The organism is Pseudomonas sp. Cab53, from assembly GCF_018325965.1.
Lineage (GTDB): Bacteria > Pseudomonadota > Gammaproteobacteria > Pseudomonadales > Pseudomonadaceae > Aquipseudomonas > Aquipseudomonas chlororaphis_E.
The window spans coordinates 777,501-892,843 of sequence record NZ_AP021902.1 but is presented as its reverse complement, the minus strand read 5'-3'; the positions used below and the strand labels follow the sequence as shown (position 1 = coordinate 892,843).

The window sequence follows — 115,343 nt, the reverse complement described above, 5'->3', positions numbered from 1 at the left end:
GCTTTCTTTCTTGAACTCGTCGACGAGGTAGTCGATCAGGCGGATGTCGAAGTCTTCACCACCCAGGAACGTGTCACCGTTGGTTGCCAGTACTTCGAACTGGTGCTCGCCATCGACTTCGGCGATTTCGATCACGGAAACGTCGAAAGTACCACCACCCAGGTCATAGACGATCACGGTGTGGTCGCCCTTGGCCTTGTCCATGCCGTAGGCCAGCGCCGCAGCGGTCGGTTCGTTGATGATACGTTTTACATCCAGGCCCGCGATGCGACCGGCGTCCTTGGTGGCCTGACGCTGGCTGTCGTTGAAGTAGGCAGGCACGGTAATAACGGCTTCGGTGACCGCTTCGCCGAGGTAGTCTTCGGCGGTTTTCTTCATCTTCTTCAGGATTTCAGCCGAAATCTGTGGCGGTGCCATTTTCTGGCCGTTCACTTCGACCCAGGCGTCGCCATTGTCAGCCTTGGCGATTTTGTAAGGCACCATCTTGATGTCTTTCTGAACGACTTCTTCGTCGAACTTGCGACCGATCAGACGCTTCACCGCGTACAGGGTGTTATGCGGATTGGTCACGGCCTGACGCTTGGCCGACTGGCCAACCAGAATTTCGCCATCGTTGGCGTACGCGATGATCGACGGCGTGGTACGCGCGCCTTCGGCGTTTTCAATCACCTTGGCCTTGCCGTTTTCCAGCACGGAGACGCACGAGTTGGTGGTCCCCAGGTCGATACCGATAATCTTGCCCATGTTAACTCTCCCGGAACTTGGATTTGGTTGCCGCAGCAGTGGTGGCTAACTGCGGTAGCACTTAAACGCTTGACTTATAGATGGGGCCGTTACGACCGATTTCAAGCCTGCTCATCAATAGAAGGCGAAACCGGTGCTGGCGCCTTGCTGACCACGACCATGGCCGGGCGCAGCAGGCGGCCGTTGAGCAGATAGCCCTTCTGGAACACCTTCAGGACACTGTTCGGCTCGACGTCGGCACTTTCCTGCATCGCCATGGCCTGGTGATGCTCGGCGTTGAAGGGTTCGCCGTGCGGGTCGATGGCTTCCAGCTGATAACGCTTGAGGGTGTCCTGGAACATTTTCAGGGTCAGCTCGATGCCTTCGCGCATCGGACGGATGTTTTCGTCGTCCGGGCTGGACAGCTCCAGGCCGCGCTCCAGGCTGTCGATGATCGGCAGCAGGTCGCCGGCGAAACGCTCCAGGGCGAATTTGTGGGCTTTTTCCACATCCTGCTCGGCGCGACGGCGGACATTCTGCAGGTCGGCTGCCACACGCAACGCCTGATCCTGCGCGCCGGCCAATTGCTCTTCGAGCACTTGTACACGTGCTGCCAGATCATCACCCGAATCCTGGGGAGCCTGATTGGCGTCTAGATTTTGCGTATCCTGCGTCTGTTCGTCAGCCATAGATTTCTCCTTTCAATTTCGTCCGCGAGCTCGACTCGCGCTTCTGCCCCGGTATATGGGGCCAGGTTTTTCAGCTTCAAGGGCTTGCCGACGAATTAACCTTACAAAAAACAGCTGCATATCCATTCCAGCCAGCGCTAAGAAATGCTTCCGCTCAAGCAAATCGAGCTAAGCGAAGGCATTGTCAGGCCAAAACAAAACACTGTATAAATAACCAGACCTAAAGCCTGGGAGCGGCCTTATGCTGGTGCACCTGTCCGTACACAACTACGCCATCGTCGAACACCTCGACCTCGAACTCGATCGAGGCATGAGCGTGATCACCGGTGAAACCGGTGCCGGCAAATCGATCATGCTCGACGCCCTGGGCCTGACGCTGGGCGATCGCGCCGACAACGGCGTGGTGCGTCCCGGCGCGGACAAGGCCGACATCCTGGCGACCTTCGACCTGGTCGACATCCCCGAAGCCAGTGCCTGGCTGGCCGAGCGCGACCTGGACACCGACGGCCTGTGCATCTTGCGCCGGGTCATCACGGCGGAAGGCCGCTCGCGAGGCTACATCAACGGCACGCCCTGCCCACTGGGCGACCTCAAGGCCCTGGGCGAACTGCTGATCGACATCCATAGCCAGCACGAACACCAATCCCTGCTCAAGACCGACACCCATCGACGCCTGCTCGACGAGTACGCCGGTGCCACCGACCTGGCGCGCCAGGTTCAACTGGCGGCCCAGCGCTGGCGACAAACGCGCCAGGAACTGGACCGACTGTCCAACTCCGGCGACGAACAACGGGCGCGCCACCAACTGCTGAGCTATCAGCTCGAGGAGCTGGAAAACCTGGCCCTGGGCGAAAATGAACTGGAAGAGCTGGAGCAGGAACACAAGAACCTGACCAACGCCGAAGCCCTGCTGGGCATCTGCCGCCAGGTCGTGGAGCAGTGCAGCGAAAGCGATTCGGGAAACGTGCTCAATGCGCTGACCGCCAGCCTGAATCGACTCACCAGCGTGAACAACTCGGTCGGAGCCCTGAACGAAGCGACCAACCTGCTGACGAGTGCACAGATTCAGGTCGAGGAAGCCGTCGGGGAACTGAACCGCTTCCTCGACCACTTCGATGCCGACCCAGCGCGCCTGCAATACCTGGAAGAGCGGCTGGATACCATCTATACCCTGGCACGCAAGCATCGCGTCCAGCCGACCGACGTCGTCGAACTTCAGCAACGCCTGCTGGAGGAACTGGAAACCCTGAACGCCAACGATGAGTCCATCGAGCGCCTGGGGGAGGAACTGGCATCCTACGCCCGTCATTACCAGGAAAAGGCCAAGGAGCTCAGCGCACTTCGGCAGCAGGCCGCCACCGGGCTGGCCAGCGCCGTGGAACAGGAAATCCAGCGCCTGGGCATGCCCGGGGGCCGCTTCACCATCGAGCTGAAACCCAACGCCAGCGATGAACTCCAGCCCAACGGATTGGAGCAAGTGGAATTGCTGGTCAGCGCCAACCCCGGGCAACCGCTCAAGGCCCTGGCAAAAGTCGCCTCGGGCGGTGAGTTGTCACGGATCAGCCTGGCCATCCAGGTCATCACGGCGCAGACCTCGCGCGTGCCGACACTGGTCTTCGACGAAGTGGACGTGGGCATCGGCGGCCCGACGGCGGAGATTGTCGGCCAGTTGCTGCGCCGACTGGGGGAGCGCGGTCAGGTGCTGACCGTCACTCACTTGCCCCAAGTGGCCGCCCAAGGGCACCAGCATCTATTTGTGCATAAGGTGCGCGGCGAGGATGCCACCCGAACGGCCGTGTCCAAGCTCAACAAGAGCGAGCGCGTGGAGGAAGTGGCTCGAATGCTGGGAGGGATCGACCTCACCAAGGAATCCCTGGCCCACGCGAAAAAAATGGTCATCGCCGCAAAAACCTGACATACGACCGATAAAAGCCACAAAGCAAGAAGGCGACCCTGGGGTCGCCTTCTATCGTTTTGGGAGCCGTGGCTCACGCAACGTGCTTACTTCTTTTTGCGCACGTGCAGGACGAGATGGTGGTCGATCAACTCGAAGCCATACTCCTCAGCAATTGCCTTTTGCAGCTTTTCGATTTCCGGGCTGACGAATTCGATGACCTCACGGGTTTCCACGTTCACCATGTGATCGTGATGCTCCCCGTCAGCCAATTCGAAGACCGCATGACCGCCATCGAAATTGTGACGAGCCACAAGACCCGCTGCCTCGAATTGAGTCAGGACACGGTAAACCGTGGCCAGACCAACGTCCTCGCCAGCTTCCATAAGCGCCTTGTAGACGTCTTCGGCACTCATGTGGCGTTGCTCGGCAGAATCGAGCATTTGTAGAATCTTGACCCGTGGCAGGGTCACTTTGAGGCCGGCTTTGCGTAGTTCGCTATTTTCAACCATGGTCAGCTTTCTCGCGATGCTGCTTCGCAGCTTCTCTTAATGCGGGTATGATCGGCGTTTACGTTGTCCCAGCCAAGATAGTGGAAGTCGCCCACCGATGCAAAACACCAAGCTCTTGCTAACCAGTTTCACCTTCGTGGGACTGCTCGCACTCGCCGGTTGTTCATTCCCCGGGGTTTACAAAATCGACATCCAGCAGGGCAATGTCGTCACGCAGGACATGATAGACCAGTTACGCCCGGGAATGACCCGCCGGCAAGTACGGTTTATCATGGGCAACCCCCTGCTCGCCGACACGTTCCATGCCGATCGCTGGGATTATCTGTACAGCTTGCAGCCAGGTGGCGGTGAGCGCCAACAGGAACGCATCAGCGTTATCTTCAATGGCAATGACCAACTCGTCAGCCTGTCGGGCGACTTCATGCCCGGTGTGAGCCGCGACGAGGCCATCATGGGCAAGGACAGCGGCACGACCGTTACCGATCCGACCCAGAACGCCGAAAAGCCGAAACCGGAAAAACCGGCCAAGCCAGGATCGCTGCTGGACCAGATCCAGAAGGATGTGGACAACGTCGAGACCGTACCCGTCCCGACGCCAGAACCGCTGGACACCTCGCCGCAATAATCGGCGACATGAAAAAACCCGGCATGCCGGGTTTTTTATTGCCTCGATTCGACGGACTACTGCTCGGACTGGCGCGCTTGCGCTGCCTTGAGGGCACGCAGGCGACGAATCTCCTTCGGATCCGCCAACAGCGGCCGGTAGATTTCCAGGCGATCGGCGGCTTGCACCAGCTGGTTCTCGGGATCGGCAACCACCTTGCCAAAGATCCCGACCGGGCAGGTCGCCAGATCGAGTTCAGGGAAGGCTTCGGCTACCCCGGAGGCCGTCAACGCCGCGCGCAGGCTCGTACCTTCCGGCACCGCGAATGCGCGCAAGAACTGGCGCTCCAAGCACGCGTACACCACTTCGACTTCAATCAACGCTTGAGCTCTGCGTTCTGCTTGGCACGCTGGCAGAACGCATCGACCAGGGTGTTGGCCGCCTGGTTGAACAGCGGCCCCAGCGTCGCCCGCACCAGTGGACCGGCGTAATCGAAGGACAAGTCCAGGCTGATCTTGCAGGCCTTGTCGCCCAGAGGCTTGAACACCCAGACGCCGTGGAGCTGGTTGAACGGCCCCTCCTCCAGATTCATTTCAATGGACTGCCCCGGCACCAGGGTGTTGCGCGTAACAAAGCGCTGGCTCAACCCACCCTTGGCAATATCGAGACTGGCGCGCATGTGGGTGTCGGAGCTCTCCAGCACCTCGGCGGACGAGCACCACGGCAGGAACTGTGGATAACTGGCCACATCGTTGACCAGGTCGTACAGCGCCTGCGCCGGGTAAGGCAGCAAGGCCGAGCGTTGAATATGTGTCGTCATGTAAGCGTCACTTCCACAGCTGGGCGGCAAACACTACGAGAATGCCGATGGGCGCCACGTAGCGCATCAAGAACAGGCTCAAGGCAAACAATACAGGGCTGCGCAGCGACAATTCATCACGCACCGCCTCACGCCCCATGACCCATCCTGCAAACACCACGAAACACAAACCGCCCAATGGCAGCATGATCCGTGATGTGAAGAAATCAATCACGCCGAAGAAATCCAGTCCTCCGGTTGCTCCCCACTGGTAGAGATGGAACAAGCCGCCTTCGTTCACGAAAAACTTCGCCTGTTTCCATATATTGAAGGAAAACACCGTGCCCAGGCCTACGAACCAGCAGGTGAAAGCCAGCCAGAAGGTGACCCAGGCGCGACCGATTCGAGTCCGTTCCACCAGGTAAGCCACCATGGGTTCCAGCAGGGAAATCGCCGAACTCCAGGCCGCAATAGCCACCAGCACGAAAAACACCACGCCCATGACTTGGCCGAACGCCATGCTACCGAAGGCAAAGGGCAGGCTGACGAACATCAACCCCGGTCCTTCGCTGGGGTTGAGCCCGGCGGCGAACACAATCGGAAACAAAGCCACGCCTGCCATCAGCGACACAAAGGTGTCCAGCAGCGCGACACCGACGACGGTGCGGGTAAGCGAAGCGTTCTTGGGCATGTAGGCGCCGTAGATCATGATCGAGCCGACACCCACGCTCAGCGAGAAGAACGCGTGCCCCATGGCCGGCAGCAAGCCATCCAGGACTTTCTCCGGCTTGAAATCGAACATGAAGTGCAGGCCTTCCATGAAATGCCCGGTGGTCATGCTGTAACCCAGCAGCACCAGGATCATCACGAACAGCAGCGGCATCATGATCCGCAAGCTGCGTTCAAGCCCGGCCACCACGCCTTTGGCGATCACCACCGCCGACAGCACCATGAAGATCGTATGCCAGAGGGTCAACCGCCAGGGATCATCGATGACCTTGCCGAAATACGCTCCGACCTGGTCAGGCGCGACGCCCTGGAAATCGCCGCGGCCCATGTCGATGATGTAGTCCAGCGACCAGCCGCCGACCACGCTATAGAAAGACAGGATCAACAAGGCCGTGATCATTCCGGCGAAGGCGCCCCACGACCACTTGGTCGAGTGCCCGGCTTCCACCGCGAGCACCTTCAAGGCATTGGCCGGACTTTGCCGGGCGCGGCGACCGATCAGGGTCTCGGCGAGCATGACCGGCGCGCCGATGAGTGCGATGCACGCCAGGAACATCAATACGAAGGCGCCGCCACCGTAGACCCCGACCATGTACGGAAACTTCCAGATACTACCCAGCCCCACCGCAGAACCGGTCGCAGCGAGTATGAAGACCCAGCGGCTAGCCCAACTGCCGTGGACAGAAACCTTGTCTGTCGACATCGTGATCACGCCCAAGCGTTCAAAAAAGAGGCCGCATTGTCCGGGATTCACTCAAGGTGCTCAAGCATGCAGGTTCACCGTAGCCGACACGCACGCAACTGCCTATAATGCCGCCCCTATGGCTAAACAGAAGAAACACCCCACAGGGACCATCGCGCAAAATAAAAAGGCGCGACACGACTACTTCATCGAACAACGTTTCGAGGCTGGCATGGTCCTGGCCGGCTGGGAAGTAAAGAGCCTGCGCGCCGGCAAGGCGCAACTGGTGGACAGCTACGTACTGCTCAAGGACGGCGAAGCCTGGCTGCTGGGCAGTCACATCACCCCGCTGACCACGGCCAGCACCCACGTGATTGCCGACCCGGTACGCTCGCGCAAGCTGCTGCTCAACAAGCGCGAGCTGGAAAAGCTCTTCGCCTCCGTGCAGCAGAAAGGCTACACCTGCGTCTGTACGTCGCTGTACTGGAGCAAGCACCTGATCAAGTGCGAGATTGCGCTGGGCAAGGGCAAGAAGGAATACGACAAGCGCGATACCGAACGCGAGCGCGACGCCGGGCGTGAACTGCAGCGTGCGGTGCGCAACAAGGGCAAGGAAGACTAGCCCTCGGAAAATCGAATGTGGGAGCTTGCTCGCGATAACGGCGGGTCAGTCAACATCGATGTTGATTGAAAGTACGCCATCGCGAGCAAGCTCGCTCCCACAGGATCGAATCTAAATCCCCTTGCGCCGCTCTGCCCGCGCCACTCGCTGCACTTCCTGGCGCACCTCTTCCAAGACTTCCTGCACGTACAGAATATGCCGGCTGGACACTTCCCGCGCCTGCTCGGCGTGCCCGTCCATGATTGCCTGGTACAGCTCGCGGTGCTGGCTGATCAGCATGTCGCGGGTTTCGCTGCGCTGCTTGTACATGCCGCCGATGTTGGTCACCACATTGCGCTTGAGCAGGTCGAACAAGCCACGGATGGTGTGCAGCAAGACCGCGTTATGGCTGGCTTCGGCGATCGCCAGGTGGAAGCGCGCATCCGCCGCCCCCTCCTCCGCCCGACTCACCTCTTCGTGCCGCGAATAACAATCCTGCAATTCTTCGAAGGCTGCCGTCAGGCGTTCGCGATCGACATCCGTGGCCCGCTGCGCGGCGTAATAGGCACAGGACGCTTCCAGGGTGTGACGAAATTCCAGCAGGTCCCGCTGCGCATCGGGGTTGCTTTCCAACAATTGCAACAACGGGTCACTGAACGTCGAGCCCAGTGACTCCACGACGTAGTTACCGCCCCCTGGCGACTGACCAGCAAGCCCTTGGCCGCCAGCTTCTGGATCGCCTCGCGCAACGAAGGCCGTGACACACCGAATTGTTCGGCCAGGGTCCGCTCGGCCGGCAGCCGCTCGCCAGACTTCAACGTGCCCTCAAGGATCATGCCTTCAAGCCGCTCGACAATATCGTCAGACAAACGGCGCTGACGAATCTGATCAAACCCCATAACTCCACTCTCCACGATCCCGACCGCTCGCCGGGCTCTCTATTCTGGCCCATCCGGGCCACGGCCACACCCACCAGACGCCATTTGCACACGCAGATCAGATGCGATCTGCACCGCTTATTCGACGAAAGTTTCCAAGCGGCAAATTGACACACGACAACCAAGGCTTTTACCCTAGCCAACAGCGATTGTAAATTGGTATTACCAATTATCCAGTTTCGCTGATCAGTGCCTGACCAACAACAATTAGGGGCCCACCCACTATGCAAACCTGGCAACAGCTCTACAGCCCGCTCGGCAGCCTCGGCTTGTCCGCACTCGCGGCCGTCATTCCCATCGTGTTTTTCTTCCTGGCCCTGGCGGTGTTTCGCCTCAAGGGACACGTGGCCGGCAGCATCACGCTGGCCCTGGCGATTGCCGTGGCGATATTTGCCTTCAACATGCCCGCCGACATGGCCTTCGCCGCCGCCGGATATGGCTTTGCCTACGGCCTGTGGCCCATCGCCTGGATCATCGTGGCCGCCGTGTTCCTGTACAAACTGACGGTCAAGAGCGGTCAGTTCGAGGTCATCCGCAGCTCGGTGCTGTCGATTACCGACGACCAACGCCTGCAAGTGCTGCTGATCGGCTTCTGCTTCGGGGCCTTCCTGGAAGGCGCCGCCGGTTTCGGCGCACCCGTCGCGATCACCGCCGCGCTGCTGGTCGGCCTGGGGTTCAATCCGCTGTATGCCGCCGGCCTGTGCCTGATCGCCAACACCGCCCCAGTCGCGTTTGGCGCGCTGGGTATTCCGATCATCGTGGCCGGCCAGGTCACCGGGATCGACGCCTTCAAGATCGGCGCCATGACCGGTCGCCAACTGCCGTTGCTGTCGCTGTTCGTGCCGTTCTGGCTGGTGTTCATGATGGACGGCCTGCGCGGCGTGCGGGAAACCTGGCCAGCCGCACTGGTGGCCGGCCTGAGCTTTGCCGTCACCCAGTACTTCACCTCTAACTTCATTGGCCCGGAACTGCCGGACATCACTTCGGCCCTCGCCAGCCTGATCGCCCTGACCCTGTTCCTGAAGGTCTGGCAGCCCAAGCGCACCGCGGGCGCCCAGATTGCCGGCGCCACGTCTGGCGCAACGGTCACCGCCAGCGTGGGTGGTTTCGGCCAACCGCGCAGCACCGTGGCTTCGCCCTACAGCCTGGGGGAAATCATCAAGGCCTGGTCGCCCTTCCTGATCCTCACCGTGCTGGTCACGATCTGGACCCTGAAACCGTTCAAGGCGATGTTCGCCGCGGGCGGCTCGATGTACGGCTGGGTGTTCAACTTTGCCATCCCGCACCTGGACCAGATGGTGATCAAGGTCGCGCCGATCGTGATCAACCCCACCGCCATTCCGGCCGTGTTCAAACTCGACCCGATTTCCGCCACCGGCACGGCGATTTTCTTCTCCGCGCTGATCTCGATGCTGGTGTTGAAAATCAACCTCAAAACTGGTCTTACCACTTTTAAAGAGACCCTTTTCGAGCTGCGCTGGCCGATCCTGTCCATCGGTATGGTCCTGGCGTTTGCCTTCGTCACCAACTATTCGGGCATGTCGTCGACCATGGCCCTGGTACTGGCCGGCACAGGCGCGGCGTTCCCGTTCTTCTCGCCGTTCCTCGGATGGCTGGGGGTGTTCCTGACCGGCTCCGACACCTCGTCCAACGCGCTGTTCAGCTCTCTGCAAGCCACCACCGCGCACCAACTCGGCGTCAACGACACCTTGCTGGTGGCCGCCAACACCAGCGGCGGCGTGACCGGCAAGATGATCTCGCCGCAATCGATCGCCGTGGCCTGTGCCGCGACCGGGCTGGTGGGCAAGGAATCGGATCTGTTCCGGTTCACCCTCAAACACAGCCTATTCTTTGCAACGATCGTCGGCCTGATCACCTTGGCCCAGGCCTACTGGTTTACCGGCATGCTGGTGCACTGAGTACCACACGCCGCAGAGAAAAAACCGACGCCGGAATAGCCGCCGGCGTTCGCTATTGATCACCGGGTCTGCAAGGCTGCTGAAAGATTTGCTCTCTATATTCAGCGGCCTCAGCGGACGGATAACCGGGACCACCCGGAGACACGCCTGATGAGCGAGCTTTTTTACAACGCTGTGCCGAACGCGACCCGTGTCGCCCCGCCACTGCCTGAACCGCGGCAATACCCCAGCGTGAAACCGCAACGGGTCTACCTGTTCGGCACCTGCGTGGTGGACCTGTTCTACCCCGAAGCCGGGATGGATGCGATCCACCTGCTGGAACGCGAAGGGATCCGGGTGGAATACCCGCAAGGACAGAGTTGCTGCGGGCAACCGGCCTACACCTCGGGTTACACCGAGCAGGCACGCACGGTGGCGCGGGCACAACTGGCGCTGTTTGCCGAAGATTATCCGGTGGTCGTGCCGTCGGGCTCCTGCGCGGGCATGTTGCGCGAGCACTACGGCGACCTGTTCAAGGACGAACCCGACACGCTTGAACAAGTCCGGGCCCTGGCCGCCCGGACCTACGAGTTGGCCGAGTTCCTGTTGTTCGTCTGTCAGGTGCAGCTGAAGGATGGCGGCGAGCCGGTGAAAGTGGCGCTGCACACTTCGTGCTCGGCGCGGCGGGAAATGAACACCCACCTGCACGGCCGCGCCCTGTTGGCGCAACTGCACAACGTGGAGCGCGTGGAGCACAGTCACGAAAGTGAATGCTGCGGGTTCGGTGGGACATTCAGCGTGCGCCTGCCGGATATTTCCGGCGCGATGGTGGCCGACAAGACCCGGGCGCTGAAGGAATCCGGCGCACATAAGGTCATTAGTGCCGATTGCGGCTGCTTGATGAACATCAACGGTGCGTTGGAAAAGCAGCAGGAGGCGCTACGCGGGCAGCATCTGGCGAGTTTCCTCTGGCAGCGAACCGGAGGTGCCGCATGAGCACGCCGACGCTGATCCCCACTGTAGAGGTGCAGGAAGATTTTCGCGCCCGAGCCCACAAGGCGCTGGGCGACACGCAACTGCGAAACAACTTTCGCAGCGCGATGGATTCACTGATGACCAAGCGGGCAACGTCCTTCAGCGATGCCCACGAAAGAGAACACCTGCGGGTGCTGGGCAATGCCGTCCGCGCCCGTGCGTTATCCAAGTTGCCCGACCTGCTCGAACAACTTGAAACCAACCTGACCCGCAACGGTGTGAACGTGCACTGGGCGGAAACGGTGGACGAAGCCAACGGCATCGTCCTCTCGATCATCCGCGCTCACGAGGCGCGGCAAGTGATCAAGGGCAAATCGATGGTCAGCGAAGAGATGGAAATGAACCATGTCCTCGCGGCTCAAGGCATTGAATGCCTGGAATCGGACATGGGCGAGTTCATCGTCCAGCTCGATCACGAGAAGCCTTCACACATCATTATGCCGGCGATCCACAAGAATGCCGGTCAGGTCGCGTCCTTGTTCCACGACAAACTCGGCGTGGAGTACACCAAGGACGTCGACCAACTCATTCAGATCGGTCGCAAGGTGTTGCGGCAGAAATTCTTCGAAGCCGATATCGGCGTGTCGGGCGTCAACTTCGCCGTCGCCGAAACCGGCACGCTGCTGCTGGTGGAAAACGAAGGAAACGGACGGATGTCCACCACCGTGCCACCGGTGCACATCGCCGTGACCGGCATCGAAAAAGTGGTGGAGAACCTGCGCGATGTCGTGCCATTGCTCTCGCTGCTGACTCGCTCGGCCCTCGGCCAACCGATTACCACCTACGTCAACATGATCTCCGGCCCACGCAAGGCCGAGGAACTGGACGGCCCCCAGGAAGTTCACCTGGTGCTGCTGGACAACGGTCGCAGCCAGGCCTTTGCCGACAGTGAATTGCGCCAGACCCTGAACTGCATCCGCTGCGGCGCCTGTATGAATCATTGCCCGGTGTACACCCGAATCGGCGGCCACGCCTATGGGGAGGTTTACCCGGGGCCTATCGGAAAAATCATCACGCCACACATGGTCGGCCTGGCCAAGGTGCCCGATCACCCCAGCGCCTCATCACTCTGCGGTGCCTGTGGAGAAGTGTGCCCGGTGAAGATTCCGATCCCGGCCCTGCTGCGGCGCCTGCGCGAAGAAAACGTCAAGGCACCGGACAGCCCGCATCAAGTGATGCGTGGCCAGGGCAGCAAATACTCGCCCAAGGAACGCTTCATCTGGAATGCCTGGGCCTGGCTCAACAGCTCGCCACGCCTGTATCGGCTGTTCGGCTTCCTTGCCACGCGCCTGCGCGCCCTCACGCCGCGCAACGTTGGCCCCTGGACGCAAAACCACAGCGCCCCCCAACCCGCCGCCCGCTCATTGCATGACCTGGCCCGCGAACACCTGAACCGCCCGGGAGACCGTCGATGAGCGCCAAGGAAAACATCCTCGCCAAGTTGCGTAAAAGCCTGACCGGCACCACGCCCGTGGCCGACAACTTCGATGTCGACCTGGTGACGCAGACCTACCGTTATGCGCCCGAAGAACGCATCCCGCAGTTGCGCAAGTTGATGGAAGCGGTGCACACCGAAATCCACCTGACCCGTGCCGAAGACTGGCCGGCGTTGCTCGCCCAACTGCTGCGCGACCGCCAACTGCCAAGCCTGCTGATTGCCCCGACGACACCCCACGGGAAAAAAATCATGCAGTACTGGGCGAATCATCCGGACCTGCCGACCCTCAAGGCCTACGACCGGCCGATAGAAGAATGGAAAGCCGAGCTGTTCAACGAGACGCCCGCCAGCCTGACCGGAACCCTCGGCGCCATCGCCGCCACCGGCAGCCTGATCCTTTGGCCAACGCGGGAAGAGCCACGCCTGATGAGCCTGGTGCCGCCGGTGCATTTCGCCTTGCTCAAGGCCAGCGAGATCCACAACAACTTCTATGAAGTGCAGCAGGCATTCGAATGGGCCCAAGGCATGCCCACCAATGCCCTGCTGGTGTCGGGCCCATCGAAAACCGCCGACATCGAACAGGTGCTGGCCTACGGCGCCCACGGTCCGAAGGACCTGGTGGTCTTGATCCTGGAGGACCAATGACGCTTCCGGCTGCTTTCCTACACGACGTCCACCAACTGATCCCAGCCAAGCGCCGATTCGACGACCCGCTGTCGACCCTGGCCTTCGGCACCGACGCCAGTTTCTACCGGCTGATTCCGAAACTGGTGGTGCGGGTCGAAACCGAAGATGAAGTGGTCGCCCTGCTGCAACTGGCCCAGCGCGACCAGGTTCCGGTCACCTTCCGCGCGGCTGGCACCAGCTTGTCCGGCCAGGCCATCAGCGACTCGGTGCTGATCGTGCTGGGGGATAACTGGAACGCCCGGGAGATTCGCGGGCAAGGCACGCAGATCCGCTTGCAACCGGGCGTGATTGGCGCCCAGGCCAACGCCTGGCTGGCACCGTTCGGGCGCAAGATCGGCCCCGATCCGGCCTCGATCAACGCCTGCAAGATTGGCGGCATCGTCGCCAACAACGCCAGCGGCATGTGCTGCGGCACGGCGCAAAACACCTATCACACCCTGGCCGGCATTCGCCTGGTGCTGGCCGATGGCACCCGCCTCGACACCGAGGACGCCGCCAGCGTCGCGGCGTTTCGCAACAGCCACGCAGACCTGTTGGAGCGCCTGGCGACCTTGGGCCGCGAGACCCGCGACAACACCGAATTGGCTGCCCGAATTCGCCACAAGTACCGTCTGAAAAATACCACTGGGCTGTCACTCAACGCGCTGGTGGATTTTGACGAGCCTGTGGATATCTTGAGCCACCTGCTGGTGGGCTCAGAAGGCACCCTGGGTTTCATCAGCGCGGTGACCTACAACACCGTGATCGACCATCCGCACAAAGCCTCGGCGCTGATAGTGTTCCCTGACGTGGAAACCTGCTGCAACGCCGTCACCGTGCTGAAAAGCCAGCCGGTGTCGGCCGTGGAACTGCTCGACCGCCGCAGCCTGCGCTCGGTGCAGGACAAGCCGGGCATGCCGGATTTCGTACAGCATCTGTCGACGAATGCCTGCGCCCTGCTGATCGAATCCCGCGCGGCGTCTTCATCCCTGCTGCAAGAGCAACTCGCCCGGATTATGGCCTCGTTGGCCAGTTTCCCGGTGGAAAAACAAGTCGACTTTACCGAAGACCCACGGGAAAACGCCCGGCTCTGGGCCATCCGCAAAGACACCTTCCCGGCGGTGGGCGCAGTCCGCAAGACCGGCACCACGGTGATCATCGAAGACGTGACCTTCCCGGTGGAGCAACTCGCCATCGGTGTGAACCGCCTGATCGAACTGTTCGACAAACATCACTACGACGAAGCGATCCTTTTCGGACATGCACTGGAAGGCAATCTGCACTTCGTCTTCACCCAAGGCTTCAACAGCGCCGACGAAATCGCACGCTACCAGGCGTTCATGGACGACGTCGCGCAACTGGTGGCCGTGGAGTTCGGCGGTTCGCTGAAAGCTGAACACGGCACCGGCCGCAACATGGCGCCCTTCGTCGAGCTGGAATGGGGCAGCGATGCCTATCAACTGATGTGGCAACTCAAGCGCCTGCTCGACCCCCAGGGGATTCTCAACCCGGACGTGGTGCTCAGCGAAGACCCACAGATCCATCTCAAGCACCTCAAACCGCTGCCCGCCGCCGACGAGATCGTGGACAAGTGCATCGAGTGCGGCTTCTGCGAACCGGTCTGCCCCTCCAAAGACCTGACCTTGAGCCCGCGCCAACGCATCGTGACCTGGCGCGACATCCAGGCCAAACAACGGGCCGGCACCGACACCACCGAGCTGGAACAGGCCTATCAATACCAGGGCATCGACACCTGCGCGGCCACCGGCTTGTGTGCTCAACGCTGCCCCGTAGGCATCAACACCGGTGAGTTGGTGAAAAAGCTGCGCAGCCGAGAAGCCACGCGCACTAAAACCGCCAACTGGATCGAAGGAAACTTCGCCACCACACTGCAAGGCCTGCGCTTCACCCTGCACGTCGCCAACGGCGCACGCATGCTGCTGGGGGCGCCGCGCCTGGCGAAACTTTCGGCAACGTTGTCACGGCTGTCCAAGGGCCAGGTGCCGCAGTGGACCAACGCCATGCCCCAGCCGGAAAAAGCCATCCGCTTCAGCCCTGCCGTGGCGGACGAACGCCCGCGCGTGGTCTACCTCGCGGCCTGCGTGTCGCGCGTCATGGGCCCGGCGGCAGGGGACAAAGAACAGGCCTCGCTGTACGACAAGACCCGCAACCTGCTGGAAAAAGCCGGCTATCAAGTCGTCATTCCCGACAATCAGGACAACCTGTGCTGCGGCCAACCCTTTGCCTCCAAAGGCTACGCCGAACAAGCCGACCACAAGCGCCAGGAACTGATCGCCGCCCTGCTGCACGCCAGCCGCGGCGGGCTCGACCCCATCTACTGCGACACCAGCCCCTGCACCTTGCGATTGGTCCAGGACCTTGGCGAAACACGCCTGGACCTGTACGACCCGGTGCGCTTCATCCGCACGCACTTGATGGATCGCCTGGACTTCACCCCACAAGAAGCCCCCATCGCGGTACACGTTACCTGCAGCACCCAGCACCTGGGCGAAAGCCAGGCACTGATCGACCTGGCGCGCAAATGCAGCAAACACGTGGTCATTCCCGAAGGCATTCATTGTTGCGGCTTTGCCGGCGACAAAGGCTTCACCACACCAGAACTCAACGCCCACTCACTGCGCACACTCAAAGACGCCGTCCAGCATTGCAGCGAAGGCATCTCCACCAGCCGCACCTGCGAGATCGGCCTGACACAACACGGCACCATCGACTACCACGGACTGGTCTACCTGGTGGACCGGGTGACTCAAGCCAGGGCCACCTGAAGAAAAATAGAACCCTTCAGCGCGACGGTAGTCCACAGAACAAGCCCCAAACGTTGGGGCTTTTCCTACATTCGGTTGTCCGTCTGACGGCCAGCGAAGTCTGGATCCTCAGTTCAAGGAGATACATATGAAACGTTCTGCGCTGTTAGGTCTATTCATTACTGCCTCGTTGATGGCCTCCGCTTCGTTCGCCGCCGATAAGCCGGACAGCCTGTGCGAAGCCAATATCCAAACCATCAACAATGCCAAGACACAGTACCAATCCTCGGCCGATCTCAATGACCGTGTGACACGCAGCGTAACAAGGGCACAAGAGCTCAAAGCGCAAGGCAAAATTGACGAATGCGTTGCTGAAACCCAGCAAACCATCCTGGAAATCAGACAAGCCTCCGACGGCACCAACAAGTGATCGGCGGGCAAGGCCAACCTCCGGGTTGGCCTCAGCCCCAGATTGGCGTACACTGCAATCGCTTGTCGCTTCAGCAGTTTCACGACGCGACAGGTTCGGGGCCGTTTAGGATTCGACGCCGGTTGCGAAACTTTAGGTGCATGCCGAGTTGGTAACAGAACTCGTAAATCCACTGTTGCAACTTCTATAGTTGCCAATGACGAAAACTACGGCCAGGAATTCGCTATCGCTGCGTAAGCAGCCTTAGATCCTGAGCTTCTGGTACCTTCGGGTCCAGCAATCATTAGGGGATGTCTGTAAACCCAAAGTGATTGTCATATAGAACAGAATCGCCGTGCAGTACGTTGTGGACGAAGCGGCTAAAACTTACACAACTCGCCCAAAGCACCCTGCCCGTCGGGTCGCTGAGGGTTAACTTAATAGACCCGGCTACGCATGTAGTACCGACAGCGGAGTACTGGCGGACGGGGGTTCAAATCCCCCCGGCTCCACCACTTCATCATCTAAAGACGTCCACGGACGTCTTTTTTTGTGCCTAAAATCCAGTAAATACAGGGGTTCCAGCGCTTCTTGGGGCTTTTGAGGATTTCTGAGTTCCAGGCGCTTTGGTATCCCAGGTGGTATCCCGGACGACCAAATGCTATTTTCAGGATACCAAAACGGTGCTGGAGGTAGCCCCCATGCCTACTAACGCAACCCGCCTCTCCGATCGCCAGCTCAAGGCAGTCAAGGCAACTGGTAAAGACTTCGTCCTCAGCGACGGCGATGGCTTGCAGCTTCGAGTACGCGCCAGCGGCTCGATGATGTGGAATTTCAATTACCGCGAGCCGTTGATCAGAAGCCGTATCAACATGGCGCTTGGTCCATACCCCGACCTATCGCTAGCCAACGCTCGAAAGAAAGCCGCAGAGGCGCGTGAGTTGCTCGCTTTGGGCATTGATCCCAAAACCCAGCGTGATGAGGTAAGGCAAGCCAAACTTGCTGAGAGTGAACACACTTTCGAGAAGGTGGCCACGGCCTGGTTCGAGCTGAAGAAAGACTCCGTAACCAAAGCCTACGCCGAAGACATTTGGAGATCGCTGACGCTTCATGTTTTCCCAAGCATGAAAACAACGCCGCTCTCTCAAATCACTGCTCCGATGGTTATCAAGATCCTTCGTCCAATCGAGGCCAAAGGGAGCCTCGAAACCGTGAAACGATTGAGCCAACGACTCAACGAGATCATGACCTACGGGGTCAACTCCGGGCTGATACTCGCGAACCCCCTCAATGGAATTCGGGCGGTGTTCAAGAAACCCAAGAAAGAGAACATGGCTGCACTACCACCTGAGGAGCTTCCCGAGCTCATGATGGAAATCGCGAACGCCAGCATCAAGCGCACGACCCGCTGCCTGATCGAATGGCAACTGCACACGATGACCCGCCCTGCCGAAGCAGCCACCGCGCGATGGGCAGATATCGACTTCGACAAGCGCATTTGGACCATTCCGCCAGAGCGCATGAAAAAGCGTCGGCCGCACACAATCCCTCTTACCGATCAGGCACTTTCGTTACTGGAGACACTCAAGCAACTCAGCGGTAACAGAGAGTACGTGTTCCCCTCAGATAGAAATCCCCGCACCCATGCCAATAGCCAGACCGCCAACATGGCGTTGAAGCGCATGGGCTTTCAGGACCGTCTAGTCAGCCACGGCTTGCGCTCGATGGCGAGCACCATCCTGAATGAGCATGGCTGGGATCCGGAACTGATCGAGGTCGCGCTGGCGCATGTCGACAAGGACGAAGTTCGTAGCGCCTACAACAGGACGGACTACATCGAACGCCGGCGTCCGATGATGGCTTGGTGGAGTGAACATATCCAGAAGGCGGCCACCGGCAGCCTGTCGGCATCGGCCATCAATCAAACCAGGGACCGCAATGTAGTACCCATTCGCTGAACATCCAAAAGGTACACAACACCGGCTACGATCCGTGTCGTGTAGCAGGGCGACAGGAGTGACGATTGTCGCTAGATCTCTGGTATGCCTGCGCCTCTTCAGCCAAGCCCCTGAGTATGGGAAGGCTCCGCATTCCCATACTCAGGGGCTCACGCTTAAAGCGTCTATCAAACAATTACGACTTGCGCCTTTCTGCGGCGGATCAACCCTGCTGTTAATTCGTAGTAGTAGACGGTCGCTGGTGCTGAGCATCGCAGGTAGTGCTCCAGAAACCATCTAAGGTGTTTGTCCTTCCAGGACCATGGCGTCGCACAATTCCAGCGCTCACGAATCACCTCGTGCATCCGTTCTGCTTGCCTGATGTGCCGCTGGCGCGTGGCATGCGCACCGTTGAGCACGGGACTCAGAAACAACGCCATATTGAACTCGGATTTCATCGCCGACCTCCGATGTAGGCACTCACCACATCGATGCGGTTATGCCCCAACTCGTGGCTGATCTGCTGACGGGCGTGCTGATCAAGCTCTCGATCTTCTCGATGACCACGACCGCTATTTACTGGAGCAGGAATGCCGGCCAGTTGCTCATAGCGCTCACACGCGTAAGCCGCTCGCAGCTCATGAAAGCCTTTCAATCCATGCTCATGCAGAATGTCCCGAGCAGGTCGAACAACTGCCTGTAAAAAATCTTTGTAGCTTTCATCGGACGTTAACAGGTTCCGACTGCCCTTCGGTGATGCCTCCCAGGCCATATCCAGAGCATCGCGAACTTGATCAGTGACCGCGATCCAACGCGGTGCTGACGCGCCTGACCGACCGCCTTTGGTGCCATCCTGGATGTTGATCTTGCCCAGTTGCCGAGCCTCACGTTGCAGTCGGGGCAGATCCGCCAAGATTGCCTCACGCAAACGCATGCCGGTCTCCCGGGCCAGGCGCACAATTGCGGACACTCGTTGCTGGCCTCGCTCTGACAGCGCTTGCGCAATCAGCCTGACCTGCATACGGTCTTGGCCTAGCGGGGCCTCACTACGCACGCTTGAGCGCTGCAAGCCCAGCGCCTTGCTCGGACTCGGGATTTTGACGTACTGATCACCGCGCAGCGCGGCCATCGTGCGGTTGACGCTGGACAGACGGTTCTGCGCGGTGGCGATGCCGACGTTGCCCTGATCAACCTGCTCCCGCACGTGGACGGCGTACCGCATGAGGATCTCACGGTCGATCTGGCGCGCGTCATTGAGTCCCGGCCCCTCATCGGATCGACACCATTGCACGAATGCCTGCCAGCGATCGCTATGGGCTTTGACGGTAGCAAAATGACCGTCGCCAAACAGATCTTTCAAGGCTTGCGGTCCGGCATAGCTGAGCTGGCGACCGAAGCCGAAATTGCGTCCAGCTCGCTTACCGACGCGAGCCATTTTTCTGCTCCTGATCGACTGCCGCGAGAGCATGCAAGAGGGCTGACCAGTGAGCACTCACGATGGTGAACTGGTCCCAATCAGTCGGGCGAAAACACAGCGTATTGCCATCGACGTAGAGCTGCGCGCCTTCCTCTTTCAGCCATTGAATGATAGCTGTCGTCGAAGTGATAGTTTTCCGGAGAGTGGCGACATCGGCGACAGCGGCGACAACCCTTGCCCTGCCTTGCTTTGAGCGTGGCGACAAAGTGGCGACACTAGCGGCGACAAACCGCACTTTCGGTTCCTTTTGGCGCTGAGCCAGATGGTTACGCAGCGCTTCATCAAGATTGAACATGGCGCACCTCGAAGGTTTGGCCATCGGTGATCAACCACTGATGATCAATCAACTCGACCAGCAGCTTGGCGGCATGACGGCTGCTCTTGCGGGCAAAGCGAGGACCGTTGCGATTCAGCTCTCGAATACTGAAGCGCTTCCAATCCTTGACCTGCAGCCAGCGCAGCAGGCGGTCCGCCTCCTCCTTTACCCGGCATACCGATTCCTGTTCGGTCAGGCGCTGGATCTCGGTGAGGTAGTAGCCGACTAAAGCGGAGGCCCGTTGAATATGGTCAACCTCTACAACACCGCTCTCCTCCACGACGGCTAGGATACTGGCGACGCGGAGCAGGTTGTCGGCGGCCTTCGATCCGCTGGGCCGCACGCTGGCCAGTTCGCCAAACTCACCCAACTGGGCCTCGATAGCATCATGCAAATCAATCCAGCGACGGCGGGCTAACGGACTGAGGGTCAGCGGCGATAGCTGTAGAGCACCGTCAGAAGAAAGTGACCACGGCTGATGAAACAGGGCCGAAAGACGGTAGTGATAGCGCTTTAGGGCAGTGTCCTTGGACAAGTCGACAGACTGATAACTGCGCTGTCCAGCCAGGCTAGTGGGCCAGGTCATCAGGCAGCGACCGAGGATGCCTTGCCCCTGCAGCAACGGGTCACTGAGTAACTGCATGGCCAAATACGGTTGCAGCATCAGGTGCAGGCTCACGCGCCGATCGTAGGCTCGTAGGCTTTCGCCGGCCATGGAGCGCGCGCGATCAATCGGGCTACCGTCCCAGAGTGACGACAAGGTCGTGACCGCTTTTAAACGGTTGTCCCGACTCATGGTGCTGCTACCGAGGAACTGTCCGCCTTCGTCACAGAACAGGCCCATGCTCGGCAAGTCATGACAGAGCCCTTTGATCAGGGCCTCAATGGTTGGGTCTGTGGTGATAAGTCTTGGGGCAGATGGCTCTGCTTCGAGCGGTACGTTTATTTTGGGATCGGGTTCGGCAGGGTTGATACGCTGCGCCTGCCGCTGCGCGACACGGTACCGAGAGAGTTGTTCGCGGTAGCGCTGCCACTGTTCACGCTCCCATTGCCGTGCTGGCAGTAATGCACATCGATCTGCCGCCGTTTTGCGATCGCCGGACGCAGCCACCGTGATCAGGTACAGCGACAGAGGATAATTTCTTCCGTCGAGCTGTAACCCCGCATGGCCTTGGGTAGCCAGTGCCGAGGCAGCCAACACAGATTGTGCGGCCAGCGCCTGGGGCACGCCGATGACTTCGGCCATGCGCTCGACTGCTGGCCCAAGAATTCCGCCCAGCGCTTGCACCGGATAGGGCTCGGCCACGGAATTCGACTCAATCAGCGGTCGAGGTGGTCGTGGTAGTTCAAGCTTCGGATCTAACTGCTGCATGGGCCCTTTCCTCGGTGATTGCTGGTTATCCTCACGTACTCCCGCCACGGCTGTTGAGTGTTATCAGGGATCAAGGCCCCTGCGGCCTGTGAGGTGTTCACTGACGCGGAACGCACGGCTCCTTACGACCAAGAGCAAGGGCATGAACCCATGAATCTGGCCTCCTTAGACGCATCCGAAAATGCGGGCGGATGGAGGCTGTGCCGACTGACGATTTCGGCACCTGGAGATCCTGGGTGAGAGAAGGCAACAACATGGCCACCTGGGGCATGCCTGACTGTCAGTCAGGTGCAGCCTGTCCATTGGTTGCGGCACCGGTGGTTGTGTGGTTGCGAATGGCGACGAATCGGATTTGTCAGGTCGATTGTCACGAGGAGAGTTGCGGCAATACCGTGTACGACTTGGCTTGCAGCAGTGGTACGAGTGCCCGTCTCTTTCCAGAAGAAAGAGACGGGCACGGTTTGGCGCAGCGAGGTGTGCCTAGAGATGAGGTTGCTGCAGCGCAGCGAAGAAGATCTATCGTCTGCCGCATTGGGCAGATCAGTCGAGTAGGCATCCATCACTCTTGGGAGTGACCGTGCGAGCCGCCGGACGCTAATCACACTTCGGAAGAACCACCACGCCAGTGGCGTAGCCTTGAAGGTTCGGGCTACCTGGGCAGGTGCTGTCAACGACAGCGATCCGTGCGCCAATTGTTATACCCGCCCGAAAAGACGGTCAAGCGTCACGACCACAACGTTCAAAAAATGGCGACTGTCGCCACTTTTGTCGCCATGCTCCAGGCCCCGTTCTTTATGGGTTGTCGCCGCTGTCGCCGCTGTCGCCACATCTCTAGCCATGGCCCCACGACGAGTTCCGCTCTGACCCAGGAACTGCACTGCGTTCGATAACGATCGCGAGTCATTTTTGACGGGTAAACGACGGAATGGCGCTAATCACATTTGAAATGGGCGGGTGGTGCGAGGTGGCTTCAAGAAAGAGCAAGTGAACCCTCCGATCGGCGCGATCAAAGATCGCTGGATCGGAGGGTTTGGCGGAAAAAGCAAAAACTCAAACGTCAAAGACCGCCTCAAGCATCAAAGCTGGTTGATTGGGCGGCGAACTCACGCCGCATGATCAGCGTCTGCTGCAACCGCAGCAGAAAACCTGCTTCAAATGCCTCCTGCGGATCACCTGGACGATGATGCTTTCGGTTTTGCGCCAGTGCCCACCACAGTGGCAATGATGAGCCATTGAGCCAGCTCTCAGCGCATCGAACGCCGTCCTCAATCACCGGGCGGAATTCATTGCCCCATGGTGTTCGGATACCGGGACAGCCTTCAGCGGAAGGGACTGAAACATACTCACCAATCTGTTGATGAACGCGCTGAGCAGGGATACCCGACAGATATCGGAATGCCTTGTCGAACAGCACTGCCGCGTCATCCAACAGCTCTACCGCCAGCTCAACGTCTTGCGGAAAATGAAGCAGAATACTCTGCGCTCCGTTAAGCCGAAGAGTGGCAGCCTGCCGTAGTTTAATCGCGGCATCTTCGGGAGAAAGCAATGCAGTATCGATGCTGCTGGGTTTGGGGAGGCCGATTAGAAGCGAGAGATCAAACATCGCGGAATCCTCCGAGATAGTTTGCGGGACCAAACAAACGGCTAGGGCGGCGCACGAGCTTAAAAGGGGGACAGGACATTTTCCTTATCTCCTCGGACAGTTAAGGAACCGACCACCCAGCCGTTCTGACACGAAATGGGTGGCGGACCGTACGGGGGTCAGAAACCGGCGTCCGAGGGAACCGGCCAGGCCGAAGCCTGCCCCGCACGGACCGCCATAGAAAAGCAGCAGCTAAGCCTCTGTAAGCACTTAATCGCTGGCTATGGCGCTATGCGCCTCGAACAATTCAGGTTCTGACACCCGGCCACGGGATTGACCGCGACGGAGCAAAGCGTAAATGTGAAGCCGGAACAACACAAGCGTGCAGCACCAATAAGCTCGGCATCCGAATGAAAACTGCCGGCCAGACATAACCGTCCAAAGTCTCGACGCCTAACTGAAGCCAGTCCACTCCCCGCAGCCGAGGGTAGCGACGGGTAGCGTCGGGCAGAAACGGCCAAAAGCAGACCGTCGAATGGATATAGGAAATTAGCGACAACTCAGCGACTCGTTGATCGCAGTACTTCTGATTAAAAATAGCGAGTCGCGCTATCGGCGGCTCCTACCGATCTACGCCCCCTACGGGGCCTCCACCAAGTCCTTACTGTCCGCGTCATATTCAAAGTTGGTAAGCTCAGACCTCAGGTAGTCGTCATTAAGAAGTTTCATGAAGAAATTCTGAGAAACTTTGGTTTCAATTATAATTCGAGTTTCAAGGTCGTTGATTTTGATTTTCTTGCTGAGGCTGTGGTGCTGCTTAATGAACTGAATAATCTGATCATTACCAACAGTGTCGAGTACCCTGGAATGAGCGATTGCTCTGATCACCTTTTTGGCAAACGTCACATCACCTTGAACACTAATTCTTTCTCTTAGCAGGGAGATATCTTCAATGATATCGCGACCGGTAAGTGTTTCAAGCTTAACAATCGCGTCAGCTTTCATAGCTTCTTTGTAACCAAAGAATTTTTCAAGAATTTTGAAGTTGGTAACGAATACCTCAGCGCCGTCGTAAACAAAGTCAATCGTGTGACCCATTCGTATAATATCTTGATTCAGCTTTTCGAATCGATCCTGACCTATACCCACGCGTAATAAGCTGAAGCCATTCCGTCGAAAGGTATTTGTTGGGTAATGATGCTTATAGATTGCCAAGGTATCGATGCCATTGCCAAGTACCACCACGATGGCCTTAAGGTCGGTAACCTGGTCGTTAGCGTGATTAAAGTCAGGGATCGCGGCGGCTGCGTCAAGCGTCTCAATGAGCCGTTCCACTTGTGGAGGATAGTTTTGAAGGTTGTAACGGTAAATGGCATCCTGACGCTGGTCAGCGGCGGTGAGATCTCTCAATACGTAGCTGCCTTCAAAAAACTCTCCCAGTTCAAGCTTCACTTCAACGGTAAGTGCGGCTTGGGCAACGGCAGATAGTTCCACCTTCCGAGCAACAAACTGGTTTTGCTGCTTCAAAATGAAAAACATGATCCCCACAGTTTGAGGGTCGTTTGCTAAGGTTTGTGCGGTCAGACTCAGTGCCTCAATGCTCATGCTTTCCTTCCAGATACGAACTTCTCGTCAATTGTAGAAAAAACAATCTTGTCTGACTCGGCGATTCGGTGAGTCGTAATCAATACCTTGCTGACACCGCCGACCTCAATTTTGTATAGCCTGAAGCCCAATATTGCCAATGTAGGATTAGCGTAAAACTTATCGGTTTTAACGTAAATCTGCCCGATCACAATCAGCAATATGAACAAAGCCATGATGTAACGAATATTATCTAGATTAAAACAAATCAGGGGGACAATATAGGTCGTCAGGAAGGTCAGATGTTCGTAACTCAAGTCCTCAACTTTCTTCGCAACAACTGGCAAGCCGACATTGGACTGCAATCTGTATTTAAATCGAAAGTAGCAGACCGCAACGACCGCAATCAATATCAAGGATATAATCGGAAGAACATTGGTACTGATTAACGTCTTGGTACCGATGTAATGACAATCCGCACCAAAGCAAATCGGAAAATTAACTTTGACAACGATCATTAAGACAAATAGGAGCCAGAGCGATATTATATAAAGCTCAAACTTCATCACGGATTGGCGAAACCGTAGCTGTCGCTCGCGATTGTGCATCAGTGGCCGCTCCCTGGCTTGGCAGCGGATGATTCGCCGCAACCGTGCGCAGAGTAGCACAATGCTGGCACGGTGCACTCTAGCCAAACACTAGGCTGGGTCAATTTGACAAAGCTCCAGCTTTGGGCGGCTTGGCTCCCAGACTCCAAGGCAGCGTGTCAGTGCGGCAAGGTAGATGGTGGAGACAGTCAAACGCTGGGTTGCGCAGCTTTACCTGAAGGAGAGCGTACTACTGATCGTCAGACGTCTGGGGAAAGTTGAGATGGCACGTGCATGCAAAGGCAAATCTTCGCTTACTCGTTAAAGGTCCAGACCAGCACCACGGCCCCGCAGCCACTCCTTCCGGTCGCGATAGTCGGGTAGCACCTTGTCTACCTCGTTCCAGAACGCATCAGAATGATCGCGATGATGTAAGTGACACAACTCATGAACGACTATGTAGTCAATGATGGTCAGCGGAGCCATCAGGCACTTCCAGTGAAAATGCAAATCTCCGTTTTTCAGACAGGATGCCCAGCGGTAACCGATATCTTTGACGTGAACATTGCCCGGCGTCACCCCCACCTTGCTGGCGAAGAAAGCGACCCGCTTGCTCAGCCGAGCAAGACCTTTTTCCTTATAGAAGGATTCAAAGGTCTGCTGCGCAAGTTCGTGCCCCCCCTTTTCTACAACAGAGCGCAACAGGCAGAACCGTCCATCCTTGAGTTTCAGGGACTCATCCTGCTCTTGCACCAGCTGCAAGCGATAGCTACTGCCCAGGTACAGAAAAGACTCGCCACCGACCCACTCACGTGTCACGCGAGTGGCGTTGAGGTCACGCCAATCGGCAAGGTTGCGATAGATCCACATACGTTTGCTGAGTACGGTTTCATCCACCTGCTCAGGGGTCATACGCCTGGGCGGGCGCACTGTTATCAAACCATCTCGCTCAATCACGATATCTGTAGTCTGGCGGTCTGAGCCTGGCAGTAACTGATACTCGATATCTCTAACCTGACGACGTTGCATTATGCGTCTCCACGGCGCAGGGCTCGGATTAGCTCATCATGACGGTTCTTGGCCAATTTCATGACTTCAATTGCCACGCGTTCACGATTCTGCTTGAGTTCCTCGATACCCGCTTTAGTGATTTCAGCCTTGAGCAGTCCTCGAACACGCTTTTGTTTGTCCGGATTTTGCCAAAAATCAATGCTGGCAATGGTTTCCTGCAAAATCTCCACCGTAACGCCCATCAATGCTTTGAACTTGGGTTTATCCCCACCTTCAACTGTGCCATTTGGAAAGCCAACCTGGACGATATGCTCGTAGAAGGTCGTCACCTCCTTACTCATCCCCTCTTCGCCCTGCTGTCGGCCGGCGACAGCTTGGCTTCTAAGTTCGGCCAATTTTTCCGCTAACAAATCCCACTCGTCGTGGTGCTTCTCAATGAGGGCATCAACCTTTTCCGACAGGCTCTTGAAGAAGGATGGATCCTCATCATGATGGACAGTGCAATGCTTACGGATGGCATGCTCCATCTCACTCGCTTTGGCCTCACTGTTTTTACCAGCATGGGCATTGAGTTTCTCCAGGAAGTCCTCGGCTAATAGCTCCACCGGTTCAATCTTGGGGTTAATGCCCAGGCTAATTAAGTGCTCGTTGATTAACGCCTTCACTTTTTCACCTGCACTGCCCAAATCGAGGCTGGAATCTTTGTAGCGCTCCTTGGTGACTTGCAGGATATAACCAAAACGCTTGGCGGGGACGCGGTAGAGCTGTGCAGATGAGTGAGGCAAAATGATGTCCAGGCTCATCAAAAATTTCTTGAGGTAAACCTCGAAATCCGCCCGTTGCTTTTCATCCTTCAGGGCCTTGACGGCCTCATGCACCACCGCTGCATCGGCATCCAATGTTGGTAAAGCACCCGTGACAAAGGCCTTGATGTTATTCACACCCAAGGTTGTGAAATGTTGGAGTAAACGCTGATAACGCTCCTCCAACACCGGCAACTCGGAGGTAATGTTTTGCATACCGTCCTGCAGTTCCTGTAGCTCATCACTGGCCGCGTACAGCGTCAGCGCATCGGTCAGATGGTTGGCCAAGCCGATGTAATCGACGATATAGCCGCGCTGCTTGCCCCTCTTGACCCGGTTAGTACGGGCAATTGCTTGAAGCAAGGTGTGCTCGCGCAGTTTCTTGTCGATGTACATCACCTGCTCGATGGGTGCATCGAAGCCCGTCAGCAGCATGTCACAGACGATCAAAAACGCGATGCCGGTGTGTTCTTTGTCCGAATCGTCAAAATCGAAATTACGGCAAAAATTATCAACCGCGTTCATCCGCACGGCCTGTTTGCGCGCATCAGTGATGAACGCCGCCTCGTTAGTGCCGTCTGACGACACCACGACGGCTGTTTTCAAAAAACTCAACCGTTGGATCAGTTCTGCGTCAGGCATTGCCCGGGCCTGTTCTTGTTTGATGCGGTCGGACAACGCCGCTTTGATACCTGCTTGATAGCGCACACAGGCCAGCTTGGAATGGCACACCACCTGCGCCTTAAAACCGTTGGGCAATATGTTGTCGACGTAATGCTTAACTAGGTCGCGGGCAATCGCGTTGATGCGGTTCTCGGCCTCCAGGATGTCGCCGGTAGCGCCATACTTCTTTTTGATCGCCAGCAGCTCTTCTTCGCTGCGGTCACGAAACAGATCTTCAAAGGCCTCATCAAACGCATGTTTTTCATTCAGCGCACTATCAGCCGTTTTACCCTCATACAAGATCTGCAGGGTGGCGCCATCTTTGACCGCGTCCATCAGCCGGTAAGTGTCGATGTACTCACCAAAGCGTTTGCGGGTTTTGCGCTCACCGTGGCGCTCGGTCAGCAACGGAGTGCCGGTGAAGGCCAAGCGAGTGGCATTGGGAAAAGCCTCAAACAGGTTTTCACCCAAGTCCGAACTTTGAGTTCGGTGCGCCTCGTCGATCATCAGGATGATCCGCTCCGAAGGGTTTACCACACCAAAAGTCTTGCCTGCCGGTATAGCCAGGTAGGTACCCAACGCCTCAGCCACGGTATTACTCAGGGTCTGCTTGTGTTCCTGAAACTTGTGAACCATGACCATATTGATGTCAGAACTTTCGGTGGCCAGGTGTTGCCGTAACGCTTGACGTGTCTCGATCACATTGACCCGACCACCAATCAAGGTTGCGGTTTTACCTAGCTGCTCCTCCAGATCGTGCCGATCATTGACCAGCACGATCTTGTAGTCGGCGAGATCGCGGCTGGCCCGCAGCATCCGCGCCAGAAACACCATCGTCAGTGACTTCCCCGAACCTTGGGTGTGCCATACCACACCACTGCGCGCCTTGGCCGTAGCGCCGTTACGCAAACGCTCCATGACTTTGTTAGCCGCGCGAAATTGCTGGTAGCGGCATACCACCTTCACCCGAGGGCCACCATCGGTGTCCATCACCACCGAACTGGTGCGCAGGATCTGCAGCAGGTTGGCTCGACTCAACATTCCCGCGATCAGTTGCTGCTGCGGGTTTAATCCTTCGAGTCCCGCATCGTCCTTCGGATAGAGCGTCTTCCAGGTATAGAAATGCTCCGCCTCTGAGGTAATGGTGCCGTAGTCTGCTTGCAGACCACTGCTACGGATCAGTAGCAGGTTGCTATGGAACAGGCCCGGTTCACCCTCCTTTAGCCCAGCACTTTGGGAATCCGGACGTTTGCGCATATAACGCTGTAGCTGCACAAAGGCTTCCTGCATCGGATTGGCGCAGGTTTGAGAGGCTTTCTTGCACTCCACCACTCCGAGGGGGATGCCATTCACGAACAGAACAATGTCCGGAACGATGAAGTCCTTTACGCACCCTGGTGTATCAATACGGAACTGATTGATAGCGTGGAACTGGTTATTCTCAGGTGTTTTGAAATCGATCAGCCGCACTATAGGATCGGCCTCTCCAGTCAGCTCATTCACATCCACCTGCGCCTTAAACAGCAAAGCCTGAATCGCTTCGTTTGCCTCTAATAGTGTGCGGTTGGGCTGACGCAACACTTGGCCGCGTAAATCGTCCAGCTGCCGATCGGTCAGCCACGGCAGATCTTCATCCGTGCGATTATTCTCCCGGACGGCGCTATTGAAGACTTCGGGCAACAACCATTGACGAAAGTGGGTCCGCAAGCTGCCGTGTGCGCTTTGCGGAACACCTGTTCCTTGGTCTATCACCGTCCAACCTTGTTCTGCCAGCTGCTGCAGAAAGGGTTGTTCGACTTCGCTGTACTCACTCATAGCGTGCTTCTTTGGCTATTGGCCTGCAACCATTGCTGGCCTGTGGCGGTCGGGTGGTAACGTAGCAACCGATTGTTGGATTGTCTGGGATAGTAGTACCCACTTTTCTGCGTGACCATTACAGAGGCCGGCGCCCATAGTACGATCACCTTACCAGTTCCACACTTGGCACCGGAAAGTAAGCCGACTGTATCAACTGACACGCCGCCAGCAATTTCTGCTAAATTATGGCCAACTGATTGTTGGCCAGTCCCATCAGTGGAAACAATGGATGACCGCTGGCATCGCAATGCCTACCCGATCACCATATACCCGCCGCCCAGACTTTCAACGTCATTGGCAAAGGCGCGAAGCGTGCGAAGAATGGCGTCCAGATTCCAGCCCGCCTTATATTCGATACGCTCTCCCCCCCGTGCATTGGCGCAGAGAATCATTGAGGTAAACGAGCAACTTGTCGGGCATCATCGCGCTCGGGGGTATCGACTTTGACCTTGTCAGTTAGGAGATCATGCATTAGACCGAGCTTTTGAGTTCTTAGCTTTTCCAAAAAAGCTCGTTCAATCGCCAGTTTACTCGCTACGGCATCGATCTTATCTCTGATTTTTATTTGCTCGTCTGCGTTCGGAAGAGCGACTAGCAACTCTCGCATTTCCCCAACATTAAAGTGCTGCTGCGCCATCCCACCTTGCTGACGAAGAACTTGACCCTTCCCAAAAGATGAGTTTATCCAGTAGCAAAGATACTCCGAGTTAATTTTATCGCCTGGCGTCGAAATAAGAATATCGATGCAATTCGCACCTTCAAACTCTGGAGAAATAATCGCACTTGTACCTGGATAGCCAGTGCGAACAGAAACAATATCCCCAGCTTTTACCTGACTTTTTGCAAGCAACTGATTAGACACTGCAGATATATAAACAAGATTGCTTGGATCAATACCAACTTCACGAACATTAGCCGATCTGAAAGCAGGAACACCCTCCTCTACATAGTACTGTGTTGGCTGGATCACTATTCCGACACAGATTCGTGTGCACAAATCAGCACAGCGCTGTAAGTCCCACTCTCTAGGAATCCACCCAATTGCTGTTTCTTTATACAACTCCGGCTCTTGCTCACGGGATGGGCGCAGTTGACCGTTGGGCAACACACCTCGGGTGAACAAATCATGCATCAAACCAGCCTTAATCTGCTGATATTTTACAATAAGCTTTTGGGTTTTTTCGATATTTGCGTCAACAGCCTCCAATATATCAACGACTTTTTCTTGCTTTGCTCTCGAAACCCTATAGCAAATGGGTATACGCTTAATCCCATTCATATCGAGCATCAAAACCGTTGTCCCTCGAGCATACTTCTTCATTGCGCGCCGATACTCGTCGGTGCATAGCAAATAGTAAAGATACTTGACACTCAGCCTCGTGCCGACCACGAGCCTAGTAACGTGATGAGAAAACAGAGCTCCATTTTTTTGCAGTTCATCAGGCAAAAGGGCGGGAACGCCAATGATGTCGCCATCTCGAGTTACGTCTGTATTGGCGATCAGAAGATCACAGTAGTTGGCAATATCGGCAGCCGTATAAAATCCAGCGTAATACTTGAGTCCGAACTGATTGTACCCTCCATCTTTAAGAAAAGATTTCATATTGATGTAGGGTAGCCCATCCTCCGGGCTATCCCGGAGGGTCACCTCAGAATATGTTATTCCTCTTCGGATATTAGCAATTTGCCCCAGCAATTCGGTCCGCAGCTCATTCATACCCCAGCTCCACCAAAAATGCCTGCAGCGCCGCCTCTGTCTCATCCCGTTCGGCCTGAATTTTTTTTGCCGTTACTGCGTACTTGCTATACAAGTTTTCAATGGCTGAGATGCAAGCGCGTTGGTCGGCACGTAGATATTGTTGGTAGCTATTCAACAGCACCTTGCCCAACCGCTCGACAATCACCACGCGAGCCTCGTCGCTGCTGATCTTCTCTCGGGCTTTTTCCACCAACTCATCTCGGCTTTGCTCGGTCGCCTTGATCAAGGCCTTGAGGCTTTTCGCTTCGTCTTCCAGCGCTTTATGGCCGGCCAGTTGGGCCTCAATGCGCTCTGCCTCACTCTGGTGACTTTGCCAGTCGCCAAAACTGGTATCACGCTTAGCCAATTTCATCAAACCACGAGCTTCTTTCAGGCTGGCCTTGAGAGTTTTCACCTCATCTGTTGGTAGCACACCGCTGCCATCCATATCTTCAAAATCTTCTTCCCTAGCAGCAGAAAATAGTGCTTGCAGTTCGGCGAGACGGCTGTGCTGCTGCTCCAGTTCGGTCAATACTTCGGGGAACTGGCTTTGCAGAATATCCTCATTGGGGATCAGCTCTGGGCCCCAACCGCTGGCAGCAATGGATTTAAAATCGGCGGCCAGGTGCTTGTAATAGTTGGCGAAAGCACCGCGCACTTGGTAGCGGTTCAGGAGGTGCTGACCAGCAAAGGTGCGTTCGATGCTATCCAGCAAAGTGGCGCGCATCTGATAGACATTGTTGGCACGTGCTTGCTGGTTCGTGGTGTCCGGCGCCAGTGCTTCGACGATGGGCAAGTGCTGCTGCCACCAACTATGCAGCTCGGTCATAAATTGGGACTGCCGCTGGGTAACCCCAGGGTGTGCGTTAACGTACTCGGCAATAGTCCGTTTATCTTGCAGCTCAGTTGAAAAGTCGGCATAGGCTACGCCGCTGACCGGTAAAGCGCGGGGTACAAAACAACTGTCACGCAAACCGGCATAGTTTTGCCAGAAATGCTCAAGCGTATTGATCTCGCTGACCGGCACACCGCCGTGCAGATGGGCTCGCACGTCATGGGGCTCGGGCGGCGGAGCATTATCCACATAGCGTCGAATATTGCAGTTGAAGTCCTCCGCACGAATGTCAGCCACCGGAATCCGCTGTGCATAGCCAGGAATATCTTCCCCGGCCCGATAAGCATGGACGATCTTGTCGATGTCTTCGGGCCGTAGATGGTTCTGGGCCTTGCCTTCACGGTACTCACGGTCGGCGTTGATAAACAACACATGGTCACGCTCGGCCGCCCCTGCCTTATTCAGTACCAGAATGCAGGCAGGGATTCCGGTACCGTAAAACAGGTTACTCGGCAGGCCAAGTACTGCTTCGAGATAGCCCTTTTCAATGAAATATTTGCGCGCCTCACGTTCTTCACCGCCGCGAAACAGCACGCCATGGGGCATTACCGTCGCCATCCGGCCATCGCTTTTGAGCACGGCTAACATGTGTTGCACAAACATCAAGTCGGCTTTTTTGCCTTTTTCGGGCATCCACACCGGGAAGCGGCCAGGGAATTTGATGTCCTTCTTGATGTAGTTCTGGCTGAATGGAGGGTTGGCCAACACACGGTCGAAACGCTTGAGATGGTCACTTTCACGCTCATCTCGGTGTTGCGGCTCACGCAGGGTATCTTGCTGGCGAATCACTGCGTGGGAGATGCCGTGCAGTAGCATGTTCATTTTGCAGATGGACCAGGTGGTGCCCATCTTTTCCTGGCCATACAAAGCCAGCTCGGAGGCATCGGCGCCGCACTCGCGCAGGTAATCACGCGCCTGGATCAGCATGCCGCCCGACCCCACCGTGGGGTCATACACACTCATGCTTTCCTGAGGGTCGCAGATTTCGACGCAGATACGCACCACTTCGGCCGGGGTATAAAACTCACCGGCCTTCTTGCCTGCAGAGTCGGCAAAGTGCTTGATCAGCCATTCATAAGCAGTGCCCAGTAGATCTGGGAATTCGAAGTCTTCGTCGCGCAGCGGAATTTTTTCAAAGTTCTGAATAAAGTTGACCAGAGTGTCGTCATCCAGCGTGTTCTGGCCGATTTTTTTGTTGAAGTTAATGTGTTTAAGCACATCCTGCAAAGCCTCGGGGTTGGCCTCTTCCAATGCCTCAAGCGCTTTATTGAGGGCCGTGCCAACGTTTTCTTTAACGTGCTTGAGAGCCGGATGCAGATTCCAGGTGCTATCGACCCAGCCCTGATTCCATCGAGCCCGCTCCGGCACGAAAAAATACTTGCCGGAGTACTGATCGGGATCTTCTAGGTTGAGCTGGATATCGGCATCGCTCAGTCCTGCGGCCTTGCCTTCTACGGCAATCTCTTCGCGGCGCTGATCGAACAAATCGCTGGCACGCTTGAGGAACAGCATGCCGAAAATGTATTCCTTGTACTCGCTGGCATCCATGTTGCCACGTAGGTCATCACAGGCTGTCAGCAACAGATTTTCAAGCCGTGCGAGTGTTAATTTGGCGCTTGCCATAGGTATTTTGGTTCCTGTCACAACGTCGAGCGGAGTGCGAATTGGGTGCAGCGAAGCAACTGAAAGATGTCCGTGCAAAAAATGCCATAGGATACCCCACTACGCTCGTCGAGACTGCTCAACTGGTCTGCCAAGATTTCACCTACTCCTGCAAGCTGCTCAGGTTACTCAACCCAATAAATACCTCCGCCAAAGGAAGGCAAAATGCCCGTTCCCACTTACGACCAGTTCATCGAACCAGTGCTGCGTTTTTTAGCGACCAAGCCAGAAGGCGCGCCTACGCGGGATGCCCAGGAGGCTGCGGCGAAAACGCTGCACCTGACCGAAGAGCAACGGCAAGAACTGATCGCCAGCGGTCAGGCGACCTACAAAAACCGCGCAGGTTGGGCGCATGACCGACTCAAACGTGCAGGTTTGTCCGGCAGCGCAAAGCGTGGATATTGGAAGCTGACGGACGCCGGAATAACCTATGCTGAAAGGAACGCGGCGCCACTCCCTCACGAAGAAGTGGAACATTTGGCTATCGGCTATATGAATGTGAAGTTGAAAGTCGCAACCGATGCCGCCCCCTTGGATGATCAGACTCAAATTGAGCCTGACATCACTTCAGCCACTGCTAGTCCCGACGACCGTCTTGAGCAGGCGTTGCAAGAATTGCGCGAAGCTACCGCCGTCGATTTACTGGATAACCTATTACAGGTGACTCCAAACCGCTTTGAAGTGATTGTGCTGGATGTTCTGCACCGCCTGGGCTACGGCGCCAGTCGTAATGACCTGCAGCGTGTAGGTGGCTCGGGCGACGCAGGTATCGACGGCATTATCTCGCTCGACAAACTTGGGCTTGAGAAGGTCTACGTCCAGGCCAAGCGCTGGCAAAACACGGTTGGCCGGCCTGAGTTGCAGGCGTTCTATGGAGCTCTCGCAGGGCAGAAAGCAAAGCGCGGCGTATTCATCACCACTTCTGGCTTCACCGCCCATGCTATTGATTTCGCCAAGTCCGTTGAAGGAATCGTACTCGTGGACGGCAGCCGCCTGGTGAATTTGATGATGGATCATGAGGTCGGGGTTACCTCACGACTGATAAGACTTCCTGCATTAGACCGTGATTATTTCGACGATGAATAAGAGAAGAGGCAAAAACGCAAGCGTAGATCGTGGGACTGCTGAATCGCATTGAGATCAACTTTCCCCAGCAAAGGACAGTCAGAAGAAGGTCAGCTCTGCACGATTGGCCGGTGATTACTTCACCATGCGGGCATCACTACCAATACTGTTCTCTATGACTTGAAGGCCCCAACGGCACTCGCGTCTCTGCCGATATCGTTGCGAGGTGTGCTGGTCATTCGACGCCACTGATAATCATATTGAACGCAAACGGGTGATCAGCAGAGTGCAGTATTCCATTTGGTATTCCAGCCAAAAATAAATATATAAAATAAGGCGATAAATCAATAGCTTACTTTACAAATTCAAATTACCCCGGCTGAAATCAATGCGCCTCACGTCATCAAGCTGCTCAGGCAGGCTCCTCGGATGAGAATGTACTCAAGATAGAATTTCGACCGGTTCGTTGGCGTACTTCGGATACCTCCTCTACTACTTGGCGAACGGCGATTAGTCGACCAATCTACTCAGCAGCCGGTGCCCGTCAACCGTCACCTCCACCATCGCCGACAGCATGACGCTGTCCGCGCCGTCTTGGGTGAGGACGGTCCAAAAATCAGGCGGCTGGTACCGCACCCCGAAGGCGCCAGCCTTCGCGATCACATAAACATTCAGCACCTGCCCGGGTTGCATGAGGGTGTCATCGTTAACGTTGCCCTTGTAACCCAGCACCTGAGGCTTCTGAACCCGCGCCTGCCCCATGGCGTAGCCCGCCAATTCATGAATCGCGACCGCCTGGTTGGCATCAAGCACCTGTTGAATGGCCTGGCCCACATTGAACAGCCGCTCGCCAGCACGAACCTGATCAACGCCACTGCGCAATGCGCTACGGGCTGTTGCCAATAACTGACGCTGCTGTTCGGTCGCGTTGGGGGTGGCGAATGTCCATACCTGGGCGACATGGGCCTGGGCCGATGCGGCAATCAACTCAACTTTTACTAAGGCTGCGGTCGGGAACGGCGTATCAGTAGGCAGTGCGTTACCCACTTGGTTATTCACCGAAACCGGCACCGCCGCCGTATAGCCTTTGTAGCCCACCAGCATTGGCAGCCAACCGTAACGTTCGAATTGCTTCAACACATAATCTTGAATCGCCGCACCGCTGCCGCCTTCTCGGATCATGGGTTTGACCTGGAGTAACAAGTCACTGGCCAAAGGTGCGAGCCGCGCCTCCTCAGCAAGAATTGTCGCGCTATCCAATTGAGTGATGCCAATCGCACGGGCGCTATTAGCGTTGGTGTAGTGCTCAAGCGACGACTCTATGGCGAAAACATTCATGCAATAGAGCAACAGCAGTATCCCAATACTTCTCAACACTTAGCTCCTTGGCTAGACGGCTCTGAAAAATGTATTTTCCGAGACAATTGTAAGGGCTCGCCCGCTCTGCAATACCGTTGTGTGGCGTCGACCGGTTGAATCCGTAACCTAAAGCAGCCCTTCAGGACGGTCCTGCACGGGACTATGATTGGATTTTTTGGCGATCTGTCGCTCTCAGTGTCCTGAAGAGTAAAACTCGCCGTCATCACCTTGTACTCATCGCCAAAACTTCCACCAAGGACGAGCTCGTTCCTCATCCATCGTTGTGCTTGCCTGCCTGTAAACAGCAGTTGCGATCGCATGAGTCTGCGCCGCCATCTCATCTAACCAATCTTGAGGCCCGATCCAATGATCGTGAACTGCCTCCAGAAACTCTCGATCCAAAGGCAGCTCGGAGGCATCGCCAACGACCGTGCTGAAAGCCTCGCATTTTGGACACCATTCCGTGGTCTCAGTAAACCGTGTCACATCAGAAGCAGGAAATACCGCATAGCAACCAAAGCAAGCGCAATCGTTGCTAATGAGGATTTCTGCCTGATTGCGGTTCGCATGATCATGCGCGCTGTAAGTGTCGGGCATTCATACCTCCATCGTAGTGCGTCAGATTAGTTGAGCAGCGATCACAAGGCAGTGAGGCGATTAAACTGCTCTACCGAAGGAAATCCTAATGTCCTATAGCGAGGTGGATAGCCAGCTTCTGTAGTCGGATCAAGGAGGGTGTCAGAAATTTTGTGTTCGGGCATAACATGAGTAAGAGGTGCATGTATGCCAACCAAAAAGAAACCGCTTCGAGAATTACCGAAAGTCCCGAAAGAGCTTCTTGAGCAGTTTTCCGCCGCCCCGCTGATGACCGCGGAGGCCATCGAAGAGGCCTCTGCGGCGTTCAAGAAGGCGCTGATCGAGCGTGCCCTGAGCGCTGAGCTGGGCCATCACCTGGGCTATCCTCCGGGCGCGCAGCGTCCAGAGGATGAAACCAACCAGCGCAATGGCAAGAGCGGTAAGACGGTGCTGACCGGTGATGGCCCGCTCCGGCTGGATATCCCGCGTGATCGAGAGGGCAGTTTTTCGCCCATTCTTATTCCCAAGCATGAGCGCCGTTACACCGGTTTCGACGACAAGATCATCGCCATGTATGCCCGTGGGATGACGGTCAGAGAGATCCGGGCGTTTCTTTCCGAGCAGTACGGGACGGATGTTTCGCCTGACTTCATCAGCTCCGTGACCGACGAGGTGATGGAAGAGATTGGCGCTTGGCAACAGCGTCCCCTAGAGCCGATGTATCCGGTCATTTTCTTTGATGCTCTGCGGGTCAAAATTCGCGAAGAAGGTCTGGTTCGCAACAAAGCGATTTACTTGGCGCTGGGCGTTTTACCCGACGGGACACGCGACATCCTGGGTATCTGGATCGAGAACACCGAAGGGGCAAAGTTCTGGATGAAGGTATTCAACGACCTCAAGACGCGCGGCGTCGAGGACGTGCTGATTGCCGTAACCGATGGCCTAAAAGGCATGCCAGAGGCCCTCAGCGCGGTATTTCCGGAAACAACATTGCAGACCTGCATCGTGCATCTGATCCGCAACAGCCTTGATTATGCGGCCTGGGACAAGCGTCGAGAACTGGCCAAGGCCCTCAAACCGATCTATCAGGCCATCAATGTACAAGCGGCGGAACAGGCTCTGGATGAATTTGAGCGCGGGCCCTGGGGCAAGCAATATCCAACGGTTGTGGCGGCCTGGCGACGGGCGTGGGATCGAGTGATTCCATTTTTTGTTTTCCCGCCCGCGATCCGCAAGGTGATCTACACCACCAATGCCATCGAGAGCATCAACGCTCAGCTACGCAAGATCATCAAGACCCGTGGTCACTTTCCGAGCGACGACGCTGCAACCAAACTGATCTGGCTGGGGCTGCGCAACATCACAGCAAACTGGGGCTCGGCGGCGCATGATTGGAAAAGTGCAATGAATCAATTTGCGATTCTGTACGGAGATCGGTTCATCAGGCCGACCTGGTGAAATCAAGGCCTGCCTGACGGCAGGCCGCTACCGGCCCGAACACAAAAAATCTGACAGTCCCGGATCAAGGAGATCAAATTTTCCTCAAGGGTTCACGGACGACGGTGCGCGTATCGCGCTTTGCCCATCGCTACTTCACTACAGTGCGAGGTGCCGAAGGCGGCACATCAGCTAGCGGGAGCCGGCTCATTAATCCCAGCTCAGAAAACGTATATCCAGCAAAGAAACATTTACGATGATCAGTGCAAGCAGGCCAAAGCCCTATGCATGGGCTACGTCATCATTTTGCACAGAGCCGTTACTTAGCTTTGACAGGGTGGTAGGCACCGGCGGCAGGAGGAATCTCTTCCAGAGAATTGACCCCAGTGCAGCGTTCTGAAGACCGTATTGCTCGACAAATTATCAGCCGTGAGCTCGGGCATGAGAGAGCACAAATCACTGCGACCTAACGAAACGGAATACTTGTGAGGTACCTGATACGGCACTAGCGTCCTTTATCCCTGCACACCAGCAGCCACTTGCAAGCTGGTAACCGTGTTGAACAAAGCAATCTACCGCGCCTCGTCGACGTGCGACGACAGCCCTGGCCAACTCACCCGAAGCCTAATGCGACGCCACATAAACCGACGCCCCCACCGGCGCCGGCAACGCATACGTCGCCTTCATCCACTGCACCTCAGCCTGAGGCGTTCGTCCGAACAGGCGCTTGAACTCACGGCTGAATTGGGAGGCGCTTTCGTAGCCCACGCTGAACGCCGCCGCCCTGGCGTTCATGGCGTTGCGCAGCATCAGCAGGCGCGCCTGGTGCAGGCGTGTCGACTTGAGGTATTGCATGGGCGAGGCGTCTGTCACGCTGCGAAAGTGCAGGTGGAAGTTGGGCACGCTCATATTGGCTTCGCGGGCGAGAGTCTCGACATCCAGGCGCTCTGGGTAGCTGCTGTGGATCTTGCGGATCGCGCGGGTGATCTGGCCGAAGTGGCCCTGGCGACTCAGCGCCGCGCGCATCGAGCCGCCCTGCTCGCCGGTGAGGATGCGGTAGTAGATTTCCCGCACCAGCGCTGGCCCGAGAATGTGCGCGTCACCCGGTGTGCTCATGGCTTCAAGAAAGCGCAGCGTCGAGGCGCACAAGCCCTCGTCCATGGGCGAGGCGTACATGCCCTTGGGCGGGGCATCGCTCGGGCCGAGGGCTTCGTCGACCTGCAACATCAACTCGCTCGCCAGCTGCAGGTCCAGGCGCATATACACCGCCAGCATGGGCTGCGCCTCGCTGGCGTCGGTCTCCATGGTGAACGGCACGGGAACGGACACCACCAGATAATGCCGGGCATCGTAGACATAGACGTCATCCCCCAGGTAACCGCGCTTGCGCCCCTGGCACAGGATGACGATGCCGGGGTCATACAAGACCGGCGTGCGACTCAATGGCCGGTTCGAACGCAGGAAACGCACGTCCTCCAGGGCGCTGAGGTTGTAGCCTTCCACCGGCGCCAGCCGCTCCATCAACGTCACCATGCGCGCGGTGCGCGGATCAGCCTCGGTCATCCACTTCTCCTTGCGCGGGTCGCTCAGCCGTCGGTCGAACGGGTCAGCGCCTCCCACTGATCGATCTCACTGGCCGCACGACTGAGCTTGTCGCGCACCAGGTTCAAGGCGTCGCTACCCAGCAGCAAGTGGGCAGGCGGGGTCGGGCTGGCGATCACCTGCAACATCGCCCGCGCCGCTTTGTGCGGGTCGCCGAGTTGCCTGCCGCTCTTCTCCTGACGTGCCTGGCGAACCGGGTCAAAACTGGCATCGTAGTCGGCAATGCTGCGCGGGGTGCGCTGCATCGAACGACCGGCCCAGTCCGTTCGAAACGAACCGGGCGCGACGGCCGTCACGAAGATGTTGAACGGTTGCAACTCCTTGCTCAGGGTATCGGAGATCCCCTCCAGGGCGAACTTACTCCCGCAGTAGTAGGCGATGCCCGGCATGGTGATGGTGCCCCCCATCGACGTGATGTTGAGGATATGCCCAGCGCGGCGCTGGCGGAAATAGGGCAGGAACGCCTTGGTCACCGCCACGGCACCAAACACATTGACGTCGAACTGACGCCGCATTTCTTCCAGCGGCGACTCTTCGAGAATGCCTTCGTGGCCATAGCCGGCATTATTGACCAGCACATCGACCGGGCCGCGAGCGGCTTCTGTGGCGGCGACCACGCTGTCGATCAGGGCGAAGTCGGTGACATCCAAAAGAACGCCGTGGGCCCGCTCGGCAGACAGTTGTTCGAAAGCCTGCAAGGCCGCCTCGCTGCGCACGGTGCCGATGACCCGGTGCCCGACCGCCAGGGCTTCCTGGGCCAGGGCGTTGCCGAAGCCGCTGCTGACGCCGGTGATGAACAGGGTTTTTATACCATTCATGACGAACTCCCATCGGTTGGTGTGCGCCATGGTAGCCATCGGCAGGCGCCTCACCTATGCCGATTTGCCTTGCAGCATTGCCTATTCCTATCAGGCAAAGAACACCGTGGCGAATGCCATGGCCGGCAAATTTGCCTTGGTGTCTGATGCCCGAAAACAATGCGATTCAATATCAACTATGTAGTTTCCGGATGCTGATGCGCAGCAACGACACACGGGGTGAAGCCCTCCCCGCCACCCAAACCACCTCCACATCCACGCTTCCCGACAAAATGGTTGCTCTCTTAGTGACGTCACGGCAGACTTCAAATCGATAAACAGGTGAAGAAATACTGTTTAACTCCTGGGAAAAGCGCCGATGCTTCCCCTTTTTGACCCGTTGGATCTGAAGCCTCAATAGATCTGTAGCGATCGACCCCTCCCCAAAAAAAGTGGGCGGACACGGAATATGGATAATCTGAGCGGGTTGATTGCCTTTGTGCGGGCAGCGGAAAATCAAAGTTTTACCCTGGCGGGCAGGGCACTGGGCATCTCGTCTTCTGCCGTGGGCAAAAGTGTCAGCCGTCTTGAAGAGCGGATTGGCGTGCGCTTGTTCCATCGCAGTACCCGACAGATCAGTCTGACCAGCGAAGGCTTGGACTTTTTTGGTCGCTGCCGGACCTTGCTTCAGCAATTGCAGGATGCCGAGGCTGCGCTTTCCCATTCCAAGACCCGTCCCAGGGGGCGTCTGCGGATCAGTTTGCCCGCCGTGGGCTATCGGCTGATCTCAGGAATGTTGCGCGAGTTTTACCAGCGCTATCCCGAAATCGAACTGGACCTGGACTTCAGCGATCGACTGGTCGATGTGGTCGACGAAGCCTTTGATGCGGTGATCCGAAGCGGCGAGTTGCCCGATTCCAGCCTCGCGGCGAAAAGAATCTGCACCTTCCGGTTTGTTTTGTGTGCAGCGCCCGACTACCTACAGCGCTACAGCACGGCAAAGAACGTCGAGGATCTCCAGCATTACAAGGGGATCGCCTACAAATTCCCCTCCAACGGCAAGCTTCAGCCGTGGTGGCTGAAGGTCAATGGCGACACCATCAAGATCAGCCTGGAAACCACCGTGGTCATGAACAGTGTGGAAGCGGTCCTGGCAGCCTGCCGTAATGGCTTGGGCCTGGCCTATCTGCCTGACTTCGTCATCCAGGAGTACCTGGCCAGCCATGAACTGATCAGGGTATTGCCCGAATTGAGCCTGGAGGGGGACTTCTGGATTGTCTGGTCGCCAAGCCGCCTGCTGTCCCCCAAGACCCGCGCGTTCATTGATTTTCTCGGTGAAACACAGTTGATAAGCAGCCCTGAAGGTGGCTGATCGCTCCTTCAGGGCACGCCGCACTCAATCGATCAGCAGCTTTTTGAAACGCGTCGAATATTGGATGGCGTCCACCGACTTCAAGCGTACCGGTACCTTGTAGGCGTCCATCAGCCGCCGGGCAAAGTGCCGGATATCGCGCAGCACCGTTGCCGTCGAGTCTCCGTAGTCGCTGTCGAGGACGATGTGCGCGGCGACGAACTGGCCGGTCAAGCCGTTGGCCTCACCGTACGCCTTGCAATCACGTACCTGTGGATGACGAAGGAGCACGGATTCGACTTCCGCCGGGTAGACCTTCTCGCCTCCGACGTTAATGATTTCCTTACTGCGACCGAGGATTTTCAGGTAACCGTCGGCATTGACCTCCACCAGGTCGCCGGTTTTGAACCAGCCGTCTTCGGTGAAGCTGTCCATCGAGTGGTTCAGATAGCCCATGACTTGCGTCGCACTGCGCAGCCAGAGCTCGCCGTCGACGATCTTGTGCTCACTTGATCCTTCTTGAAAGCGCATGTACAGACTATCGGACGACAACGAACTGGTGTTGATGATACCTGTTTCGCTGGTACCGAATGTCTGCAAGAACTTCACCCTGGGCAGGCGCTCACGCAGTTTGAGCAACAAGCTCTCCGGCATCGGCTCCGTGCCATAGGTGATCATGCGCAAACTGCTGAGGTTGTAGGTATCGAACACTTGGTTGATCAGCATCAGGTTCAAGAAAGTGGGTGAAGTCGGCAGCACGGTAATGCGGTGCTTTTCAATCAGGCTGGCAACGGTGTCCGGCGTTTTGCTGGCGGCGATCGTGGCCGTTCCGCCAATGGAAAGAATGTTCAACAGCGTATTGATGCCACCAATATGATCGAACAACAGGAACAGAAAGATATCGAGACGACGCGATCGCTTATCGGCAAACTCACCCACTAATCGGTCGAGGTCGTGCAACATCGCCTTGGGTTTGCCAGTGGTGCCGCTGCTGAACAGAATCAGGCCCGCATGCGCCTGTTTTTTAAGCTCACCGATCATGGGGTTTTGCGGAGCTTGGGCAACGGTACAAGCCCGGATCTGGCGGGCTTCGATATCAATCACGAACTCGGGGTTTGCCGCCGCCTGCTTGTTTTGAATTTCCGCCGGGGTTTCAGCGGTGTTCAGGGCAATAATGTTGCCGTTCTGGTACAGCGCCAGGAACAGCGCGATGCCTGTGAACGAAAAGTCCCCATTCATGAAAACCACCGCTTGCCTGGCCACGCCATGACCGGCGAGCCACTCCAATTGGACACCGATTTCGTCGTTCAACTGGGCATATGTGTAGGACTGTTCAGGGTCATTCAGAAAGATCTGATTCGAAAACTGCGCAAATCCGTTTATCAGCGGTTTAAAGATCATGGCTTTTTTCCCTTGATTGAAATGGCATCAGAAACGCACGGGCAGTTCGTCGGGGCGGCGCAGCACCGTACCGTTGATCCAGCGGATCGACGTCGGGTCACAGGCCAGTTCCAGGTCGGGTAACGCCTGTACAAGGGTCGACAGCACCGTGGCTATTTCCAGGCGTGCCAGGGCCGGCCCCATGCAGCTGTGGATGCCATGGCCAAATTGCATATGCGCAGCCTTGTCCTGACGCTCGGGATTGATCAGCAAAGGAGCGTTGAACACACTGGGGTCGCGGTTGGCGAGGAACACGTTGGCATACACCGTCGTATTCGCGGGAATCACACCGCGGCTGGTTTGCAGAGCCTGGGTGGTCATCCGCGGGAACGCTGATAGCTTGCCAATGGGAATCAATCGAATGAGCTCTTCGATCAACTGCGGTGCGCGATCGGGGTTTTCGCGCAGGTACCGCCACAGCGACGGCGCGCACAACAAGGTGTAGAGACTTTTAGTCATGACGCTCAAGGCGTTATGGTCGCCCCCCAACAGAATCCCCAGCAGCACCCCGACAAATTCCCGATCGCTCAGCGGGTCTTCCAAGGTGTGGCGCTGGTCGACATATTGGCGAATAAATCCGTCCGGATGTGCCTCCCGGCGGCCCTGCACAAAGTCCAGCATGTAATCGAAACTGGCTTTGACCGCCACCTCGATGCCCACGATATCGTCCGGCGGAGCCGATTGAATCATCTGGCTCCAAGGCCGGAACAGCAGCCGGTCTTCTTCGGGAATGCCCAGGATGTGACACACCGTCGATGACGTCAGCCGCTCCAGCACCGAAGCAAAAAGGTCCGGCGGCGTCACCCCTTGGCGCATCTGCTCGATGCTCTCGACGGTTACCGTGGTCACATGCTGGCGCACACTCTCCAGGCCACGTTTGCTGAAAGCCCGCGTGACGGTCGCGCGCGAACGCATGTGGGCCGGGTTGTCCAGGTTGAGCAACAGTTCCGGTTGAGTCGGGCCAGGGAGAAAAGTCGGGCCGTCTTCGATGTTGCACAGGGTTCGACTGATGCTCGGGTCAGCCAGAAATGCCTTGCAGTCGGCGTACCCGGTCAGATGAATGGCGACGTGCCCGCTGGGCAACTTGATCTGCGGCAATTGATCCTGCCAGCCCACGGCCTGGTAATAGGGTGCGGCATCGAGGTTGGGGATATCCAGCACGCTGGGATGGACGCGCATGTTCATCGGGCACCTGCCTGTGCACGGGGTTGTGCCTCGCCGATGAGCGCACGCACGGCTTGCTGGGTCTGGTGGCTGTCGACAAACAGAATGGCGTGCCAGCCGGCGGCTCGCGCGGCTTCGCAGTTTTCCTCGACATCGTCGATCAGCACGCAGCTGGCGGCCGGTACACCGATCCGATCGGCGGCCAGGGCAAAAATCTTCGGGTCAGGCTTGCGCAGTTTGACCTTGCAGGAATCGACGATGCTGTCCGCGACATCATCCAGGCCCACCATGCGCCGCCAAGGTGTCTCCCACTCCACGACGTTGTTGGTAAGGATGCACGCCTTGAGGCCTGCGGCTTTCACCTCATGGAAAAGCTCGAACATGTGCTCGTTGACGCTGTGCGGGGAAAACCACTGCTCGCCATGGTTATCGAAATCGCAACGGCTCAAATCGATTCCCGGATACAGCTCGGACAATGCCTTGCTCATGCCCTGCCCCCATTCGACCTGGGTCATCATGGCCAGCTCGATGGGCGCCTGGAACTGCACATTCAGCGGCTTGGCCACGGCGTGCATGGCGGCCTCCATCTGAATGCGGCTGATGCCGGTATTTTGCTGATAGACGCGGTACAACTCGTCGATGGAAGGCGACAACACACCACCGAAGTCGAACCAGATTGCTTGGATAGTCATGGGATCTTTCCTTGATTGTCAGCTCAGTTAGGGAAGGCGGGTACTGTTACGGGTGCGATGATGTGGGCATCGCGCAGGGATAAACGGGCCGTTCCGATGGACAACCCGACGCCAAAGCCACAGGCAATCAGGTTGTCCTGCCGTAAATCCTCGCGGCCGTGCCGCTTGCAGATCATCAGCGGGATCGACGAAGGACCGGTATTGCCCACGTCGGCCACTTCGATGGGGACCTTGGAGGACGCGACACCCAGTTTTTTGGCCAAATAATCGAGCATGAACTTGTTCGCCTGATGCAGCAGGAAGAACGGCACACGTTCAGGGTCGATACCTTGGTCGCGAATGAAGGCGTTGATCGCCGACGGCACTTTCTCCAGGGCAAAGTTCATCACTTGGCCACCGTCCATGTGCAGCCCTGCGGCCTGTACCCGGCTGGTGGCGCTGGGCGTGTAGTCCAGAGTCGTGTTGAGGTATTGCGCGCCAGCGCCATCGGTCGTGAATGCAAATCCGAGCGTCTGATCGCCGTCCTCCAGCAGCGTGCACGTCGCTGCATCGCCGAAGACAAGCCGCACGTGCCGGTCTTCAGGGTTGAGCAGTTTGCTGATCACATCGCCGGTACACACCAGCACCCTGCGGCAACCGCCGGCCTTGATCAGCATGGCCGCCTGAAAGAGGCCATAGATGTAGCCGGAACAACCGAAGTTGAGGTCGAAAGCCGCGAGCGCGTTTCCCAACCCCAAGCGATCCGCCAGCAAGGCACTGCTGGCCGGCATCAGGCTATCGGGCGTCTGCGTGACGAGCACCAGGCCATCGATGCTGGCGGGGTCGATGTCCGCGGCATTGAACAACGCCTGGGCAGCCGCAGCGCAGAGGTCCACCGTCGACAAGCGGTTAGCCACCCTCACTTGATGGATGCCGGTGCTCTTGGCGATTCGCTGCACCTCTTTTTCACCAAACAACGTGGCGAAATCGTCCAGGGTCATGACGTCTTCAGGGATGGCAGCCGATAGCGCGCGGATGGACACTCCATCGATGGCCGCGTTCACGAAGGCTCACCGACACGAACGTGCGCCGCATCGGCCTGGATGGCGTCGAACAGTTCTCCAATGGTTTCCACCTCATCGAGCAGGGCCGGACTCAAGGCAAAACCAAACTGGTCATTCAACACCCCCAGCAGCGTGACCTTGGTCAACGAGTCCCAATTGCTCAGGGGATGCAGCAATACATCGGCTTGAAGTTCCGATTCGCGCAGTTCCAGGAGTTCTGCGAGTTCTTTCTTGATGGCGTCCAGGTTCATGGTGAAGTCCTTTTGCAGGAGAGCTGAGTTAGAGGCCGCCGAGATACACGACTTGGCCGGTAATGAAATGGCTGCGCGAAGACAGGAAAAAGTCCGTCACATTGGTCACGTCGTCGAACGTGCCGAAGCGCTTCAGCGACTGCTGCGCCAGCAGGTCCTTCATTTTTTGTGCGGGGATGACCCGCGTCAGATCGGTATCGATCGGCGTGGGGCCCAGCGCATTAACGGTGATGCCAAAACTGGCCAGCTCCTTGGCCATTACACAGGTCAGGGTCTCCACAGCGGCTTTGGACGCGGCGTACAGCGCCTCTCCTTCCAGCTTCAGCGGCTTGGCCACCGTGGAAAAATTCACAATGCGTCCCTGACGCCCGGCGCGCATGAGCTTTGCCGCTTCCCGGCTGAGCAGGAATGTGCCCAGCACATTGGTTTGCATGATGTTTTGCGCGGTTTTGTAGGGCGTCAGCAGCGAGTGATTCATGCTGGCGATGCCGGCATTGTTGATCAGGTGATCAAGCCGGCCGCAGGTGCCACGCACGTGTTTCATCAGCTCGCCGATGGCCTGCTCATCGGCCACGTCCGCAATAAAGTGGTCGTAGCTTGAATGGGTAAGATCGCTGGATGAACGGCTGCAGCCGATTACGCGATGCCCCTGAGCAAGGTAATACTCGGCCAGATGCCTGCCGATCCCCTTGCGTGTCCCCGTGATAAGCGTGACAGGCTTTTTATCGTCCATGGGGCACCTGAGCATTCAGTTCAAGAATGTAATTGGCGAAGGTGCTTACCGACTGGAACGGACTGCGCTTGGGGGACATGGCGCTGTCGTTGACCAGCGTCATCTTGACCCCCAGCTGTTCCTCAAGCATCTGCTCGACGTCAATCACAATGGACACCAGGCTCATGGAATCGAGGACACCGCCGGCACCGTAGAGGGCGGTGTCTTCGCCTTGTTCCAGGCTGATGGGCTGGGCGAGACTGTGGTTTTCATTTTCAATCGCATTATAAATAATGCTGAGAACTTGCTCTTTCATAGGGACTCTCTCAAAAGTGGATCAGGCGAGACGCTTGACGAATTGATGAAGAAGTTGCGCTTCCTTGAGTTGAAAGTAGCGCGAGTCGATCACCGATAATTCAAAGCCAAGCACCACCAGGCACTGGTTTTGTTGTTTGAACTCAAGGCGGCAGCCAAAACGAAAATTCGAGGCGCCCGAGCGGCGCAGCTCCACCGGAATACACAGGATTTCGGTGTGTATCGGCAGCAGAAAGTCCCGATACGTAACGTCCATTTTGTTGGTCACAAAGTTGACTTTGCCTTTGGCCGCCGGGGTTACGTAATAGGCCTCTGCAACGGCGATGGTCATTTGGCGTGCAGCCTCGATGACCATCATTCCAGAAACATGCTGGCCGGTCAGATGATCGCTTAGCTCAGCATTGGCATCATCGATCATTAACGAAGCAGAATAAGTGCCATTACCATTTTCCCAAGGCGCGGAGATGGCAATGTTATGACTCTTCAATTTGTGCGTAGCACTTGAAGAGGCGCGCGGGGGATGCTCCACCGGAAGGATATTCAATGTCGGCGCCAACGCCTCCTTGAATCCGTACAGCGTGTTTAGTTGCTCATCGGTAACACCCTGACCAACATGTAAGGTCAACTTTTCGCTTTCAGCGAGTTGAGCAACCATTTCTTCGGCCGCTGTCACCGATATAAATAGATTGTCGCTGCACTGACTTTTTATCCTATCTCCCACTACGACGTAATGCCTGGGCGGTTCCTGCTGATGTGAACTAAGCGGGGAAAATCCAGAAAACGGGCACGAAGAAACACTGCTTGAGACACTGAGCTCTTCCATTTTTTTCACCTTTATAGGCTTACAGAATCCAGGTATTGGGATGAAACAGGCTGACGTGTCACCGGACTGACAGGCTCGGTAATCACTCGGGTGATGGCAGGCACATGTTGGGTGAGGAAAAAATGGTTCCCCTCAAAGAACTCCAGCCGAATAGAATCTTGACTATGCTCCTTCCAGGCCATCACATCCTGAACCGGTGCAAAGGGATCCTGGCTACCGCCTAAAACCGTCATGGGAAGGCCCAACGGCTCGCCCGGAAGGTGCCGGTATGAGGCTGCCGCCTGGAAATCCTTGATCAAGGAAGGCAGCATGCGGTGCTTGGCTGCCGAATCCTTGAACATGAAATCCGGAATAATTCCAAACTTGGCAACCGTTTTAAGGAATACCTCTTCTGAATCGTCTAGTGTTACCTGTGCGCAGTTAAAGAGGTGCGGCGCACGGCAGGCAGCTACCACTAACTTGATCAAATGCGGGCCAAATTCATGCTGGCGACGAGCAACCTCATACGCAACAATGGCCCCCAGGCTGTAACCAAAAACAATGACCTCGCGCGCCGCCAGGTTGTCGATCAGCGCAATGACTTCATTTGCCATGGCCTCGACAGTACCGGGTGCCTGCGTGACATCTTTTTGATAGCGACGTTTATAAGTGACACCCGTCACCGGCATGTCAGTACCCACGGCACGTCGCAACGCTTCAAACGACAAGCCGCTGCCCCGGCGAACGGTATGAACACACACACTTTTTCAGAGTCGATGAGCATCATCGAAGACTCCTTGTTTGAGAGATCAAAAAAAGCTCAGGAAACTAATGTTCGTCCCCGACTGTTCTGCCAAGTTGGAGTCTGCCTGGTTTTCCGAAAAAACCGTTTACTGCGAGCAATTGTATTTCAGAGTATTTCAAAGCGGTTGAGCGTTTTCGGCTCAACTGTCTGAACTATAAGTTCAATATCCGCGCATATTAAAAAGCCATTACAGGAGATGGCGAACGGACGGGTAAAAACATGACAGGAATTTTAAGGGGAGGGAGGTATCACGAAGAACAGCAGATAGCTGTATTGATGCGAGCACCCATACAACTAATCAGTACAAGGAAGGAATAACAAGTTACGAACGTGGACGACCGGTCACTCAATGGCTATACGACCGAAAGTTGTTTGGAGCGCGGCCTTAGGATCGCCAGCAAGGCGACCATTGCCAATACGGCGCACAATAATCCCAGAGTGGCGCATCCGGTCCATCCGAATCGCAGCCAAAGATACCCACCCAAGGCACTGCCAAATGCCCCACCACAAAAATTGCAGACCATGTACACGGTGTTCAAGCGGCTTCGGCTTTCCGGGCTCAGAGAAAAAATCCGTGTCTGGTTGGCCACCTGCCCCAGCTGCAAGGCAAAGCTGAGCAGGTTGGCGCACGCCAGCAGCACAATGAACAGATTGGCCCAGGCCATCGATAAGACGAAGCTCAGGCAACACAGCGCAATAGAAGCGAGGCTGATAGCGACCGTGCCAAACCGTTCACACAGTTTGCCAGCCGCCGGCGTCAGCAACGTGGCGAGGGCGCCCCACAGACTGAACAGGCCGACCTCCGTGGCATTCATGTTGTGGGGTGGCCCCATTAGCTTGAAAGCGATGACCGACCAGAACGCACTGAAGGCGGCAAACACGGCGGCGCCCAAGGCGCAAGACAGGCGCAGCAACGGTTCATGCCAGAAAAGGTGCAGCATCGAACTCAGGAGTCGGCCATAGGCAACCGGTATTCCGGGCGCATGACGCTGAGGCAGAATCCTCGGCAGAACCAGCGCGCACAGGGCCATGACGCAAGCCGCCACCCAATACACCGAGTGCCAGCCAAGGTGATCGGCCAACCATCCAGCAATGGCCCTGGACAGCAGGATTCCGATGACCAAACCCGTTTGTATCCAGGCAATGACGCGACTGCGTTCGCCGGCAGTGGCCAGACCTGCCAGATAAGGGAGCAGTACCTGCGGAATGCAGGTACCCATGCAGATCAGGAAGCTGACGCCCGCCAGGAACGAAAGTTGGGTGGCTTGGCTGGCCAGCAATAGCATGGCCGCGGTCCACGCGAGCAGCACGCGGCACAGTCGCAAGGGCGCCACCCTGTCGCCCAACGGGACGATCAGCAATATCCCCAGCGCATAGCCCATCTGCGATGCCGTGGCGATCCAACTGGTCTGCCCCGCGTCAATGCTCATCGCACCGGCAAACACCGGCAGCAGTGCTTGGTTAAAGTAAACGTTGGCCACCGACAAGCCGCACAATGCGGCAATGCCCGCCAAAATCAGCGGCGTAAAGTGTGTGTTGGACGACATTACCCATAACTCCAAAGCAGTTTTCAGCTATCCGATGAAAATCGCACGGCATCGGTCGTGGACTCGGTACCGACTTCGCTTTGGCGTCCCAAAAACAGAAAGACCACAGTGGCAGTGAGCAAGGTGAAGATCGCCAGCAGTTGCAGCAAGGTCTTGAAGCCTGCGGTGTAGGCCGAGCGCAGCATCGTCAAGGGGATCTGGCTGGCGCTGGTGCTGGCGTGCTGGAGATCGCCCATGACCAGCCGTTGCGCGATCGTTGAATAATCAGCAACAGGCAGCTTGACCGAGGCATTGAGGCTCAGGTGGTGCGCGACCAGCGCCGTCAGCACGGCGACAGTGATTGCCAGGGCGACGCCTTCGCTGGCCACTCGTGTCGTGTTGAAGATACCGGCGGCCATCCCGGCTCGTTCCTTGGGGATCACGCTGACCGACAAGCCATCCATCAGGCCCCAGGGCAGTCCTGTGCCGATCCCGGTCAGCAACATGGCCGCGAGGATCTGCCCGTGTTCGCCGGCCGGGATCACGCTGAGCCAGTAGAGCCCCACCGCGGCGATCACGAAACCAATGGCGCACAGCACGCCCGCGGACAACCAGCGGGTCAGCGACGCGGCGATCATGGGGATCACCAGCATCGGGGCGGACAGGGCCAACATCATTAACCCCGCTTCAAAGGCACTGGCCCCCTCCACACCGATAAACCGAAACGGCAGCAGTACGATCAAGACGATGTAGCAATAGCAGGTGCCGATCGGCAGGATCTGTACGCCGACAAAACGCGGAAACAGGAACAAGCCCAGTTCCAGCATCGGATGCTTCGCCCGATTTTCAACAATGATGAACAGCAGCAAGAAGACCGCCGCCGCGCCAAACAGGGCCTGGATGACCGGCGAACCCCAGCCCTGCTCCGGCGCCAGGATCACTGCCGTGGTGAAGGCCACCAACAGGCCGGAAAACGTCAGCACGCCGGGCGTATCCAAGCGCTGAGCCTGCGGGTCGCGGCTTTCGCGCATTTTGGGCAGCGCAAAGATCAAGGAAAGAATGGCGAGCAAGGCGGTGCAAAGAAAAATGCTGCGCCAGCCCATGGACTCGATCAGCAAACCCGATACCAACGGGCCGAAGGCCAGGCCAACGCCAAACGTGGTGCCCAGCAGGCTGAACGCACGTGTCCTGGCATGTCCGTCGAACTCTTGGGCCAGGGCCGCCGAACCGCTGGCCAACGCAGCCGCCGCGGCGATGCCTTGTACGCCACGCAAGAGGTCCAGCCAGATCATGTCGGGCACCACCGCCAACAGGATCGACACCAACGCAAACAGCGCGATACCGCACATGAACACCAGCTTACGCCCATAGAGGTCGGCGAGCGTGCCGGCCGCCATCAACAGGCTGCCAAAACTGAGCATGAAGGCGTTGGTGATCCAGGCCAGTTCGGTGGGATGGGCATCGAAGGTCTGACCAATGAACGGCGTGGCCACTGCCCCGCCGGTAAAGCTCATGGGCAATACCAGGGCTGCCAGGCAAATGGCAGCCAGGATGGAATACCGGCCCCGGGTCGGCAGCGGTTCGGTAGCTGAGTTCATGACGTCATTCCCTGCATGTCTTTGAAGTATCCGTGCTGTCCAGGCTAAGGCGCGCGATCGTTTCGTACACTCTAGTTAGGATACAATTGAAGATAAACGGGCTTTTATTCCACTTATAATGAACTAAAAGGATGTAATCGATTCGTGGACAGTCTCAGTGGCGTGACCTCTTTCGTAAAAACCGCCGAGGCGCTGAGTTTTATCAGTGCCGCCAGGGCGTTGGGGATTTCCGCCTCCGCCGTGGGCAAGAACGTGGCCAAACTGGAGGCCTCGTTGAATGTGCGGCTGCTGCACCGCAGCACGCGCAAAGTCAGCCTGACAGCCGAAGGACAGCTGTTCTATGAACGCTGCCGAAAGATCCTCGACGACCTTGAAGACGCCCAGGCGATGCTGTCCCACGCCACGCAGGAGCCCCGCGGAAAGCTGCGCGTGAGCCTGCCCACCATTGGCTATCGCTTTCTGTTGCCGCACATGACGCGGTTCCGCAAGACCTATCCGGACATCGAGCTGGAGCTGGACTTCAACGATCAATTGGTGGATGTGATCGATGAGGGCTTTGACGTGGTGATTCGCAGCGGCGGCCAGGCCGACTCGAAGTTGATGGCGCGAAAGCTGGGGCCTTTCAAGTTTGTCCTGTGCGCGTCACCCGATTACTTGCAACGCAAGGGACGGCCCACCGCGATCAGCGACCTCGAACACCACGAGTGCTTGCGTTATCGATTTGTCACGACGGGCAAAATAATGGACTGGAGCATGTCTGCCGCCCCGGAGTTCGTGCAGTTGCGCCTGCCCACCGCCCTGACGCTGAACAACATGGAGGCCATGTTGATGGCCGTGGTGGATGGGCACGGAATCGCCTTTGTCCCGGACTTCCTGGCGCGCGAAGCCATCGCCCAAGGTCGCCTGGAAACGCTGCTCGATGGTCACAGCGAAGACCAGGGGCAATTCTGGGCACTGTGGCCGTCCAGTCGTCATCTTTCGCCAAAAATCCGCGTATTCGTAGACTTCGCCGCCGAGCACCTGTTTGCCAATCCACCGCTGGAGGGCCCGGGTACAGCGCGCTCGTGAAGCCTTGCCCGCTCCTATCAGCCCGAGAACACCGTGGCGAATGCCAAAAGCCGGCAAATTTGCCCTGGCGTCTGCCGCCTGAATATACTGCGATTCATTATCAATTATGTAGTTTCCGGGATGCTGATGCGCAGCAACGACACACTGGGTGATGCCGATCTAGCGCTGCTCTACCGCAGCCACCATTCGTGGTTGCATGGCTGGCTGAGCCGGCGCATCGGTTGTCGCGAAAGCGCAGCAGACCTGGCGCAGGACACGTTCGTGCGTCTGCTCAAGTCCCGTCAATCCAGCCCTTTGCGCGAACCGCGCGCGTATCTGAGCAGCATCGCCCGCGGGCTGATGATCGATCGGTACCGCCGTCGCGAGCTCGAACGTGCCTACTTTGAAAGCCTCGCGCTGCTGCCTGCCCAAGAGGCTCCCTCTGAAGAAGAACGGCTGCTGATTCTCGACAGCCTCGAGCGGATCGACCGCCTGCTGGATCTGCTCAAGCCGAGGGTGCGCGAGGCGTTTCTGCTCGCCCAGCTCGACGGTTTGACCTGCCTGCAAATCGCCGAAAAATTGGGTGTTTCCCGTTCTACGGTGGAACGCGACCTGGCCAAGGCCCTGCAACACTGCTATCGCTTGCGCTATGCCGACCAGTGAAGCCCGGGGGCTGGACCCTGCCGTGGTCGACCAGGCGATCCACTGGCTGGTGCGCCTGCGCTTCAACCCGGCCGATGAGCAAACCCAACACACCTTCGAGCACTGGCTGGCCCAGCGGCCGGAGCATCGGTTGGCGTGGCAACGTGTCGAAGCGCTTGGCGATGACTTTGCCGGTATCCCGCCTGATCTGGCCCGGCACACCCTCAAGGGCACGCGCTCCGGCCTGCATCGGCGCCAGAGCCTGAAGCTGCTGGGTATGTTGGCCACGGCAGGCGGCGCGGCCTGGCTCGGCCGAGACTACACGCCGCTGCCGGCCCTGCTCGCCCAACAGCACAGCAAAACCGGCGAGCGCAAACGCGTCCAACTCGACGATGGCAGTCTTATCCAGCTCAACAGCGACAGTGCCGTCGACAGCGACTTCACCGCAGAACGGCGTCTGGTGATTCTGCGGCGCGGCGAAATCATCGTGAACACCGGTGCGGATGCCGGCGCGGCGCAACCGCGTCCGTTCTGGCTGCAGACCCGCGACGGGTTCATACGCACCCTCAATGCCCGCTTCCTGGCGCACGAACGTGACGACGGCACCCTCCTCGCGGTGCAGTCGGGCGCCGTCACGGTGTTTCCCGGGGCCAGTCGAAGCCTGGCCAGCGACACCGTCCAAGCCGCCAACCAACGGTTGTTCACCGCCAAGGGCGTGGCTGAGTTCCAGGACAACGGCCTGGACCTATGGAGTTGGAGCGACGGCGTGATCAGCGCCCACCACATGCGCCTCGATGATTTTATCGAGACCTTGTCGCGCTATCGCCCCGGCGTGTTGCGCTGCGCCAAAGAAGTCTCGGGGCTGCGCGTTTCCGGCACCTTCCAACTTGCCGATACCGATCAGGTACTGGCCTTGGTTGCGCAGTCATTGCAGTTGCGCATCGATTATCGAACCCACTATTGGGTGACCTTGAGCGCCGCCAGCTGAGTGACGTTCTCGTTGCGCAACCTTATCAAATAAAAATGAGGTGATTTCTCATTCTCGTTCGGCATGTAAGAAAGGCCGACATACAGCCCGATCTGCCGATCCCCTTTCACGGAGCGAGTAAATGAGTTCGTCCCCGGTTCCACAGCGCCTTCGACTGAATCGCGCCCTGCACGGCGCGGTCTTTGGCGTCATCGTCAGCAGCTACGCGCTACCGTCCCTGGCGCAAACCTCAAGCGTCGAGCAGCCCCACGCCGTTCACCACTGGAACATCCCTGCAGGTCCACTGGCGCCGGCGCTGGATCGCTTTGCGCGTGAAGCCGGCATCAGTCTTTCCTTCGATGCGCCAAGCGTCGCGAACCGCACGACCTCGGGTGTGAGCGGCGCACTCGAGACGCCCGACGCCCTGTCGGCGTTGTTGCAGGGGAGCGAGATAGAGATTCAAAAGCAAGGCCCGAACGCTTACCTGCTGACGCCACAAGCCAAGGTGGACGGCGAACTGGACGACTATCGCCTCGCCCCCATCCTCGTCAACGCCAAGGCCCGGGTCGATGGCAGCGAGGACACCCAGTCGGTGGTCGCCCAGGAACTCTGGGTCGGTGGCAAGGTGGCCACCAGCATTCTCAACACGCCCGCCTCGGTTTCCGTGGTAACCGACAAGGAAATGCAGCAACGCAGCGCCAGCACCACGGAAGAATTGCTGCAGTACACGCCGGGGGTGATCACCGACTATTACGGCACCGACGACCGCAACGATTACTTCCAGATCCGCGGCTTCCAGGCCACCACCTATCGGGATGGCCTGACCCTGGGCTCGATGCGCGGTGTGCGCGAGGAACCGTTCGCCTATGAACGCGTTGAAGTGATACGCGGGGCCAACTCCACGTTGTTCGGCCCCGCCGACCCGGGCGGCTCGGTGAACTTCGTCAGCAAGAAGCCGCGCTTCGAAAAGTTCGACCAGGGCTATGTCACCTACGGCTCTTTCGACCACGCCGAAACCGGCATCGACGTCGGCGACTCGCTGAATGAAGACAAGACCGTGGCCGGTCGCTTCACGGCAAAAATGCAAGACAGTGAGCGCGAGTACGACCACTCCCAGGACGACAACAAGTTTGTGATGGGCGGTCTGACCTGGTCACCCACCGACTTCACCTCGGCCTCGGTGATCGTGGACTACCTGAAAACCCAAAGCTCGCCCAACAGTGGCGGTTACCCGCTGGACAAGGAATACGACCGCAAGAAGTTCTACGGCGAACCCAGCTACAACTTCCACGATGTCGAACGCACCAACCTCAGCGGCACCTTCAGCCATGACTTCGACAATGGTTTCGTCTTGCGCAGCAACCTGCGCTACAGCGAGCTGACCGATGATTTCGGCTATGTGTTCCTCAGCGACTCCACCACGCGCACCGGAACCACCGTGCCTCGCTACATCTTTGGCACGGACAGCGAAGCCGAGCAACTGAACGGCAACTTGATGCTGCAATACGACGCCCGCTTCGAAAACATCGACAGCAGCACCTTGGTGGGCGTGGAGTATGGCGATTCCTCGACCGAGGAACGATCCGTCTATGCCCCAACCGGCTCTATCGACCTGGCCAACCCGGTGTTCACCGGCGTTCCACGCGGTGTAGCGCCCTATAGCAATGACAAGCTCGATACCAAGACCAAGGCCGTGTTCCTGCAGCAGAACCTGTCCTTCTACGAGCGCTTTATCGTCACCGCCGGTGTGCGCAACGACTCGATGGACCTGTCCAGCACCGACATCAACCACGTAAAAGAGTCGGACAACTTCTCCGAGACGTCCTATCGCGGCGCGCTGACCTACATCGTCAACGATGAAGTTTCCACCTACATCAGCATGGTCGAGTCGGTCTCGCCACCAACGGTGGGGGTCATTCCGAAAACCGGCAAACAATACGAAGTGGGGGTGAAATATGCGCCCATCGGCATGGACGCGTTGTTCTCGGCGGCCGTCTACGACCTGACCCAGGAAAATGTCAGCATCGCCGTCGTATTGCCCAGCGGTGTCATCGAACAACAAACCGTGGGTGAATCACGGGTCCGCGGGCTGGACCTGGAAGCCAAGGCCGAGCTGACCCCCAACCTGAGCCTGGTGGGTGGTTATTCCTACATGGAGTCCGAAGTGTTGCGCGGCACGTTGTATGACGGCAGCTCACTCAAGGGCAATGAATTCGCCACGGCGCCAAAACACTCCGCATCGCTGTGGACCTACTACAACGTACCCGACACTGATGTCAGCGTTGGCCTGGGTGCACGCTATGTGGGCGCTTACTACTTCGACGCGGCCAACACCGACACCAGCGATGGCACGACACTGTTCGACGCGGCGTTCAACTACAAACTCTTCAAAGGCACCGACCTGGCGATCAACGTCAGCAACCTGCTGGATGAGCAACACGTGGTCGGCTCAGGGACCGCGAACTACTACAACCCCGGCCGCGAAATCACCGCGAAGCTAAGTTACAACTGGTAAATCTGCTGTTTATGGCGGTGCTCGACTTGATGCGGTCAGTTATCGAACAGGGTTCTATGGGCCCGACCAGCATCAAGGCTTGCTGCCTCACGACAACCGGTATGCGGCAACCCGTTGAGTATCCCTGCAAACGATGTAGACTCGCCTTAACGAATAACGTTAAGCATTAAGCTATGATCCGAAGCTTCAAATGCGCCGACACCCAAGCCCTTTTTGAAACCGGCAAGGCCCGGCGCTGGGCCGCTATCCTTTCAGTTGCGGAACGAAAGCTGGGGATGCTCAACGCAGCGGTCGAACTCAATGACCTCCGCTCCCCACCGGGAAACAGGCTGGAGCCGCTGCAGGGCGACAGACAGGGTCAGCACAGCATTCGGATCAATGGTCAGTACCGAATCTGTTTTGTCTGGGGCATCAATGGCCCCGAACAGGTAGAAATCGTCGATTATCACTGAGGTGAGCCATGTTTAAGAACGGCATGAGGCCTGTACATCCCGGGGAAATTCTCAAAGAAGAATACCTGGAACCACTTGGCCTTTCGGCAGCCGCGCTTGCAAGGGCTTTGCACGTTTCGGCCCCCACGATAAATGACATTGTGTTGAAGCGTCGCAGCATCAGCGCAGATGTTGCCTTGCGCTTGGCAGCCGCGTTGGATACGTCAGCGCAATTTTGGCTGAACCTGCAGATTGCCTATGATTTACGTACAGCCGAGATTGCTAAAGGTGAGCAGATCTACCGGGAAGTGGAGAAGGTTCCTCACTGCGCATAACTAAAAGTACCGCGGCGCATCAAATACCCGGGCCGCTGACGCGGGCCGGCAGCCTGGCCAGGCGATCCCACCCGTCTGCGCTGATCTGCGAGCCATTGCGCAACGACAACCTTTCCAGCGGCAACCCTTCCAGCACCGACACCATGGCCGACGTAAGCTGCGACTCCCCCGGCCCCGCCTCGAGCGTCAGGTCCCGCAACGGCAGCCCGGCCAGATGGGCGACGCCGGCATCGGTCAGCCACGGGCTTTCGTACAAGCCCAGGCGTTGCAACGGCAGGTTACGCAAGCACGCCAGGTCGCTGTCGTGCAGGTCCAGGCCGCTGATTTCCAGTTGCTCCAACGGCAACCCCAATTCGGTGAGCTTGCGCAACACCTTGCCATCCACACCCTGACAGAAACTCAGACTCAAGCGCTTCAGCGGCAGGCCGGCCAGTTGCTTCAGTTCCTTCCAGGTGACCTCGTTCAAAGACAGGTCGAGCGACTCCAGCCCCAACCCTTCAAGATCGCGCAACGTCTGCGCGCTGATCCCCTGCACATCGCAGAGCCCAAGCCGCTTGAGTGGAAAGCCGTGCAGCACATCGAGTCGCTCGATCATTTGCCGTGAGCCCTTGAGGTCCAGGTCGGCGAGCGGCATGCCTTCGAGCCCTTCGAAATCGTCCTCGCAAACATACGCCGCGTGAAGTGACAGTCGCTCGAGGGGCAGATCGCGAATGGCTTGGAGCGCGGCATCGCTCGCGTAGCAATCGTTCAGGCTCAATGACCGCAACGCCGTTAGCGCGCTGAGCCACGCAGGATCTTGCAGGATGGCGCTGCTGGAGCCGATGCTCAATTGTTCCAGTGGTTGCGCGCACACGTGCCGCATACCGGCAGAAGTCAGCGCCCCTGCACAGCCCAAGGTGAGCGAGCGCAACGAGAAAGACGACAACGCGCGAAGGCCGTCATCGGTGATGTCATCGCAGCGGTTCAACGACAACGTCTGCAACGGGCTGCCGGCCAATCGCCGAAGAAAACCGTCGTCGAAGTCCTCACCGTAGGTGTCCAGCTTCAAGTGCCGCAGACGTTCGAGCGACGGGAGGCTGGTGGCGTCATCGCTGCGGGCAAAGCCGCTGATGGCCAGGCTTTCGAGGGCGACACCCGGCAAACGCCCCCAGATGTCCGGCCCGCAACAAAACCTCGGGCCGTTAAGCACCAGTGTCCGCAACGGCAACCCAGCCAGGGCATCGAGCCACTGCGACTCGGCCTCCTCCAGCACCACCTGGTCCACCGGCAGGCCACGCAACTGCGGCAATAAAGGGCCGGGGCGATTGCAATGGGGCGTGACGTTCAACGCGGCAATCACCGCCATCGCAGTCGGGTCACACAACCCGGCCGCCACCCGCACGCCCGCCAGGGAAACCTCGGCGCCATCGAGCAGATCACGATAAAGGGAGGCACGCGCCGCCACGTCATCGGGTGCGCGGGCGAGGTGGGCGGTCAGGGCGTCGCGGTTGGGGGTTGGCACGGGCTGGAGGTCCGAAGTGAGTATTAAGGTGGCAGCCCACGCAGGTTAGCAGAGGCGCAATCCTTTATCGGCGCAATCCTGCACCGAAATGATTTCGTCAGTGAGCGCTCAACGCTGGGAAACCAGCACCGTATCAAGGCCCTGCTGTAAGCTTGCGACGACAAAATCAGGCACGGGCAGCGACTGGCCAATCAAAGCATGACATTGAGGCTCAAGCCGTATGGACACCAAGCGACTCAACGAAACCAGCAAGTTCCTGAGCTATGTTCTCAGGCATGAACCACAAGCGATCGGTTTACAACTGGACGGCGAAGGCTGGGCAGACATTGGATCGTTAATAGCCGGCGCTGCGTGTGACGGCCGATCCCTGGATATCGCCCTGATCCAAGCCGTCGTCGACAGCAGCGATAAAAAACGCTTCAGTCTCTCCGAAGATGGCTTGCGTATTCGCGCCGTACAGGGGCACTCCAACGCCAGCGTCCGCATTCAATACATAGAGAAAGAGCCACCAGCGCTTCTTTATCACGGCACTGCAACACGCTTTCTGGACTCAATCAGAGAAAAAGGCCTGATCGCTGGCTCGCGTCATCATGTGCACCTGTCACAGGACATGCCAACAGCGATCGCGGTTGGACAGCGTTACGGCAAGCCCGTAGTGCTTGAAGTTGAAGCGCTGCGAATGCATCAGCAGGGCTTCAGTTTTTTTCAAGCCGATAACGGGGTCTGGTTGACGGACCACGTGCCGGCCAACTTTCTGTCAATGTGAGTCAAGCAAAGAGGCACAAAAAAGGGTTGATCATCGATCAAACCCTTTTTCAGTTTCTACCTCGGGTCCACCGTATCCAACGCCCGGTTTGCTAAGAGCTGGCCCAGTTCGATCAGCTGTTGCAGCCCCAACGCGAAGTGCCGTCGCGAGCCCTCCAGTTCGAATGCCCAGGTCACCGGCCATGACGTTGGCAGAGGCCAGGGTTTCGCTGAGGTTGGCCAACAGACTCTCCGCATCGACGCCATCGACGATGGTGAAGAGCAGGTCCGGCGAGGGGTTCTCTGCGGGCTGGGCGGCGTTGGCGTTCAGGTAGGAATCGATAACACGTTCGGCATCGGGATCGGCGGCGATGTCCAGGTGCAGCGGTGGGACGGGTGGGTCTGGGATGAGTTTTTCCATGGGTACTCCTAACGTCAGTTGAGGCTGTCACCGTTCGCGACTAAACGAGGTGGGGTGGCGGCTGTACGCAGGTTAGTCGACCGGGACGTTAGGAAACCGGCGCACCCGAAGGTGCCCTGCGCACAGCCACCATAAAAATCAGCGACAACACTGTAGCCTGACTTCAAGGAGACCTTGCGCCTAACGACATACCGAGCGACTAAACCCGACCGCTGAATGGGCAGCGGTGAACAGAGACTAGGCACCGAAATCCGCAGGCGCAAGGGGTTGGAATTTTCTAGGAAATGTCCTGCAAGTCAATGGGAAAGGTGCCTACACAAGACATTTAAAAATCTAGAGCACGAGCCTGCTACCACACTGGTGGGAGCAGGCTCGGGAAAGCGGTGGGTCAGTTTGTGGTGGGGTTGATGTGACGTTGACTGTGCCGCCGTCTTCGCGAGCAAGCCCGCTCCCACAAAAAACGATTGCTCGGCGAGCGGATCAGGAAATCCCCTCTATCCGGGGAACTAAACGAATCAAAAAACCGCCCTTCTCTGCAACCTTAAAAATAAATTTGTCCCCTTTATCCAGCCGTCGTCGACAGCAGCGATAAAAAACGCTTCAACCTCTCCGAAGATGGCTTGCGTATTCGCGCCGTACAGGGGCACTCCAACGCCAGCGTCCGCATTCAATACATAGATAAAGAGCCACCAGGGCTAATGCCGAACAGTTGAGCTTTCTTTGGCCACAACAAATGAAAATCCGAAGCCTGTACAGGCATCGGATTTTATGCCCCTTGATAAGTAGAAATTGGTTATAGCCCCAAAAAATGAAAGAGTTTGAGGGGATCAATCAAAATTATATTTCCCCTCTAGCATGAATGCAGGTTCTCTCCAGTTCTTTCCTCGGATAATTCCGGGACCACCGTATTCAATGAAATCTGCATCACGCATTTTTTTAACTAGATTCAATAGCCCCATGTTGTCCGAAACGTGCGCCCAATTGGCGCGATTATAAAGGCGATCAAGTCGAGGAAAGGAAATTCCTGATTCATTCTTGGTGAGGAACAGGATTACCTCTTCAGGCTTTTCATTCAAGACAATGATTTCGATGACGCTCATCATTTTGCTCCTCCTAACTTCCTATACTCTCTATTGCTTTGTTCTTGATCTGCCTCTAGGGCTTCAGGGGTGTAGAGTAATTCGGGGTTGTCTTTTAGCTTATAGTCTTCCAGTGATGCTGCGTGAGTATTATTCCAAATAGCGCCATCATCTTGTGGGCTGACTCCGTCGGCGACCCCCAATGCCCTAAAACGTTCAAGCTCTCTCAGTTCATGAGTGTAGAAGCGTTTGTCGATAGACGTAATGATCAATTCACCTAGCAAAATTTTTTCCAATCGGCCAACCATGATGTTATTGGCATCTGAAGGGTCGAGGCGCCCCAGATGTGATTTGACCAGATCAATACCCGATTGGGTCACCGTAGCATTTTTCCAGTCTAGATCAAGAATCGGACCTCCAGCCTTCGCTGGGTTGAAAAGTCGACCGCTGTATTTTCCTCTTGTGGTGGCACCTTCATAAGGACTGTTGAAAACCATGTAAATCGGCGGCAGGCCGCTGTCGATTGGAAAGCAGTAAATACAGTCCCTGAAGTCGGGTGGCCCGATAGCTGGTAATGGTACGGGTTGCACATGTAGCGGCAACAGCTCAACCCCAGTGTATCTCGGTACGTCCACTGGTCTGGCAGGTGAGGTAGTCGAACCGTTTTCCCAGTGAATAATGGGAAAGCTGAGGGTAATGGGCGGTGTGTCGAAGGAGGTGAAACTGTAGCTATTGGTCTTTTGGTCAAACTCCAGCGCCCGAACTGGCACCGCTGACGAAATGCTCCCGCCCGTCGGTGTTGCAACGAGTGTGTATTGGTTGACGTCACCATAAATCCGATAGGGAAGATCAATGGTTCCTGCTGCTGCGGCAATTTCATTCAGGTTGGCCGGGGCGTCTGGCAAGACTGTGCTACCCGATAATTTAAGAACCGTTTGAGGGAAACGCTCGCCGTTACCAAGAGCAGGTGAATAGAATAACGCACCAATACCAATCGCCGTAGCACGACTGAGAAGTACTTCTCCCAGCCCTGTTAATAACAGAATGCTTTTGCGAAGCGCCGCCTCGAAATTCCAGCCGTCTCCGCTTCGGAGAGTGGCAGTTCCCGCCACGGTTACCAGATGTGCAGATTGACTGAGGGGTAAATTGAAGCGGTAGGCAGTTTCACCTCTTGTTAAGGCGGAATGGATCGCAGCATCCACAGCCAGAGTTAGGCCCTCTAATATCGAAATCCCGTTGATAAGGATTTTTTTGAAATGAGATGCTGTTAGGGAACTTAAAAAACCTTCGTAATAGTACAAGCGCTCCTGTTTGTTTTCGGCTGTTTCCACATATGTCGCGAATAGCCCTGCGCTTTCCGTGCTGTCCAATGACAATGCATCTACGCCAAAGACTCTATCAGCTTCATACCAGCATGTGCTCATTCCGATTCGTTGTAGAAGCTCGACAGCGATCGCTTTCTTTTTTAAGTTACCTTCCAATGCACTGAGGGTGTCGATACCCAAGTCTGAGCTGATAATATTCTCAATTTCATTGCGCACTCCCTCTGTGTTATCTGGAAAAAGGCTTTCTATCTGGGCTTGTACCGAATGGGCTATGGCCATCAACTTTGAAAATGCATCGCGTTCTTTGATGATGGTCTCAAGGTTGTAAGGCAGCGTCACTGACGGAAGAACGCCATTCCAGCTTAGGGCATCTTTAAAATTTGACGGAAATCCGACATTTTTTCCGTGAGCATTGCTCATGGTGTTCGATGTTTTCAAAGGGGGAAGAAGAGCGGTCGATTCTTGCATGCGGCATCCTTGCACCAATGCGATTGTTTTGAGTGCCCCCCCAGTTATGTCGCAGCAGTGCGTTGTTATCAATCGTTAATTTTTTACGATATATATCACTTGAGAGTGGTTAAGCTTGGTTCAAGCTAATACTTATGAAATACCCTACAACAATAAATCCCATCTCTGACCGGAGTTCTGATCGCATCAGGCAAGCCTGTAGTGCTTGAAGTTGAAGCGCTGCGAATGCATCAGCAGGGCTTCAGTTTTTTTCAAGCCGATAACGGGGTCTGGTTGACGGACCATGTGCCGGCCAACTTTCTGTCAATGTGAGTCAAGCAAAGAGGCACAAAAAAGGGTTTGATCATCGATCAAACCCTTTTCAGTTTCTACCTCGGGTCCACCGTATCCAACGCCCGGTTTGCCAAGAGCTGGCCCAGTTCGATCAGCTGTTGCAGCCCCAACGCAAAGTGCCGTCGCGAGCCCTCCAGTTCGAATGCCAGGTCACCGGCCATGACGTTGGCAGAGGCCAAGGTTTCGCTGAGGTTGGCCAACAGACTCTCCGCATCGACGCCATCGACGATGGTGAAGAGCAGGTCCGGCGAGGGGTTCTCTGCGGGCTGGGCGGCGTTGGCGTTCAGGTAGGAATCGATGACACGTTCGGCGTTGGGATCGGCGGCGATGTCCAGGTGCAGCGGTGGGACGGGCGGGTCTGGGATGAGTTTTTTTCCATGGGTACTCCTAACGTATGTCGGAGCCGCCACGTTCGCTGCTAAACGATTGGGTGGCAGCCATGCGCAGGTTAGCAGACCGGCACGTTAGGAAACCGGCGCACCCGAAGATGCCCTGCGCACAGCCGCCATAAGTTCGGACGATCAAGATGCCCGCGTTCATGGTGATTGCCATGCGCCTAACGTGATTTCCGAGCTGCTAAACCCGACCGCTGAATGGGCAGCGGCGAACAGAGACTAGGCACCGAAATCCGCAGGCGCAAGGGGTTGGAATTTTCTAGGAAATGTCCTGCAAGTCAATGGGAAAGGTGCCTACACAAGGCATTTCAAAATTTAGAGCACGAGCCTGCACCCACACTGGTGGGAGCAGGCTCGCGAAAGCGGTGGGTCAGTTTGTGGTGGTGTTGACTGTGCCGCCGTCTTCGCGAGCAAGCCCGCTCCCACAAAAAAGCGATTGTTCGGCCAGCGGATCAGGAAATCCCCTTTACCCGTATAAACTTTTCTTCACCCCATGCGCCTGCCTGATTCGGTACAGTCCCCTCGCTCATTCAAGAAACTAAGGTTTTAGCCCGCTCTCCCGCGGGCTTTTTTTTGCCTGCCCTTCAGGCCGAAGGATGAGCCCCGTCCAGGTTCGGCAAGACACGGGTCGCCATCGGCTGGGGTTTGTTCAGCACAGGTTGCTCCAGGACCCGGCGGCCGTAGAACACCAGCGCCATCAGCCAGCAGCTCAACCAGACGAAAATCCCCGCCCAGAAGGTGTGCGACATGTAGTGCCAGCCCTGCAGGACGCGTGTGGTGCCGTAGACGAACCCCAGGGTCAGTGCGCCGTACATCAACGCTTTGGAATGACGCCAGCGATAACGACGGGCGACAAAGTACAGCGCGAGCATGGTAAAGCCGCCGGAGGCATGGCCGCCGGGCCAGCAGCGGCCGTCACCGGCGACCTTCAGCAGGTCGAAATTCTGATACCACTCCTTGTGCTCGATTTTGCCGGCGTACTGGGTGGTTTCCACCGGGCAGTACACGCTGGTGTGTCCCTTGAGGTAATGAATGACCCCCGTGCTGAGGGAGAAAGCGAAGACCACATACAGGAAATCACGACGGTGCCTGTAGGCAAAACGCAGTGGCTTGCTCAGCCTGGCCTTGTCCAGCACGCGCAGCAACCCAGGGCGATTCTGCGGCTTGAGCAGCGGCCAGATGAACGACAGCAGCGCACCGATGATCGCCGCCTCGCCGGTCCAGTTCGGGATGATCCTGGCCCACTTGTGGGTGATCTGCTCGAACAGCCGTACATGTTCCAAAGGGAACACCTGGTGCACCGGGTCGTAGAAAAAATCGCTGATGGCGATGTCGATGCGGGTCATGTCGAACAGCAGGAACACCACAACGGCGCAAACCAGGGGAATTCCAAGATTGAGCCCGTAGAAACGGGAGCGAGCAGACGTCAGCATGGGCAGTCCTGATCGTGGGAAAGGTTACTGAAAGGTCACCGAGCGCCAGTCAGACGCTTCGATAAAGCCGAGCAGCCGGGGCGCTTGGGGTTGGGCGGTGGAAACGAACAGCGACGCGCCATAGCCAAACGTCGAGGTCGGTTGCTTGAGCGCGGTTTCCATGGCCTGCATGCATTCGCTGTGGGTCACCAGGATCAGGTTGCGCCCGGGCACCTTGTGGGCCAGGGCGTTGCGCAGCAGGTCGTGCCGGCAATTGACCAGCCAATCGTCGCCGGCGCTGACCTTGTTGAACATGTACCCCGCCGTCTGGGCGGTGCGGGTCAACGGGCTGTTGTAGAGGTCGGTGTGGTCCAGGCCCAATTGCTCGAACTGCGCTCCCAGGCCCACCGCCACGGCACGGGCGCGATCAGTGATGCCTTCGCGATCGTTCAGGCACGCCGCCTTGGAGTGGTCGCAGCGCTCCACGTGGCGTACCAGCACGATCATTTCCCCCTTCGCCCAGCCGTCAGCCAGCGCCCGCGCACCGGCGATGTTGCCATGGGCCAGGTCCGGCAGCGTCGCCGGGCCCAGCAGCCAGAGGCTCAGCGCACTCACCAGCAGCGCCGAAGCCAGGACGACCGCGGTGTTTCGGTAACGGGCAAACCGGCTCGTGTCAATCGAGCGTGTCTGGCCGAAAAGACTCAGTCTCAGTTCCACATCAAGCCGCCCCGACGGCATCCACCCAAACATTCGATGGCGCGACAGTAGAGCGGCTCACGTAGGCAAGCGGTGAAACCGATGTGAAAAAAAGCTTGGCGTAGATCCCGATCTTTCAACGAAAGCCGAAGCCCCGGAAAAAAATCTTTCAGATCCAGAGGCGGCGGCCGATACAAGCCTGCTACACATTTCTGCTGGTGCTTAACAACAACAACTCTTCCAGCCAACCGACGACAAGCAGCACAACGTTTCCTGGAGGAATTGGATGAACAGCTGGTTTGGCAACATTAGCGTCAACATGAAGCTGGGCCTGGGCTTCGGCCTGGTCCTGGTCCTGACTTGCATCCTGGCCCTGACCGGCTGGACCAGCCTGGGCGGGCTGATCGATCGCAGCAACTGGATGAGCGACATCACCCAGCTCAATGCCGGCCTGACCAAGTTGCGGGTCGCGCGCCTGCAATACATGTTGACCAACGGCGACGAAACCGCCGCACAAAATGTGCAGACCACCCTCGATGGTTTCGTGGCGCAACAGAACGCGCTGCTCAATAGCTTCAAGAGCCCTGAAAACGTCAGGCTGCTCAAGGAGCAGAGCGCGACCATCAGCGCCTACCAGGTTTCCCTGAACAAAATGCGCAGTGCCTATCGCACGGGCAACACCGCCCGCGATGCCATGGGCGCAAACGCCGAGACCGCCTACAAGCTGATCGAGGCGATCAACACCGACGTGCAGCAAATGGCCCTGAGCGACCAGCGCTTCGAGCAGTTCCAGGCGATCACCCGCGCCAAGCAGGAATTCATGCTGGCCCGCTATGAAGTGCGCGGCTATACCGCCAACAGCAACGCCGATACCGAACGCAAGGCCGTCGCTCAACTGGACGCCGCCATCGCTTCGCTCAAGCCGCTGGATGAACATTTCGCCAGCACCCGCCAAGCCGAAATGCGCCAGTTGGAGAACGCCCTGGTCCAGTACCGCAGCGCGTTGCAGGCCTTCAAGGTCGCCACCGCCGATACAGTGCAGGCACGCAAGGAAATGACCGACCAGGGCACGGCCATCGTGAACCTGAGCGAGCAGCTGTACCAGATCCAGCTTGACCGTCGCGACGCCGAAAGCGCCCAGGCGCGTACCCTGCAATTGGTCAGCACATTGCTGGCGTTGCTGGTGGGCATCATTGCCGCCGTGGTCATCACGCGCCAGATCACCGGGCCGTTGCGCGAAACCCTGGCCGTGGTCGAACGCATCGCCAGTGGCGATTTGTCCCACACGGTCACCGTCACCCGCCGCGACGAACTCGGCGTGCTGCAACAAGGCATCGCTCGCATGGGCGTGACCCTGCGCGACCTGATCAGCGGCATCCGCGATGGCGTGACCCAGATCGCCAGCGCCGCCGAAGAGCTGTCCGCCGTCACCGAGCAGACCAGTGCCGGCGTCAACAGCCAGAAAGTCGAGACCGACCAGGTGGCGACCGCCATGCACGAGATGACCGCCACCGTGCAGGAAGTTGCGCGTAACGCCGAGGAAGCGTCTCAAGCCGCCGCCGCAGCCGACGGCGAAGCCCGTGCCGGCGACCAGGTGGTCAGCGAAGCCATCGCCCAGATCGAGCGCCTGGCCAGCGAAGTGGTGCGCTCCACCGACGCCATGACCGTGCTGCAACAGGAAAGCGACAAGATCGGCAGCGTCATGGACGTGATCAAGGCCGTGGCCGAGCAGACTAACCTGCTGGCCCTCAACGCCGCGATCGAAGCGGCACGTGCTGGTGAAGCCGGTCGCGGCTTTGCCGTGGTGGCCGACGAAGTCCGTGGCCTGGCCCAGCGCACGCAGAAATCCACCGAGGAAATCGAAGGCCTGGTGGCCGGCCTGCAGAACGGCACGCAACAAGTGGCCGCGGTGATGAACAACAGCCGCAGCCTCACCGACAGCAGCGTGGCCCTGACCCGCAAGGCCGGCGCCTCACTGGAAAACATCACCCGCACGGTGTCGAACATCCAGTCGATGAACCAGCAGATTGCCGCCGCGGCCGAGCAGCAAAGCGCCGTGGCCGAAGAGATCAGCCGCAGCATCATCAACGTGCGCGACGTCTCCGAACAGACTGCCGCCGCCAGCGAAGAAACCGCCGCCTCCAGTGTCGAGCTGGCGCGGCTGGGCAATCAGTTGCAGCTGATGGTCAGCCACTTCCGCGTTTGATCAGGCACAACGCCCGGGTCCGGTGGGACACGGGCGTTTTGCGCCAGGCATCCTTCAGGCGTTCCAGGGGTTGATCACCTCAACGCCTGGGAACTCAAAGTCTCTGATATTGCGGGTTGCAATCCACGCCCCGTGAGTCCGGCAAATAGCGGCGATTTGAGCATCAGCCAAGCTTGGCGCCCTCCCCTTGGCCTCGCATGACGCAACGAGGGTCGCATACTCAACGGCAGCATGGGCATCAAAAGGCAGGATCCTGCCGGCAAAATCCTCTTCGAACATTGCCATTGCATGGGCTTCAAGCTTTTGCTTGCGCTTGCCAAAGGGTAGCCGGGCGACACCATGAAGAATTTCCGCCACGGTAACAGCGCAAATGGCCAGATCCATTGCCGGCTGCGAATCAATCCAGGCCAAGACATTGGGGTTTGGCTCTGCACGCATAAACTCTGAAATAACATTGGTATCGAGCACTATCATTCGAAAAGATCCGCCGCAGTGGCCTTTTCGTCGCGCGAGGGTAGATCCAGATCAACATCGCCCAGAGCACTGAATCTTTTTCGGATACGACTTCCCAATCCACCTTCCGCACTCACTTTTGCCAATGCACGCCCTAAAATCAGCCGAGCCTCCTCTTCCATGGAATGGCCGTTATGGGCTGCCGCGATACGCAATTGTTCCTTTATCTGATCGTCCAGGTTTCGAATAGTGATGCTGGCCATAGCGCTCCATGCAATCAATGAAATCATTGATTTCAGCCTAGTTTAAGAATAGCCAATTTGTCCAGCCACCCTCCATTCACCAGCCCCTCTCCTGGATTCCCGGTTAACCAAAACCCTCCCCACGCATCGCCCTTTCGTACAAATCCCCCACTCTCGTCCTACCGCCTTTTTTTTACCGCTGCTGTACGGTTTCCCCTGGACAAGCACCTTTGTGCGAACAGGAGATGAACCCTACATGGACGCAAGCAATGACTCGCTGCTGCACAGGCTCGTCGCCTTTGCCGACGACAACGACAGCAACACCGCAAAGGCTCGTTTTGCAACCGCCCTGCAGCGGATGGGGCTGGCGTCGGTTTTCGATATCGTGCGCATGGGCAAGGCACCGTTCGCCCTTGAGCTGGCCAAGTACAGCGACGCGGATGCCGGGCTGGCCTATGACCGTGCAGCGAATTACGCCGGGCAAATCGCTCGCCGGTACCAGGCGCATCGTGTGTCGGCCGGGAAGGATGCCCCGGGGCGCGTGCGGCGCAGCCTGGGATCGGACTCGACGCCCGCGTCCGCCGGCTACCAGGCCCTCTTCGAGGAAAACTGGGATCAGTTCTGCAACGAAGGCGATATCGCGGCAATCGACTCGCCCGTGGCGTATCTACGTGCCCTGTATCTGTTTGCCAGGCAACTGGAGCAGCTCCCGGCGTCCGCCTCATCCGCCAGGATCACCCTGGAAGAACGCCGCCCGGACCTCAAGCAACTGATGCTCGATCGGCAGAGCGCCTTCGCCACGCGTCCGATGCTTGACCTCATCAATGACACCCTGCGCAGCAACATCGAGGCTTACCTGAAAGAGGAAGGCAAGGACAGGGCAATCCCGCAGGCGCTGAGCAGCGAGCGCTATCCCTTTTCGCTGCCCTACAACCTGTACCATCATCAGTGTCTGCTCGGGCTGGGGGCCGGCAAGCCCGCGCTGGGCGAGCTGAACTATCGGGCCAGCCTGCAATTGCCGTTTTCACGAGGCAACTCAACCTACGGCAGCGTAACGACGTCCCCTCTCGACGCGCAAATACTGCTGTCCGGTCTCAGTCCGGAACAACAGAGCCTGCTGCTCGCGCCCATTGTGTCGATCTCCAAGCCAGATCCACTGAAGAAGAACTACGGAACCCGAAACATAACGAACCTGGGTCAGCTGGAGTTTTTCAAGGAGCGCACCGGGCTGACGACGGAGCAGGTGGAGCAACTGTTGGCGCAAGGCAGCTACACCCCTCGGTCCTCAATCAATAGCCCAGACGCCAGACAGAGCGGCTATGGCGCCAGCTACATCAAAGGGCCGGAACAGACTTCCGTCCTGAGTATTGCCACCCAAGGGGAGACGCAGGTTTTCACCCATCACTCCCATGAGCGTTTCGACCGTGCGCAGCGAATGATCCGCCTGCATCGCTGGACCGGCATCCCCGTTGCCGAACTGGATACGCTGATCGTCAATGCCCAGCGCTCCGAAGGGACTGACACACTCAACGCCAACACGTTGCGCACACTGGGCGTCTACCGCTACCTGAATCAACGCCATGGCATTGCCCCTGAAGAGTTTGCCTCTTTGCTGCACGACATGCCGGTGGATGCTTGCGGCGACCGCATGCCATTGTTCGATCAAGTGTTCAATCGCACCCGACTGCTTGAAAGCCCCGTGTGGGAACTCCCCCAGAGCCCTCTGACCGCCGGCCGGCAAACCCTCAGCTATCTGAGCGCAGGTCTCGGACTCCCCATGACCCAGGATGCACTGCTACTGCTTGTGCGGCAGAGCGAGAAGTACCTGGGCTCGCCAAAACACGACTTGCCGACGGTCTCTTCACTCTACCGCCAGGCCCGTATCGCCCGGATGCTGGGCCTGTCTCCTCTTGAATGCACCGAGCTGGCCCGGTTGTTGGGAGGAGACGACTTCTGCAAGGCACTGGTAACCGGGCGATTGCACACCTCGCAATCCAAAGAGGCGGACATTCTCGACGTGTTGATGGCGCTGGAATGGGCTGTGGACTGGCTCAGGCAAAACCAGCTTGATGTACTGCAGTGGTGCCGTCTGTTCGATGAACCAGGAACGAGCTTGCCGCTGAATCAGAAGTTGGAGGAACGACTGGCGAGACTGCGAGCGGACAACAACGCCAACCAGGCTCCTCAGCGTCTGATTGAAACACTGCTGCATGACATTGCGGACCTTCCGGCCGAATACGTCCTTTGCGCGACGCAAATGGCCGGTACCGACGCAAAGGCGATCGTCACGGCTATCAACACGACCCCGGGCATGATGCCGCCTGTGCTGGCAACAGTACTTCGCATCGCCGAGGCCTTCCAGCGCCTGCACCTGGACAGCAGCACGCTGAAAACCCTGATGGATAATCCGACATGGCTGGCCTCGAAGACCTCCGTAACCCTCACACCCCACACGCTGTATCTGCTCGAACGCTTCAGCCATTGCGCCCGCCATCAGGCGCAGTCGCAAGAGAACCTGCTGCACTACCTGCAAGTGGCCAATCAGGATGGGCACTCCTCGGAAAAAGAGACCAACAACCTGCTGGCCAACCTTTTGAACTGGAGCACTGAGCAAGTGAGTCGTCTGACGGCGCAGTTGGAGCCAGGACAGGCCACCTCAATGGAAGCGGTGGATTGGATCATGCGCTGCCAAGCGTGCTGCGTCAGCACAGGACTGTCGGCAGACCTGTTGCTCCAGGCAACCTCGCTGAAAACCCAAAGTCCTGCATCGGACTGGAAAACCGTCGGCGCAGCACTGATCGCGGCCTGCCATTGACCGGCGCCCCGCTTCAACATTCAAGGATTGAATATGACCGTTGTCATTAAGAAGCAGCTCGATGAAAGCCTGCGCGATGCGCTGTTGGCGCTTTACCTGAACAAGGTCGCGCCCGATCGGGACAGGATGAAACCCTACAAGATCAAGACCGCCCGGGAGCTCTACGAATTCTGGCTGCTGGACGTACTGGTCAGCCAGGACGTGCCCACCACCCCCGTGGCCTGCGCCATTGCCAGTTTGCAGCAGTACATCAACCGCATCCTGATGAACCTGGAGCCCGGCTATGAGCCCGCCGACATCACCACCGATCTGCGGCAAACCTGGCGCGACGAAATGCACCAGTACCCGACGTGGGCCGCCCACCAGCAGTTGCTTTACTTCCCTGCGATGTACCTCGACCCGAACCTGAGAGCCGACAAAAGCGCCAACTTCCAACAACTGGAAAACGCCCTCAACCAGAACCAGATCCAACCCGATGCCGTTCAATCGGCGGTCATGGCGTACCTGACCCGATTCGAAGAAGTGGCCAACCTGAACATCCTCAACGGCTACATCGATGGCGAGGACTACGCCAACAGCACCTACTATTTCATCGCCAAGTCCCGTAGCGAAAACAGCTACTTCTGGCGCTCACTGAACATGGCGCAGCGGCCCTTCGCGGGTCTGCCAACACAACCACCGGGCATCGCGCCCAAGCTGGACCAGCCCGCCCCGTACGCCTGGTCGGACTGGGAAAAGGCCGACGTCCCCATCCCCGAGAACGCGCCCGAGCATTCGGTGCGACCGGTCTGGTTCAACAATCGGCTGTTCGTTATCTGGGCCGAATGCATTCACCAGGACCCTTCAGCCTCCAGCGCCTCTTCGCAGGACGATACAACGGCAGGGAGCAAGCACCATCCGCTGTTGCGCCTGAGCTATTGCTTCAAAAAACACGATGGAACCTGGAGTACGCCGCGGGTGGCCCTGCAAGGCCATTGGGAAGACAGTTCCCTGGGCAACAAAGGCCTTGCGGCGATCAAGACGTTGCTCGCCACGGTCGCCGTGCATTATCGCCAAGGCTCGCGCGACTCGCTGTTTCTCGCCTTGCAGGGTTATGGATCACCGGCAGCGTCAGGCCTGGCCAGCGGCAAGGAGCTCGCCTTCAGACAGACGGTCTGCATCGACAGGCACCTCAATCATGAACCGGGTCGCTCAACGGACACGGACAACGAACAGCAACTCCTGAGCGCCGCCGCGCAGCGTATCCAAGCCACAACGTCCACCAACCTCGAAATCACAGAAGTTGCCCTGCCCGGCAACCTGCCCCCCACCCTGTCGGATTTCGAAAGCGCCTACCGCGATCGCATCACGCTCACCTACACCCGGCACGACTCCAGGCTCACGTTGCAAATGGCGGCCAACATCGACATGACCAGCGCAGGGAACATGGGGTACCTGCCGCGCAACGTAATGCGCTTGAGGGTGGAGAACGCCTTCAGTCTTGAACCTCGCCTGCAAATGAACCTGCTGTTCCCTGCCCAACGCCTGCCGCAGGCACCCTACATGCGGCTTCATGGCGGTTCGAGCCTTAATCTCAGCAAGCTCCCCGTCGCCCTCGATCGAAGCTTCACGGTGTCCTTTTCGCACACGGCTGACGTTCTGAGAGACAGCGAACACACGCCCAACATTACGCTCTCCAGCCAGACCAGCCTTGAGGGAAAATTCATCTCCACGGATGCCGTCAGACACCTGATCAAGGCCAGCCGGCGTAAGAACAGAAGCTCCTCCACCAGCGGTTCGCAAACCATGACCCTGCAGACCGAGCATGCCAAAACTTTTGACGTGGAACACGTCGCCGTGCTCTGCGATGAACCGCTGGACAAGCAATACGTCGTCTTCCGGCAACCCGCCGCCTCATTAGACCGACCGCTGACCTACGCAGACCTGAGCGTCGTGGCCGAGTCCGTTCCGGCCGAGCATCTGCCGCCGTCCTTTGACTTCGAGTGGCCCGGCACCGATCCCGGCGGCGACGGCACCATCCTGCTTCTCGGGGTGGCGTTCGTCCACCCTCTCGATCCGACAAGAAAGCTCTACTCCGTCCTCCGGGCCGTCACGCTCAAACGCCCCTTGAAGCGCCAGCAACCGCCCGACATTACCCAGGTCACGGCGCCCGGCTTGGGGTCCACCCAGTTCATCGATTTCGCCAAGTCCACGATCAAAACCAGTGACGCCTCCAGTCGACGGCGCTCGCCGATCCGTTTGAACACCGTGTTCGCCGCCGAACTGATCCGGCGTACCGAGGACGGCCTGGATGAACTGTTCGACTGGACGACACAACACCTGCAGGAACCCGCGATACCCGACGACCCGAACATCGCGATGGATTTTCATGGTGCCTACGGCCGTTACTTCACCGAGCTGTTCCTCCATGTGCCATGGCTGGTCGCCCATCGCTTGAACGCCGAGCAGCGGTATGAGGAAGCCGAGCGCTGGCTGCGCTACGTCTTTGATCCGGGTCGCAACAAGGATGAATGCTGGCGCAGCGTGCCGCTGGTCGATCGCGGCGTGCCGTCGTACGCCGATCAGGCGCCCCATGATCCGCACCAGATCGCCCTCAGTCATCCCGTGCACTTGTGCAAGGCGCTGTACTTCCTGTACCTGGACATCCTGATCAACCGGGGCGATGCCGCATACCGCGCCATGACACCAGACGGCCTCAGCGAAGCGAAGCTGTGGTACGTGCGTGTGCTCGACCTGCTGGGCCCGCGCCCGGCCGTTCGGCCAGTGGCGCCCTGGACGGCCCTCAGCCTGCAAACGTTGGTCGAAACACCCGACGACGACCTGCGCACCTTCGAGTACTCGCTGACCCGCCTGAACGACCACCGCGCGTTGGTCCTTCGCGAAGGCAGTGCACGCTCGACCCTGCCGGCCATCGATAGCCCGTATCTGCATCTGCCGTTCAACCCGCAGTTGCTCAGAGGTTGGGACACGGCCGAGAGCCGGCTGCACAACCTGCGGCACAACCTCGACATCGCCGGCAAGCCGCTGCACCTGCCGGTCATCGCGGCGCCGCTGGACCCTCGCACCCTTTCCAGCACCCTGGCCCTGAACCTGGCGGACAGTGCAACGACCCGCCTGCCCGCCGCCGCCATTCCCTCTTACCGCTTCACGACCGTGCACAGCCACGCCCTGCAAGCGGTGGACAGCCTCAGCCAGTTCGGCACCCTGTTGCTGTCGCTGATCGAACGCAAGGAAGAAGCCCAGTTGCAGGCCTTGCAGCAACAGCAAGCCTGGGACCTGGCGAAGCGTGCCGTCGACCTGCAACGCCAAGCCTTGAACATCGATCATCGCAACCGTCAGGCACTGGAGGCCACCAAAGGGATCGTCGAGGACCGAGCCCGCCATTACGGAAAACTGATGGAAGAGAACCTCAACGACTCGGAAAAACACGCCACTCAGTTCTACCTGGCCAGCGGCAGTGCCGAGCTCGCCGCCATGACCTGCCAGATCGCGGCAGGCGCCATGATGACGCTGCCCAACATCTTTGGCCTCGCCAACGGTGGCAGTCGCTGGGAAGGGCCAACGCTCGCCGCCTCGGCGGCGGCTCACAGCGCGGCCATCCTCGCCCGTACGGCAGCGGACCACTGCGAGCGTACAGCCTCGTTCAATCGTCGGTGGGACGAGTGGCGCCATGCGTACGACCAGGCCCAACTCGAACTGGAGCAACTCGACGCCCAACTGGCGCACTTCGCCGAGCAGGAAACCGCCACCCGCCTGCAATTGCGCCTGGTCGAAGCGACCCTCGGCCAGGCCAAAGCCAACTACGATTTCCTGAGCAAGCGCTTCTCCAGGACGCAACTGTACCAATGGCTCAACAGCCAGTTGGCCGTGGTCTATCGCCAGGCCTACGACGCCACCCTGAGCCTGTGCCTGGCCGCCGAAGCCTGTTGGCAATATGAGACCGCCGACTTCGACAGTCGCTTTATTCAACCCGGGGCGTGGCACACGACCTATCGAGGGCTCGGCGCCGGCGAGTCGCTGAAGCTGAACCTGATGAACATGCACGCCGGCTACCTGCAACGCCATGAGCGCGAGTTGGAGATCCGCAAGACGGTGTCGTTGCGACACCTGAAGGACAAGACCCCGGCCAGCCACCTGAACAAACCATGGCCGCAGATGCTGGACAACCTGAAGAAAGGCACGTGTGAGTTCGAACTGCCTCATCAGTTGTTCGAAGACGATTACCAAGGGCAGCAACATTACCTGCGACGCCTCAAGACCATCAGCGTGACCTTGCCGGCCGTCGTTGGTCCTTACGAAAACATTCGGGCCACGCTGACCCAGACCGCCAGCACGGTGTTCTTGTCGCCAGGTGACCGAGGCCGTGCCATGGAGAGCCGCCGCGCCAATCAGCAGATCGCCCTGTCGACAGGGGTCGACGACAACGGTCTGTTTACCCTGAGCTTCAACGACGAACGTTACCTGCCGTTCGAGTACACCGGCGCCATTTCCCAATGGCAGCTGACCTTCCCGAACCCCGAGGCGCAAAAAGACCTGCTGGAATCGCTGACCGACATCATCGTGCACGTGAGCTACACGGCCAGGGTCGGCGGAGGTGCGCAATGAACGAGCCATCCGCGTTGCCGGTCACCGCACCCTCCCTGCCCAAGGGCGGTGGTGCCATTCAAAGCATTGGCAAAGGATGGAGCCCCGTGGGCGCCCACGGTACGGCTGTCTATGAGATGGCCTTGCCCATTTCGTCGGGGCGCGGCTTTGCGCCGCCCCTGTCCTTGAACTACGCCAGTACGCTCGGCAACGGTGTGTTCGGCATCGGCTGGGGGCTGTCATTGCCCAGCGTGGCACGACGCACCAGCCAGGGTGTGCCGGCCTACGGGCAAGACGACGAAATCATCGGCCCCACCGGGGTGGTGTGGCTGCCCGAGCGTGATGCGCAAGAGGCTGTCGCCTCGACCCGCGTCGACCACTACAACGAGCTGGCACTGGGAACGACCTACACCGTCACCCGACACTTTCCCAGGACCGAAAGCCGTTTCGACCGGATCGAGCATTGGGCTTCGCCAGGCGATAAGCCGGGCTTCTGGCTGGTGCACGGTGCCGACGGCAGCCTCCACGTGTTCGGAAAGAGCCTGGCCTCGCGGCGCGTCGATCCCGAGGATACGCGTCGAGTCGGCGAATGGTTGCTGGAGGAAAGCCTGAACGCCCACGGCGAACACATCCTCTACCAATACCAGACAGACGCCACGGCCCAACGCTATTTGAGTCAGGTCAGCTATGGCAATTTCAAGGCCGACACGCAGCTCTATTCATGGACTGCGCAGCGGCTCACGGCCGTGCAATGGCACTTCGAACTGGTGTTCGACTACGGTGAACGAACCACTGCCTATACAGAAAAGCCGCCGTATGAGGGCCGGCAGTGGCCGACCCGCAGCGATCCATTTTCCAGCTTCGCCTACGGTTTTGAATTACGCACCGAACGCCTGTGCCGCCAGGTCCTGATGTTTCACCGTTTTCCCGATGAGCTGGGCGCGGCCCCCATCCTGGTGCGGCGCCTGCTGCTTGACTATCGACAGACGCCCTTGGGTTACCAGCACTTGAGCGCCGCCCACGAACAGGCGTTCGCCGAAGACGAAACCGTCGAGCGACGCCCTCCCGTCGAGTTCAGCTACAGCGCATTCAAGCTCACGCTCGACCCCCTCGCCTGGCAGCGTTTTGCGGACATGCCGGGGCTCAACGACGGCCACAGCTATCAGTTAGTGGACCTGTACGGCGAAGGCCTGCCGGGCGTGCTCCATCGAAACGAAAAAGGCTGGCATTACCGTGAACCCATGCGCGAGAAGGCCAACGGCAACGAAGTGGCCTACGCGCCGTGGCGAACGCTCCCCAACCTCCCGGTAGCCGACACGGCAACATCGGTGCACCAGGCCTTGAGCGATCTCACGGGGACGGTCGTTTGGACTGGCTCATCGCCCGGCCGCAAGTGAGCGGTTTCTTCTCCCTCGAAGCCGATCGAAGCTGGTCGGACTTCGCCACGTTCGAGGCATTTGCCCCAGAGTTCTTCAGTCCTCAAGGGCAGTTGGCCGATCTGATGGGGGACGGGCTCGGCGATCTGGCATTGATCGGCCCGCGTAGCGTTCGCCTGTACGCCAACCAACGAAAATACGGTTTTTCACCGCCATTCGAGGTCCCCCGAGAAGCGCATGAAGACGCCCTGCCCGTGTTCACCGGCTCTGCCGGCGAACTGGTGGCTTTCAGCGACGTACTGGGCAGCGGCCAGCAGCACCTGGTGCGCATTCGTCATAACGAAGTGAGGTGTTGGCCCAACCTCGGTCGCGGACGCTTCGGCCAAGGCCGGGTGCTGGATTTCCCCGGGTTGGCCCACGAAAGCTTCGACGCCTCGCGTATTCGCCTGGCGGACCTGGACGGCTCCGGCGCCGTCGACCTGATCTACCTGCAAGCGGATCAGGCACTGATTTTCATGAACCGCTGCGGCCAGGGCTTCGCCCCCGCAGTGGCGCTGCCCTGGCCCGAAGAGCTGCGCTACGATCCGTTGTGCCAAGTGAGCGTCGCCGACCTGCAAGGGCTCGGCTGTTCAAGCCTGATCCTGAGCTCACCGCACATGAACTCGCAACATTGGCACTACGACTTCGTCAGCGCCAAACCGTATCTGCTCACCGGCACCAACAACAACATGGGCGCCGACGACCGCATCGACTACCGCAGCTCGGCGCAGGAATGGCTGGATGAGAAACAGGAGAGAATCGCCGCTGGCAAGCCACTCACTTGCCGCCTGCCCTTGGCCCTGCACCTGGTGAGCAGTCAGACCCGCCTGGACGAAACCATCGGCAACCAGCTGACCCAGGCGTTCGCCTATCGCCAAGGTTACTACGACGGCAGCGAGCGGGAATTTCGCGGTTTCGGCCTGCTGCTGCAAACCGATACCCAAGCCAGCCCCGGCGATGGCGCCCCCCAGGACTTCAGCGCCACGTGCCTTAAGAAAACCTGGTTTCACACCGGGCGCAGGGTAGATATTCCGCGAAACGGCTACAGCCGCGCAGACAAGCACGCCATGGCGCTGGGCAAGACATTGCTTTGCCAATACCAACCCGAGACGCAGCGCGACCGGATCATCGCCTCGCCAGACGCGACTACTGACCTGGAAATGGCCCGCGCCTTGTGTGGCCGAGTGCTGCGCAGCGAGGTCTTCGGCCTCGATGAACGCCGCAACGCCACCCGCCTCTATACGGTCCAGGAGCACCGTTATGGGCTGCGCCTGCTACAAGCCCCCGACAACCATCGCCGCCAGGCCCGGATGCTGCCGCTGCTGCTGGAGTCGATCACGTATCAATACGACGGCTTTGTCGATGACCCGCAATGCCGGCACACCCTGAATCTGCAACACGACCTGTACGGTGCGCAGACCCGCAGCGTGGATGTCCATTACGCCCGACGAACAACCGCCAGCGACACCCCGCCATTCAACGACGCCGACCAACAGCAGTGGTGGCGCGACGCTCACGACCCGGCGCAGCAGCGCTACCACCTGAACGAAACCCGCGCCGAGTTCATCCACCTGCAAACAGCCCAGCAATGGCGACTCGGCCTGCCTTATCGCCAGCGTACCCAGACGTTGCAGCGCCCCAAGGCCCCTGTAGACGAAGGGCTGGCCCCACGGGACATCACGTTCGAAACACTCGATGACCGTGTGACAGCCACCACTTGGAACACCCAAGGCGTGCTCACCGGCCTGTCCGTGCAGCGCTATAAACAGGCGTCGAACGGAGCCATCTGGCCCGACGGCGTCGCCGACCTGCAGGCCCTGGTCGATCACCTGGAGCACGCCGAGCTGGATGAAAAGGCCCTGGAAGCCTTCCAGTCGCTGCCACAAGACGCCCGCCCTCAAGGAAAACTGCTGGAGCAAATCGGCTATCACCACATGACCGACTTCCTGCCCTCCGCTCCCTCCGCAAGGCTCTGGTCAGTCAAGAGCGACTTCGCGAGCTACGCGCCGCTGGAAGGTTTCTACAAGGTCAACGCTGTACAGCCGAGCCAAAGCCAGGGCGTGACCCAGATCAGCTACGACCCGTATGCCTGCCGGGTCATCGCCTTCACGCTGCCCGATGGCTGCACCACCCAGGCTGTCCACGACTACCGCTCGCTGCAACCGGTGCGCATCACCGACCCCAACGGCAACGTCCAAGAAGGCTTGTTCGATGGGTTCGGTCAGGTCCTGGCCAGCTCTTTTCATGGCGATGAAGACGGCACGCCCGCGGGCTTCAAGCCCCTCGCCCAGTTCAAGCGCCCTTCGTTCGAGCCTGCGGCGCAGGCCGTCCGCCGGGAAAGGGAAGCCGTGCAGGGCGCCGCCACGGCCCACTATTACGCGCCCTTCAGCTGGATGGGGCGGGTATCGACGGCCGCATTGGCCGACACCGACTGGCTGGCGCGTTGCGTAGCAAGAGGGGACCTGCTTGCCGACGGGCATCTCTGCGCGTCAGCCCGAACCCGGTTGTCGTCTGGCCGAGCATTGTCCGGCGACGACCTGAAGCTCAAAGACGAACTCGAGGCCTCGAGCCGAGAGCCCGTGCATGTCGCGACCCTGGTCGCCGACCGCTACCCCGATGACCCGCAGCAACAGATCCGCATTGCCATCACCCATTTCGATGGCTTCGGTCGAACGTTGCAAAACAAACAACGGGTCGAGTCGGGCATGGCCTGTGTCGTCGACGCCAAAGGCGAACTGACCCTGGCAGATGGAAAGCCCAAGGCGCAGATCGCCGCGGTGCGCTGGCGTGTCAGCGAACGGGTGGAATACAACGGCAAGGGGTGGGTGGTGCGGGTCTATCGGCCTTACTTTGCCGATCATCATCGCCACATCAACGACGCGCCCCTGCGCCAGTGCGGTCATTTCGACCAGCATGTCCACGACCCCCTCGGACGCCTGACCCACACGTGGCTCGCCCGGCAGGATGACCTTTGCTATTTGCGCCGCCACACGCGCCACCCCTGGTACAGCGTGGACGAAGACGAGAACGACACCTTGCAGGAGGTCATGTCGACCCGCGGGGGTGCTGCATGAGCGCTCGCCTTCACCACAAGACGCCCACGATCAACGTCATCGACAACCGTGGCCTGCCCGTGCGGCAGGTGGCTTACCACCGACGCGAGGCAGACGAGCCAAGCCAGGCGCGCATCATCCGGCATCACTACGACGCGGCGGGGCGGCAGGTGGCGCAGTGGGACGCCCGGCTGTTCGCCAACGCCCCCGAAGCCAACCTGCACACCGTCTACAGCTTGTCGGGCAAGCCACTGCGGGTGAGCAGTGTCGACGCCGGATGGCGCCTGAGCCTGCCGGGCGACGCCGGGCAGGTGCTGCGCCGTTGGGACCAACGGGGAAACCAGGAGCAAACCACCTTCGACGATCAACGGCGGCCGGTCATGCGTCGCGAGCAAACGCCAGGGCAGGCGCCACGCACAGTCGAATGCCTGCGCTACGGCGACAGTTCGCCAGCGTCTGCCGCCCGTAACCTGTGTGGTGCCCTGGTCCGTCAGGATGACAGCGCCGGCACCCTGCTCACCCATGCCTACGCGCTTTGCGCCAACCCGCTGAGTCAGACCCGGCACCTGTCAGCCGACACCGCGCCCCCTGACTGGCCAGGGAACGAAAAAGACCGAGACCTGCTGCTGGAACAGGGCGACGGCCACACCACACATTGGCGCTACGACGCACTCGGGCAGGTCATCGAACAAACCGATGCGGCCCGGCACCAACAGCGGTACACGTTCGATCGCGCGGGCCAGCTCAGTGCCGTGAGCCTGAAGCCCCGGGACGCCACCGTCGAAACAACCGTCGCAAGCCAACTCACCTACAACGCCTCCGGCCAGCTCGAATCCCAGGCCGCCGGCAACGGTGTCACCAGCCGCGCTGTGTTCGACCCGGCCACCGGGCGACTGACCGCCCTCAGCGCATCGCTGTCCACCCGAACCTTGCAGGACCTGCATTACACCTACGACCCGGTGGGGAACGTGTTGCGCATCGAAGACAAGGCCCAGCCGGTGCAGTACGGCAGTAACCAGCGGGTCGAAGCCACGCGCACCTTCACCTACGACAGCCTGTATCAATTGATCCGTGCGACAGGGCGTGAAACCGCAGGCCTGGCCCCGACCCTCCTCAACATTCCGATCGATGCCGGTCAGTTGTTCAATTACACCGAGCACTACACCTACGACACCGGCGGCAACCTGACCGAACTGCGCCATGTTCGCGAGCGCAACCACTACACCCGGACGTTCAACGTCAGCCCCACCAGCAACCGCCTGCTGAGCTGGAACACCGGCCAGTCGGCGCCCGACGTCACGATGGCCTTCGATGCCAACGGCAACCAGCAGGCGCTGCTGCCCGGGCAGGCGCTGGCCTGGAACAACCGCAATCAACTCGACAGCGTGGTGCTGGTCCAGCGTGCAGACGCGCCCGACGACGTTGAGCGCTATCTCTACGACAACGGCGGCCAACGGGTGCGCAAGGTCCGCACGGTCCACACCGAGGCCATCATCCATACCCGGGAGGTGCGCTACCTGCCGGGCCTGGAAATCCACACCCGTCCCAATGAACGGCTGGAAATGATCAGCCTGCAAGCCGGCCGCTTCAGCGTGCGTTACCTGCACTGGACCGCAGGCCGACCCTCCGGCATCGCCGCCAACCCAATGCGCTACGGCCTTGGCGACCACCTGAGCTCCTGCTCACTGGAGCTCGACGCCCAAGGCGGGTTGATCAGCCAGGAAGGCTACCTGCCCTACGGAGGGACCGCCTGGTTGGCCTCGCGCTCGGCGCTGGAAGTCAGCTATCGCACCCTTCGCTATTGCGGCAAGGAGCGCGACGCCAGCGGCCTGTATTACTACGGCCAACGCTACTACGCGCCCTGGTTGCAACGCTGGATCAGCCCCGACCCGGCGGGGGCGGTCGACGGATTGAACCTGTACGCCATGGTGGCCAACAATCCGCTCAGGTTCGTCGACCATCAGGGATGGCTGAAGGATGACGTCGTCAAAGGGGTGGAGGCTGATGGGCACGCCCGGTCCCTGGCGATGATGCAGCCTCCCTCGGCCCTGCCGCCCAGGCGAATGGCCGGTGACGACCGAGAAAACGCCGCGCTCAACCTGGCCCTGCGTCCGACCCCAGGCTTGAGCAAGACAAAGCGCAAGGACCTGGTGGTTCACTCGTTTGGCGTGACCGGCGATACCCTGGACAGTAAGCCGGTGGCGCTCTACGAGTACCACAATCTCTCCGGCCCCAAATCCGGCCCGACGGGTTATCGCGGCGTGGACGCCCACTACGAAGGCAGCGCTAAAAGCGACAGTTTCTACCTGAACTTCGGCAGCTACAGGATCGGCAATACCAGCGAGTACCTGAGCGACCTGGCCGAACGCTACCGCGCCACCAAGAACGACCCGATCCACAGACTCGAAGTGGATCCCGAGTTACTCAAGCGCGAGCCCACGCTGAGCAGGACGGTCGATGCCCTGTCGGAGCTCCAGCCCAACACCCAGAACCTCATCGCCACGCATATCGAGCGCTGCAACGGCATCATCCCCGTGCGCGCCGGGGGGCCGGGGGCGCATGGGGAAGTCCGGGTACTGAACGATGTCGTCGCGCTCTATCCGGGCCAGGCCGAGCGAGTGCTTTCGGACACGTACCTGTTCACCGAAAAAATCACCGGCGTGGCTCAACCGGAACCGTTCATTGCCTGCTTCAACTGCAGCGGGATCATTCCCGAAAACGTCCATATTCCCACGCAGCGCCACCCCAGGAGCTATGAGATGTACAACGATCACGTCCAGGCAATCACACGACCTTAGCGCCTTGGCAGTTCAGGACTCAGGCACTGATCGCGTCGGTAAACACCAACCGGTTCCCGAACGGGTCGGTGACGGTCAGTTCCTGGGTCCCCCAAGGCATCGCCTGGATCTCTGGGTGAGCGTAACGGTACTGCGTGGCCCGCAATTGCTGCTGGAACGCTTGCAGTTCATCCGTCTCGATGCGCAGCGCCGAGCCCGGCGTGCAATCGCCATGGTGCTCGGACAGGTGCAACACGCACTCGCCACGGGACACTTGCAGGTAGAGCGGGAAGTTGTCGCCAAAGCGGTGTTGCCAGTCGACGGTAAAGCCCAGGAAGTCGACGTAGAACTCCATCGCCTTGGCTTCATCGAAGATCCGCAGGATCGGAGTGGTTTTACCGAAGCTCATGGGTTTGCTCCCTGGCTGAAAGGACCCAGTCTAGCTGGGTTGAACCCAGTGCTTCGGCCTTGGCGCGGGGTTCTTTAATGTCGAAGTGCCACCTACCCTGGATAACACTGCACATTTGAAGGCTCCAACGAACCCGTGGCGAGGGAGCTTGCTCCCGCTGGACGCGCCAGCGTCCCCTGCCGTGTGATGATGTCAACACAGGGGCTGCTTCGCACCCCAGCGGGAGCAAGCGCCCTCGCCACACTGACTCATCACCCCGCGAGACTTCCCCGCGCCAGGAACCGTCCTCCCCGGCGCCCATTCGCCTGGCCTTCGTCATAACTCAGGACGCCATTGACCCACACGCCATCAATGCCTTCGGCAGCCCGTTGCGGTTCGATGAAATCGGCGACATCACGAATGGTCTGTGGATTGAACAGCACCAGATCAGCCCAATGCCCTTCACGGATGTCCCCGCGCCCTTCCAAGCCGAAGCGCGCCGCAGAAAGGCCGGTCATTTTATGCACGGCGGTATGCAGCGGAAAAAGCCCGACGTCACGACTGAAATGTCCCAGCACCCGTGGGAAAGCGCCCCACAGGCGCGGGTGGGGAAACGGGTCTTCGGGCAATCCGTCGGAACCGACCATGGACAGCGGGTGGGCGAGGATTCGTCTTACATCACCTTCATCCATGCCGTAGTACACCGCACCCGCCGGTTGCAGGCGTTGCGCCGCGTCCAGCAGCGACACGCCCCACTCGCCGGCAATATCGGTCAGGTCGCGGCCGCCCATCGACGGATGCGGCGTCGACCAGGTGATGGTGATGCGATGGGCGTCAGTCACTTGCTTGAGATCCAGCGTTGAAGAACTCGCCGCATAGGGGTAGCAGTCACAGCCGACGGGATGGTGTCGCGCGGCATTTTCCAGCGCCGCGAGCACCTGTGGACTGCGCCCCCAATTACCGGCGCCAGCGCATTTGAGGTGGGAAATGATCACTGGACTCTGCGCATGACGACCGATCTGGAACGCTTCGGCCATGGCCTCGAGCACGGGCTCGAATTCGCTGCGCAGGTGAGTGGTGTAGACCGCACCGAAGGCCTGCAGCTCTTCGGTCAGTTGCATGACTTCGTCGGTGGACGCGCAAAACGCGTTGGCGTAGGCCAGTCCGGTGGACAACCCCAGCGCGCCGTTCTCCAGGCTTTCGCGCAGTTGCCGGCGCATGGCGGCGATTTGCGGCGCGCTGGCGGTGCGCAGCAGATCGTCCATGTGATTGTTGCGCAACGCCGTGTGGCCCACCAACGCGGCAACGTTGACCGCCGGTGCAGCCGCTTCCACGGCGTCGCGATAATCGCTGAAGCGCGGGTAGGTAAACGCCGAGGCCGGGCCGAGCAGGTTCATCGGGTCGGGCGGATCGCCCCGCAGGCTCACCGGCGAGGCGCTGATGCCGCAGTTGCCGACGATCACCGTGGTCACGCCCTGGCTGAGCTTGGGCAGCATCTGCGGTTGGCGGATCACCACCGTGTCGTCATGGGTGTGCACGTCGATGAACCCCGGCGCCAGCACGCGGCCAGCGGCGTCGATGTCGACCACCGCCCGCGCCGCGCCCACGTCACCGATGCGCTCGATGCGCCCGGCTCGAATCGCAACATCGGCGTCGTAGCCGGGGGTGTCGCGGCCATCGATGACGTGCGCGTTGCGGATAAGCGTGTCGTACAGCATGTCAGTCTCCCAGCGGCAGGTCGTCGTCGCCGCCACGGTAGTCGTCCAGCGCGAGTTTGACCCGCCGCAGGCGCTCTTGATTGTCTTCGGGGTGGGCCAGGGCAAGCTCGGTGGCGAGCACGTCGATGGCCAGCAGCATGCCGTAGCGCGCTGCCGTGGGTTTGTAGATGAACGAGGTTTCGGCGCCTTGCAGGGGCAGCACCCCATCGGCCAGTTGGGCCAGCGGCGAGTCGGCTCGGGTAATGGCCAGGATCGGCGCGCCATAGCCGCGGGCCAGTTCAACGGCATCGAGCAGCTCCGGGGTGATGCCGGTGAGCGAACAGGCGATGACCAGATGGGCTTCGCTGAGCGAGGTGGCGGTGATGCGCATCATCACCGGATCGCGGCACGCGGCAATCGGGTAGCCGAAACGCACCAGGCGCACCTGCAACTCTTCGCAACACAGCGCCGACCAGCCGCCGAGCCCGAACGCATGGATCATCCGCGCCTTGCCCAGCATCCGCACGGCATCAGCGAATCGTGTTTCTTCGAATGCCGACAGGTGCTGGCGCAACGTGGACTCGATGTCACCGACAATCTGTCCATAAAACGCCGATTGCTCGGGCGCGCCCGTCGGGTCGAGAAACCGACTGCCGACACCGCTGGCCTGGGCCAGTTGCAGGCGCAGGTCCCGCAGGTCGCGACAACCGACGCTACGGGCAAACCGTGACAGCGTGGCGCTGCTGACGTCGGCGCGCTGGGCCAGTTCGTCCAGGCTGGCGGAGGCGGCAAAGCCGACGTCGTCGAGCATCAGCCGGGCGATTCGGCCTTCGCCGGCACTGAAGGAATCCTGGCGAGCGCGGATCTGGTAGAGGATGTCCATGGGGGCTCCTGTGTGGGTGCGTAACGCTCAGAGCAAACGCGCAAGCCCGAGGGTCAGGCCGAAGGCGACCAGGGAAATCAGGGTTTCGAGCACCGTCCAGGTCTTGAAGGTCTGGGCAACGGTCATATTGAAGTATTCCTTGATCAGCCAGAAGCCGCCGTCATTCACGTGGGAAAAGATAACCGACCCGGCCCCGGTGGCCAGCACCAGCAGCTCGGGGTGCGGGTATCCGAGGCTGATCGCCACGGGCGCGACGATACCCGAAGCCGTGGTCATCGCCACCGTGGCCGACCCCGTGGCGACGCGCATCAAGGCCGCGAACAGCCAGCCCATGACCAGTGGCGACAACTGGAATGCCTGGGCCAGGCCGACGATCTGCTGGGTGACCCCGGCGTCCACCAGAATCCGGTTCAAGCCGCCGCCGGCGCCCACCAGCAAGGTGATGCTCGCCGTCGGTGCCAGGCATTCGTTGGTGAACTTGAGGATCGATTCGCGGTTGAAGCCCTGGGCCAGGCCGAGGGTCCAGAAACTGAGGAGGGTCGCCAGCAGCAAGGCAATCACCGAGTTGCCAATGAACAGCAGGAACTGGTTGAAACCGCTGCCCGGCGTGGAAATCAGGTTGGCCCAACCGCCGATCAGCATCAGGAACACCGGCAGCAGGATCGTCCCCAGGGTGATGCCGAACCCCGGCAACCGGGCGCGGGGTTCGCGGTCGAGAAACTGCCGTTCCAGCGGATTTTCCGCCGGCAGCGGGATCCGCGGCACGATGAATTTCGCATAAAGCGGCCCGGCGATGATCGCGGTGGGGATGCCAATCAGGATCGCATACAACAGGGTCTGTCCCACGGAGGCCTGGAACGCCTGCACCGCCAGCATCGCCGCCGGATGCGGCGGCACCAGGGCATGGACCACCGAGAGCCCGGCGACCATCGGCAACCCCACCATCAGGATCGACACCCCCACGCGCCGGGCGATGGTGAAGGCAATGGGCACCAGCAGCACGAAACCGACTTCGAAGAACAACGGCAGCCCCACCAGGAAGGCGATGCACACCATCGCCCAATGGGCGTTGCGCTCGCCGAAGCGTTCGATCAGCGTCTGCGCCAGCCGCTCCGCCCCGCCGGACTCGGCCATCATTTTGCCGAGCATCGTGCCCAGGGCCACCACCAGCGCAATGTGCCCCAGCGTCTTGCCGACTCCGGCCTCATAGGCCCCCACCACGCCCGACGGCGGCATCCCCGCCATCAACGCCAGGCCGATGGACACCAGCGTGATCACGATGAACGGATTGAGCCGGTAACGGGCGATCAGCACGATCAGCGCAATGATGGCGATGGCCGCGTAGACCAGCAGCCAGTATCCGAAAGCAGGGGCCATGCGGTACTCCTTGAACAGGGTCACGTCGAGTTGTGAAACTCATAAATCATTTCAAGGAGCATTCTTCAAACATTCTGAAAGTCATTTTCGTGCACAGACAAGAAGTGTCGCCCAGGGACATCGCCCGGCAGGCCTGATGAAAATCCGCTGTGAAACTTTCATTCCTGTGCAAGCAGCGCCGGCGCCCTCAGGTTCACTGTTCTTGCGCCCGGCAATTGCGTACCATCCGCCCCTGTTTTTGCACCACGTCCCCCGGCCGCCGAGCCTCAATCGGTGCCCTGTCAGGTAAATCATGAAACCAGCACGCCTTCGCGCCGACGTCCTCGCCGGCCTCACCACGTCTTTCGCCTTGCTTCCCGAATGCATCGCCTTCGCCCTGGTCGCCCACCTCAATCCACTGATGGGGCTCTACGGCGCGTTCATCCTCTGCACCCTCACCGCCCTGTTCGGCGGGCGTCCGGGCATGGTGTCCGGCGCGGCGGGGTCGATGGCGGTGGTGATTGTCGCGCTGGTGGTGCAGCACGGCGTGCAGTACCTGCTGGCCACCGTGCTATTGGGCGGGGTGATCATGATGGCGTTCGGGCTGTTGCGGCTGGGCAAGCTGGTGCGCATGGTGCCGCACCCGGTGATGCTCGGTTTCGTCAACGGCCTGGCGATCGTGATCGCACTGGCCCAGCTGGAACATTTCAAGAGCGGCGGCACCTGGCTGAGCGGCACAGCGCTGTACCTGATGGCGGGCCTGGTGGCACTGACCATGGCCATCGTCTACCTGTTGCCGCGCCTGACCCGCAGCGTACCACCGGCCCTGGTGGCGATCCTGGGTGTCGGCCTGGCGGTCTACCTGCTCGGCCTGCCCACCCGCACCCTGGGCGACATGGCCCACATCGCCGGCGGCTTGCCGGCCCTCACCTGGCCGGACATTCCCTGGAACCTTCAAACCCTGCAGATCATCGCCCCCTACGCCGTGATCATGGCCATGGTGGGCCTGCTGGAAACCCTGCTGACACTGAACCTGACCGACGAAATCACCGAGAGTCGCGGTTACCCGGACCGTGAATGCGTGGCCCTGGGCGCCTCGAACATCGTCTCGGGCCTGTTCGGCGGCATGGGCGGTTGCGCGATGATCGGCCAGACGGTGATCAACCTCAGCTCCGGCGGACGCGGGCGGCTGTCGGGCGTGGTGGCCGGGGTGATGGTGTTGCTGTTCGTGTTGTTCCTGTCACCGCTGATCGAGCGCATCCCGCTCGCCGCGCTGGTGGGCGTGATGTTCGTGGTGTCGCAGCAGACGTTTGCCTGGGCCTCGCTGCGGGTGCTCAACAAGGTGCCGGTCAACGACGTGCTGGTGATCATCGCGGTGACCCTCATCACCGTGTTCACCGACCTGGCCGTCGCCGTGCTCTGCGGCATCATCATCGCCGCGCTGAACTTTGCCTGGCAGCAGGCGCGGGAGTTGTACGCCGACACGCACCTGGAAGCCGACGGCAGCAAACTCTATCGCCTGCACGGCACCTTGTTCTTCGCCTCGACCACACCGTTCCTCAACCAGTTCGACCCGGCCAACGACCCGGCCCAGGTCACCCTGGACTGCCGCCACCTGCGCTTCGTCGACTACTCGGCCATCGCCGCGCTCATGACCCTGCGCGAGCGCTACAGCAAGGCCGGCAAGCACCTGCGGGTGTTCCACCTCTCCGAGCGATGCAAGCAGATGCTCAAGCGCGCGGATGCGCATCACGACTGAGCGTCCAGCCTCCCACAACCCCTTGTGGGAGCGAGCTTGCTCGCGAAGCCGCCGCCCCAGCCAACCTCGATGTCGACCGGCACACCGCTTCGCGAGCAAGCTCGCTCCCACAAGCAGGGGATCGTTCACACCATCTCGTTGCGTATCCACTCCACCACCGACGTCCGCTTCGGAACCCAGCCCAGCAGTTCACGAGCATTGCGGCCACGCACGCGGCTGTTGGAGCCCAGGCCGTAGTTGGCCATTTCGTAGCCCCATTCGGCCTCGGCCTCGGCCAATGGCCAGTCCTGTGGCTGCCCGAGGCCAAGGGCCTGGGCCATGGCGGTGGTCATGTCGATGAACGAGGCCTCGCCGCTTTCGACGAAGTAAAACGTGCCCGGCACATTGCGGCTCAGGGCCAGTGTGTACAACTGGACCACGTCTTCGATGTGCACGTTGGACCAGATGTTCTGCCCCGGCCCGACATGCCGCACCACCCCGCTCTTGCGCGCTTGCTTGAGCAAGCGTGGCAATTGCACGCTGTCGCGCTTGACGCCCAGGCTGTGGCCGTAGATCAGGGTGTTGCAGATCACCGCCGAATTCACGCCCTGGCTGGCGGCGTCCAGCACCAGCGTATCGATCGCGACACGCGCGGCCTTGTCGGCAGTGGGCTGCGGCAAGTGGTTTTCCTGGTAGATCTCATCGCTGTGATGCCCGCCCGAAGCGTCGCCGACAATGCTCGAACCGCTGGTGTGCAGCAGCACCTTGTTCGAGCCCTTGAGCCCGTCGATCAAGGCTTCGACCGCCCCGCGGTGGTCACTGCTGGCGGCGTTGATCACCGCGTCGGCGGCACGGGCCTGCTCGGCCAGCAGCGCGCTGTCGTCAAGGGTGCCGATCACCGGCTCGATGCCCAGCGCAGTCAGTTCGCTCGCCTGCTCGGCGTTACGCACCAACCCGGTGACTCGATGCCCGGCGCGAACCAAACCGGTGGCGATGGAACCGCCGATGAAACCGGCGGCGCCGGTGATGAATACGTTCATGGTCAAACTCCTTGGCCAGATAAGTGATGGGACGAGTATCGAGGACGGCTGCCGGGGGAAACAGACCGCCTTGCCCAAATCACTCTTGTCCTGGAGTCACGAATCGCCCTTGAATTCCCGCGAGGCGTAGTCGACGAGTTTGCCTTGGATGAAATCGAGAAAGCACTGGATCCGCAACGCCAGTTGGGAGTTGCGGTAGTACACCGCATGAATCGGCTGGCGGTAGCCGCTGTTGGCCTCCGCCAGCAGCACCTTCAACCGGCCGGTACGGATGTCGTCACGGGTCATGAAGTCCGACAGGCAGGCAATGCCCTGGCCTTCCAGCGCCAGGTGCCGCACCGTCTCGCCACTGGAAGCGCTGATGAGCGGCTGGATCGGCCAGCGGTCGCCGTGCACATGGCGCAACGGCCACTGGTTGAGCCCTTCGTTCTGGGCAAACCCCAGCAACGCATGCTCCACCAGTTCGGCGACGCTGGCGGGGGTGCCGTATCGCTTCAGGTAAGCCGGGCTCGCCAGGATGTGCAGCGGGCTGCAACCCAACGAGCGGGCGTGCAGCGTCGAATCGGTGAGGGTGCCGATGCGAATGGCGACGTCAGTGCTTTGCTCCAGCAAATCGATGATCAGGTCATTGCTGTTGAGTTCAAGCTGGATGTCCGGGTAAAGGCTGCGGAACTCTTCGATGTGAGGGACGATGGCGTGGAGCATGAACGGCGACGCGGCGTTGATCCGCAAGCGCCCGGCGGGGTTTTTCTGGCGCGACGACAGACGCTCTTCCAGTTCATCCATCTGGTCGAGGATGCCCTTGGCCTGCTCGAAGAAATACTTGCCCTCCTCCGTCAGGTCCATGCGCCGCGTGGTGCGGTTGATCAGCGTGGTCTCGAGCTTGGCTTCCAGGCGCGACAACGTGCGGCTGACCGCCGACGGCGTTTGCCCGACCTGCTCGGCAGCGGCGGAAATCGATCCGCATTCGATGACGCAGACGAAGATCTGCAGTTCGTCGGATCTGGCTTTCACGTATCCCCCTGTCGACTGAGCTGTTGTGGCAAGGATTTATCCGTGGCGAGGGGATTTATCCCCTCGCCACAGGCAAATCCATTGCCACAGGATAGTAACGGGATGCGTAGGGAAAGGAAGGTCAAGCCTTCAGACCGAACACCTCAACCAGATGCTGCTCATACCGCGCCACATCCGCCTCGATGTTCGGGCGCTTCATCACGTCCACGCACAGGAACGTCGGCAGCGCGGTCATGCCGAGGAACTGATTGGCCTTGTGGAAGGGGAAATACACCGCGTCCACACCTTTGGCCTCGAAGAAGTCGGTGGGGTCGTCGAAGGCCTGTTGCGGGGCGTTCCAGGTCAGGGACAACAGGTATTGTTTGCCTTGTATCAGGCCACCGCTGCCGTATTTCTGCGAAGCATCGGAGCGGGTGCGACCGTCGCTGGCATAGAGGCTGCCATGGCCCTCGGTGAAGACTTCGTCGATGTATTTTTTCACGGTCCACGGCGCGCCCATCCACCAGCCGGGCATCTGGTAGATGATCACGTCGGCCCAGAGGAACTTGGCCACCTCTTCCTGGATGTCGTAGCCGCCGTCGATGAACGTGGTCTTCACATCCAGGCCGCCACGGTCCAGCACGCTGAGCGCCGTGTCGTGAAGGGTGGCGTTGTAGCGACCATCGGAGTGGGCGAATTGTTTGCCGCCGTTGAGCAACAGGACTTTTTTCATGGAGCGCCTCATTCGGTTTCCACGGCACCGCCTCGAAGGCTGCCGAAGGAGAAGGTTGAAAATGATGGCGGCAGACTACCGAGGCACCTCGCGCGGAATAAGCCCCGCACCGGCAAAACTGATTTGACGCAAACGCACGAATCAACCACAGATTGTTGCCTTAGACTCCTGCACCGAAATTCATTCCAGGAGCCACGCGATGAGCGAGCAACACGCTTTCATCCTTCACGCCAAGACCCGCCCGGAAAAAGCCGACGCCTTCGAAGCACTGTTTCGCGCCTATGTCGAACCGAGCCGCGCCGAACCCGGCTGCATCGAATACCACATGCTGCGGGACCAGCAGGACCCCACGCTGTTTATCTTCTACGAGGTGTGGGCCTCCCAGGCACACCTGGACGTGCACTCGAACCTGCCGCACATGCAGCAATTCTTCGCGCAGCGCATGGATTACCTGGAGCGCGACTTCGAGATCCGTCGCATCGACATGCTCAGCCCATCCTCGGCTAGCCGCTGATCAGCAGATGGCCGCCGAGCACCCCGAGGCCCACGAAGAACACACGCTTGAACAACACGGCGTTGATCCGCTGGCGCAACCATTGCCCCAGCCACATGCCCAGCAGCGCCGGCAACAACGCCAGCAATGAAGCGCTCATCTCACCCACGCCCAGGGCGTCGCGCCAGAACAGGCCGGCGGCCAGGGCCAGGGTCGAGACCGTGAACGACAGGCCCAGGGCCTGCACCAGCTCATCCTTGTCCAAGCCCAAGGCTTGCAGATAAGGCACCGCCGGAATCACGAACACCCCGGTGGCGCTGGTGATGACGCCGGTGATCATTCCGCACAGCGGGCCGAGCCACGGCTCGACACCAGCCCCCACCCGCAGCGTCGGCAGCAACAGCCCGGCCAGTGCATACAGCAACAAGGCTCCGCCCAAGGCACGCACGACCCACGCCCCGCCCGTCATGCCGATCCACAGCGTACCGAGCCCGGTGCCCAGGCCTATCGCCAGGAGCAACGGCCACAATCGCCGGATCAACGCTCGCAGGTGCCCACCAAACGCCAGTTGCCAGACGTTGGTCAGGGTCGCCGGAATGACCAGCAGCGCCGCAGCCTGCGTCGGCGCCATAGCCAGCCCGAGCAAGCCCATGGAAAGGGTCGGCAAGCCGAGGCCGATGACGCCCTTGAGGGTGCCAGCCAGCAAGAAGGTGACCATGACCAATAAAGAAAGGGCCGGACCAAGGTTCTGATAGAAAGCGATGAGTGTGTTCATGGGGCCATGGTGAGCCCTGGAGGACAGGTTTTAAATCTGCCATATACTGAGGCAGCCTCTCTTCCCGCAAGAGGCTGAAAACCTTGTGGGGTGCCACTGGCGCCTTCGCGGGCAAGCCCGCTCCCCACTGCGGAACGCATTTCAAACGGTGGGAGCGTGCTTGCCCGCGAAGGCGGCATACCCAACACCGCAGAATTCGAGACAGGACCCCTTCCATGCACTTCGACCTCACCGACCTGCGCCTCTACCTGAACACCCTCGACACCGGCAACATCACCGCCGGTGCGGCTCGTAGCCATTTGTCGCTGGCGGCGGCCAGTGCTCGCGTCCGGGCCATGGAGGCGTCCCTAGGCATCGACCTGCTCGAACGCGGCCGGCGCGGCGTGACGCCAACACCCGCAGGCAAAGCCCTGGCCCAGCATGCCCGAGTCTTGCTGCAACAGGCCGAACGCCTGCAACAGGACCTGGCCGAATACGCCAAGGGCGTCAAAGGCCGGGTGCGGTTGCTGTGCAACACCAGCGCCATGACCGAATACCTGCCCGAGCTGTTGGCCGATTTTCTTCAGGCCCATCTCAACCTCGACATTGACCTGCAGGAATTGCCCAGCTCACGGATCACCCATGCGCTGCGCCAAGGCGCGGCAGACCTCGGGATCGTTTCCGACGCAGTGGACACCGATGGCCTTCAGACCTGGCCTTTTCGGGACGATCCGTTGGTATTGATCCTACCGACCGGACACCCCCTGGCTGACGGTCGCGCCGTGCGTTTCAGCGAGACCCTCAGCCACGATTATGTCGGCCTGAACGCATCCAGCGCCCTGGCGATCCACCTGGAAGAGCAGGCCCTGCACATCGGCTCGCGCATGCAAGTGCGCATTCGCGCCGATGGTTTCGACGGGATGATTCGTATGGTGGCCCATGGTGCAGGCATTGCCATCGTGCCGAAGGCGGCCATCGACCGGCGCCCACCCGAGCCTTCGTATCAATGCCTCCCGCTGCAAGAGCCCTGGGCGCACCGGGCGCTGTTGCTGTGTGCCCGCGACTTCGACGCTTTGCCCGCCTATGCCAGGGCCCTGGCGCGGCATCTGGCTGGTTGAAGCGCGGTTCTGGACAACCCGGTGTCGAACACAGGCATCTTTGCATTCATGCCGCGCGTTAGGGTGCCGGTTCTCTTCCGCCCCTTTCGGAGCTCACATGACCGCACCCATCACCGTCCTGCGCGACACCCATCCGCTGCCCGTACTCGACGCCTGCAAATGGGAAAAACTCGAAGGCGACCCGCACACCGTCAACCTCAACGCCTACACCAGCGAAGACGGCAGCAAGATCATGGGCACCTGGATCTGCACCCCCGGCAAATGGCGGGTGGATTATGTGAAGTGGGAGTACTGCCATTTCCAGGAAGGCTACTGCGTCATCACCCCTGACGGCATGGCGCCGATCCACCTGCGTGCCGGCGACATCTTTGTGGTCGAGCCCGGCATGAAAGGCACCTGGGAAGTGGTCGAGACCGTGCGCAAATACTTCGTCTTTGCCTGAAGCAAAAAAGCGCGGGACCACCCGACGTGGTCCCTCGCAAAACGAAGTCAGCATTGGCCTTGGCGAGGGGATTTATCCCCGTTGGGTTGCGAAGCAACCCAAACTCCGCGTGCGGTGTGTCAGCTTGAACAGGGTTGCTTGGGGGGTTGCTGTGCAACCCAACGGGGATAAATCCCCTCGCCACAAAAGCCCTTCTGCAACCTGTCCCCGCAGGTTTACTGCGGCTTGCGATAGCTGTTAACGATCGCTGAAAAATCCTTGCCGCCTTCGCCGCGCTGGCTCATCGCCTGGTACAACTGCTGCGCCACCGCCCCAGCACCACCGGCTGATGGGCTTGTCGCGCGGCCTCGGTGGCCAGGCCCAGGTCCTTGAGCATCAGGTCGGCGCCAAAGCCACCGGTGTAACCCCGGGACGCCGGCGCGGTTTCGATCACGCCCGGCCATGGGTTGTAAGTGTCCGAGCTCCAGCAACGGCCCGTCGAACTGTTGATGATGCCGGCCAGCACCTGGGTGTCGATGCCCAAGGCGTCGCCCAAGGCCATGGCCTCGCTGACGCCGACCATGGAAATCCCCAGCAGCAGGTTGTTGCAGATCTTGGCGATCTGTCCCGTGCCGACGTCGCCGCAATGCACGATGTTGCGGCCCATCTGCGCCAGCACCGGTTGCAGGGTCGCGAACAGTTCGGCGCTCGCGCCCACCATGAACGTCAGCGTGCCGGCCGCCGCGCCACCGGTGCCACCCGAGACCGGTGCGTCGGCCATCGCCACGCCCTGCTTGGCGGCAGCGGCGGCGACCTCGCGGGCGGTCTGCGGATCGATGGTGCTGCAATCCACCGCGGGCGTGCCGGCGGCGATCCCGGCCAGTACGCCGTCTTCACCCAGCCAGACACTGCGCACATGAGCCGCGGCCGGCAACATGGTGATCACCAGTCCAGCCCCTTGGGCCGCATCGCGCGGCGAGGCGCTGATCGTGCCGCCCAACGCCGCCAGCTCGGCCAATACCGTCTGGTTCAGGTCGAACAGGTTCAACGAATGGCCGGCCTTGAGCAGGTTGCGCGCCATCGGGGCGCCCATGTTGCCAAGGCCGATAAATGCGATGTTCATGTCCGGCTCCTTAACGCAGGTTGATGGTGGTGTTCACGCCGTCATTGACGCTGTCATCATCGAACCAGCGCGCGGTAACGGTCTTGGTCTGAGTGTAGAACTGCACCACTTGTTTGCCGTACGGGCCGAGGTCGCCGAGTTTCGAACCCCGCGAACCGGTGAAGCTGAAGAACGGCACCGGCACTGGGATCGGGATGTTGATCCCCACCTGGCCGACGTCGATCTCACTCTGAAACCTGCGGGCCGCCGCGCCGCTCTGGGTGAACAGGCCCGTGCCGTTGCCAAACGGGTTGGCGTTGACCAGGGCAATCGCCTGGTCGAGGGTGTCGACTTCCAGCACCACCAGCACCGGCCCGAAGATTTCCTCGGTGTAGATGCGCATGTCGGTGGTCACCCCGGAAAACAGGGTCGGCCCGACGAAATTGCCCTGCTCGAACCCCGGCACGCGAATGTCACGGCCGTCGAGTTCCAGCTTCGCCCCTTGCTGCACGCCGCTCTCGATCAACTCGAGGATCCGTGCCTTGGCCCGCTTGGAAATCACCGGCCCCACGTCCGTGCCCGGCTCACTGCCGGCGTTGACCTTGAGTTTTTGCGCCAGTGCCTTCAACTCCGGCAACCACTGCCTGGCCGCGCCCACCATCACCACCACCGAGGTGGCCATGCAGCGCTGGCCCGCCGCGCCGAAACCGGCGCCGACCAGGGCATTGAGGGTTTGCTCGCGGTTGGCGTCCGGCAGCACCACCGCGTGGTTCTTGGCGCCCATCATCGATTGCACGCGCTTGCCATGGCGGCCCGCCAGGTCATACACATGGGTGCCGACCGCAGTCGAGCCGACGAAGGACACCGCCTTGATGTCCCGGTGGGTGCAGAGCGCATCCACCACGTCCTTGCCGCCGTGCACCACATTGAGCACGCCCGCCGGCACACCGGCCTCGATCGCCAGCTCCACCAACAGCATGGTCGACAGCGGATCCTGTTCCGAGGGCTTGAGCACGAAGGTGTTGCCGCAGGCGATGGCCATCGGAAACATCCACAGCGGGATCATCGCCGGGAAGTTGAACGGCGTAATGCCCGCGCACACCCCGATCGGTTGGCGCAGGGTGTAGGTGTCGACGCCACCGGCGACGTTCTCGGCGAACTCGCCCATTTGCAGGGTGCCGATGGAGCAGGCGTGTTCGACCACTTCCAGGCCACGGAAAATGTCACCCTCGGCGTCAGCGATGGTCTTGCCCTGCTCGGCGCTGAGCACGGCGGCGATACGCTTGGAGTGTTCGCGGATCAACGCCTGGAGCTTGAGCATGATGCGCATCCGCGCCCCGATGGACGTCAGCTTCCAGGTCTGGAACGCGTGCTGGGCAGCGGCGATGGCGGCATCGACTTCCGCCGCCGTGGCAAAGGGGACTTTCGCCAGCACCTGCTGGGTGGCCGGGTTGACGATGTCGTGCCATTCGCTGGACTGGGATTCAACCCACTCGCCATCGATCAGCAGTTTGACGGTTTGCAGGGTGGTATCGCTGGGGGTAAGGGAAACATTCATGCTGGCCTCCGGGATTGTTCTTATAGAGAGCGCTGCTTCAGCAGGAACCAGGGCGTACAGACACCTTGGTGATAAGACGGTTTTTGGAGTATAGATGTGCAAACTTCTAATAAGAACGCACATAAAAACCGGTCCATCATGCAAAAAAACCTCACCTCCCTGGGCTCGCTGAACTGGGACGACCTCAAGTTTTTCCTCGAAGTGGCCCGCACCCGCAAGGCCAGCACCGCGGCCAAGCGCCTGGCCGTCGACTACACCACGGTGTCGCGACGCATCAGTTCGCTGGAGGCATCTTTAGGCACGCTGCTGTTCGAGAAATCCCGGACCAACGGTTTTGTCCTGACCGCCGAAGGCCAGCGCCTGCTGGGTTACGCCGAATCGATCGAAAGCACCCTGCACATGGCGTGCGAGCAGGTGTCCGGCTCTGGCGTCGCGCTGTCCGGCCACGTGCGCATGGGCTGCACCGAAGGTTTCGGCAGTTTCTTCATCACCCCGCAACTGAGCCATTTTGTCGACGCCTACCCGGCCATCTCGGTGGACATCCTGCCGCTGCCGCACTTCATCAGCCTCTCCAAGCGCGAAGCCGACATCGTCATCGCCCTCGAACGCCCGGAACACGGCCCGTATGTGTGCTGCAAACTCTGCGACTACCGGCTCCAGCTCTATGCCACCCAGCCCTACCTCGACAACCACCCGCCCATCCAGCGCCCGGCCGACTTGAGCAGGCATTCGTTCATCAGCTACGTGGATGACCTGGCCTTCAGCTCCGAACTGCTCTACCTGGCCAACGTACTCCCCGGCGCCAACGCCCACCTGCGCAGCACCAGCGTGATCGCCCAGTTCGTGGCCGCGCAACAAGGCCGGTCGCTGGCGATCCTGCCGTGCTTCCTCGCCGCCCAGGACCCGCGCCTTTTGCCGGTGCTGCCGGACGAGATCACCGTCACGCGGCAGTTCTGGATGTACTGCCGCGAGGACCTGCGCAAGCTCAAGCGGATCACGTTGTTGTGGGATTACATCCGCGAGGTGACGGAGCGCAATCAGGCGTTGTTGATGGGCGAGAACCGGGAGATGGTGTTCGCCGATTAATCGGCGATGACCACGATGGCGACGCGACGATTCTCGGTGCGCCCGCTGGCCGTGTCGTTGGAGGCGACCGGCTTGCTGCTGCCGAGGCCGCGCAGTTGGATGTTTTCCTCGCGCATGCCGACACTTGCCAGCACCGTGCCGACGCTGCTGGCCCGACGTTTCGACAGTTGTTCGTTGTAGGCTTGCGAGCCCGATGCATCGGTATGGCCATCCACCCGTACCCGCGCAATACCGGCGCCCAACAGTGCCTTGCCGATGCGCTCGACGATTTCGGTGCTGGCCGGGTTGAGCTTTTCCACGTCGCTGCCGAACAGCACCTTGCCCGACAGGCCAAAGGCCCAGCCTTCGTCAGTCAGTTCGAACCCCTGTTGCTGGAGGACGGCAACCTGGGCCGCGCTCAAGCCTTTCTGCGGTGCGGTCTGGCAGCCGGTCAGGGCCAGGACAGCGATCAACACGAACGCGGCGAACCGCCGCAAGGGAAGTTGAAAAAGTACACGCACGAATCAGCTCCTGGTTTGAAAGTCAGTGACAGGGTGCTCCGCCCCCGCCATGTGTTGCCCACCTCGGGCGAGGCGTTTGGCCTGGTACATCGCCGCATCGGCGGCATGAAGCAGTGCGCCGGGGGTGGCGCCATGATCGGGGTAAACGGCAATGCCGACACTGAGGGAGGTCAGGACCGACGCATCTCCGGGTAATTGAATCGGCAGTTCCATGCAGGCGATGATCTTTTCGGCAATTCGCTCGGCGTCCTCGGCATCGTGCAGGGGAGCCAGCAACACGGCGAATTCGTCGCCGCCCAGGCGCGCCACCAGGTCATCCTCACGCAGTTGCGCCCGAACGCGGGTCGCCACCGCCGTCAGCACCGCGTCACCGGCGGCGTGGCCGAAGTTGTCATTGATGCCCTTGAACCGGTCGCTGTCCAGGTACAGCACCGCCAACTGCTCGTCGAGTTTGCTGGCGTTGCGCAAGGCGCGGATCAGCCGCCCTTCGAAGAACGCCCGGTTGGGCAACCCGGTCAGGCTGTCGTGGCTGGCCTGGTGAGCCAGGGTTTCGTTCTCGCTTTGCAGATGGGTCTGCCAGGACTCAAGCTCGTCGAGCAGCGCATTGAAGTCGTTGCCCAGGTTGTCCAGCTCGGCGATGGCGGCCGGTGGCACACGTCGGTCCATGGCTCGCTCGCTACGCGCCGCGTGCGCCACGTCGGCGAGGCTGCGCAGGGGCCCGGTGATCGCTCGCAACTGGCGCCGCGCCAGGTACAGCGCCACCCCGGCACTCACCGCTGTACAGACGATAATTCCCGCCAGGCCGCTGAGCAAAAAACGCAACAGGCTGCCACCGTGCCCCGCCAATTGGATCCTGCCAATGTTCTGCCCCTGGTGGACGATCGGCAGGCTGATGGGTTTTTCAAGAAACGCCTTGGCGATGTGCATTTCCAGTTCAGACAACAATCCGGTGTCCGGTCGTTGCCAGCGCGCCAGCAGGCGACCGTGCTCATTGAAGACCTGGGCTTCGGCCACTTCTTCGGTGGTCGCAATCAGCGCCAGCGCCTCGGTGGCCGCGGCCGAGTCATCGAACACCACCGCCGCCTCCACGGTGTAGTTGATCGAGCGGGCGATCAGGTGCAGGTTGTGATCGGCGTAGACCCGCAGCGCAAGCACCCCAAGCAGGGTCAAGGAGACGCTGGCCATGGCCACGGCCACCAGCGCAACGATCAAATGACCGCGACCGATGACCGAGCCAAGGGTCGGACGGATGCGTGTCGGGGCCGGACTCATGGGCTTGCCGGCCGGCGGCGGGACAACTGCAGGACACTCGGATGGATGCGCACGCCGCTGCGCGCCACCGAGTCGAGATTGACCTCGAACGAGACCTGATCATCGCCGACCCTCAGGCAGAACAGGCTACCAACCGTGCATTGGTCACCGCCTTCACTGATGCTCAGCACGGGTTTATCGATCAACGAGGCGAACAGCCGCGAGCGCTCATCGTCGGTCAGCCGACCGATGTAGAGGGCGTTGCAATCGGTGGCGATGCGAGGGCTGTCGGCCAGCAAGCGCTGCACAATCACTGGCCGGCCGGTGGCCTGGGTAGTGCCGTTGATCAGGTCGTCTGTGTACTGGGTCGGCCCGACGATGCACAACGCCAATTGCGTGGGCTCCACAGGCCAGCGGGCATAGCTGAGGATGCCCAGGACCACCTGCGTCACGGATTCGGCCCGCAGCTCGGCCTTGCTCGGCGACATTTGTTCCTCGGCCATCACGACAGGCGGCAACAGGCACAGGAGACTGGCCAGCACGTAATGCCTCCAGCTTCCGTAGCGCATTGCCTCCCGAACAGCCAAAACCATGGCAAGTCTCTATCCGTTACAGTAAATGTCGGAACGATAGCACAGTGCCAAAAAGCCAGCGAGAAGCCGTTCTACAGTGACTTGCGACAGAAAAGCGTCAAAACAACGTCAGGGCCCTTACGCACTAAAAGCAGATCAGTCCGTCTCCCGCTCCAGTTCCAGCATCAAACCGCTCAAGCGCTTGACCTTGCGTCGCACCGCCTCCTCGAATACCCCCGCACGCGGTTCGATCAGGCTGAACCACTGCTTGGCCCGGGTAATGGCGGTGTACACCAGTTCCTTGGTCAATACCGGGTTCAGCGCATCCGGGAGGATCAGCACGGTGTGGGTGAACTCCGAGCCCTGTGACTTGTGTACGGTCATGGCGTAGACGGTTTCCACATCGTTCAGGCGACTGGGCAACACGAAGCGCACGCCCCCCTCGCCGTCGTTGCGCAGGAAGGCCACCCGCAAGACCTGCTTGCCGGCATCGGGCCCGGCACGCTCGGGCAATTTGAGGGCGATTCCGATATCACCGTTCATCAACCCCAAGCCATAGTCATTGCGGGTCATCAACACCGGGCGTCCTTCATACCACTGGTGATCGCTCTCGATCAGGCGAGCCTTGAGCAACGCGGCGGTGACCCGCTGGTTCAAGCCGTCAACGCCCCATGGGCCCTTGCGCACGGCGCAGAGCAACTGGAAGGCGTCGAACGCCGACAGGACGTCCCGGGCCCAATCGGCCCAGCAACTGTCCGCCAGCGGGCGATCCGGGACCGGGCGACGCTCGCGCAACACGTTCAGGTAGTGCCGGTAGCCCTGTGGCCCGCCGGCATGGCCTTCGAGCGCCAGACGCTCGAGCTTGCCATCGTGCTCCCCCGTCAACGCCAGGGAAAACAGGTCGGCATACTGGCCGCCCACCAATGACTGACGAGCTTTTTCAGGCTGCTGCTGATTGACCTGGCGAGCCATCTGGCCGATCCCGCTGCCTTCGCCGAAACGCCGTGAATGCCTGAGCATGACCACTTGCTGCGCCAGGGGATGAGAACCGTCCAGGTCCTGCTGCAAGTCGCTGGCCGCAAGGTTTTCGCCGCTGACCGACTCAAGCCAGGCGCGGGTCCGGGGGCTATACCAGCCGTCCTCGGCGTCCCGGCACAAATCCCCCAGCACGGCCCCTGCTTCAACCGAGGCCAACTGATCCTTGTCCCCCAACAGCACCAATCGCGCATGGGGCGGCAGCGCATCCAGCAAGTTGGCCATCATCTCCAGGTCGATCATGGACGCTTCATCGACCACCAGCAGGTCCAGCGGCAGCCGGTTACCGCCATGGTGACGGAAATGCCGGGTGCCGGGACGGCTGCCCAGCAAACGGTGGACCGTGGTCACATCGCAGGGAATGCGCTCGCGTACCGCGTCAGCCACGTCCAGGGTGCGGACCTGCTGGCTGATGGACTCGGTCAGGCGTGCCGCGGCCTTGCCGGTCGGGGCGGCCAGGCGGATCCGCAGCGGCTTCCCCGCCTCGACGGCCGGTGCCTGCAACAAGGCCAGCAAGCGCACGACAGTGGTGGTCTTGCCCGTGCCGGGCCCTCCCGTCACGATGCTGAAGGCACCGCGGGTCGCCAGGGCACAGGCCAGTTTCTGCCAATCGATCGGGCCCGCCGCATGGGTTGGCCCAAACAGCCCGTCCAGACGCTCGCGCAGGTCGTCGGGCGCGGCTTCCTGCTCAGCGAGCCGTTGCCGCAATGCCTCGTCGATACGGCGTTCGTAGCCCCAGTAGCGGCGCAGGTAAAGCCGTTTGCCGGACAACACCAACGGCCGTTGCCGGGCTTCTTCATGCTCATCGACCGCCAGCGCCACCAGCCGGCTGGCCGCCAGCACCTTGCACCAATGGGCGCCGTCCAGTGTGCGCAGTATCTGCGAGGGCAGCAGCATGGCCCCGGCCTGCGCATCGCCCTCGGGAGGCAGCGACAGTGCGAAGTCCGGTTCCTTGAGGGTTTCAAACAGGTCCAGGCAAACGTGCCCGTGGCCCAATTGGTGACTGGTGAGGGCCGCGGCGAGCAGGACCAGCGGATCGTCATCCGGCGCCAATTCATGGAGGAACGCGACGAAGGCCTTGTCCAGGGCACGCAACCAACCTCGCTCGACCCAGCGCGTCAACAATAAAAGCAGGTCATCTGCCCGGCTCAAAGGGGCCAGGTCGACCAGGCGCTCGTCGTCGGCCGGCGTGGGTAGCAGGTCGGCAAAGGAACGGCTCATAGCAATTCTCCCTGTACCCACGCGGGCTCGGCCTTGGGTTCGGGCGCGCCCTGGAACAGGCGGTCGAGCTGTTCGATCAAGGCCCGTGGCGGCCTGGTGAAATACACGCCACGGCTGGCCGAGCGGGTCCCGCGTAGGAACAGGTACAGCGCGCCACCGACGTGCCGGTCATAGTCATAGTCGGGCAACCGCGCCTTGAGCTGTCGGTGCAGGGCCAACAGGTACAGCACGTATTGCAGGTCATAGCGGTTATCCAGGATCGATTGCTCCATGGCCTGTGCGGTGTAGGCCGTGTCATCGACACCCAGCCAGTTGGACTTGTAGTCGGCCACGTAATACCGACCACCGTGCTCGAACGTCAAATCGATGAAGCCCTTGAACATGCCGTTGAGCAACACCGGCTCCGCCGCGACACGAGCGACGCCGCCATGGGTGAATCGGCAGACCAACTGGTCGAGCTTTTGCACGTCGACCTTATGGCTGGCGAACCAGAACTCCATCTCTACCTGGAACTGAGCCAGGTGTTCGAGCACCACCGGCGCCTGGCCATCGCCGACAGGCAAAGGCGTCTTGACCACGTGCTGCAGCCAATCGCTCAGCGTGGCGATCCAGCCCTTCCAGCCTCGGCGATTGCAGCGTCGGGCCACCGCATCCTCGATAACCGCGGGCGCAGGAGAAAAGCCCTCTCCGGCCACCCACTCCAGCAGGCCATGAAGGAAAGTGCCCGGGTTGGGACCCCGAGGAAAGCGGTGGATATCGCCGCCCACGGCGTTGACCTCTCTGGGGGCTTGCGGGTCCAGACGCTCATCGTCGAACAGTTTCTGGGCCTGCGGATTTTCTGGCGCGGCATCGCTGCCTTCGCTCATCACTTCGCCAATGCGCAACGCGCTGTAGGAGGCGATCCACCAATGCTCGCTGGCTTTGCGCACGGGCACCAGGGGTTCGAGCAACACCGCCTCGTTGCGGGGCGGGTGATAGCGCTCGTCGGTGGCCTGGGGCATTTCCTGGCAACTGACTGCATCGCTGCCTTGTTGCAGGTCCTCCAGCCAGCGCCTCAACCCGACCGATTCGGCCAGCGGGCTGCCACCGCCCAACAGATAGCCCAGCGCAGAGAGGTGCAGGATCGAGCGGCTGTTGCTGCCCCGCTTGAGATCGGCGACGCCCAGCCAGCAGGCATGTTGCGCCCGCGTGAGCGCCACGTAGAGAAGCCGCAGGTCCTCGGCCAACCGCTCGTCATCGGCCTTGGCAATCAATTCGGCCGTGGGCTGGAGACTGATCTGCGCCCTGCCGGCTTCGTCGTGGTAATGCAACGGCAATCGACTGCCATCCACCGGTTTCGTCGAGCAGATGAAAGGCAGGAAGACCAACGGATATTCGAGGCCCTTGGACTTGTGGATCGTGACCACCTTGACCAGTTGCTCATCGCTTTCCAACCGCAGGATCTGTTCTTCTCCGGCCTGCCCGGACAACGCCAGGTGTTCGGATAAATGCCGGATCAGGGCCTGTTCGCCATCCAGTTCGCCAGCCGCCTGCTGCAACAGCTCGCTCAGATGCAACAGGTTCGTCAGCACCCGCTCCCCATCGCTGCGCGCCATCAGCGCCTGGGGCAACTCAAAATCATGCAGCAGGCGCCGCAACATCGGCAGCACGCCCTGGGTACGCCAGACGGTGCGATAGCCACGGAATTGCATGACCCGGGCTTCCCAGGCCAACTCGTCCTGATTGAGGCGCTCCAGTTCGGTCAACGGCAGGTTCAACGTGATGCTGGCCAGCGCTGCCCGCAGCGGTCGCTCCACATCCGGCTCGGCGCAGGCCTTGAGCCAGGTCAGCAGGTCCCGTGCTTCCTGCGAAGCGAAGACCGAGTCCTTGTCCGACAGATAGACACTGCGCACACCCCGGGCGGACAACTGATCTCGCACGGCCTGTGCTTCCTTGCCGTCGCGCACCAGGATGGCGATGTCCGCCGGGCGCAATCCGCGGAGGGTCTCGTCATCGCCCCTGAAGCCGTCGCGCCCCGCCTGGCCGCCGTTGAGCAACGCGGTGATCTGGCTGGCGCAGGCAGCCGCCATGTGCTGCCGGTACACCGCACCGGAAACCGGTTGATCCGAAGGCAACTGCCAGACGTTCAGGGCGGCGACAGTGTGCCCGGCGATCTGCAAGGATTCCTTGCGGCCCTGGGACTCGACGGCCAGGAATGGCACCGGGTTCTCGCCCGAGCGCTCACGAAACAGAAAAGCCCCGCGGCCCTCCCGCCGAGCTTCGGCATTCAGGAAAATGTGGTTGACCGCGCCCACCATGGCATGACTCGAGCGGAAGTTCGTGCCCAACGTGTGCAATCGGCCAGCGGTGGCCTCGCGAGCACGCAGGTAGGTGTAGATGTCGGCCCCGCGAAAGGCATAGATCGCCTGTTTCGGATCGCCGATCAGGAACAGCCCGGTTTCTGGATTGTTCTCTTCGATGCGATAGATACTCTCGAAGATCCGGTACTGAACCGGATCCGTGTCCTGGAATTCATCGATCAGCGCCACCGGAAACTGCTCGCGAATCAGACTCGCCAGGCGCTCACCGCCGTCGGCCTGCAACGCTGCATCGAGACGCAGCAGCATGTCGTCGAAGCCCATCTCCGCCCGACGACGCTTCTCGGACTCGAAGCGCGCACCGACCCATTGCGCGGCATGTTGCAGCACGGCAGCATCGGGTGTGGGCAATGCGTCCAGGCTGGCCTTGAGGCCGGCCATGGCATCCAGTCCGGGGTGGCTGGGCACTTCGCCCTTCCAGGCTTCAGCCATCCCCTCGGGCGTCAGCCGGGTGAAGCCGCTGCCAATGTCCAACAGCTCGAGGCTTTCGTCCTCGACCCAGGCCGTGATCTTCTGAAACCACGGTTCGAAATAACGCGCCTGCATCTTGCGCCCATCGACGCTCTTGCTGGCGACGCCCTGCTGGCAGATCTGTAGCAACTCCACGGCCCATTGACGCCAGGGCGCCTTGAGATCAAGCAAGGCGGCACTGCGCTCCTGCAAGGACGCGGCGATGAGTTCGGCCGGTTCGGTCCCGTCACCGTTATCCCGTTCGCTGGAAAACAACCCTCGCACACGAGGCAGCAGCGCAGCCGGGCTTCCCCAGTGGCTACGCACCCAATTCAATGCATCGCCCTGCATCGAGTAGCAGAACAACCGCCAATAATCGCGCAGCACCTCGCCGAGCAATTCGCTGTGATCGGTTTCCAGGGTCTGGGTAAATAGACTGCCACTGTCGAACGCATGCTCTCGCAACATCCGCTGGCACCAGCTATGGATGGTGGAGACGGCCGCTTCATCCATCCACTGCGCGGCAATGTCCAAACGGTTTGCGCAGGCCGGCCATTGCGCGGTGTCGAACTCATCACGCAGTTCGGCGATCAATGCATCCGGGGCGGGAATTTCGTCACGAAAGAAACGCGCCGCTTCGGCAAGACGGGTACGGATCCGTTCGCGCAACTCCTTGGTGGCGGCGTCGGTAAAGGTCACCACCAGGATCTGCGGCGGAAGCAGCTCGCGGCCGAACCCGCCGGCAGGGCCACCGTGCCCGAGCACCAGGCGCAGGTACAGCGCCGAGATGGTAAAGGTCTTGCCGGTACCGGCGCTGGCTTCGATCAGTTGGCTGCCACGTAGCGGAAACGCCAGGGCCAGCGGTGTTTGCCGACTCATGGACGCACCTGCTCGCCGGCCGATGAAACCCATGGCGCCTGGAGCAATGGCCGGTAAAGCGCGTCGCACCAATCGGGAAAGGTTTCGTCGGCCATCAGCGCATCGAAGTCCGGGAACTGGCGAGCCAGGGCTGGGCTTTCCCGTCGCTCGCCTTCAGAGGTCTGCCCGTCGCCTTCATAGGCTTTTCGCGCAGCCGCTTCAGCCTTGGGCACCTCGCTCTGGCCAAGCCAGGCAAAGGCCGTCTTCACTGCAATGGGCAGCGGCTGGCGCATACCGGCCTGCCAGGCTTGCAACAGGTCGCCCAACAGCCGTTGCGCCACAGGCGCCTCGAAAGGAGCCAGCAACAAGCTGTCATCACTGGCCACCAACGCTGTCGTCAGCGACAGGCCATTGGCACAGGCCACAAGATGGTTGACCCACGGACGTATCAGGCGATGCCATTTACGCGTCTTGGAGGCGCCAATGCCGTTGGGTATCGCCGTGATCGCGAGGACCGCGCCGTCGCCTCGCTGATGCAGGCCGCTGAGCCACCCTTCGACGCTCACACCTTGCGACTGCACACTGACCTGCACGGCGCTGGTCAGCGGCGTGGGCCATAGCGCCAGGAGTTGTTGGTAACGCTGGAGCAGGTCCGGCAAGGGCTCGATCAACTCGCGTTGCATGCACTCACCGAAGCCGGCCATCGGCAACAGGCCGCTGTTCTGAAGCCGCCTGGCGTGAGCGCTCAGGGCGAGATCCGGTTGGTCCAGGCGCATCAGCGCGGCCTCCAGCAAACTGTCGCTCAGGCTGTAGCGTTGCAGGGCGTCGAGCACGAAGGGTTCGTCGTCGGCCAGGGGGGCTTCGATGGCCTCGAAGAATACTTTCAGCCGCTGGCTGAAGAAATGGCGGACCGGATTGCGCAGGAAATCCTGCAGTTGGCCGAGGCCCAAGGGCTCGTCCTGGATGTAGGGCTCCAACACCTGGGGCTTGCCGGTGTGGTCCGGGGCATCGTGAAGCATTCGCCATTCGCTGGCATAGCTGAACAGCGCATCACCGCGATGAAAATAACGCGCACTGAATGGTTGCAGCGGATGTTCCTGGGTCAGTGCGTCGAGCAGCGTTTCGCGGTCGTCGACCAACCGCCACCCACTGGCCAGATGATCACGCAACTGGCCGATCAATACCGAGGCGGGGCGCTCGCTGTTGTCACGGATGCTGCGGCCCACCCAACTGATGTACAGTTTTTCCCGAGCCGAAAGCAGCGCCTCCAGCAGCAGGTAACGATCATCCTCACGTCGGGAGCGATCGCCGGGACGATAGTCGCTGCCCATGAGGTCGAAATCCAGGGGTGGCTGGGCGCGCGGGTAGTCACCATCGTTCATGCCCAACAGGCACACCAGCTTGAAGGGAATCGCCCGCATCGGCATCAAGGTACAGAAATTGACCGCGCCGGCCAGAAAGCGTTGGGACAGTCGGCCTTGATCCAGCCCGGCCAGCCAGGCTTCACGTACGACCGTCAGCGGCATTTCGTCCAACAGGCCAACCGATTCACAGGTTTCCAGCCAGGTTTCACGCAGGTCTTCGAGTTGGGCCAGCAGGTAGTCGTCGTGTTCGTTGCTCGCCTGGAAAAACAGCTGTAGGAGGTCGTGCAGGCGCGCTCCCCATTCCTGTGGAGAGGCCGGCAGGGTGAGTGCCTGATGAGCGACCTCCAGTGCGTCCAGTAAAGCCACAAGCGGACCGATCAAGGCTGCGTCCAGGCCGCCAATCTCATCGTAGGGCTCGATGCCTTCGTAAGCATCCGAGCGACCGACAGCGTACCCCAGCAACATCCGGCGCAGCCCGAATCGCCAGCTATTCTGCTCAAGCTCCGCCGGCAAACCCAACCCGGCGCGATGCTCGGCGTTCATGCCCCAGCGGATACCAGCCCCTTCGATCCAAAGGTGCAACGTCGGCAGGTCGGCCTCATCGATACCGAACCGTTCACGCAACGCCGGGACGTCGAGCAAATCGAGGATTTCGCTGACGGGGAAACGACTGTCAGGCAGCTTGAGCAAATGTTCCACGGCGATCAGCAGCGGATCGCGTCCGCGCTGACCCTGATCCGTCAACGTGAAGGGAATGAAGCGAGGGTCGGTTCGATCCAGTTGGCCGAACACCGCGCGAATGTGCGGCGCGTAGGTGTCGATGTCAGGAACCATGACGATGATGTCCCGGGGACGCAGGGTCGGATCCGCGCTGAAATGAGCCAGCAACTGGTCATGGAGAATCTCGACTTCGCGCTGGGCACTGTGGGCAACATGGAAGCGAATCGAACCATCTTGCGCCGTATCGACAGCCGGCCAATGTTCGCGGGTTTCGTTGAGGGGGCGCAGTTCGAGGATGTCATCCTGCAACTGGCCAAGCAGCGTCGTGGGATTCGCTTCACTGAACAGGTCGATACGCCCGTCGCGAAATACCGAGCGATAGCTGTTGGGATCATCGTAGCTGTCGAGCAGGTTGATATAGTCACGCCCCTGCTTGCCCCAGGCAGCCAGGAGCGGGTGGGCGTGCTGATGCAGGGTTTGCGGATCGAGGGCGACGGGCATGCCGCTCTTGCGGGCCTGGCGCTTGTATTGATGCCGCAGCAGGTCCTTGTCGGCCACGATGTCCGTCCAGTGGTGGCGGCACGGGTTGTGGACGCACAGCAAGACCTGGCTGAACCGGGAAAGCCCGGCGAGCGCCTCGAGCGCCTGGGCGGGCAACGACGAAATGCCGAAGACGATGACCCGCGCCGGCAGACCGCGGGGCGCCGTCTCCAGGCTGTTGATGCGTTCCATGTAGCGCTGGTGAACGCCGGCCCGGCTCTGCGCCATACCGGCCTCCCCCACGTCTACCAACAAGGCTCGCCACAGTTCGGCCTGCCAGCAATTTTCCGGTGCAAGGGGTTTGATTTCCCCTCGGACGTTTCGCGTCTGGTGTCGACCGTCAGCCCAGTCTTCCAGCCAGTCGGCGCGGTATACCTGGTATTGGTCGAACAGGTCGGCAAGGCGTTCGGACAATTGATAGCGCTTGCGCAGATCGGTGTCGTGGGTAAGGAAACGACGCAACGGTTCGAAATGGGGTTGCTCGATCAGTTGCGGCAGCAAGCGCATCAGGCGCCAGGTTAACGGTGACTTGTCGAGCAAGGATTTGGCCGGAATCTCGTCACGCCCCAGGACGGTTCGGTAGAGCTGCCACATGAAGCTGCCGGGCAGTTGCACATCAATGGCAGCGGCGATACCGCAACCACCCGTATCGTCATCCTCCGGGTCCTCAGCCAGGGCCAGCTTGAGCCATTGGGCAATGCCGTTGCTCTGTACCAGGGCTATTTCATTTTCAAGAGGAGCCAACGGATAACGCCGCATCAGGCTGATCACCAGGCTGCGCAATTCATCCAGGCGATTCCCGTGAACCACCATGAACGCTGGGCTGAGGGACGTTGCGTCCGGCATGAAAGGCATCCTTGAAAATGCAAAAAGCTAGGGCAGAACCTTAGCACTGTCGGGGGGCTGTGACAGCCGCCCGCTTTCCGAGCTTGTTGTCAGAGTTTTCCTGCGGGCAAAACAAAACCCCAACTGCTTTCGCAATTGGGGTTTCGGAATTTAATCTTGACGATGACCTACTCTCACATGGGGAAACCCCACACTACCATCGGCGATGCATCGTTTCACTGCTGAGTTCGGGATGGGATCAGGTGGTTCCAATGCTCTATGGTCGTCAAGAAATTCTTGAGCCAGCGCGCTTTTCAGCGTTCCAGCAAATCGGGTATGTGATCAGGTGTGAGCCGCAAACTTTCGGTTCGTTTCGTCTTCACCACACCGCAATCTGGCTTTCTAAGCGCAAATTGCTTGGGTGTTATATGGTCAAGCCTCACGGGCAATTAGTACAGGTTAGCTCAACGCCTCACAGCGCTTACACACCCTGCCTATCAACGTCGTAGTCTTCGACGGCCCTTCAGGGAGCTCAAGGCTCCAGTGAGATCTCATCTTGAGGCAAGTTTCCCGCTTAGATGCTTTCAGCGGTTATCTTTTCCGAACATAGCTACCCGGCAATGCCACTGGCGTGACAACCGGAACACCAGAGGTTCGTCCACTCCGGTCCTCTCGTACTAGGAGCAGCCCCTCTCAAATCTCAAACGTCCACGGCAGATAGGGACCGAACTGTCTCACGACGTTCTAAACCCAGCTCGCGTACCACTTTAAATGGCGAACAGCCATACCCTTGGGACCGGCTTCAGCCCCAGGATGTGATGAGCCGACATCGAGGTGCCAAACACCGCCGTCGATATGAACTCTTGGGCGGTATCAGCCTGTTATCCCCGGAGTACCTTTTATCCGTTGAGCGATGGCCCTTCCATACAGAACCACCGGATCACTAAGACCTACTTTCGTACCTGCTCGACGTGTCTGTCTCGCAGTCAAGCGCGCTTTTGCCTTTATACTCTACGACCGATTTCCGACCGGTCTGAGCGCACCTTCGTACTCCTCCGTTACTCTTTAGGAGGAGACCGCCCCAGTCAAACTACCCACCATACACTGTCCTCGATCCGGATAACGGACCTGAGTTAGAACCTCAAAGTTGCCAGGGTGGTATTTCAAGGATGGCTCCACGCAGACTGGCGTCCACGCTTCAAAGCCTCCCACCTATCCTACACAAGCAAATTCAAAGTCCAGTGCAAAGCTATAGTAAAGGTTCACGGGGTCTTTCCGTCTAGCCGCGGATACACTGCATCTTCACAGCGATTTCAATTTCACTGAGTCTCGGGTGGAGACAGCGCCGCCATCGTTACGCCATTCGTGCAGGTCGGAACTTACCCGACAAGGAATTTCGCTACCTTAGGACCGTTATAGTTACGGCCGCCGTTTACCGGGGCTTCGATCAAGAGCTTCGCGTTAGCTAACCCCATCAATTAACCTTCCGGCACCGGGCAGGCGTCACACCCTATACGTCCACTTTCGTGTTTGCAGAGTGCTGTGTTTTTAATAAACAGTCGCAGCGGCCTGGTATCTTCGACCGGCGTGGGCTTACGCAGCAAGTGCTTCACCCTCACCGGCGCACCTTCTCCCGAAGTTACGGTGCCATTTTGCCTAGTTCCTTCACCCGAGTTCTCTCAAGCGCCTTGGTATTCTCTACCCAACCACCTGTGTCGGTTTGGGGTACGGTTCCTGGTTACCTGAAGCTTAGAAGCTTTTCTTGGAAGCATGGCATCAACCACTTCGTCACCCAAAGGGTAACTCGTCATCAGCTCTCGGCCTTGAAACCCCGGATTTACCTAAGATTTCAGCCTACCACCTTAAACTTGGACAACCAACGCCAAGCTGGCCTAGCCTTCTCCGTCCCTCCATCGCAATAACCAGAAGTACAGGAATATTAACCTGTTTTCCATCGACTACGCTTTTCAGCCTCGCCTTAGGGACCGACTAACCCTGCGTCGATTAACGTTGCGCAGGAAACCTTGGTCTTTCGGCGTGGGTGTTTTTCACACCCATTGTCGTTACTCATGTCAGCATTCGCACTTCTGATACCTCCAGCAAGCTTCTCAACTCACCTTCACAGGCTTACAGAACGCTCCTCTACCGCATCACTTACGTGATACCCGTAGCTTCGGTGTATGGTTTGAGCCCCGTTACATCTTCCGCGCAGGCCGACTCGACTAGTGAGCTATTACGCTTTCTTTAAAGGGTGGCTGCTTCTAAGCCAACCTCCTAGCTGTCTAAGCCTTCCCACATCGTTTCCCACTTAACCATAACTTTGGGACCTTAGCTGACGGTCTGGGTTGTTTCCCTTTTCACGACGGACGTTAGCACCCGCCGTGTGTCTCCCATGCTCGGCACTTGTAGGTATTCGGAGTTTGCATCGGTTTGGTAAGTCGGGATGACCCCCTAGCCGAAACAGTGCTCTACCCCCTACAGTGATACATGAGGCGCTACCTAAATAGCTTTCGAGGAGAACCAGCTATCTCCGAGCTTGATTAGCCTTTCACTCCGATCCACAGGTCATCCGCTAACTTTTCAACGGTAGTCGGTTCGGTCCTCCAGTCAGTGTTACCTAACCTTCAACCTGCCCATGGATAGATCGCCCGGTTTCGGGTCTATTCCCAGCGACTAGACGCCCTATTAAGACTCGCTTTCGCTACGCCTCCCCTATTCGGTTAAGCTCGCCACTGAAAATAAGTCGCTGACCCATTATACAAAAGGTACGCAGTCACAGAACAAAGTCTGCTCCCACTGCTTGTACGCATACGGTTTCAGGATCTATTTCACTCCCCTCTCCGGGGTTCTTTTCGCCTTTCCCTCACGGTACTAGTTCACTATCGGTCAGTCAGTAGTATTTAGCCTTGGAGGATGGTCCCCCCATATTCAGACAAAGTTTCTCGTGCTCCGTCCTACTCGATTTCACTTCTAAGATCCTTTCGCGTACAGGGCTATCACCCACTATGGCCGCACTTTCCAGAGCGTTCCGCTAAAATCAAAGAAGCTTAAGGGCTAGTCCCCGTTCGCTCGCCACTACTAAGGGAATCTCGGTTGATTTCTTTTCCTCAGGGTACTTAGATGTTTCAGTTCCCCTGGTTCGCTTCTTGCACCTATGTATTCAGTGCAAGATAACCATCTTATGATGGCTGGGTTCCCCCATTCAGACATCTCCGGATCACAGTCTGTTTGCCGACTCCCCGAAGCTTTTCGCAGGCTACCACGTCTTTCATCGCCTCTGACTGCCAAGGCATCCACCGTATGCGCTTCTTCACTTGACCATATAACCCCAAGCAATCTGGTTATACTGTGAAGACGACATTCGCCGAAAATTTGCATGCTCAATTAAGAACGCTCACAAATTTTACCTTAGCCTGATCCGTTACCAGTGAAAGTAACGTTCAGTCTATCTTTCTATCACATACCCAAATTTTTAAAGAACGATCCAGTCAAAAGACCAGAAATCAACATTCACCATCGCGTCGATGGAATGCTCATTTCTAAGCTTTCAGTCTCAGAAGCAGTAGTGGTGGAGCCAAGCGGGATCGAACCGCTGACCTCCTGCGTGCAAGGCAGGCGCTCTCCCAGCTGAGCTATGGCCCCGTATTTCTACAGGCGTTTCCCACACAAAATTGGTGGGTCTGGGCAGATTCGAACTGCCGACCTCACCCTTATCAGGGGTGCGCTCTAACCAACTGAGCTACAGACCCAATTTCGGGCTGCTTCTAATCGTCTTCTTCAATGAATCAAGCAATTCGTGTGGGAGCTCATGAAGCCGCTGCTGTCGTCGATTAAGGAGGTGATCCAGCCGCAGGTTCCCCTACGGCTACCTTGTTACGACTTCACCCCAGTCATGAATCACACCGTGGTAACCGTCCCCCCGAAGGTTAGACTAGCTACTTCTGGTGCAACCCACTCCCATGGTGTGACGGGCGGTGTGTACAAGGCCCGGGAACGTATTCACCGCGACATTCTGATTCGCGATTACTAGCGA

Annotated in this window: 84 protein-coding genes, 2 tRNA genes, 3 rRNA genes, 1 other RNA gene and 7 pseudogenes (2 of these 97 cut by a window edge); 34 read left to right on the top strand and 63 right to left on the bottom strand. The window is 59.3% G+C overall.

Annotation, left to right across the window (positions count from 1 at the left end; all coding sequences use genetic code 11):
* A protein-coding gene (dnaK, locus tag KI241_RS03775; RefSeq protein ID WP_256207084.1) for a molecular chaperone DnaK crosses the window boundary here: on the bottom strand, positions 1 to 780 show its 5' portion. The gene continues 1,173 nt to the left of window position 1, outside the view; only the first 780 of its 1,953 coding nucleotides appear in the window; the start codon lies at positions 778 to 780; its stop codon lies off the left edge, out of view.
* Positions 781 to 845: 65 nt separating this feature from the next.
* Positions 846 to 1,412 carry a nucleotide exchange factor GrpE gene (gene grpE / locus KI241_RS03770; protein ID WP_042730874.1) on the bottom strand — a complete coding sequence of 189 codons (567 nt, stop codon included), beginning with the start codon at positions 1,410 to 1,412 and terminating at the stop codon, positions 846 to 848.
* A 241-nt stretch (positions 1,413 to 1,653) separates the two neighbouring features.
* Between grpE and recN the strand changes: the two genes are divergently transcribed.
* Positions 1,654 to 3,327 (top strand): DNA repair protein RecN, encoded by a 1,674-nt coding sequence (gene recN / locus KI241_RS03765; protein WP_042730875.1) that lies wholly within the window; start codon positions 1,654 to 1,656, stop codon positions 3,325 to 3,327.
* Between the two features lie 86 nt (positions 3,328 to 3,413).
* On the opposite strand, the gene fur is transcribed toward recN, so the two are convergent.
* Positions 3,414 to 3,818 (bottom strand): ferric iron uptake transcriptional regulator, encoded by a 405-nt coding sequence (fur, locus tag KI241_RS03760; RefSeq protein ID WP_042730876.1) that lies wholly within the window; start codon positions 3,816 to 3,818, stop codon positions 3,414 to 3,416.
* Between the two features lie 97 nt (positions 3,819 to 3,915).
* On the opposite strand from fur, the gene KI241_RS03755 reads away from it, so the two are divergent.
* Positions 3,916 to 4,443, top strand: coding sequence for an outer membrane protein assembly factor BamE (locus KI241_RS03755; protein ID WP_042730877.1), 528 nt, complete (start codon positions 3,916 to 3,918; stop codon positions 4,441 to 4,443).
* A gap of 56 nt (positions 4,444 to 4,499) precedes the next feature.
* On the opposite strand, the gene KI241_RS03750 is transcribed toward KI241_RS03755, so the two are convergent.
* The 3 genes from KI241_RS03750 to KI241_RS03740 are packed head-to-tail and all read right to left on the bottom strand — an operon-like array spanning position 4,500 to position 6,653.
* The gene (locus KI241_RS03750; RefSeq protein ID WP_047738369.1) at positions 4,500 to 4,802 is read right to left on the bottom strand and encodes an RnfH family protein; all 303 of its coding nucleotides are present in this window, start codon (positions 4,800 to 4,802) and stop codon (positions 4,500 to 4,502) included.
* Positions 4,799 to 5,242, bottom strand: coding sequence for a type II toxin-antitoxin system RatA family toxin (locus tag KI241_RS03745; RefSeq protein WP_042730879.1), 444 nt, complete (start codon positions 5,240 to 5,242; stop codon positions 4,799 to 4,801). The genes KI241_RS03750 and KI241_RS03745 overlap by 4 nt, the downstream gene beginning before the upstream one ends.
* 7 nt (positions 5,243 to 5,249) lie before the next feature.
* Positions 5,250 to 6,653 carry a sodium-dependent transporter gene (locus KI241_RS03740; protein ID WP_047739541.1) on the bottom strand — a complete coding sequence of 468 codons (1,404 nt, stop codon included), beginning with the start codon at positions 6,651 to 6,653 and terminating at the stop codon, positions 5,250 to 5,252.
* A gap of 118 nt (positions 6,654 to 6,771) precedes the next feature.
* Here KI241_RS03740 and smpB point away from each other — a divergent pair, with 118 nt between their 5' ends.
* Complete coding sequence (gene smpB, locus KI241_RS03735) at positions 6,772 to 7,254, top strand: SsrA-binding protein SmpB (RefSeq protein ID WP_042730880.1); 483 nt, start codon at positions 6,772 to 6,774, stop codon at positions 7,252 to 7,254.
* A gap of 111 nt (positions 7,255 to 7,365) precedes the next feature.
* Here the strand turns inward: smpB and KI241_RS03730 are convergent.
* Positions 7,366 to 8,132: pseudogene (locus tag KI241_RS03730) on the bottom strand (FCD domain-containing protein).
* Positions 8,133 to 8,395: 263 nt separating this feature from the next.
* Between KI241_RS03730 and KI241_RS03725 the strand changes: the two are divergent.
* The 8 genes from KI241_RS03725 (at position 8,396) to KI241_RS03690 (ending at position 18,340) form a co-directional block, all read left to right on the top strand.
* Positions 8,396 to 10,090 (top strand): lactate permease LctP family transporter, encoded by a 1,695-nt coding sequence (locus tag KI241_RS03725; RefSeq protein ID WP_047738373.1) that lies wholly within the window; start codon positions 8,396 to 8,398, stop codon positions 10,088 to 10,090.
* A 150-nt stretch (positions 10,091 to 10,240) separates the two neighbouring features.
* Positions 10,241 to 11,065, top strand: a complete 825-nt coding sequence (locus KI241_RS03720) for a (Fe-S)-binding protein (protein ID WP_042730883.1) — start codon at positions 10,241 to 10,243, stop codon at positions 11,063 to 11,065.
* Entirely contained in the window at positions 11,062 to 12,519 is a 1,458-nt protein-coding gene (locus tag KI241_RS03715) for a LutB/LldF family L-lactate oxidation iron-sulfur protein (protein WP_042730884.1), read from the top strand. The genes KI241_RS03720 and KI241_RS03715 overlap by 4 nt, the downstream gene beginning before the upstream one ends.
* Positions 12,516 to 13,187, top strand: a complete 672-nt coding sequence (locus KI241_RS03710) for a lactate utilization protein (protein WP_047738376.1) — start codon at positions 12,516 to 12,518, stop codon at positions 13,185 to 13,187. Before KI241_RS03715 ends, KI241_RS03710 begins: the two co-directional genes overlap by 4 nt.
* Positions 13,184 to 15,994 (top strand): FAD-binding and (Fe-S)-binding domain-containing protein, encoded by a 2,811-nt coding sequence (locus tag KI241_RS03705; protein ID WP_212803402.1) that lies wholly within the window; start codon positions 13,184 to 13,186, stop codon positions 15,992 to 15,994. The genes KI241_RS03710 and KI241_RS03705 overlap by 4 nt, the downstream gene beginning before the upstream one ends.
* A gap of 127 nt (positions 15,995 to 16,121) precedes the next feature.
* Positions 16,122 to 16,403: a hypothetical protein gene (locus tag KI241_RS03700; RefSeq protein WP_212803401.1), complete on the top strand. Its 282-nt coding sequence runs from the start codon at positions 16,122 to 16,124 to the stop codon at positions 16,401 to 16,403.
* Positions 16,404 to 16,500: 97 nt separating this feature from the next.
* Positions 16,501 to 16,897, top strand: a transfer-messenger RNA (tmRNA) gene (gene ssrA / locus KI241_RS03695).
* Between the two features lie 186 nt (positions 16,898 to 17,083).
* Complete coding sequence (locus KI241_RS03690; RefSeq protein WP_212803400.1) at positions 17,084 to 18,340, top strand: integrase domain-containing protein; 1,257 nt, start codon at positions 17,084 to 17,086, stop codon at positions 18,338 to 18,340.
* Between the two features lie 167 nt (positions 18,341 to 18,507).
* Here KI241_RS03690 and KI241_RS03685 read toward each other — a convergent pair whose 3' ends face one another.
* The 11 genes from KI241_RS03685 to KI241_RS03635 form a co-directional block, all read right to left on the bottom strand.
* Positions 18,508 to 18,777 (bottom strand): hypothetical protein, encoded by a 270-nt coding sequence (locus KI241_RS03685; RefSeq protein ID WP_212803399.1) that lies wholly within the window; start codon positions 18,775 to 18,777, stop codon positions 18,508 to 18,510.
* The gene (locus KI241_RS03680) at positions 18,774 to 19,754 is read right to left on the bottom strand and encodes an integrase domain-containing protein (protein WP_212803398.1); all 981 of its coding nucleotides are present in this window, start codon (positions 19,752 to 19,754) and stop codon (positions 18,774 to 18,776) included. Before KI241_RS03680 ends, KI241_RS03685 begins: the two co-directional genes overlap by 4 nt.
* Positions 19,738 to 20,091: a hypothetical protein gene (locus KI241_RS03675; protein WP_212803397.1), complete on the bottom strand. Its 354-nt coding sequence runs from the start codon at positions 20,089 to 20,091 to the stop codon at positions 19,738 to 19,740. The genes KI241_RS03680 and KI241_RS03675 overlap by 17 nt, the downstream gene beginning before the upstream one ends.
* Positions 20,078 to 21,484 (bottom strand): YfjI family protein, encoded by a 1,407-nt coding sequence (locus KI241_RS03670; protein ID WP_212803396.1) that lies wholly within the window; start codon positions 21,482 to 21,484, stop codon positions 20,078 to 20,080. Before KI241_RS03670 ends, KI241_RS03675 begins: the two co-directional genes overlap by 14 nt.
* A 1,069-nt stretch (positions 21,485 to 22,553) precedes the next feature.
* Positions 22,554 to 23,087 (bottom strand): LasR-specific antiactivator QslA, encoded by a 534-nt coding sequence (locus KI241_RS03665; RefSeq protein ID WP_212803395.1) that lies wholly within the window; start codon positions 23,085 to 23,087, stop codon positions 22,554 to 22,556.
* Between the two features lie 618 nt (positions 23,088 to 23,705).
* The gene (gene kwaB / locus KI241_RS03660) at positions 23,706 to 24,671 is read right to left on the bottom strand and encodes an anti-phage protein KwaB (RefSeq protein ID WP_212803394.1); all 966 of its coding nucleotides are present in this window, start codon (positions 24,669 to 24,671) and stop codon (positions 23,706 to 23,708) included.
* Positions 24,668 to 25,258 (bottom strand): anti-phage protein KwaA, encoded by a 591-nt coding sequence (gene kwaA / locus KI241_RS03655; protein WP_212803393.1) that lies wholly within the window; start codon positions 25,256 to 25,258, stop codon positions 24,668 to 24,670. Before kwaA ends, kwaB begins: the two co-directional genes overlap by 4 nt.
* A 300-nt stretch (positions 25,259 to 25,558) precedes the next feature.
* Complete coding sequence (locus KI241_RS03650) at positions 25,559 to 26,266, bottom strand: SprT family zinc-dependent metalloprotease (protein ID WP_212803392.1); 708 nt, start codon at positions 26,264 to 26,266, stop codon at positions 25,559 to 25,561.
* Complete coding sequence (locus tag KI241_RS03645; RefSeq protein ID WP_212803391.1) at positions 26,266 to 29,529, bottom strand: HsdR family type I site-specific deoxyribonuclease; 3,264 nt, start codon at positions 29,527 to 29,529, stop codon at positions 26,266 to 26,268. Before KI241_RS03645 ends, KI241_RS03650 begins: the two co-directional genes overlap by 1 nt.
* 430 nt (positions 29,530 to 29,959) lie before the next feature.
* On the bottom strand, positions 29,960 to 31,288 hold the full coding sequence (locus KI241_RS03640) for a restriction endonuclease subunit S (protein ID WP_212803390.1): 1,329 nt from the start codon (positions 31,286 to 31,288) through the stop codon (positions 29,960 to 29,962).
* Positions 31,281 to 33,827: a class I SAM-dependent DNA methyltransferase gene (locus KI241_RS03635; RefSeq protein WP_212803389.1), complete on the bottom strand. Its 2,547-nt coding sequence runs from the start codon at positions 33,825 to 33,827 to the stop codon at positions 31,281 to 31,283. Before KI241_RS03635 ends, KI241_RS03640 begins: the two co-directional genes overlap by 8 nt.
* A 204-nt stretch (positions 33,828 to 34,031) precedes the next feature.
* On the opposite strand from KI241_RS03635, the gene KI241_RS03630 reads away from it, so the two are divergent.
* Positions 34,032 to 34,952, top strand: a complete 921-nt coding sequence (locus KI241_RS03630) for a restriction endonuclease (protein ID WP_212803388.1) — start codon at positions 34,032 to 34,034, stop codon at positions 34,950 to 34,952.
* Positions 34,953 to 35,441: 489 nt separating this feature from the next.
* On the opposite strand, the gene KI241_RS03625 is transcribed toward KI241_RS03630, so the two are convergent.
* A complete protein-coding gene (locus tag KI241_RS03625) occupies positions 35,442 to 36,269 on the bottom strand; it encodes a M24 family metallopeptidase (protein ID WP_212803858.1) in 828 nt (275 codons plus the stop codon).
* A gap of 255 nt (positions 36,270 to 36,524) precedes the next feature.
* Positions 36,525 to 36,887 (bottom strand): hypothetical protein, encoded by a 363-nt coding sequence (locus KI241_RS03620; RefSeq protein WP_053007398.1) that lies wholly within the window; start codon positions 36,885 to 36,887, stop codon positions 36,525 to 36,527.
* A gap of 186 nt (positions 36,888 to 37,073) precedes the next feature.
* Here KI241_RS03620 and KI241_RS03615 point away from each other — a divergent pair, with 186 nt between their 5' ends.
* A complete protein-coding gene (locus KI241_RS03615; protein ID WP_212802640.1) occupies positions 37,074 to 38,324 on the top strand; it encodes an IS256 family transposase in 1,251 nt (416 codons plus the stop codon).
* 62 nt (positions 38,325 to 38,386) lie between these two features.
* Positions 38,387 to 38,773: pseudogene (locus KI241_RS27680) on the top strand (integrase); the annotation flags it as partial.
* A gap of 154 nt (positions 38,774 to 38,927) precedes the next feature.
* On the opposite strand, the gene KI241_RS03610 reads toward KI241_RS27680, so the two are convergent.
* Together KI241_RS03610 and KI241_RS03605 are read right to left on the bottom strand one after the other, a co-directional pair.
* Positions 38,928 to 39,866 carry an AraC family transcriptional regulator gene (locus tag KI241_RS03610; protein WP_123578273.1) on the bottom strand — a complete coding sequence of 313 codons (939 nt, stop codon included), beginning with the start codon at positions 39,864 to 39,866 and terminating at the stop codon, positions 38,928 to 38,930.
* Positions 39,867 to 39,889: 23 nt separating this feature from the next.
* On the bottom strand, positions 39,890 to 40,723 hold the full coding sequence (locus tag KI241_RS03605) for an oxidoreductase (RefSeq protein WP_212803387.1): 834 nt from the start codon (positions 40,721 to 40,723) through the stop codon (positions 39,890 to 39,892).
* A 448-nt stretch (positions 40,724 to 41,171) separates the two neighbouring features.
* On the opposite strand from KI241_RS03605, the gene KI241_RS03600 reads away from it, so the two are divergent.
* Positions 41,172 to 42,074, top strand: a complete 903-nt coding sequence (locus KI241_RS03600; protein ID WP_042728194.1) for a LysR family transcriptional regulator — start codon at positions 41,172 to 41,174, stop codon at positions 42,072 to 42,074.
* Between the two features lie 24 nt (positions 42,075 to 42,098).
* Here KI241_RS03600 and KI241_RS03595 read toward each other — a convergent pair whose 3' ends face one another.
* The 11 genes from KI241_RS03595 to KI241_RS03545 form a co-directional block, all read right to left on the bottom strand.
* The gene (locus tag KI241_RS03595; RefSeq protein WP_212803386.1) at positions 42,099 to 43,454 is read right to left on the bottom strand and encodes a fatty acid--CoA ligase family protein; all 1,356 of its coding nucleotides are present in this window, start codon (positions 43,452 to 43,454) and stop codon (positions 42,099 to 42,101) included.
* Positions 43,455 to 43,481: 27 nt separating this feature from the next.
* Complete coding sequence (locus KI241_RS03590) at positions 43,482 to 44,678, bottom strand: cytochrome P450 (protein WP_212803385.1); 1,197 nt, start codon at positions 44,676 to 44,678, stop codon at positions 43,482 to 43,484.
* The gene (locus KI241_RS03585; RefSeq protein ID WP_212803384.1) at positions 44,675 to 45,349 is read right to left on the bottom strand and encodes an HAD family phosphatase; all 675 of its coding nucleotides are present in this window, start codon (positions 45,347 to 45,349) and stop codon (positions 44,675 to 44,677) included. The genes KI241_RS03590 and KI241_RS03585 overlap by 4 nt, the downstream gene beginning before the upstream one ends.
* Before the next feature lie 23 nt (positions 45,350 to 45,372).
* Positions 45,373 to 46,392, bottom strand: coding sequence for a ketoacyl-ACP synthase III (locus KI241_RS03580; protein WP_047738392.1), 1,020 nt, complete (start codon positions 46,390 to 46,392; stop codon positions 45,373 to 45,375).
* A complete protein-coding gene (locus tag KI241_RS03575) occupies positions 46,389 to 46,643 on the bottom strand; it encodes an acyl carrier protein (protein ID WP_042728189.1) in 255 nt (84 codons plus the stop codon). Before KI241_RS03575 ends, KI241_RS03580 begins: the two co-directional genes overlap by 4 nt.
* 28 nt (positions 46,644 to 46,671) lie before the next feature.
* Positions 46,672 to 47,376: an SDR family oxidoreductase gene (locus KI241_RS03570; RefSeq protein ID WP_042728188.1), complete on the bottom strand. Its 705-nt coding sequence runs from the start codon at positions 47,374 to 47,376 to the stop codon at positions 46,672 to 46,674.
* The gene (locus KI241_RS03565) at positions 47,366 to 47,671 is read right to left on the bottom strand and encodes a hypothetical protein (RefSeq protein ID WP_042728187.1); all 306 of its coding nucleotides are present in this window, start codon (positions 47,669 to 47,671) and stop codon (positions 47,366 to 47,368) included. Before KI241_RS03565 ends, KI241_RS03570 begins: the two co-directional genes overlap by 11 nt.
* Before the next feature lie 21 nt (positions 47,672 to 47,692).
* Positions 47,693 to 48,493, bottom strand: coding sequence for an AfsA-related hotdog domain-containing protein (locus KI241_RS03560; protein ID WP_080922005.1), 801 nt, complete (start codon positions 48,491 to 48,493; stop codon positions 47,693 to 47,695).
* Between the two features lie 11 nt (positions 48,494 to 48,504).
* Entirely contained in the window at positions 48,505 to 49,233 is a 729-nt protein-coding gene (locus KI241_RS03555; RefSeq protein WP_280529457.1) for an alpha/beta fold hydrolase, read from the bottom strand.
* A 397-nt stretch (positions 49,234 to 49,630) separates the two neighbouring features.
* Positions 49,631 to 50,824, bottom strand: a complete 1,194-nt coding sequence (locus KI241_RS03550; protein ID WP_042728184.1) for an MFS transporter — start codon at positions 50,822 to 50,824, stop codon at positions 49,631 to 49,633.
* 23 nt (positions 50,825 to 50,847) lie between these two features.
* A complete protein-coding gene (locus tag KI241_RS03545; RefSeq protein ID WP_042728183.1) occupies positions 50,848 to 52,401 on the bottom strand; it encodes an MFS transporter in 1,554 nt (517 codons plus the stop codon).
* 144 nt (positions 52,402 to 52,545) lie between these two features.
* Here KI241_RS03545 and KI241_RS03540 point away from each other — a divergent pair, with 144 nt between their 5' ends.
* The 6 genes from KI241_RS03540 to KI241_RS03515 all read left to right on the top strand — a co-directional run bounded on the left by KI241_RS03540 (position 52,546) and on the right by KI241_RS03515 (position 58,338).
* Positions 52,546 to 53,469 (top strand): LysR family transcriptional regulator, encoded by a 924-nt coding sequence (locus KI241_RS03540; protein WP_047738397.1) that lies wholly within the window; start codon positions 52,546 to 52,548, stop codon positions 53,467 to 53,469.
* 126 nt (positions 53,470 to 53,595) lie between these two features.
* Positions 53,596 to 54,111: a sigma-70 family RNA polymerase sigma factor gene (locus KI241_RS03535; RefSeq protein WP_042728200.1), complete on the top strand. Its 516-nt coding sequence runs from the start codon at positions 53,596 to 53,598 to the stop codon at positions 54,109 to 54,111.
* Positions 54,098 to 55,078, top strand: coding sequence for a DUF4880 domain-containing protein (locus KI241_RS03530; protein ID WP_212803382.1), 981 nt, complete (start codon positions 54,098 to 54,100; stop codon positions 55,076 to 55,078). Before KI241_RS03535 ends, KI241_RS03530 begins: the two co-directional genes overlap by 14 nt.
* 121 nt (positions 55,079 to 55,199) lie before the next feature.
* Positions 55,200 to 57,572, top strand: coding sequence for a TonB-dependent siderophore receptor (locus tag KI241_RS03525; protein ID WP_212803381.1), 2,373 nt, complete (start codon positions 55,200 to 55,202; stop codon positions 57,570 to 57,572).
* Between the two features lie 173 nt (positions 57,573 to 57,745).
* A complete protein-coding gene (locus tag KI241_RS03520; protein ID WP_042728179.1) occupies positions 57,746 to 58,024 on the top strand; it encodes a type II toxin-antitoxin system RelE/ParE family toxin in 279 nt (92 codons plus the stop codon).
* A gap of 8 nt (positions 58,025 to 58,032) precedes the next feature.
* Positions 58,033 to 58,338: a HigA family addiction module antitoxin gene (locus KI241_RS03515; RefSeq protein ID WP_042728178.1), complete on the top strand. Its 306-nt coding sequence runs from the start codon at positions 58,033 to 58,035 to the stop codon at positions 58,336 to 58,338.
* Between the two features lie 19 nt (positions 58,339 to 58,357).
* On the opposite strand, the gene KI241_RS03510 is transcribed toward KI241_RS03515, so the two are convergent.
* The gene (locus tag KI241_RS03510; RefSeq protein WP_212803380.1) at positions 58,358 to 59,839 is read right to left on the bottom strand and encodes a leucine-rich repeat domain-containing protein; all 1,482 of its coding nucleotides are present in this window, start codon (positions 59,837 to 59,839) and stop codon (positions 58,358 to 58,360) included.
* Between the two features lie 220 nt (positions 59,840 to 60,059).
* On the opposite strand from KI241_RS03510, the gene KI241_RS03505 reads away from it, so the two are divergent.
* A complete protein-coding gene (locus tag KI241_RS03505; protein WP_212803379.1) occupies positions 60,060 to 60,605 on the top strand; it encodes an RNA 2'-phosphotransferase in 546 nt (181 codons plus the stop codon).
* Positions 60,606 to 60,661: 56 nt separating this feature from the next.
* Here KI241_RS03505 and KI241_RS03500 read toward each other — a convergent pair.
* Positions 60,662 to 61,004, bottom strand: a pseudogene (locus KI241_RS03500) (DUF6124 family protein).
* A gap of 572 nt (positions 61,005 to 61,576) precedes the next feature.
* Between KI241_RS03500 and KI241_RS03495 the strand changes: the two are divergent.
* Positions 61,577 to 61,696 (top strand): annotated as a pseudogene (locus KI241_RS03495) (RNA 2'-phosphotransferase); the annotation flags it as partial.
* A gap of 135 nt (positions 61,697 to 61,831) precedes the next feature.
* Here the strand turns inward: KI241_RS03495 and KI241_RS03490 are convergent.
* Both KI241_RS03490 and KI241_RS03485 read right to left on the bottom strand, forming a co-directional pair.
* A complete protein-coding gene (locus tag KI241_RS03490) occupies positions 61,832 to 62,104 on the bottom strand; it encodes a hypothetical protein (protein ID WP_042728199.1) in 273 nt (90 codons plus the stop codon).
* Positions 62,104 to 63,876 carry an S-type pyocin domain-containing protein gene (locus KI241_RS03485; RefSeq protein WP_042728174.1) on the bottom strand — a complete coding sequence of 591 codons (1,773 nt, stop codon included), beginning with the start codon at positions 63,874 to 63,876 and terminating at the stop codon, positions 62,104 to 62,106. The genes KI241_RS03490 and KI241_RS03485 overlap by 1 nt, the downstream gene beginning before the upstream one ends.
* 189 nt (positions 63,877 to 64,065) lie before the next feature.
* Between KI241_RS03485 and KI241_RS27675 the strand changes: the two are divergent.
* Positions 64,066 to 64,188: pseudogene (locus tag KI241_RS27675) on the top strand (RNA--NAD 2'-phosphotransferase); the annotation flags it as partial.
* Positions 64,189 to 64,244: 56 nt separating this feature from the next.
* Here the strand turns inward: KI241_RS27675 and KI241_RS03480 are convergent.
* From KI241_RS03480 to KI241_RS03470, 3 genes are all read right to left on the bottom strand, one after another.
* Positions 64,245 to 64,619: a DUF6124 family protein gene (locus KI241_RS03480; protein WP_212803378.1), complete on the bottom strand. Its 375-nt coding sequence runs from the start codon at positions 64,617 to 64,619 to the stop codon at positions 64,245 to 64,247.
* 569 nt (positions 64,620 to 65,188) lie between these two features.
* Positions 65,189 to 66,037, bottom strand: a complete 849-nt coding sequence (locus tag KI241_RS03475) for a phosphatase PAP2 family protein (RefSeq protein ID WP_212803377.1) — start codon at positions 66,035 to 66,037, stop codon at positions 65,189 to 65,191.
* Between the two features lie 24 nt (positions 66,038 to 66,061).
* On the bottom strand, positions 66,062 to 66,733 hold the full coding sequence (locus KI241_RS03470) for a histidine phosphatase family protein (protein WP_212803376.1): 672 nt from the start codon (positions 66,731 to 66,733) through the stop codon (positions 66,062 to 66,064).
* A gap of 265 nt (positions 66,734 to 66,998) precedes the next feature.
* On the opposite strand from KI241_RS03470, the gene KI241_RS03465 reads away from it, so the two are divergent.
* On the top strand, positions 66,999 to 68,918 hold the full coding sequence (locus KI241_RS03465) for a methyl-accepting chemotaxis protein (RefSeq protein WP_212803375.1): 1,920 nt from the start codon (positions 66,999 to 67,001) through the stop codon (positions 68,916 to 68,918).
* A 54-nt stretch (positions 68,919 to 68,972) separates the two neighbouring features.
* Here KI241_RS03465 and KI241_RS03460 read toward each other — a convergent pair whose 3' ends face one another.
* Positions 68,973 to 69,392 (bottom strand): type II toxin-antitoxin system VapC family toxin, encoded by a 420-nt coding sequence (locus KI241_RS03460; protein ID WP_212803374.1) that lies wholly within the window; start codon positions 69,390 to 69,392, stop codon positions 68,973 to 68,975.
* Positions 69,389 to 69,634 carry a plasmid stabilization protein gene (locus KI241_RS03455; protein WP_212803373.1) on the bottom strand — a complete coding sequence of 82 codons (246 nt, stop codon included), beginning with the start codon at positions 69,632 to 69,634 and terminating at the stop codon, positions 69,389 to 69,391. Before KI241_RS03455 ends, KI241_RS03460 begins: the two co-directional genes overlap by 4 nt.
* 235 nt (positions 69,635 to 69,869) lie before the next feature.
* Here KI241_RS03455 and KI241_RS03450 point away from each other — a divergent pair, with 235 nt between their 5' ends.
* The 4 genes and pseudogenes from KI241_RS03450 to KI241_RS03435 all read left to right on the top strand — a co-directional run bounded on the left by KI241_RS03450 (position 69,870) and on the right by KI241_RS03435 (position 84,278).
* On the top strand, positions 69,870 to 72,428 hold the full coding sequence (locus tag KI241_RS03450) for a Tc toxin subunit A (RefSeq protein WP_212803372.1): 2,559 nt from the start codon (positions 69,870 to 69,872) through the stop codon (positions 72,426 to 72,428).
* Positions 72,429 to 72,461: 33 nt separating this feature from the next.
* A complete protein-coding gene (locus tag KI241_RS03445; RefSeq protein ID WP_212803371.1) occupies positions 72,462 to 77,033 on the top strand; it encodes a neuraminidase-like domain-containing protein in 4,572 nt (1,523 codons plus the stop codon).
* A pseudogene (locus KI241_RS03440) lies at positions 77,030 to 81,501 on the top strand (SpvB/TcaC N-terminal domain-containing protein). The gene KI241_RS03445 and the pseudogene KI241_RS03440 overlap by 4 nt, the downstream one beginning before the upstream one ends.
* Positions 81,498 to 84,278, top strand: coding sequence for an RHS repeat-associated core domain-containing protein (locus KI241_RS03435; RefSeq protein WP_212803370.1), 2,781 nt, complete (start codon positions 81,498 to 81,500; stop codon positions 84,276 to 84,278). Before KI241_RS03440 ends, KI241_RS03435 begins: the two are co-directional and overlap by 4 nt.
* Positions 84,279 to 84,297: 19 nt before the next feature.
* Here the strand turns inward: KI241_RS03435 and KI241_RS03430 are convergent, their stop codons facing one another.
* From KI241_RS03430 to KI241_RS03415, 4 genes are all read right to left on the bottom strand, one after another.
* Positions 84,298 to 84,666: a glyoxalase superfamily protein gene (locus tag KI241_RS03430; protein ID WP_042730888.1), complete on the bottom strand. Its 369-nt coding sequence runs from the start codon at positions 84,664 to 84,666 to the stop codon at positions 84,298 to 84,300.
* 251 nt (positions 84,667 to 84,917) lie between these two features.
* The gene (locus KI241_RS03425) at positions 84,918 to 86,363 is read right to left on the bottom strand and encodes a D-aminoacylase (RefSeq protein WP_212803369.1); all 1,446 of its coding nucleotides are present in this window, start codon (positions 86,361 to 86,363) and stop codon (positions 84,918 to 84,920) included.
* A gap of 1 nt (position 86,364) precedes the next feature.
* Positions 86,365 to 87,225 (bottom strand): MurR/RpiR family transcriptional regulator, encoded by an 861-nt coding sequence (locus tag KI241_RS03420; protein WP_123578286.1) that lies wholly within the window; start codon positions 87,223 to 87,225, stop codon positions 86,365 to 86,367.
* 27 nt (positions 87,226 to 87,252) lie between these two features.
* A complete protein-coding gene (locus tag KI241_RS03415) occupies positions 87,253 to 88,602 on the bottom strand; it encodes a gluconate:H+ symporter (protein WP_042732922.1) in 1,350 nt (449 codons plus the stop codon).
* Between the two features lie 292 nt (positions 88,603 to 88,894).
* Between KI241_RS03415 and KI241_RS03410 the strand changes: the two genes are divergently transcribed.
* The gene (locus KI241_RS03410; RefSeq protein ID WP_212803368.1) at positions 88,895 to 90,340 is read left to right on the top strand and encodes a SulP family inorganic anion transporter; all 1,446 of its coding nucleotides are present in this window, start codon (positions 88,895 to 88,897) and stop codon (positions 90,338 to 90,340) included.
* A 125-nt stretch (positions 90,341 to 90,465) separates the two neighbouring features.
* Here the strand turns inward: KI241_RS03410 and KI241_RS03405 are convergent, their stop codons facing one another.
* The 3 genes from KI241_RS03405 to KI241_RS03395 form a co-directional block, all read right to left on the bottom strand.
* Positions 90,466 to 91,359 (bottom strand): NAD-dependent epimerase/dehydratase family protein, encoded by an 894-nt coding sequence (locus KI241_RS03405; RefSeq protein WP_123578288.1) that lies wholly within the window; start codon positions 91,357 to 91,359, stop codon positions 90,466 to 90,468.
* 96 nt (positions 91,360 to 91,455) lie between these two features.
* On the bottom strand, positions 91,456 to 92,373 hold the full coding sequence (locus KI241_RS03400; protein ID WP_212803367.1) for a LysR family transcriptional regulator: 918 nt from the start codon (positions 92,371 to 92,373) through the stop codon (positions 91,456 to 91,458).
* 121 nt (positions 92,374 to 92,494) lie between these two features.
* Positions 92,495 to 93,085 (bottom strand): NAD(P)H-dependent oxidoreductase, encoded by a 591-nt coding sequence (locus tag KI241_RS03395; protein ID WP_042732452.1) that lies wholly within the window; start codon positions 93,083 to 93,085, stop codon positions 92,495 to 92,497.
* Positions 93,086 to 93,284: 199 nt separating this feature from the next.
* On the opposite strand from KI241_RS03395, the gene KI241_RS03390 reads away from it, so the two are divergent.
* The gene (locus KI241_RS03390; RefSeq protein ID WP_042732451.1) at positions 93,285 to 93,599 is read left to right on the top strand and encodes a putative quinol monooxygenase; all 315 of its coding nucleotides are present in this window, start codon (positions 93,285 to 93,287) and stop codon (positions 93,597 to 93,599) included.
* Here the strand turns inward: KI241_RS03390 and KI241_RS03385 are convergent.
* Complete coding sequence (locus KI241_RS03385; RefSeq protein WP_042732450.1) at positions 93,589 to 94,353, bottom strand: sulfite exporter TauE/SafE family protein; 765 nt, start codon at positions 94,351 to 94,353, stop codon at positions 93,589 to 93,591. The genes KI241_RS03390 and KI241_RS03385 overlap by 11 nt on opposite strands.
* 215 nt (positions 94,354 to 94,568) lie before the next feature.
* Between KI241_RS03385 and KI241_RS03380 the strand changes: the two genes are divergently transcribed.
* Positions 94,569 to 95,450 (top strand): LysR substrate-binding domain-containing protein, encoded by an 882-nt coding sequence (locus KI241_RS03380; protein ID WP_212803366.1) that lies wholly within the window; start codon positions 94,569 to 94,571, stop codon positions 95,448 to 95,450.
* 97 nt (positions 95,451 to 95,547) lie between these two features.
* A complete protein-coding gene (locus tag KI241_RS03375) occupies positions 95,548 to 95,892 on the top strand; it encodes a cupin domain-containing protein (protein ID WP_003177747.1) in 345 nt (114 codons plus the stop codon).
* Positions 95,893 to 96,107: 215 nt separating this feature from the next.
* Here the strand turns inward: KI241_RS03375 and mmsB are convergent.
* Both mmsB and KI241_RS03365 read right to left on the bottom strand, forming a co-directional pair.
* Positions 96,108 to 96,994, bottom strand: a pseudogene (gene mmsB, locus KI241_RS03370) (3-hydroxyisobutyrate dehydrogenase).
* A 10-nt stretch (positions 96,995 to 97,004) separates the two neighbouring features.
* On the bottom strand, positions 97,005 to 98,531 hold the full coding sequence (locus KI241_RS03365) for a CoA-acylating methylmalonate-semialdehyde dehydrogenase (protein WP_212803365.1): 1,527 nt from the start codon (positions 98,529 to 98,531) through the stop codon (positions 97,005 to 97,007).
* 138 nt (positions 98,532 to 98,669) lie between these two features.
* On the opposite strand from KI241_RS03365, the gene KI241_RS03360 reads away from it, so the two are divergent.
* The gene (locus KI241_RS03360) at positions 98,670 to 99,617 is read left to right on the top strand and encodes a LysR family transcriptional regulator (RefSeq protein ID WP_042732468.1); all 948 of its coding nucleotides are present in this window, start codon (positions 98,670 to 98,672) and stop codon (positions 99,615 to 99,617) included.
* Here the strand turns inward: KI241_RS03360 and KI241_RS03355 are convergent.
* The 11 genes from KI241_RS03355 to KI241_RS03305 all read right to left on the bottom strand — a co-directional run.
* Entirely contained in the window at positions 99,614 to 100,117 is a 504-nt protein-coding gene (locus KI241_RS03355) for an OmpA family protein (RefSeq protein WP_042732469.1), read from the bottom strand. The two genes, KI241_RS03360 and KI241_RS03355, sit on opposite strands and share 4 nt — an antisense overlap.
* A 3-nt stretch (positions 100,118 to 100,120) precedes the next feature.
* Positions 100,121 to 101,389: a diguanylate cyclase gene (locus KI241_RS03350; RefSeq protein WP_042732470.1), complete on the bottom strand. Its 1,269-nt coding sequence runs from the start codon at positions 101,387 to 101,389 to the stop codon at positions 100,121 to 100,123.
* Complete coding sequence (locus KI241_RS03345) at positions 101,386 to 101,961, bottom strand: YfiR family protein (protein WP_212803364.1); 576 nt, start codon at positions 101,959 to 101,961, stop codon at positions 101,386 to 101,388. The genes KI241_RS03350 and KI241_RS03345 overlap by 4 nt, the downstream gene beginning before the upstream one ends.
* Before the next feature lie 135 nt (positions 101,962 to 102,096).
* Positions 102,097 to 104,196: an exodeoxyribonuclease V subunit alpha gene (gene recD / locus KI241_RS03340; RefSeq protein ID WP_212803363.1), complete on the bottom strand. Its 2,100-nt coding sequence runs from the start codon at positions 104,194 to 104,196 to the stop codon at positions 102,097 to 102,099.
* Complete coding sequence (gene recB, locus KI241_RS03335) at positions 104,193 to 107,882, bottom strand: exodeoxyribonuclease V subunit beta (RefSeq protein ID WP_212803362.1); 3,690 nt, start codon at positions 107,880 to 107,882, stop codon at positions 104,193 to 104,195. The genes recD and recB overlap by 4 nt, the downstream gene beginning before the upstream one ends.
* Positions 107,879 to 111,331 (bottom strand): exodeoxyribonuclease V subunit gamma, encoded by a 3,453-nt coding sequence (recC, locus tag KI241_RS03330; RefSeq protein ID WP_212803361.1) that lies wholly within the window; start codon positions 111,329 to 111,331, stop codon positions 107,879 to 107,881. The genes recB and recC overlap by 4 nt, the downstream gene beginning before the upstream one ends.
* 154 nt (positions 111,332 to 111,485) lie before the next feature.
* Positions 111,486 to 111,601: ribosomal RNA gene (gene rrf, locus KI241_RS03325) — 5S ribosomal RNA — on the bottom strand.
* A gap of 137 nt (positions 111,602 to 111,738) precedes the next feature.
* Positions 111,739 to 114,630: ribosomal RNA gene (locus tag KI241_RS03320) — 23S ribosomal RNA — on the bottom strand.
* 246 nt (positions 114,631 to 114,876) lie between these two features.
* Positions 114,877 to 114,952 (bottom strand) — tRNA-Ala (locus tag KI241_RS03315).
* Between the two features lie 30 nt (positions 114,953 to 114,982).
* Positions 114,983 to 115,059: transfer RNA gene (locus KI241_RS03310), tRNA-Ile, on the bottom strand.
* An 82-nt stretch (positions 115,060 to 115,141) separates the two neighbouring features.
* Positions 115,142 to 115,343 (bottom strand): 16S ribosomal RNA (locus KI241_RS03305) (it continues 1,335 nt past the right edge of the window).
* The 16S, 23S and 5S rRNA genes sit together here with 2 tRNA genes alongside, the layout of an rRNA operon.

Coding starts and splice junctions, on each gene's coding strand:
- grpE (WP_042730874.1), bottom strand. CDS start 1,412: ATGGCTGACGAACAGACGCAGGATACGCAAAATCTAGACGCCAATCAG.
- recN (WP_042730875.1), top strand. CDS start 1,654: ATGCTGGTGCACCTGTCCGTACACAACTACGCCATCGTCGAACACCTC.
- fur (WP_042730876.1), bottom strand. CDS start 3,818: ATGGTTGAAAATAGCGAACTACGCAAAGCCGGCCTCAAAGTGACCCTG.
- KI241_RS03755 (WP_042730877.1), top strand. CDS start 3,916: ATGCAAAACACCAAGCTCTTGCTAACCAGTTTCACCTTCGTGGGACTG.
- KI241_RS03745 (WP_042730879.1), bottom strand. CDS start 5,242: ATGACGACACATATTCAACGCTCGGCCTTGCTGCCTTACCCGGCGCAG.
- KI241_RS03740 (WP_047739541.1), bottom strand. CDS start 6,653: ATGTCGACAGACAAGGTTTCTGTCCACGGCAGTTGGGCTAGCCGCTGG.
- smpB (WP_042730880.1), top strand. CDS start 6,772: ATGGCTAAACAGAAGAAACACCCCACAGGGACCATCGCGCAAAATAAA.
- KI241_RS03725 (WP_047738373.1), top strand. CDS start 8,396: ATGCAAACCTGGCAACAGCTCTACAGCCCGCTCGGCAGCCTCGGCTTG.
- KI241_RS03720 (WP_042730883.1), top strand. CDS start 10,241: ATGAGCGAGCTTTTTTACAACGCTGTGCCGAACGCGACCCGTGTCGCC.
- KI241_RS03715 (WP_042730884.1), top strand. CDS start 11,062: ATGAGCACGCCGACGCTGATCCCCACTGTAGAGGTGCAGGAAGATTTT.
- KI241_RS03710 (WP_047738376.1), top strand. CDS start 12,516: ATGAGCGCCAAGGAAAACATCCTCGCCAAGTTGCGTAAAAGCCTGACC.
- KI241_RS03705 (WP_212803402.1), top strand. CDS start 13,184: ATGACGCTTCCGGCTGCTTTCCTACACGACGTCCACCAACTGATCCCA.
- KI241_RS03700 (WP_212803401.1), top strand. CDS start 16,122: ATGAAACGTTCTGCGCTGTTAGGTCTATTCATTACTGCCTCGTTGATG.
- KI241_RS03690 (WP_212803400.1), top strand. CDS start 17,084: ATGCCTACTAACGCAACCCGCCTCTCCGATCGCCAGCTCAAGGCAGTC.
- KI241_RS03685 (WP_212803399.1), bottom strand. CDS start 18,777: ATGAAATCCGAGTTCAATATGGCGTTGTTTCTGAGTCCCGTGCTCAAC.
- KI241_RS03680 (WP_212803398.1), bottom strand. CDS start 19,754: ATGGCTCGCGTCGGTAAGCGAGCTGGACGCAATTTCGGCTTCGGTCGC.
- KI241_RS03675 (WP_212803397.1), bottom strand. CDS start 20,091: ATGTTCAATCTTGATGAAGCGCTGCGTAACCATCTGGCTCAGCGCCAA.
- KI241_RS03670 (WP_212803396.1), bottom strand. CDS start 21,484: ATGCAGCAGTTAGATCCGAAGCTTGAACTACCACGACCACCTCGACCG.
- KI241_RS03665 (WP_212803395.1), bottom strand. CDS start 23,087: ATGTTTGATCTCTCGCTTCTAATCGGCCTCCCCAAACCCAGCAGCATC.
- kwaB (WP_212803394.1), bottom strand. CDS start 24,671: ATGAGCATTGAGGCACTGAGTCTGACCGCACAAACCTTAGCAAACGAC.
- kwaA (WP_212803393.1), bottom strand. CDS start 25,258: ATGCACAATCGCGAGCGACAGCTACGGTTTCGCCAATCCGTGATGAAG.
- KI241_RS03650 (WP_212803392.1), bottom strand. CDS start 26,266: ATGCAACGTCGTCAGGTTAGAGATATCGAGTATCAGTTACTGCCAGGC.
- KI241_RS03645 (WP_212803391.1), bottom strand. CDS start 29,529: ATGAGTGAGTACAGCGAAGTCGAACAACCCTTTCTGCAGCAGCTGGCA.
- KI241_RS03640 (WP_212803390.1), bottom strand. CDS start 31,288: ATGAATGAGCTGCGGACCGAATTGCTGGGGCAAATTGCTAATATCCGA.
- KI241_RS03635 (WP_212803389.1), bottom strand. CDS start 33,827: ATGGCAAGCGCCAAATTAACACTCGCACGGCTTGAAAATCTGTTGCTG.
- KI241_RS03630 (WP_212803388.1), top strand. CDS start 34,032: ATGCCCGTTCCCACTTACGACCAGTTCATCGAACCAGTGCTGCGTTTT.
- KI241_RS03625 (WP_212803858.1), bottom strand. CDS start 36,269: ATGAATGTTTTCGCCATAGAGTCGTCGCTTGAGCACTACACCAACGCT.
- KI241_RS03620 (WP_053007398.1), bottom strand. CDS start 36,887: ATGCCCGACACTTACAGCGCGCATGATCATGCGAACCGCAATCAGGCA.
- KI241_RS03615 (WP_212802640.1), top strand. CDS start 37,074: ATGCCAACCAAAAAGAAACCGCTTCGAGAATTACCGAAAGTCCCGAAA.
- KI241_RS03610 (WP_123578273.1), bottom strand. CDS start 39,866: ATGACCGAGGCTGATCCGCGCACCGCGCGCATGGTGACGTTGATGGAG.
- KI241_RS03605 (WP_212803387.1), bottom strand. CDS start 40,723: ATGAATGGTATAAAAACCCTGTTCATCACCGGCGTCAGCAGCGGCTTC.
- KI241_RS03600 (WP_042728194.1), top strand. CDS start 41,172: ATGGATAATCTGAGCGGGTTGATTGCCTTTGTGCGGGCAGCGGAAAAT.
- KI241_RS03595 (WP_212803386.1), bottom strand. CDS start 43,454: ATGATCTTTAAACCGCTGATAAACGGATTTGCGCAGTTTTCGAATCAG.
- KI241_RS03590 (WP_212803385.1), bottom strand. CDS start 44,678: ATGAACATGCGCGTCCATCCCAGCGTGCTGGATATCCCCAACCTCGAT.
- KI241_RS03585 (WP_212803384.1), bottom strand. CDS start 45,349: ATGACTATCCAAGCAATCTGGTTCGACTTCGGTGGTGTGTTGTCGCCT.
- KI241_RS03575 (WP_042728189.1), bottom strand. CDS start 46,643: ATGAACCTGGACGCCATCAAGAAAGAACTCGCAGAACTCCTGGAACTG.
- KI241_RS03570 (WP_042728188.1), bottom strand. CDS start 47,376: ATGGACGATAAAAAGCCTGTCACGCTTATCACGGGGACACGCAAGGGG.
- KI241_RS03565 (WP_042728187.1), bottom strand. CDS start 47,671: ATGAAAGAGCAAGTTCTCAGCATTATTTATAATGCGATTGAAAATGAA.
- KI241_RS03560 (WP_080922005.1), bottom strand. CDS start 48,493: ATGGAAGAGCTCAGTGTCTCAAGCAGTGTTTCTTCGTGCCCGTTTTCT.
- KI241_RS03550 (WP_042728184.1), bottom strand. CDS start 50,824: ATGTCGTCCAACACACACTTTACGCCGCTGATTTTGGCGGGCATTGCC.
- KI241_RS03545 (WP_042728183.1), bottom strand. CDS start 52,401: ATGAACTCAGCTACCGAACCGCTGCCGACCCGGGGCCGGTATTCCATC.
- KI241_RS03535 (WP_042728200.1), top strand. CDS start 53,596: ATGCGCAGCAACGACACACTGGGTGATGCCGATCTAGCGCTGCTCTAC.
- KI241_RS03530 (WP_212803382.1), top strand. CDS start 54,098: ATGCCGACCAGTGAAGCCCGGGGGCTGGACCCTGCCGTGGTCGACCAG.
- KI241_RS03525 (WP_212803381.1), top strand. CDS start 55,200: ATGAGTTCGTCCCCGGTTCCACAGCGCCTTCGACTGAATCGCGCCCTG.
- KI241_RS03520 (WP_042728179.1), top strand. CDS start 57,746: ATGATCCGAAGCTTCAAATGCGCCGACACCCAAGCCCTTTTTGAAACC.
- KI241_RS03515 (WP_042728178.1), top strand. CDS start 58,033: ATGTTTAAGAACGGCATGAGGCCTGTACATCCCGGGGAAATTCTCAAA.
- KI241_RS03505 (WP_212803379.1), top strand. CDS start 60,060: ATGGACACCAAGCGACTCAACGAAACCAGCAAGTTCCTGAGCTATGTT.
- KI241_RS03490 (WP_042728199.1), bottom strand. CDS start 62,104: ATGAGCGTCATCGAAATCATTGTCTTGAATGAAAAGCCTGAAGAGGTA.
- KI241_RS03485 (WP_042728174.1), bottom strand. CDS start 63,876: ATGCAAGAATCGACCGCTCTTCTTCCCCCTTTGAAAACATCGAACACC.
- KI241_RS03475 (WP_212803377.1), bottom strand. CDS start 66,037: ATGCTGACGTCTGCTCGCTCCCGTTTCTACGGGCTCAATCTTGGAATT.
- KI241_RS03465 (WP_212803375.1), top strand. CDS start 66,999: ATGAACAGCTGGTTTGGCAACATTAGCGTCAACATGAAGCTGGGCCTG.
- KI241_RS03460 (WP_212803374.1), bottom strand. CDS start 69,392: ATGATAGTGCTCGATACCAATGTTATTTCAGAGTTTATGCGTGCAGAG.
- KI241_RS03455 (WP_212803373.1), bottom strand. CDS start 69,634: ATGGCCAGCATCACTATTCGAAACCTGGACGATCAGATAAAGGAACAA.
- KI241_RS03450 (WP_212803372.1), top strand. CDS start 69,870: ATGGACGCAAGCAATGACTCGCTGCTGCACAGGCTCGTCGCCTTTGCC.
- KI241_RS03445 (WP_212803371.1), top strand. CDS start 72,462: ATGACCGTTGTCATTAAGAAGCAGCTCGATGAAAGCCTGCGCGATGCG.
- KI241_RS03435 (WP_212803370.1), top strand. CDS start 81,498: ATGAGCGCTCGCCTTCACCACAAGACGCCCACGATCAACGTCATCGAC.
- KI241_RS03430 (WP_042730888.1), bottom strand. CDS start 84,666: ATGAGCTTCGGTAAAACCACTCCGATCCTGCGGATCTTCGATGAAGCC.
- KI241_RS03425 (WP_212803369.1), bottom strand. CDS start 86,363: ATGCTGTACGACACGCTTATCCGCAACGCGCACGTCATCGATGGCCGC.
- KI241_RS03420 (WP_123578286.1), bottom strand. CDS start 87,225: ATGGACATCCTCTACCAGATCCGCGCTCGCCAGGATTCCTTCAGTGCC.
- KI241_RS03415 (WP_042732922.1), bottom strand. CDS start 88,602: ATGGCCCCTGCTTTCGGATACTGGCTGCTGGTCTACGCGGCCATCGCC.
- KI241_RS03410 (WP_212803368.1), top strand. CDS start 88,895: ATGAAACCAGCACGCCTTCGCGCCGACGTCCTCGCCGGCCTCACCACG.
- KI241_RS03405 (WP_123578288.1), bottom strand. CDS start 91,359: ATGAACGTATTCATCACCGGCGCCGCCGGTTTCATCGGCGGTTCCATC.
- KI241_RS03395 (WP_042732452.1), bottom strand. CDS start 93,085: ATGAAAAAAGTCCTGTTGCTCAACGGCGGCAAACAATTCGCCCACTCC.
- KI241_RS03390 (WP_042732451.1), top strand. CDS start 93,285: ATGAGCGAGCAACACGCTTTCATCCTTCACGCCAAGACCCGCCCGGAA.
- KI241_RS03385 (WP_042732450.1), bottom strand. CDS start 94,353: ATGAACACACTCATCGCTTTCTATCAGAACCTTGGTCCGGCCCTTTCT.
- KI241_RS03380 (WP_212803366.1), top strand. CDS start 94,569: ATGCACTTCGACCTCACCGACCTGCGCCTCTACCTGAACACCCTCGAC.
- KI241_RS03375 (WP_003177747.1), top strand. CDS start 95,548: ATGACCGCACCCATCACCGTCCTGCGCGACACCCATCCGCTGCCCGTA.
- KI241_RS03365 (WP_212803365.1), bottom strand. CDS start 98,531: ATGAATGTTTCCCTTACCCCCAGCGATACCACCCTGCAAACCGTCAAA.
- KI241_RS03360 (WP_042732468.1), top strand. CDS start 98,670: ATGCAAAAAAACCTCACCTCCCTGGGCTCGCTGAACTGGGACGACCTC.
- KI241_RS03350 (WP_042732470.1), bottom strand. CDS start 101,389: ATGAGTCCGGCCCCGACACGCATCCGTCCGACCCTTGGCTCGGTCATC.
- KI241_RS03345 (WP_212803364.1), bottom strand. CDS start 101,961: ATGGTTTTGGCTGTTCGGGAGGCAATGCGCTACGGAAGCTGGAGGCAT.
- recD (WP_212803363.1), bottom strand. CDS start 104,196: ATGAGCCGTTCCTTTGCCGACCTGCTACCCACGCCGGCCGACGACGAG.
- recB (WP_212803362.1), bottom strand. CDS start 107,882: ATGAGTCGGCAAACACCGCTGGCCCTGGCGTTTCCGCTACGTGGCAGC.
- recC (WP_212803361.1), bottom strand. CDS start 111,331: ATGCCGGACGCAACGTCCCTCAGCCCAGCGTTCATGGTGGTTCACGGG.